The sequence below is a fragment of the Lwoffella lincolnii genome, assembly GCF_037201985.1.
GTDB classification, from domain to species: domain Bacteria; phylum Pseudomonadota; class Gammaproteobacteria; order Pseudomonadales; family Moraxellaceae; genus Psychrobacter; species Psychrobacter lincolnii.
Genome location: NZ_CP147511.1, coordinates 1,268,773 through 1,384,115, shown reverse-complemented (window position 1 = coordinate 1,384,115; position 115,343 = coordinate 1,268,773). Strand labels below are relative to the sequence as shown.

The 115,343-nt window shown below is 43.3% G+C and carries 88 protein-coding genes (2 of these 88 only partly in view); 48 read left to right on the top strand and 40 right to left on the bottom strand.

The window, feature by feature from the left end:
• The 6 genes from WDM69_RS06225 to leuB all read left to right on the top strand — a co-directional run.
• On the top strand, positions 1-1,691 hold the 3' portion of the coding sequence (locus WDM69_RS06225; protein WP_143823264.1) for a phospholipase D family protein. The gene continues 319 nt to the left of window position 1, outside the view; the window shows 1,691 of its 2,010 coding nt (coding positions 320-2,010); the start codon falls outside the window, past its left edge; the stop codon is at positions 1,689-1,691.
• A gap of 259 nt (positions 1,692-1,950) precedes the next feature.
• The gene (locus WDM69_RS06220; RefSeq protein WP_078306854.1) at positions 1,951-3,369 is read left to right on the top strand and encodes an MFS transporter; all 1,419 of its coding nucleotides are present in this window, start codon (positions 1,951-1,953) and stop codon (positions 3,367-3,369) included.
• 60 nt (positions 3,370-3,429) lie between these two features.
• Complete coding sequence (gene dusA, locus WDM69_RS06215) at positions 3,430-4,404, top strand: tRNA dihydrouridine(20/20a) synthase DusA (RefSeq protein ID WP_078306853.1); 975 nt, start codon at positions 3,430-3,432, stop codon at positions 4,402-4,404.
• Between the two features lie 258 nt (positions 4,405-4,662).
• Positions 4,663-5,313 (top strand): 3-isopropylmalate dehydratase small subunit, encoded by a 651-nt coding sequence (gene leuD / locus WDM69_RS06210; protein ID WP_078306852.1) that lies wholly within the window; start codon positions 4,663-4,665, stop codon positions 5,311-5,313.
• A 17-nt stretch (positions 5,314-5,330) separates the two neighbouring features.
• A complete protein-coding gene (locus WDM69_RS06205) occupies positions 5,331-5,918 on the top strand; it encodes a hypothetical protein (protein WP_066888030.1) in 588 nt (195 codons plus the stop codon).
• A 20-nt stretch (positions 5,919-5,938) separates the two neighbouring features.
• Positions 5,939-7,012: a 3-isopropylmalate dehydrogenase gene (gene leuB, locus WDM69_RS06200; protein WP_338755130.1), complete on the top strand. Its 1,074-nt coding sequence runs from the start codon at positions 5,939-5,941 to the stop codon at positions 7,010-7,012.
• An 82-nt stretch (positions 7,013-7,094) separates the two neighbouring features.
• Here the strand turns inward: leuB and WDM69_RS06195 are convergent, their stop codons facing one another.
• The 3 genes from WDM69_RS06195 to rsgA form a co-directional block, all read right to left on the bottom strand.
• Positions 7,095-7,439, bottom strand: a complete 345-nt coding sequence (locus WDM69_RS06195; RefSeq protein ID WP_338755129.1) for a DUF493 domain-containing protein — start codon at positions 7,437-7,439, stop codon at positions 7,095-7,097.
• Positions 7,440-7,651: 212 nt separating this feature from the next.
• Complete coding sequence (gene rpoD / locus WDM69_RS06190) at positions 7,652-9,556, bottom strand: RNA polymerase sigma factor RpoD (protein ID WP_338755128.1); 1,905 nt, start codon at positions 9,554-9,556, stop codon at positions 7,652-7,654.
• Positions 9,557-9,793: 237 nt separating this feature from the next.
• Positions 9,794-10,924, bottom strand: a complete 1,131-nt coding sequence (gene rsgA, locus WDM69_RS06185; RefSeq protein WP_338755127.1) for a ribosome small subunit-dependent GTPase A — start codon at positions 10,922-10,924, stop codon at positions 9,794-9,796.
• Positions 10,925-11,144: 220 nt separating this feature from the next.
• Between rsgA and orn the strand changes: the two genes are divergently transcribed.
• The gene (gene orn / locus WDM69_RS06180) at positions 11,145-11,735 is read left to right on the top strand and encodes an oligoribonuclease (protein WP_338755896.1); all 591 of its coding nucleotides are present in this window, start codon (positions 11,145-11,147) and stop codon (positions 11,733-11,735) included.
• 24 nt (positions 11,736-11,759) lie between these two features.
• Here orn and WDM69_RS06175 read toward each other — a convergent pair whose 3' ends face one another.
• Positions 11,760-12,725 (bottom strand): UDP-2,3-diacylglucosamine diphosphatase, encoded by a 966-nt coding sequence (locus WDM69_RS06175; RefSeq protein WP_338755126.1) that lies wholly within the window; start codon positions 12,723-12,725, stop codon positions 11,760-11,762.
• A 57-nt stretch (positions 12,726-12,782) separates the two neighbouring features.
• On the bottom strand, positions 12,783-13,295 hold the full coding sequence (locus WDM69_RS06170) for a peptidylprolyl isomerase (RefSeq protein WP_078306846.1): 513 nt from the start codon (positions 13,293-13,295) through the stop codon (positions 12,783-12,785).
• 249 nt (positions 13,296-13,544) lie between these two features.
• Here WDM69_RS06170 and WDM69_RS06165 point away from each other — a divergent pair, with 249 nt between their 5' ends.
• Complete coding sequence (locus WDM69_RS06165) at positions 13,545-15,299, top strand: glutamine--tRNA ligase/YqeY domain fusion protein (RefSeq protein ID WP_338755125.1); 1,755 nt, start codon at positions 13,545-13,547, stop codon at positions 15,297-15,299.
• A 95-nt stretch (positions 15,300-15,394) separates the two neighbouring features.
• On the opposite strand, the gene WDM69_RS06160 is transcribed toward WDM69_RS06165, so the two are convergent.
• From WDM69_RS06160 to WDM69_RS06145, 4 genes are all read right to left on the bottom strand, one after another.
• A complete protein-coding gene (locus WDM69_RS06160; protein ID WP_078306844.1) occupies positions 15,395-15,784 on the bottom strand; it encodes a DUF2237 family protein in 390 nt (129 codons plus the stop codon).
• 79 nt (positions 15,785-15,863) lie between these two features.
• Positions 15,864-16,268, bottom strand: a complete 405-nt coding sequence (locus WDM69_RS06155) for an ExbD/TolR family protein (RefSeq protein ID WP_078306843.1) — start codon at positions 16,266-16,268, stop codon at positions 15,864-15,866.
• A 49-nt stretch (positions 16,269-16,317) separates the two neighbouring features.
• A complete protein-coding gene (locus tag WDM69_RS06150) occupies positions 16,318-16,887 on the bottom strand; it encodes a MotA/TolQ/ExbB proton channel family protein (RefSeq protein ID WP_338755124.1) in 570 nt (189 codons plus the stop codon).
• Between the two features lie 79 nt (positions 16,888-16,966).
• Positions 16,967-17,980: a TonB family protein gene (locus WDM69_RS06145; protein ID WP_338755123.1), complete on the bottom strand. Its 1,014-nt coding sequence runs from the start codon at positions 17,978-17,980 to the stop codon at positions 16,967-16,969.
• A 598-nt stretch (positions 17,981-18,578) separates the two neighbouring features.
• Between WDM69_RS06145 and WDM69_RS06140 the strand changes: the two genes are divergently transcribed.
• The 3 genes from WDM69_RS06140 to WDM69_RS06130 all read left to right on the top strand — a co-directional run bounded on the left by WDM69_RS06140 (position 18,579) and on the right by WDM69_RS06130 (position 22,824).
• Positions 18,579-20,000 (top strand): ATP phosphoribosyltransferase regulatory subunit, encoded by a 1,422-nt coding sequence (locus WDM69_RS06140; RefSeq protein WP_338755122.1) that lies wholly within the window; start codon positions 18,579-18,581, stop codon positions 19,998-20,000.
• Between the two features lie 149 nt (positions 20,001-20,149).
• Positions 20,150-21,439 (top strand): adenylosuccinate synthase, encoded by a 1,290-nt coding sequence (locus WDM69_RS06135; protein ID WP_078306840.1) that lies wholly within the window; start codon positions 20,150-20,152, stop codon positions 21,437-21,439.
• A gap of 383 nt (positions 21,440-21,822) precedes the next feature.
• Positions 21,823-22,824: a hypothetical protein gene (locus WDM69_RS06130; protein WP_143823263.1), complete on the top strand. Its 1,002-nt coding sequence runs from the start codon at positions 21,823-21,825 to the stop codon at positions 22,822-22,824.
• 125 nt (positions 22,825-22,949) lie between these two features.
• Here WDM69_RS06130 and WDM69_RS06125 read toward each other — a convergent pair whose 3' ends face one another.
• Entirely contained in the window at positions 22,950-23,894 is a 945-nt protein-coding gene (locus WDM69_RS06125) for an ATP-binding protein (RefSeq protein WP_205760103.1), read from the bottom strand.
• A gap of 97 nt (positions 23,895-23,991) precedes the next feature.
• Between WDM69_RS06125 and WDM69_RS06120 the strand changes: the two genes are divergently transcribed.
• Positions 23,992-25,302, top strand: coding sequence for a protein kinase domain-containing protein (locus WDM69_RS06120; RefSeq protein ID WP_338755121.1), 1,311 nt, complete (start codon positions 23,992-23,994; stop codon positions 25,300-25,302).
• Positions 25,303-25,365: 63 nt separating this feature from the next.
• On the top strand, positions 25,366-26,940 hold the full coding sequence (gene rimO, locus WDM69_RS06115) for a 30S ribosomal protein S12 methylthiotransferase RimO (protein ID WP_338755120.1): 1,575 nt from the start codon (positions 25,366-25,368) through the stop codon (positions 26,938-26,940).
• Positions 26,941-26,975: 35 nt separating this feature from the next.
• Here rimO and WDM69_RS06110 read toward each other — a convergent pair whose 3' ends face one another.
• Complete coding sequence (locus WDM69_RS06110; RefSeq protein ID WP_338755119.1) at positions 26,976-27,860, bottom strand: DegV family protein; 885 nt, start codon at positions 27,858-27,860, stop codon at positions 26,976-26,978.
• Positions 27,861-28,079: 219 nt separating this feature from the next.
• On the opposite strand from WDM69_RS06110, the gene pyrH reads away from it, so the two are divergent.
• The 10 genes from pyrH to lpxA all read left to right on the top strand — a co-directional run bounded on the left by pyrH (position 28,080) and on the right by lpxA (position 39,202).
• Positions 28,080-28,805, top strand: coding sequence for a UMP kinase (gene pyrH / locus WDM69_RS06105; protein WP_078306834.1), 726 nt, complete (start codon positions 28,080-28,082; stop codon positions 28,803-28,805).
• 89 nt (positions 28,806-28,894) lie between these two features.
• Positions 28,895-29,449 (top strand): ribosome recycling factor, encoded by a 555-nt coding sequence (frr, locus tag WDM69_RS06100; protein WP_078306833.1) that lies wholly within the window; start codon positions 28,895-28,897, stop codon positions 29,447-29,449.
• On the top strand, positions 29,449-30,246 hold the full coding sequence (gene uppS / locus WDM69_RS06095) for a polyprenyl diphosphate synthase (RefSeq protein ID WP_078306832.1): 798 nt from the start codon (positions 29,449-29,451) through the stop codon (positions 30,244-30,246). The genes frr and uppS overlap by 1 nt, the downstream gene beginning before the upstream one ends.
• A gap of 118 nt (positions 30,247-30,364) precedes the next feature.
• On the top strand, positions 30,365-31,165 hold the full coding sequence (locus WDM69_RS06090; protein ID WP_078306831.1) for a phosphatidate cytidylyltransferase: 801 nt from the start codon (positions 30,365-30,367) through the stop codon (positions 31,163-31,165).
• A 99-nt stretch (positions 31,166-31,264) separates the two neighbouring features.
• Positions 31,265-32,548, top strand: a complete 1,284-nt coding sequence (gene ispC / locus WDM69_RS06085) for a 1-deoxy-D-xylulose-5-phosphate reductoisomerase (protein WP_078306830.1) — start codon at positions 31,265-31,267, stop codon at positions 32,546-32,548.
• Positions 32,549-32,642: 94 nt separating this feature from the next.
• Positions 32,643-34,037 (top strand): RIP metalloprotease RseP, encoded by a 1,395-nt coding sequence (gene rseP / locus WDM69_RS06080; RefSeq protein WP_338755895.1) that lies wholly within the window; start codon positions 32,643-32,645, stop codon positions 34,035-34,037.
• A gap of 49 nt (positions 34,038-34,086) precedes the next feature.
• The gene (bamA, locus tag WDM69_RS06075; protein WP_205760096.1) at positions 34,087-36,516 is read left to right on the top strand and encodes an outer membrane protein assembly factor BamA; all 2,430 of its coding nucleotides are present in this window, start codon (positions 34,087-34,089) and stop codon (positions 36,514-36,516) included.
• Complete coding sequence (gene lpxD, locus WDM69_RS06070) at positions 36,516-37,664, top strand: UDP-3-O-(3-hydroxymyristoyl)glucosamine N-acyltransferase (protein ID WP_338755117.1); 1,149 nt, start codon at positions 36,516-36,518, stop codon at positions 37,662-37,664. Before bamA ends, lpxD begins: the two co-directional genes overlap by 1 nt.
• A 98-nt stretch (positions 37,665-37,762) precedes the next feature.
• Positions 37,763-38,326, top strand: a complete 564-nt coding sequence (gene fabZ / locus WDM69_RS06065; RefSeq protein ID WP_422393274.1) for a 3-hydroxyacyl-ACP dehydratase FabZ — start codon at positions 37,763-37,765, stop codon at positions 38,324-38,326.
• Positions 38,327-38,428: 102 nt separating this feature from the next.
• The gene (lpxA, locus tag WDM69_RS06060; RefSeq protein WP_338755116.1) at positions 38,429-39,202 is read left to right on the top strand and encodes an acyl-ACP--UDP-N-acetylglucosamine O-acyltransferase; all 774 of its coding nucleotides are present in this window, start codon (positions 38,429-38,431) and stop codon (positions 39,200-39,202) included.
• Positions 39,203-39,305: 103 nt separating this feature from the next.
• Here the strand turns inward: lpxA and nrdA are convergent, their stop codons facing one another.
• The 5 genes from nrdA to WDM69_RS06035 form a co-directional block, all read right to left on the bottom strand.
• The gene (gene nrdA / locus WDM69_RS06055; protein WP_338755115.1) at positions 39,306-41,609 is read right to left on the bottom strand and encodes a class 1a ribonucleoside-diphosphate reductase subunit alpha; all 2,304 of its coding nucleotides are present in this window, start codon (positions 41,607-41,609) and stop codon (positions 39,306-39,308) included.
• Positions 41,610-42,039: 430 nt separating this feature from the next.
• Positions 42,040-44,340 carry a class I poly(R)-hydroxyalkanoic acid synthase gene (gene phaC, locus WDM69_RS06050; RefSeq protein WP_338755114.1) on the bottom strand — a complete coding sequence of 767 codons (2,301 nt, stop codon included), beginning with the start codon at positions 44,338-44,340 and terminating at the stop codon, positions 42,040-42,042.
• A gap of 174 nt (positions 44,341-44,514) precedes the next feature.
• Complete coding sequence (locus WDM69_RS06045; RefSeq protein WP_078306825.1) at positions 44,515-45,165, bottom strand: phasin family protein; 651 nt, start codon at positions 45,163-45,165, stop codon at positions 44,515-44,517.
• 266 nt (positions 45,166-45,431) lie between these two features.
• Positions 45,432-46,928, bottom strand: coding sequence for a sodium/proline symporter PutP (gene putP, locus WDM69_RS06040; protein ID WP_078306824.1), 1,497 nt, complete (start codon positions 46,926-46,928; stop codon positions 45,432-45,434).
• Positions 46,929-47,145: 217 nt separating this feature from the next.
• Complete coding sequence (locus WDM69_RS06035) at positions 47,146-48,015, bottom strand: LysR family transcriptional regulator (protein WP_078306823.1); 870 nt, start codon at positions 48,013-48,015, stop codon at positions 47,146-47,148.
• A gap of 165 nt (positions 48,016-48,180) precedes the next feature.
• Between WDM69_RS06035 and leuC the strand changes: the two genes are divergently transcribed.
• Entirely contained in the window at positions 48,181-49,644 is a 1,464-nt protein-coding gene (gene leuC / locus WDM69_RS06030; RefSeq protein ID WP_078307069.1) for a 3-isopropylmalate dehydratase large subunit, read from the top strand.
• 77 nt (positions 49,645-49,721) lie between these two features.
• Here leuC and WDM69_RS06025 read toward each other — a convergent pair whose 3' ends face one another.
• A complete protein-coding gene (locus WDM69_RS06025; RefSeq protein ID WP_078306822.1) occupies positions 49,722-50,657 on the bottom strand; it encodes a phosphodiester glycosidase family protein in 936 nt (311 codons plus the stop codon).
• Positions 50,658-50,923: 266 nt separating this feature from the next.
• On the opposite strand from WDM69_RS06025, the gene ndk reads away from it, so the two are divergent.
• From ndk to der, 11 genes are all read left to right on the top strand, one after another.
• On the top strand, positions 50,924-51,355 hold the full coding sequence (gene ndk, locus WDM69_RS06020; protein ID WP_078306821.1) for a nucleoside-diphosphate kinase: 432 nt from the start codon (positions 50,924-50,926) through the stop codon (positions 51,353-51,355).
• Between the two features lie 180 nt (positions 51,356-51,535).
• Positions 51,536-52,732, top strand: coding sequence for a 23S rRNA (adenine(2503)-C(2))-methyltransferase RlmN (gene rlmN, locus WDM69_RS06015; RefSeq protein ID WP_078306819.1), 1,197 nt, complete (start codon positions 51,536-51,538; stop codon positions 52,730-52,732).
• A 99-nt stretch (positions 52,733-52,831) separates the two neighbouring features.
• Positions 52,832-53,791, top strand: coding sequence for a tetratricopeptide repeat protein (locus WDM69_RS06010; RefSeq protein WP_240494873.1), 960 nt, complete (start codon positions 52,832-52,834; stop codon positions 53,789-53,791).
• Positions 53,782-54,609, top strand: coding sequence for a helix-turn-helix domain-containing protein (locus tag WDM69_RS06005; protein ID WP_078306818.1), 828 nt, complete (start codon positions 53,782-53,784; stop codon positions 54,607-54,609). The genes WDM69_RS06010 and WDM69_RS06005 overlap by 10 nt, the downstream gene beginning before the upstream one ends.
• A gap of 85 nt (positions 54,610-54,694) precedes the next feature.
• The gene (ispG, locus tag WDM69_RS06000) at positions 54,695-55,813 is read left to right on the top strand and encodes a flavodoxin-dependent (E)-4-hydroxy-3-methylbut-2-enyl-diphosphate synthase (protein WP_078306817.1); all 1,119 of its coding nucleotides are present in this window, start codon (positions 54,695-54,697) and stop codon (positions 55,811-55,813) included.
• Positions 55,814-55,901: 88 nt separating this feature from the next.
• Positions 55,902-56,636 carry a YceI family protein gene (locus WDM69_RS05995; RefSeq protein WP_078306816.1) on the top strand — a complete coding sequence of 245 codons (735 nt, stop codon included), beginning with the start codon at positions 55,902-55,904 and terminating at the stop codon, positions 56,634-56,636.
• 12 nt (positions 56,637-56,648) lie between these two features.
• Positions 56,649-57,473, top strand: coding sequence for a substrate-binding periplasmic protein (locus WDM69_RS05990; RefSeq protein WP_078306815.1), 825 nt, complete (start codon positions 56,649-56,651; stop codon positions 57,471-57,473).
• Between the two features lie 21 nt (positions 57,474-57,494).
• On the top strand, positions 57,495-58,754 hold the full coding sequence (gene hisS / locus WDM69_RS05985) for a histidine--tRNA ligase (RefSeq protein WP_078306814.1): 1,260 nt from the start codon (positions 57,495-57,497) through the stop codon (positions 58,752-58,754).
• A 40-nt stretch (positions 58,755-58,794) separates the two neighbouring features.
• Complete coding sequence (locus WDM69_RS05980; RefSeq protein WP_078306813.1) at positions 58,795-59,673, top strand: YfgM family protein; 879 nt, start codon at positions 58,795-58,797, stop codon at positions 59,671-59,673.
• Between the two features lie 182 nt (positions 59,674-59,855).
• Positions 59,856-61,097 carry an outer membrane protein assembly factor BamB gene (gene bamB, locus WDM69_RS05975; protein WP_158077862.1) on the top strand — a complete coding sequence of 414 codons (1,242 nt, stop codon included), beginning with the start codon at positions 59,856-59,858 and terminating at the stop codon, positions 61,095-61,097.
• A gap of 57 nt (positions 61,098-61,154) precedes the next feature.
• Positions 61,155-62,573 (top strand): ribosome biogenesis GTPase Der, encoded by a 1,419-nt coding sequence (gene der, locus WDM69_RS05970; RefSeq protein ID WP_078306811.1) that lies wholly within the window; start codon positions 61,155-61,157, stop codon positions 62,571-62,573.
• Between the two features lie 98 nt (positions 62,574-62,671).
• Here der and WDM69_RS05965 read toward each other — a convergent pair whose 3' ends face one another.
• Complete coding sequence (locus tag WDM69_RS05965) at positions 62,672-63,820, bottom strand: D-alanyl-D-alanine carboxypeptidase family protein (protein ID WP_078306810.1); 1,149 nt, start codon at positions 63,818-63,820, stop codon at positions 62,672-62,674.
• A 256-nt stretch (positions 63,821-64,076) separates the two neighbouring features.
• Entirely contained in the window at positions 64,077-64,910 is an 834-nt protein-coding gene (locus tag WDM69_RS05960; protein WP_338755113.1) for an MCR_0457 family protein, read from the bottom strand.
• 456 nt (positions 64,911-65,366) lie between these two features.
• Here WDM69_RS05960 and WDM69_RS05955 point away from each other — a divergent pair, with 456 nt between their 5' ends.
• Positions 65,367-66,167, top strand: a complete 801-nt coding sequence (locus WDM69_RS05955) for a LysM peptidoglycan-binding domain-containing M23 family metallopeptidase (RefSeq protein ID WP_338755112.1) — start codon at positions 65,367-65,369, stop codon at positions 66,165-66,167.
• A 131-nt stretch (positions 66,168-66,298) separates the two neighbouring features.
• Here the strand turns inward: WDM69_RS05955 and WDM69_RS05950 are convergent, their stop codons facing one another.
• On the bottom strand, positions 66,299-67,714 hold the full coding sequence (locus tag WDM69_RS05950) for a peptidylprolyl isomerase (protein WP_338755111.1): 1,416 nt from the start codon (positions 67,712-67,714) through the stop codon (positions 66,299-66,301).
• Between the two features lie 190 nt (positions 67,715-67,904).
• A complete protein-coding gene (locus tag WDM69_RS05945) occupies positions 67,905-71,075 on the bottom strand; it encodes an LPS-assembly protein LptD (protein ID WP_158077861.1) in 3,171 nt (1,056 codons plus the stop codon).
• A gap of 213 nt (positions 71,076-71,288) precedes the next feature.
• Here WDM69_RS05945 and WDM69_RS05940 point away from each other — a divergent pair, with 213 nt between their 5' ends.
• Both WDM69_RS05940 and murU read left to right on the top strand, forming a co-directional pair.
• A complete protein-coding gene (locus WDM69_RS05940) occupies positions 71,289-72,449 on the top strand; it encodes an aminoglycoside phosphotransferase family protein (protein ID WP_338755110.1) in 1,161 nt (386 codons plus the stop codon).
• A 53-nt stretch (positions 72,450-72,502) separates the two neighbouring features.
• Positions 72,503-73,321, top strand: a complete 819-nt coding sequence (gene murU, locus WDM69_RS05935) for an N-acetylmuramate alpha-1-phosphate uridylyltransferase MurU (RefSeq protein WP_078306805.1) — start codon at positions 72,503-72,505, stop codon at positions 73,319-73,321.
• Between the two features lie 122 nt (positions 73,322-73,443).
• Here the strand turns inward: murU and ahcY are convergent, their stop codons facing one another.
• On the bottom strand, positions 73,444-74,862 hold the full coding sequence (ahcY, locus tag WDM69_RS05930; protein WP_078306804.1) for an adenosylhomocysteinase: 1,419 nt from the start codon (positions 74,860-74,862) through the stop codon (positions 73,444-73,446).
• A 374-nt stretch (positions 74,863-75,236) separates the two neighbouring features.
• Between ahcY and msrAB the strand changes: the two genes are divergently transcribed.
• From msrAB to htpX, 5 genes are all read left to right on the top strand, one after another.
• Positions 75,237-76,964 carry a bifunctional peptide-methionine (S)-S-oxide reductase MsrA/peptide-methionine (R)-S-oxide reductase MsrB gene (gene msrAB, locus WDM69_RS05925; RefSeq protein ID WP_078307063.1) on the top strand — a complete coding sequence of 576 codons (1,728 nt, stop codon included), beginning with the start codon at positions 75,237-75,239 and terminating at the stop codon, positions 76,962-76,964.
• 116 nt (positions 76,965-77,080) lie between these two features.
• Positions 77,081-77,515 carry a hypothetical protein gene (locus WDM69_RS05920; protein ID WP_411350828.1) on the top strand — a complete coding sequence of 145 codons (435 nt, stop codon included), beginning with the start codon at positions 77,081-77,083 and terminating at the stop codon, positions 77,513-77,515.
• Between the two features lie 2 nt (positions 77,516-77,517).
• On the top strand, positions 77,518-78,222 hold the full coding sequence (locus WDM69_RS05915) for an LrgB family protein (RefSeq protein ID WP_078307059.1): 705 nt from the start codon (positions 77,518-77,520) through the stop codon (positions 78,220-78,222).
• 201 nt (positions 78,223-78,423) lie between these two features.
• The gene (locus WDM69_RS05910; protein ID WP_240494870.1) at positions 78,424-79,230 is read left to right on the top strand and encodes a lytic transglycosylase domain-containing protein; all 807 of its coding nucleotides are present in this window, start codon (positions 78,424-78,426) and stop codon (positions 79,228-79,230) included.
• 225 nt (positions 79,231-79,455) lie between these two features.
• Complete coding sequence (gene htpX, locus WDM69_RS05905) at positions 79,456-80,367, top strand: protease HtpX (protein WP_078306802.1); 912 nt, start codon at positions 79,456-79,458, stop codon at positions 80,365-80,367.
• A gap of 131 nt (positions 80,368-80,498) precedes the next feature.
• On the opposite strand, the gene queC is transcribed toward htpX, so the two are convergent.
• Positions 80,499-81,266 (bottom strand): 7-cyano-7-deazaguanine synthase QueC, encoded by a 768-nt coding sequence (queC, locus tag WDM69_RS05900; RefSeq protein ID WP_338755108.1) that lies wholly within the window; start codon positions 81,264-81,266, stop codon positions 80,499-80,501.
• 465 nt (positions 81,267-81,731) lie between these two features.
• Here queC and ttcA point away from each other — a divergent pair, with 465 nt between their 5' ends.
• On the top strand, positions 81,732-82,685 hold the full coding sequence (gene ttcA, locus WDM69_RS05895) for a tRNA 2-thiocytidine(32) synthetase TtcA (RefSeq protein ID WP_422393273.1): 954 nt from the start codon (positions 81,732-81,734) through the stop codon (positions 82,683-82,685).
• A 2-nt stretch (positions 82,686-82,687) separates the two neighbouring features.
• On the opposite strand, the gene WDM69_RS05890 is transcribed toward ttcA, so the two are convergent.
• The 6 genes from WDM69_RS05890 to ccoN all read right to left on the bottom strand — a co-directional run bounded on the left by WDM69_RS05890 (position 82,688) and on the right by ccoN (position 88,556).
• Positions 82,688-83,317, bottom strand: a complete 630-nt coding sequence (locus WDM69_RS05890) for a FixH family protein (RefSeq protein ID WP_338755107.1) — start codon at positions 83,315-83,317, stop codon at positions 82,688-82,690.
• Between the two features lie 4 nt (positions 83,318-83,321).
• Positions 83,322-84,728 (bottom strand): cytochrome c oxidase accessory protein CcoG, encoded by a 1,407-nt coding sequence (gene ccoG, locus WDM69_RS05885; RefSeq protein WP_338755893.1) that lies wholly within the window; start codon positions 84,726-84,728, stop codon positions 83,322-83,324.
• A 448-nt stretch (positions 84,729-85,176) separates the two neighbouring features.
• The gene (locus WDM69_RS05880; RefSeq protein WP_078306799.1) at positions 85,177-86,247 is read right to left on the bottom strand and encodes a c-type cytochrome; all 1,071 of its coding nucleotides are present in this window, start codon (positions 86,245-86,247) and stop codon (positions 85,177-85,179) included.
• A gap of 9 nt (positions 86,248-86,256) precedes the next feature.
• Positions 86,257-86,424 (bottom strand): cbb3-type cytochrome oxidase subunit 3, encoded by a 168-nt coding sequence (locus tag WDM69_RS05875; protein ID WP_078306798.1) that lies wholly within the window; start codon positions 86,422-86,424, stop codon positions 86,257-86,259.
• Complete coding sequence (ccoO, locus tag WDM69_RS05870) at positions 86,424-87,062, bottom strand: cytochrome-c oxidase, cbb3-type subunit II (RefSeq protein ID WP_078306797.1); 639 nt, start codon at positions 87,060-87,062, stop codon at positions 86,424-86,426. The genes WDM69_RS05875 and ccoO overlap by 1 nt, the downstream gene beginning before the upstream one ends.
• A gap of 12 nt (positions 87,063-87,074) precedes the next feature.
• Positions 87,075-88,556, bottom strand: a complete 1,482-nt coding sequence (gene ccoN / locus WDM69_RS05865; protein ID WP_078306796.1) for a cytochrome-c oxidase, cbb3-type subunit I — start codon at positions 88,554-88,556, stop codon at positions 87,075-87,077.
• 375 nt (positions 88,557-88,931) lie between these two features.
• Here ccoN and WDM69_RS05860 point away from each other — a divergent pair, with 375 nt between their 5' ends.
• On the top strand, positions 88,932-89,321 hold the full coding sequence (locus WDM69_RS05860; RefSeq protein WP_078306795.1) for a hypothetical protein: 390 nt from the start codon (positions 88,932-88,934) through the stop codon (positions 89,319-89,321).
• Between the two features lie 102 nt (positions 89,322-89,423).
• Here WDM69_RS05860 and WDM69_RS05855 read toward each other — a convergent pair whose 3' ends face one another.
• The 4 genes from WDM69_RS05855 to mutS all read right to left on the bottom strand — a co-directional run bounded on the left by WDM69_RS05855 (position 89,424) and on the right by mutS (position 96,991).
• The gene (locus WDM69_RS05855; protein ID WP_240494841.1) at positions 89,424-90,497 is read right to left on the bottom strand and encodes a threonine aldolase family protein; all 1,074 of its coding nucleotides are present in this window, start codon (positions 90,495-90,497) and stop codon (positions 89,424-89,426) included.
• 45 nt (positions 90,498-90,542) lie between these two features.
• Positions 90,543-93,113, bottom strand: coding sequence for a bifunctional 23S rRNA (guanine(2069)-N(7))-methyltransferase RlmK/23S rRNA (guanine(2445)-N(2))-methyltransferase RlmL (gene rlmKL, locus WDM69_RS05850; protein WP_240494869.1), 2,571 nt, complete (start codon positions 93,111-93,113; stop codon positions 90,543-90,545).
• A 306-nt stretch (positions 93,114-93,419) separates the two neighbouring features.
• Entirely contained in the window at positions 93,420-93,743 is a 324-nt protein-coding gene (gene fdxA, locus WDM69_RS05845; RefSeq protein ID WP_078306793.1) for a ferredoxin FdxA, read from the bottom strand.
• A gap of 143 nt (positions 93,744-93,886) precedes the next feature.
• Positions 93,887-96,991 (bottom strand): DNA mismatch repair protein MutS, encoded by a 3,105-nt coding sequence (gene mutS, locus WDM69_RS05840; protein ID WP_422393257.1) that lies wholly within the window; start codon positions 96,989-96,991, stop codon positions 93,887-93,889.
• A 231-nt stretch (positions 96,992-97,222) separates the two neighbouring features.
• Between mutS and secA the strand changes: the two genes are divergently transcribed.
• Positions 97,223-100,087, top strand: a complete 2,865-nt coding sequence (gene secA, locus WDM69_RS05835; protein WP_338755106.1) for a preprotein translocase subunit SecA — start codon at positions 97,223-97,225, stop codon at positions 100,085-100,087.
• Between the two features lie 151 nt (positions 100,088-100,238).
• On the opposite strand, the gene WDM69_RS05830 is transcribed toward secA, so the two are convergent.
• From WDM69_RS05830 to WDM69_RS05810, 5 genes are all read right to left on the bottom strand, one after another.
• On the bottom strand, positions 100,239-100,808 hold the full coding sequence (locus WDM69_RS05830) for a YsnF/AvaK domain-containing protein (RefSeq protein ID WP_158077860.1): 570 nt from the start codon (positions 100,806-100,808) through the stop codon (positions 100,239-100,241).
• 222 nt (positions 100,809-101,030) lie between these two features.
• Complete coding sequence (locus WDM69_RS05825; protein ID WP_078306790.1) at positions 101,031-101,873, bottom strand: DUF2382 domain-containing protein; 843 nt, start codon at positions 101,871-101,873, stop codon at positions 101,031-101,033.
• Positions 101,874-102,403: 530 nt separating this feature from the next.
• On the bottom strand, positions 102,404-103,594 hold the full coding sequence (locus WDM69_RS05820; protein ID WP_338755104.1) for an acetyl-CoA C-acyltransferase: 1,191 nt from the start codon (positions 103,592-103,594) through the stop codon (positions 102,404-102,406).
• A 435-nt stretch (positions 103,595-104,029) separates the two neighbouring features.
• Entirely contained in the window at positions 104,030-105,406 is a 1,377-nt protein-coding gene (locus tag WDM69_RS05815) for a homoserine dehydrogenase (RefSeq protein ID WP_338755103.1), read from the bottom strand.
• Positions 105,407-105,599: 193 nt separating this feature from the next.
• Positions 105,600-106,451, bottom strand: a complete 852-nt coding sequence (locus tag WDM69_RS05810) for a DsbC family protein (RefSeq protein WP_078306787.1) — start codon at positions 106,449-106,451, stop codon at positions 105,600-105,602.
• A gap of 424 nt (positions 106,452-106,875) precedes the next feature.
• On the opposite strand from WDM69_RS05810, the gene WDM69_RS05805 reads away from it, so the two are divergent.
• The gene (locus WDM69_RS05805) at positions 106,876-107,781 is read left to right on the top strand and encodes a DUF808 domain-containing protein (protein WP_078307049.1); all 906 of its coding nucleotides are present in this window, start codon (positions 106,876-106,878) and stop codon (positions 107,779-107,781) included.
• A gap of 397 nt (positions 107,782-108,178) precedes the next feature.
• On the opposite strand, the gene WDM69_RS05800 is transcribed toward WDM69_RS05805, so the two are convergent.
• Positions 108,179-111,727, bottom strand: coding sequence for an Rne/Rng family ribonuclease (locus tag WDM69_RS05800; protein ID WP_338755102.1), 3,549 nt, complete (start codon positions 111,725-111,727; stop codon positions 108,179-108,181).
• 702 nt (positions 111,728-112,429) lie between these two features.
• On the opposite strand from WDM69_RS05800, the gene WDM69_RS05795 reads away from it, so the two are divergent.
• Positions 112,430-113,590 (top strand): RluA family pseudouridine synthase, encoded by a 1,161-nt coding sequence (locus tag WDM69_RS05795; protein ID WP_338755101.1) that lies wholly within the window; start codon positions 112,430-112,432, stop codon positions 113,588-113,590.
• Positions 113,591-113,647: 57 nt separating this feature from the next.
• Here the strand turns inward: WDM69_RS05795 and WDM69_RS05790 are convergent, their stop codons facing one another.
• Positions 113,648-115,343, bottom strand: partial view of an ATP-binding cassette domain-containing protein gene (locus tag WDM69_RS05790; RefSeq protein ID WP_078306783.1) — the 3' portion only. Its footprint extends 263 nt past the window's final position; only the last 1,696 of its 1,959 coding nucleotides appear in the window; the start codon falls outside the window, past its right edge; the stop codon is at positions 113,648-113,650.

The following is a 115,343-nucleotide window of genomic DNA, read 5'->3' as shown; positions in this document are numbered from 1 at the left end:
CGCTTGCCAATCCCAACAGGTCTGGTTATCTTAGCATCATCGAAGGCAATGACGCCATGGCAACACGCACCTTGCTTAGCAGACAAGCATCTAAGAGCATCGATGTGCAATATTACATTTGGCATAATGATGAAGCAGGGCAGTGGCTGTTGCATGAACTATGGCTGGCGGCAGAGCGTGGTGTTAAGGTGCGTTTGTTGCTTGATGATTTTAATGTCACTGCCAATATTGATGAGTTACTTTGGTATTTTGACCAGCATCCCAACATTGCCGTCCGCATCATCAATCCGATGGTGTGTCGCAACTGGCGTGGTCTAAACTATGTCGCTGATTTTAAGCGGATTAATCGGCGTATGCACAACAAAAGCATGACTTATGACCGTCAGCTGTCCATCATTGGTGGTCGTAACATTGGTAATGAGTATTTGTCCGATCACAACGCCAACCAATTTGCTGATTTGGACGTATTGTTGGTGGGGAATGTGGTTGATGATGTGGTATTAAGCTTTGAGTGGTTTTGGCAGTCTCAGCTGTCTTATGATGTCAGTCAACTGTTTAATAAACCAGTTGGCAAACAAATGAACAACCCAACAAACCAACCAACCAATAACCAACAAGGCAACTTGGTTACCGACACAATTCACAACAAACAGGGATTTATTGAGCGGTTGGATTTAATAAAAGATTATCTGGATAAATATGATGATGCACAATTGGCACACAAAATTACCAAAATCCTAGCCCAAGCCAATGACAGCACCTTAATTGGTGATAAAACTGGTGGGGAGCTGGATTCTAAGTTTCGTGTGCCACCACAACAAACGGATAAATCTCGCCATGCCAATGTGAAGCGTTTGGCTGATGATGCGGTTAATCAGTCATCTGTTGAGGCACCGCCCACGCTTGTTACGCCATCTCCCATTGAAGCACTTAAAAACTCAATCAGTAAGATTAACTTGATGCAACGCTTAGATAAGCAAGCGTTGGCATTCAAATGGGCGGACATGCAGTACATAAGCGACGTGCCACAAAAGCTTGACAACACCGCCCCCACCGACACTTACATCATTCATATGTTACAAAAGATGATAAAAGAGCCAAAGCAGAAGCTGAGCATCATCTCTTCTTATTTTGTGCCGACCAAACAAGGCGTTGATATGTTGGTGAAGCTTGCTGAGCGTGGCGTGGACATTGCCATATTAACCAATTCTTATGGGGCAACCGATGTGGCAGTGGTGCATTCAGGCTATGCCCCTTGGCGTAAACAACTGCTTAAAGCAGGGGTGCGTTTATATGAACTTAAACCCACCAAAGCAGAGCGTGGCAATTTTTTTAAACCACCGAGCGTTGCCACCACCAGTCTGCATGCCAAAAGTTTTGCCACCGATGATGAACAAATTTTTATTGGTTCGTTTAATTTTGACCCTCGCTCTGCCTTATTAAACACAGAGCTTGGGGTGGTGATACATGCCCCAACCATGGTCAAAGACATGCACCAAACTTTGACTGACACCGCCATGCAAGACACCGCTTATATATTAAGCCTTGATGAACAAGATGACATTCATTGGCGTACCATTGATGCCGCCACAGGTAACATGGTGACTTATGACATCGAGCCAAATATGGGCATTTTTGATCATGTGTTTGTGATGGTGCTGTCATGGTTGCCCATTGAATGGTTGTTATGAACACAGCATAAATGACGGTTCATCAGTGATGTGGTTACTTTTAATGACGAATATGTTACAAAAAAATGACATTGCGTCATCAAGCTGGTTTTAAAGTATGGGATTTTAATATCATGAATGGATTGTTGTTAATGGATTGTTGTTAAGATGTGATTTGTTAATCAGTGAATTTGATTTGATAAGATGCCATTTAATAAGATGTTATTTAATAATAAGTTAAGTTAATTCAATTTGGTAAATTGCTAGTTGGTCAGTTGTTATGCCGTTATCTGAAAATCCTGAGTTGTCTGTTTTAAATGCCAAACATTTATGGTTGATGCTGTTAATGGGGCTGTTGAGTGCGTTGGGATTTTTTGATTTTTTGATTTTTATGTACCTATTTGGTGAGCTTGGCAAGCTGTTTTTTTTGGAGAATACTGCCAGTTGGGTGCTTAGCATGCAGCTGGCAGGGCTATTTGCTGCAGGATATTTGGCACGAGTGTTTGGTGGCATTTGGGTTGGTCGCTTGGCTCAAAAACAAGGTCGCAAACAGGCACTAATGGTCAGTGCCACATTGATGGCAGGATTTACCTTTACGATAGGGTTATTACCCACCTCTGCCATGGTGGGTGTTTTTGCCTCCATATTATTTTTATTGCTACGTATTGGTCAAGGCGTGGCTTTGGGTGGGCTTGTGCCAGTGATTTGGGTGTATCTTGCTGAGAGTTTACCTAAGCGTTATCTGTCAATGTCCAGTGGGGTGGTTGTTGCCAGTTATGCTTTTGGCTTGATGGTGGCTAATATTGTTTTTGCCATTATTCTAGATGGCATGGGTGTCAATGCCATGTTATCGATAGGTTGGCGTTGGATGTTCATCATCTCTGGGACATTGACCATGATATTGCTGTATTATTTGCGTCAAATTCCCATGACTCAGATTTTTATGAATTATCAAAAAAATTACCTAAAGACTGAGCCAGCACACATTAAGCAAGCACAAAGTGGTCAGTCTGTATCACATACGGCTAATCGCTTCATCAAAGCAAAAAAATCGTTAAAACACACCAAGGATATCTTAAAAAATAGCATCAAAAAAAATGGCATTAAAGACCACATCAATGCCATTTTTATCGGTGGTCTATTAAGTCTTTATATCAGCAGTATTTTTATGATTGTTGCCATCTTATTGCCTGATTTGGTCATGGCGGTGTATCCGATTGATGCCGATATGGTGGGCATTGCAAATGGTTTGGGGTTATGGTTTTTGATGTTAGGATGTGTGTTTTATGGATTTTTGGCAGACAGAATGAATCCTGGGTTGGTGTTGATGGGGGGCAGTGTGATTTTAATGGCTCAGATATTTGGGTTTTATCTGCATTTGCAGGCAGGGGGTGAGTTGCTACTTATCTTATATGCCATACTGGGCTTTTCTGCTGGGGTGATTGGCATGATACCTGCACAAATATTACGCATGTTGCCGACTGGTATAAGAGCGTTGTATTTTAGTGTGATATATAATGTCGTTTATGCCATTGTTGGTGGGGTTTTGCCGTTTGTACTGGCATATATGTCAGCCACCATTGGTATGGTAACGGCTTTGTATGTGGCATTTTTGGCAATCATTGGGTTGATGCTGGGATTTATTTTATATCGCTTACCCAATCATGGTTTGGATTATTTGGATAAAAAGTCATGTTAAATTCAGTTGGTAGACAAATTTACTTCTTGAATTCATTAAAACATCAGAGACTTAAGCCAAATGATTGATTTTAAAGAACCTAAGCGGTTGAGTGTTGCTCCGATGATAGATTGGACAACGCCAGAATATCGCTATTTTGCTCGTCTGCTCAATCCACATGCTCATCTTTATACAGAGATGATAAGCACATCTGCCATTTTATATGGCAATACTGAGCGGTTATTACGCCATGATGATATGGAGCAACCATTGGTATTGCAACTGGGTGGTTCTCATGGCGAACAAATGACCCAATGTGCGATGATTGGTCAGCAACATGGCTTTAATGAAATCAATATCAATGTTGGCTGTCCGTCTGATAGGGTACAGCACAATAAGATTGGGGCGTGTCTGATGGCAGAGCCACACACCGTAGCGACATTGGTTAAGCAAATGCAAACCGCTGTTGATATTCCTATTACGGTAAAGCATCGCATTGGTATTGATGACTTTGACAGTTATGAATTTATGAAAACCTTTGTTGAGCAGGTGGCAGAAGCAGGGTGCAGACGATTCATTGTTCATGCTCGTATTGCGTGGTTACAAGGTCTCAGTCCCAAGCAAAATCGTGATATTCCCCCTTTAAGATATGATGATGTGTATCGGTTAAAACAAGATTTTAAAAGTTTACAGATTGAGATAAACGGTGGCATTGATGACATCGAACAAATCAAACAACATTTACATCATGTTGACGGTGTGATGATAGGCAGAGCCTTTTATCACAATCCTTATTTGCTTGCCGAATGCAATCAGCTATGGGGCAGTGCTGTTCCCACACGCAGGCAGATTATTGAGCAGTTATTGCCTTATTTACAACAACAAGTGGATAATGGTGAGCCATTAATGACGATGGTGCGACATTATTTGGGACTGTTTCAAGGGTTGTCAGGGGCAAGAAAATGGCGACAAGCGTTAAGTGTCAAACGCACCATGACCGTGGCTCAAGTGGCAGACGCAGCAGAGCAGGTGTTCATGGCTAATCCTGACGTTTAGGGCGTGATGCTCAGAGCATGCCCCTAATTTGGCACAACAGATTTTAATGGGCTAAAAATGACAAAATCTGACAAAATTGCATTAAATTATTTGATAACATGTCAATCTTGTTTGCACAAGACTTGTTTGAACAAAACTTGGGTCATACCCATATGCGCATCATAAACAGATAATAAACAACATGGTCATAAATAAATAAGCATGCCATTTGGTAAAAGTAATTATTTGGTAAAAGCAATAAGGAACAAAGGAATAAATATGAAACCATACACCACCGAACAGGGCATCGTTGCCCCACTTGACCGCTCAAATGTGGATACCGACCTGATTATTCCCAAGCAGTTTTTAAAATCCATCAAACGCACAGGCTTTGGCGATAATTTATTTGATGAATTGCGTTATTTGGACGAAGGATTTTTGGGGCAAGACATTGCCAAGCGTCCCAAAAATCCTGATTTTGTGTTAAACCAAGCCCGCTATGCTGGGGCAACCATTTTACTGGCTCGCAAAAACTTTGGCTGTGGGTCTAGCCGTGAACACGCTCCGTGGGCATTGGAAGAATATGGCTTTCGCACCGTGATTGCCCCAAGTTTTGCTGATATTTTTTATAATAACTGCTTTAAAAATGGCATGTTACCTGTTGTGTTAAGTGAAAGCGATGTTGATGACTTATTTAACGAATGTTTTGCCAATATTGGCTATCAATTAACGGTTGATTTAGAAAACCAAAAAGTCATCAGCCCAAGAGGCAAAGAGTATTCTTTTGAAGTTGATGCGTTTCGCAAACACTGCCTATTAAATGGTTTGGACGATATTGGGCTAACCTTGCAACACGCCGATGAAATTAAAGCCTTTGAAGAAAAAGCTAAAGCCGAACGCCCTTGGGTATTTAAAGAATTGACGGCTTGATTTTTAAGGATTTCCCAATGATAGATATTGAAAATATTCTTAAACAACTTGCTAACAAACGCCCTTTTTTTCATTCGGAAGCGGATTTTCAACATGCTTTGGCATGGGAAATACAAACGTGTTATCCAAAAGCAAATATCCGTATTGAAAAACCATATCTGATTGATGATAGACCATTTTACATTGATTTAATTGTTGAAATGGATGATAAAATAATTGCTATTGAATTAAAATATAAAACGAAGAAGTTTGAATTTGAATTAAATGGCGAAAATTTTTCTTTAAAAAATCAGGGTGCTCAAGGTTGGGGGCGTTACTATTTTGTTAATGATATCGTTAGGCTTGAAAAGCTAATGGAAAAGTTTGAAATATCGCAAGGCTATGCCATATTTCTAACAAATGATATGTATTATCAAAGTAAGTCAAAAGACAATACGGTTTATTTTGATTTTAGCTTGCAGAATGAAAAGACATTATCAGGTATCTTGAAATTGAAAGATGAAAAAAAGATAGATAAGACATTGCAGTTAAAAAATGATTATCTGTTAAATTGGCAACAATACGAGCCAACATATCAATTTCAATATTTAATTGTTAAAGTTTAAAGTAATAGAAGGAAAACTCCATGAAAAAACACATTGCCATTTTAAACGGTGATGGTATTGGACCTGAAATTGTCGCCCAAGCCGTTAAAGTATTGGATAAACTTATCCAAAATGGTTTACAGGCAAGTTATGAATACGCCAAATTGGGCGGTGAAGCCTATGACGCTTACGGCTTGCCATATCCAAGCCAAACAAAACAGATTGTGCGTAAAGCTGATGCGGTGTTATTGGGGGCGGTTGGTTCGCCTAAGTACGATGACCTTGACCGCCCATTGCGTCCTGAGCGTGGACTTTTGGCGATTCGCAAGGATTTAAATTTATTTGCCAATTTACGCCCTGCAATTTTGTATAAAGAGCTGGCGGGTGCGTCCACTTTAAAACCTGAGGTGGTATCGGGGCTTGATATTTTGATTGTGCGTGAGCTGACAGGGGACATTTATTTTGGTGAGCCACGGGGCATTGTAACCCTTGACAATGGCGAGCGTGAGGGCTTTAATACCATGCGTTATGGCGAAAGTGAGATTCGCCGTATTGCCAAAGTGTCCTTTGAGGCTGCCCAAAAACGCCGTGGCAAACTGTGCAGTGTGGATAAAGCCAATGTGCTAGAAACCACCGAACTTTGGCGGCAGATTTTTACCGAAGTTGGCAAAGACTATCCAGAGGTTGAGCTTAGTCATATGTATGTGGATAATGCTGCCATGCAATTGGTTAAAAATCCCAAGCAGTTTGATGTGATTGCCACAGGCAATATCTTTGGCGATATTTTATCCGACCAAGCGTCCATGCTCACAGGCTCTATTGGCATGTTGCCATCAGCAAGCCTAAACGAGACAGGCAAAGGCTTGTACGAGCCGTCTCATGGCTCTGCCCCTGACATTGCAGAGCAAGATAAGGCGAATCCACTGGCGACCATATTATCGCTTGCCATGTTGGTCAGATATAGCCTAAATGATGAACAGCGAGCGGCACAGATTGAGCGGGCGGTACAAAAAGTGTTAGAGCAAGGCTATCGTACAGCGGATATTTATGAAGATGGCACGACGCTTGTGTCTTGTGATGAGATGGGTGAGGCGGTGTTAAAGCATTTGGTTTAAGACTTTATTGATGCCACAAGGTTTATGCCACAAGTTATGCCGCACCACCAAAATATTACCCCACTCACCATATATCACAATATCACACCACCATGCGGACGGTTTTGGCGTTATCAAGTGCCGCATACAGCTCATTGACTTGTTTGGCGTTGGTCAAATACAACTGACAACGCAACGAATGAAAACGCCCTGTGCGTGAGGGTTTGACTTCGATGCTGGCAAGGTCAAAATCTGGGAATTGGCTGCCTAAAATTAGCTTGACTTCGTCTTGTAGCTCTTGATGCTTACCTTCATGTCCGATGATGCTCATGGGGTAGTTCATCGGAAAATTCCAAAGTTCTGGGTTTTGAATGTCGGTTTTTTTGCCTTTTATGTCAGGTTGGCAAAATCCTGCATTGATGTTGCTGATGTGAATGTCTTTGGTCATGGCTTGTTCCTATAAAATGGGTTGTGATGTGGATAAATGATGACATGTCAGTTAATGGCGGTGTTCATCAGGATTTCAAGTAACAATCCATTTGACAGTTTGATGATTTAACAGTTTGATGATTTGATAAAAAACGGTCAAACAAAAAAAGCGAAAAATCACTTTTCGCCTTTATTGTTTGGCTTTTTTTGTTTAATTTGGTCAATGATGATTTAATCATTTTCCAGAAATGACCGTAAATGTTCGGACCGAGAAGGGTGGCGTAATTTACGCAATGCTTTGGCTTCAATTTGGCGGATACGCTCACGAGTCACATCAAACTGTTTACCGACTTCTTCTAAGGTGTGGTCGGTAGGCATGTCGATACCAAATCGCATTTTTAATACTTTGGCTTCACGTTCGGTCAGATTATTCAGCACATCACGAGTTGCTTCACGCAGTCCTGCTGCTGTGGCATCATCTACTGGGCTTGAGATGGTTTGGTCTTCGATGAAATCACCCAAATGGCTGTCTTCATCATCGCCAATGGGTGTTTCCATTGAGATGGGCTCTTTGGCGATTTTTAGCACTTTACGTACTTTGGTTTCGTCCATCTCAAGGCGTTCACCAAGCTCTTCTGGGGTTGGTTCACGTCCCATCTCTTGTAACAGCTGACGAGACACACGGTTAATTTTATTGATGGTCTCAATCATATGCACAGGGATACGGATAGTGCGAGCTTGGTCTGCAATTGAGCGAGTGATTGCTTGGCGTATCCACCATGTGGCATAGGTTGAGAATTTATAACCACGGCGGTACTCAAATTTATCCACCGCTTTCATCAGACCAATGTTGCCTTCTTGAATCAAATCAAGAAACTGTAAGCCACGGTTGGTGTATTTTTTGGCAATGGAGATGACCAAACGTAAGTTGGCTTCCACCATCTCTTTTTTGGCACGACGAGATTTGGCTTCACCAATGGCGATGCGACGAGCCACGTCTTTCATGTCCTTAATTTCCATGCCCAAGCGGTCTTCATGGTCACGAATGCGTCTTTGTAATAAAATCACATCATCAATCACTTTCTCTAGATGCTCAGCAAATTTGGGTTGACCACTTAAGCGTTCGGTCAGCCAATCGACGTTGGTTTCATTACTGGGAAAGGTTTTACGAAATTCATTGCGAGGCATGCGACCACGGCGAATAACCAATCGCATGATTTGTCTTTCTTGCTTGCGGACATCATCATAGGTGTCAAACACCACCGCCATGACTTGGTCAGATAGGCGGTTGTTAAGTTTTAGGTGCATAAAGCGGTCTGCCAGTTGAGCGTATGCTTCTTTGGCTTGTTCGCTGTCTCGCCCATGCTCTGTTAGAGTTTGCTTGGCAATGGTAAATAAGCCATCAATTTCTTCAAAACGTGTGCGTACTTCGTCCAAATCCAGACCGCTGCCATCATCGTTTTCTTCCAGTTCGTCATCGGCATCACCGTCGCTGTCGTCAGCATCAATATCATCGTCATTATCATCGTTATCATCATTATCATCGTCATCGACGGTTTTGGGCTTAGGTTTTAGCTCGGGGATATTGTTATCGTCATCACTGGGGTTATCTGCCACTTCAATATCTAAAAAACCTGTGATGATGTCGGTGATTTTTTTATTGCCTTGTAAGGCTTCGTTGTATTCGTCCAATACCAGCTGTACCGTGCCTGGCCAATATGCCATGGCGTGTTGAATGTCTCGTATGCCTTCTTCGATGCGTTTGGCAATGGCAATCTCACCTTCACGAGTCAGCAAATCCACCGTTCCCATCTCACGCATGTACATACGCACAGGGTCGGTGGTACGTCCCGGTTCGGTCTCAACCGATGCCAACACTTGTGCTGCTTCATCTGCTGCCATGTCATCATCTGAACCATCATCGCTCATCAAGATGTCATCATCATCAGGAGCAGACTCAAACACTTTAATGCCCACGTCGCTGAGCATCTGTACGATGTCTTCGATTTGGTCAGTTTCGGTGATGGAGTCAGGCAATTGGTCGTTGACTTCAGCATAGGTCAGATAGCCTTGCTCTTTGCCCATCTTGATTAAGGTGGCTAATTGCGAGGTGGATTCGGTGGATTGGTCACTCATAATGGCTCACTTAAAAAACAAATACGGATAAAAAATTAAATGACGTTAAAACTCAATATGAAAACTTTATGATGTTAAACTTTATGATGTTAAAACAGTGTCAAACGTAAAACAGCGTCAAAGTCAAGAAGCGTCAAAGTAACGGATATTCATAAAATATTCATAATAAAGGGCATCAAAATAAAGAGGCGATATTTTAACATAATGGGGGCAAGGCTTAACGATTTAAAGGCAGGGCTAATAACCTTGCGTATCCGCTTCTGCTTGTAAAAGCACCAAATTGTCTACCCTGCGTTTTAGCACATGGCCATCTGCCACCGCTTGGCGTAAAGCACAGCCTTTACTGTTGTCGGTGTGTTTGCAATCACGGAATTGACATTGACCCACCAACGGAGCAAGTTCAATAAACCCTGAGATGATGTCGTCAGGTGATAAGTGCCAAATGCCATACTCACGAATACCGGGGGTGTCCACAATGCCCCCTTGTGTTAAGTCATGACGATAAAAAGGCAACAGACGGCTGGTGGTGGTGGTGTGTTGACCCAGTTTGGAATTTTCGGAGATGACATTGATGCTTTGCTGACAGTCAGGTAGCAAGGCATTTATCAAACTGCTTTTACCGACGCCAGACTGTCCTGCAAATACCACCATTTTTTCAGCAAGTTGGTTTTTTAAATGAAGTTGGTTTTTTAAATGATTGTTTAAAGCATTGTTACTTAAAGCATTGTTATTTAAAGCATTGTCATTCATACATGCTTGAGTGATTAGGGTGTCATAGCCTAATTGACGGTAGTCGTCTAACAGATGTTGGATATGGGCATGGTCGCTGTCATTTAATAAGTCTGCTTTATTTAATATCAATAGCGGACGCACGCCACTATGATGAGCAACCACCAAATAACGGTCAATCAGACTGGGGGCTGGTATGGGTAAAGGAGCAAACATAATCGCCAACACATCAACATTAGCAACCACAGGTTTGAGCTTATGATAGCGGTCTGGGCGGGTTATCAGTGATTGACGTGGTAACAGCGTCTCAATACGTCCAAAGCCTGTATTGGGGTCAGCAATCCAACGCACTTTGTCGCCAACAGTGAGCATGGGTAAGTTGGTGCGAGCATGACAACGCCATATGTCATGCAGTTGTATGGTCTGCCAAAAAGGGGGCGGTTCATCATCGGCGACTGTGGGGGGAGTTGGCAGGCGAGCAGGCAGACAGGTAACTTGCACTGCCAACTGTTTACCATAATGGGCGATGACAACACCATCTAACAAATCGTCATCATCAATCGTAACGGCATCTTGCTGTTGTTTGCTGATGCGTCTGAGTTGTTGCTTGTTCAGCTTGCGTTGTCGGATTAATGTCATAAAATATCAATAAAAAACAAATAAAATGCAAGTGTACCTGTAAAATCTGTTAGGATATAGCGTTATTTGCAGTATTTTGTATTGGTCATCAAAATAAGTCAGATGATTAAATCCCTTTTAATCATTCAATGTTAACCATTCAGTTTAAGTCAATGGCATGAATCAACAATCCAATAGCAATACCCAAATGAACAACCGTACCGACCACGGTGAAAAACACATGAACGAAAAACGCACGGTCAGTCTTAAATCATCTCAAAGTAAAAATGGCAAAAATCTTATCTGGATTGACCTAGAAATGACAGGATTGGATACCTTAAATGATGACATCATTGAAATTGCCACCATCGTTACCGATGCTCATTTAAATGTCTTAGCCGAAGGTCCTGTATTTGCCATTAAAGTTGCTGACCGCATCTTAAATGGCATGGACGACTGGAATACCAAACAACACGGACAGTCTGGCTTGATTGACCGAGTGCGTCGCAGCCAAATTACCCTTGAACAAGCTGAACAAGAAACCATCTCATTTTTGAGTAAATGGGTGGACGCTGGTAACTCGCCCATGTGTGGTAATTCCATTTGCCAAGACCGCCGTTTTTTGGCACGGCAAATGCCCAAGCTTGAGCAATTTTTTCATTATCGTAACTTAGATGTGTCAACGGTTAAAGAGTTGGCATATCGTTGGCGACCTGATATTTTAAACACGTTTGAAAAAAAAGGCAGCCATTTGGCACTTGATGACATTCGTGACTCTATCCGTGAACTGAAACATTATCGTGAATATTTTTTTAAAAACGCTCAAGTTTAAAACGCTCAAGCTGAAGCACCATCATTAAGTAGATGGGTACTTAAGCAGATGGGCAAAATTGACCAAACGTAGCTTGGCTAATCCATTTTTTTTATCACTGACCAACACGCCAATCACTGCTGATACCTGTGTTGTGTTGTCTGATTGCCAATCACCCAAAACAAATCGGTATTTATGATTGGCAAGTTTATGAATGGCAGGGCGGTGGGTATGCCCATGTAACAACATATCGACTTGCACCATCACATCATCAACGGCAGCAGCGTTGACATCCATGATGTGCGATGCTTTTTTGTGATTGGATTTTTGACTTTTTTGTCTTAATAAATTAGCAATTTTTTGCCGTTTGTGTAAAGGCTTGCTTAATAACCACCATTGCAGTAAACGGTTACGAGACCAACGCCGTAAGCGTTGATACGCTTTGTCATCGGTGCATAACGCATCGCCATGCTCCAAACGTAATCTATGATGAACGCTTGTATCGCTTGTGTGATGATTGTTGCTATGATTGTTGCTATGATTGATAGATGGCTGATTGGTTATTGGGTTTTTTTTATCCACAAATTCATCATCTATCAATTCGTATAAATCAATAAATTGTGGTTCAGTAACCAATTGCCCAGCAAACACATTACACAAAGGTTGACCAAGTAAAAAATCTCGGTTACCGTGCATCACCAAAATATCACACCCTTGGATACGTAATGATTTTAATGCCATGAACATGGGTGTGAGCCAATGTGTCATTTTGGCATCATCGCTTAATTGCAGATAGCTGTCATCGCCTATCCACGCATCGAACCAATCACCCAAAATATACAGTTGACGTAAATTGGGTAGGGCTAATAAATCATCAAGCAATGCCAAAAAAGCCTGCATCAAGGCAGGTTCATCAGCTGATAAATGCAAATCACTGACAAACACCGCCTGTAATTGGTGTGGGCAAGTGGTGATGAGATGCTCAAAGGTCTCAAAAGTTGGGTCAGTCATCACGTCGCTTGACCTTGACTTAGCTTGATTTGGACTTGGCTTGATTTGGCTTTTAACTTAAGGTGTAACAAGCTTAATGGAGTTGATGACCACAGGCTCTTTGGGCACATCAGCGTGCATGCCATAACGACCTGTGGCAACGCCTTTGATGTTATTGACCACGTCCATGCCTTCCGTAACCTTACCAAACACAGCATAGCCCCAACCTTGTGGGTTTTTGCCAGAATGGTTTAAAAAGTCATTGTTTTTGACATTAATAAAAAATTGACTGGTGGCAGAGTGTGGGGCTTGTGTGCGAGCCATGGCGATTGTACCGACATCATTGGTTAAGCCGTTATCTGCTTCGTTTTCGATGGGGGCATGGGTTTTGCGTTCGTTCATGTTGCTATCCATACCACCGCCTTGTATCATAAAGCCATCAATGACCCGATGAAAAATCGTGCCGTCATAATGACCAGATTTAACGTAGTTTAGGAAGTTTTCGACGGTTTTTGGGGCTTTATCTTCATTAAGTTGAATGATGATTTCACCCATTGAAGTGTCTAATTTAACGACTGGTGGCATGTCCATGTTGTGTTCCTTATTGTGAGTTAAAAGATTACGAGATAAGATTAAGCAATAAATTAATGCTAAGTGTAGCCATTTTTATGCCATTTGTCATCTTTTTTGCCACTGATGTGCCACTGAATTAAGATATCTTTTGGGCTAAAAATTTTGCTAAAATATAAAAATAATATCGATACGCCCTAATATGTGCTTAATCACTTAATGCTTACTTAATTAATGCCTAATCATAAAAACTTAATCATAGGAACTTTCATGAGCGACAACGCAACCCATTCGACCGACACCCATGCCAACGCAACCCATGCCAATGAAAAAAATGACTTTATCCGTGCCATCATTCGTGATGACATCAAAGCCCAAAAGTATCAGCAGATTGTTACTCGCTTTCCACCAGAGCCTAATGGTTATCTACATTTAGGGCATGTCAAATCCATTTGTCTAAACTTTGGTGTTGCTGATGAATTTGCAGGTGTTTGTCATTTGCGTTATGACGACACCAATCCCACCGCCGAAAAACAAGATTACATTGATAACATCAAAAAAGATGTGCAATGGCTGGGTTTTAACTGGGCAGGACAAGCTCGTCATGCGTCCGATTATTTTGATAAGTTGTATGACTGGGCGGTGCAACTCATCAATCAAGGTGATGCTTATGTGGATTTGCAAACCCCTGAACAAATCAAACAGAACCGTGGCTCGTTTAAGCAGGCAGGCACGCCATCACCCCAACGTGATGCCAGCGTGGCAGATAATTTGAGCCGATTTGCTGACATGAAAGCTGGTAAATACAAGGACGGTGAAGCGGTGCTAAGAGCCAAGATTGACATGAGCCACCCCAACATGAACATGCGTGACCCCGTGATTTATCGGGTCATGCACCAAAGTCATCATCAGACTGGTGATGCGTGGTGTGTGTATCCCATGTATGATTATGCCCACCCGTTGTCCGATGCCATCGAAGGCATTACCCATTCTTTGTGTACTTTAGAGTTTGAAGACCATCGCCCCTTTTATGATTGGGTGATAGATAAAATTGGCTTTGAACAACCACCGCATCAGTATGAGTTTAGCCGTCTTAACGTTGACCATACCTTAACCAGTAAGCGTAAACTAAAACAGCTGGTTGATGAAGGCGTTGTAACAGGTTGGGATGACCCACGCATGCCAACCATCGCAGGAATGCGTCGCCGTGGTTATACACCTGAAGGCTTGCGAGATTTTTGTGACCGTGTTGGTGTTGCCAAAGCGGACGGCGTGGTGGACATGCGATTGCTTGAGTTTAGCATTCGTCAATCGCTTGAGAACACGACAGCAAGGGGCATGGCAGTATTACGCCCTTTAAAAGTAACCATCACTAACTTTAACGAAGCAGTCAGCCATTGGGAAAGCTTAAAATCAGATGGCGTGAATGCTCGTTGGGATAAAGCCAATGCCACCCTTTGGCTTACTCAGCCAAAACACCCCAACATAGACATGGGTGAACGAGAAATTCCTTTCACCCAAACCATCTACATTGATGCCAATGATTATGAACTTGTGCCACCAAAAGGCTATAAACGCCTATCACCAGATAAACCAGAGATTCGCTTGCGTAACACTTATGTGTTAAGCGTTACCAAGCATGTCATCGATGAGACAGGACAAGTCACAGAACTGTTTGCCACCATTGACCCCAATACCTTGGGCAAGAACCCTGAAGACCGTAAAGTAAAAGGGGTCATTCATTGGGTGTCTGCCAGTATGGGCATACCTGCCACCGTGCGTTTGTATCAGTCGCTGTTTTGTGTTGACAATCCCAGCAATGTCAGTGATGTGCATGATGCACTCAATGCCAATAGCCTAACCATACTCAATGCCGTGGTTGAGCCGTCATTGGCTCATGTGGATGCAGGCAGTCGCTTTCAATTTGAAAGAGAAGGGTATTTTATCGCTGACAGCAAAGAACACACACCTGATAAACCTGTGTTTAATGAAATTGTCAGCTTAAAAGACAACTTTAAGCCGTAGTGGAGATGTTTGTGGGCTTTAAGTGAGAATGAATGTCGTTGGAATGGCAGTTATTGGAATGACAGTTATTGGAATGACAATTAAATGGCATATTTTTAAATGGCATATTTTTTTAAAGTGTCAATGTCCACCAACTCCAGCAAACTTTCGTGACAGGCTTCAAGTTTGATGGGTGATGCCACGCCATAATCTAACGCTTCAATCCAACGCAATGCACACACGCACCAAAAGTCCCCTGGTGTTAAACCTGGGAAATGAAACTCTGGCAAAGGGGTGATTAAATCATTGCCTCGGTCTGCCGAAAATTGCAAAAACTCTGCTGTCACACGAGTACAAACAGTATGCTGACTCACATCATGAATGCCCGTGTGGCAAAAGCCATCTCGATAATAGCCTGTCAATGGGAAAAAACAACAGCTGGCCAAGGCAGTGCCTAAAACATTGGTGCGATTATTGTGGGGGCTTGGCTCAATCGGTTGGTTCATAAAACTGTTTTTGTAAAAAACCTTCTGTAAAAAACTGCTTGTAAAAATTGTCTTAAAGGTCGGATTACCGACCTTTTTATCATGATTGATTCACAAAAGCAATCTTACTTAAACCTGCTTGACTGGCGGTTGCCAATACTTGAGCGATGATGTCATATTGACTTTCTTTATCTGCTCGCAGTTGAATTTGGGGGTCTTTACCTGCTTGGGCTTCTTCACTTAGGCGAGTTTGTAATTGCTCAAGGCTGATGGCTTGACTGTCCCAAAAAATTCCTGAGTCTTTATCAATGCTGATTTGAATGACTTCTGGTGGTTGCTCATTGACGCTGGCACTGGTTTTGGGTAAATCGAGTGGTACGGTTGGGTTTAACACCGTAGCGGTAACCAAAAAAATAATCATCAGCACCAGCATGATGTCAATCAAGGGAATGAGATTCATCTCATTCATGCCTTGACCATCATCACCGTCTAATTGAAATGCCATAATAAATTCCTAATACTGTGTTGGTTTATGGAAAAATGAGCATGGGCAGTCAGTTTGTGGTAGATCGTAATAAGCTTTTTGCCAACAGTTCATGTGAGACATCGTTGGCTTGGTGCAAGGCTTTGCGATTGATACGCAACACAATATTATAAAAAATCACCGCAGGAATTGCCACCGCAAGCCCCAACCCTGTCATAATCAATGCTTCACCAACAGGTCCTGCCACTTGCCCAAGTCCTGCTTGACCACTTTCACTAATGCTATGCAAGGCATGAAAAATTCCCCAAACTGTGCCAAACAATCCAATAAATGGTGCGATTGAAGCGGTTGTGCCAAGGACAGATAAGCCTTTTTCACTGTCAAATCGGTAACGACTGATTTGTTGCAATAAGGTTTGTTCAATCACTGCTTTTTTGCTGTCAGCTGACAGACCCATCAGCTGTGGTTGTAGGGCATTTAGTTGCTCAGTTAAGCCATCTGTCACAACATTTGCCAGCTTTTTACTTTGCAAAATTCGTAAGATTCCGACAACCCATGAGCTAAGTGATAGGGCGAATAAAACGAAAAATAATACTTTGGTGATGGCATCGGTATATTGCCAGTAGTGCATAAAATCCATAAAATCTCCTTAGATATGAGTTGGCAAATATATTGGATAAAATAAGACTTTTTAATCAAGATGCTGACTGTAAAAATGCTTACCTGTGTTCATAAGTCATGGGAATGATGACAATGCCTTTGACAGGTGTGCCATTTTGGGTAAAGGGGCGAAATCTTCCTGAGCGAATCTGTTTTTGTGCCGCTCTATCAAAGCGATTGTTACCAGAGCTTTCAGCGATATCAACTTGGGTGATTTTACCTTGTTTGTCCACCGTTAATTTAAGCAGTACGGTGAGCTGTTCGCCTGGTTCTAGGTGTTGTGTGATGCTATGTGGCAACGTTAAATGTGGTCGATTTCGCCAACTGGCATCACTTTGTGAAAAGGTAATAGGTCGTTGAGACCTTGCCCATTCATCGGCTCCACGTTGCAGTCTTGCCCGCTCATCGGCTTCACGTTGCAGTCTTGCCCGCTCATCGGCTTCACGTTGCAGTCTTGCCCGTTCATCGGCTTCACGTTGCAGTCTTGCCCGTTCATCAGCTTCACGTTGCAGTCGTTCTTGTTCTTGCTGGATTTCCCACGCACTGGGGCGATTATCGACAATTTGACTGGTGATGATTTCAGGCTCAGGCTCAGGTTCAACGACTGGTTCAGGCTCAGGTTCAGGGATTGGCTCAGGTTTGGGTTCAGGCTCAATGACTGGTTCAGGAATTGGCTCAGGAATGGGTTCGGGTTTAGGCTCAATGACTGGCTCAGGCTTAGGCGGTTCAGGCTCAATGACTGGCTCAGGGCTAGACTCAGGTTCAGAGCTAGACTCAGGTTCAGAGACTGGTTCAGGGCTAGGCTCAGGCTCAACAGGCAGCTCTGTCACTTCTTGAATAAATTGCACTTCGATTGGTTTGGGTGGTTCTGTTTGTTTTAATGGCATGGGTGGCATGTGCGACAATCCCACCGCCACGCCCATGTGCAATGCCAAAACGCCAATGACCACTGACATGTTGGTGCGGTTGTTTGTGCTGATGTCTGCTGTGGATGATTGGCGTTCAAACCCTAAATGAGTTTGTGCTTGAGATGGTGTTTGAGAATTTACATTCAATTTTGATTTATTTGCCATTTAAGCCACTCAAATTTGCTTGATGCTATGTTGTTTTATGCGATGCTATGTTGTTTTATGCCATATTCATATATCATGGTTAACCAATATGGCATGCCAGCACCATCATATATGAATATGACTGACATATCATACATGGTGTTGTTAAAAAAAGAAGTCAGCCGACGATATGGGGGTATTGCAAAATAATGAGAATGATAATTATTTATAGAAAATTATATAATAATTTTTTCTATCATTCAACTGTTTATATGGATTTTTAGGTCATGCTAGGTCATGCGTTAGTATTTCTCATCTATAATTTTGTAGTCAGTAGAGATACTCACTTATGCCCTAATCAAGGTATTTTGGTTCTATATTGCCTTAACTTGTCAAAACCATGAACGACTTGTCAAAACCATGAATGATATGTTGATAACACTCAGCATAAATGGGTATGATAAAACTGACGCTTATGCTATCATTCAAGTGTTCAACTAAGCATTCAATATAACCAAACATTCAATCAAAGCCATCATCATGTGTGTTTGCTGATGTGAATGTCGTCAAATCTCACCTTGTTTTGTCCACAGTTAGCTTAAAATCACCCTAAGTTACCATGAATGCACCCAATGCTCATCAACCCACCACCACAGTGCCTATGTCAGACAATCCAGATAACCGTTCATCATTAGTCAATAACATCGCTCATCATGATGCCAATCATTGGTTATTGCCTGATGGCATACATGATGTGTTGTTTGCCGATGCTGACAAACAACAATACCTACGCCATCGCTTAATCAAACAGTTACAAAGCCATGGTTATCAGTTGGTTTCTCCGCCTTTGATTGAATTTACCGAGTCTTTGTTACAAGAAGCATCAGAAGATCTTAAACGCCAAACGTTTAAACTCATTGATCAGGTAACAGGGCGACTGATGGGCGTGCGTGCTGATACCACCCCACAAATTCGACGCATTGATGCCAAGTTTGGGCAAGCATATTTTGCTAAGGCGGTAGCTCGCTATTGCTATGCAGGGCATGTCATTCACACATTGCCCAATGGTTTGTTTGGTTCACGCACCCCTTTGCAGTTGGGGGCGGAGCTGTTCGGCTGTGACACAATAGAAGCAGATTTTGAGTTGCTTGACGTGTTGTATGCGTTGCTGTCTGACTTAAACTTACCCGTCAGTTGGCATTTGGATTTGGGGCATGTGGGTGTGTTTAAACGCCTAAGCGAGCTTGCCAATTTAGACAACGCCACCAGTGAGCATTTGATGCGATGTTATGCCAATAAAGCCTTGCCTGAGTTGGAGCAATTTTGTCATTGCCTTGCATTTGGGCAAGATTTTTATCAGTTGGCAATTCATGGGCATGACTTAGACAAATTGCAGGCACAATTTAGTGTCGATGTGGCAAATGATGTGGTGATTCAGCAGAGTTTGGCAGAGTTACAGCGTGTTTATCAGCATTTATCACAAGCCAAAACCGCTTGTGGGAATAACGTTTGTGATAATCTGCCAAACATCAGTGTGGATTTGACTGAGCTGTCAGGTTATCATTATCATACAGGGTTGGTGTTTAATCTGTATGTGAATAACGAATCGCAAGTGGTGGCAAGAGGTGGTCGCTTTAATGGGCAAATGGCCACTTTAGCCAAGCCAACGATTGATACCATCAAGCCACTAAAACCAGTTGAGCCACCAAGCCAACGGCTTAGCACCCATTGCCAACAAGACCGCCAACAAGAACGCCAACAGCAAAGTCGCCCTGCCATTGGTTTTAGTATGGACGTGACTCGGTTGTTGCCATATTTTACAGATGAGACAGAGAGTTTGGCAAGTCATTGGATTTGGGTGGTGTATCAAGACATACAACAGCTAAATGCCAAACAAGCCGACCAGTTGGCAGATGTCATTGCCAAATTACGTCGACAAGGGCATCGAGTCATCAAGCCATTAACCGCAGTTGATAAACCAGATAACATTACCCACCATTTACACCATCAGCAAGGGCAATGGGTATTGACAAAGATATAAAGATATGATGGGCAAGATATGAGTGATGTTTATTTTTTTAGTGGTTCTTTAGTGGCGTTTGTGCTAATTTTTTGTGGTCAGTTTTAGTCAGTTGTCGTTATTTTTTTTACAGTTTATAGTCATTTCTTGTTGTTATTTAAGGAGACATCATGGGAAAAAATGTCGTTGTTTTGGGCAGTCAGTGGGGTGATGAAGGTAAAGGTAAAATCGTTGATTTGCTCACTGAAAAAGCCGCTGCCGTTGCTCGCTTTCAAGGTGGACACAACGCTGGGCATACCTTGGTGGTGGGTGGTGAAAAAACAGTGTTACATCTTATCCCATCAGGCATCTTGCGTGATGATGTCACTTGTTATATCGGTCATGGTGTGGTGCTTGCTCCTGATGCTTTGTTAAAAGAAATCAAAGAATTAGAGAATAAAGATGTGCCTGTGCGTGAGCGTCTGCGCATCTCTCCTAACTGTCCACTCATCATGCCGTATCATGTGGCATTAGATAAAGCCCGTGAAGCCAAGCGTGGTAGTGGCAAAATTGGTACAACAGGGCGTGGCATCGGTCCTGCTTATGAAGACAAAGTTGCTCGCCGTGCCATTAAGTTTGCTGATTTGTTCCGTCATGATGCCCAAGAAAAACTGCGTAATTTAATTGATTATCATAATTTTCAGTTGACCAAATATTATGGCGTTGATGCCATTGACTTTGATGCCACTTATGAGTTGTTTTTGCAGTGGCGAGATGCGTTAAAGGATTTGGTTGCCGATGTGACAGGTGAACTAAACGAGTTACGTAAAGCAGGTAAACACTTAATGTTTGAAGGGGCTCAAGGTACGTTGCTTGACATCGATCATGGCACTTATCCGTTTGTTACCAGCTCCAATACCACCGCTGGGGGCGTGTCGACAGGCACAGGCATCGGCCCTTTATATTTAGATTATGTATTGGGCATTACCAAAGCCTACACCACTCGGGTGGGGGGTGGTCCATTTCCCACGGAACTGTTTGACGATGTGGGCGCCCATCTTGCCAAAGTGGGTCATGAGTTTGGGGCAACCACAGGACGTGCCAGGCGTTGTGGTTGGTTTGATGCCGAAAGCTTACGCCGTGCGGTGGTGCTAAATTCGCTATCAGGCATTTGTCTGACTAAGCTTGACGTGCTGGACGGACTGGACGAAATTCGCATTGGGATTGGCTATGAGTTGCCTGAAACTGAGTCTGAAGGGGCTTATGATGCTGAGTTTTATGAGTCGGTTACGCCTATCTATGAGACGGTGGCAGGTTGGTCTGAATCAACCGTGGGCATCACCCAATATGACGACTTGCCAGACAATGCCAAAGCCTACATCAAACGCATCGAAGAATTGATAGATTGCCCTGTGGACATCATATCGACAGGTCCTGATAGAGAACAGACCATTGTGTTAAGAGACCCATATGATGCCTGATGTGGTTGCCCAACCATCTAACATTATTAACTATTATTAAGGCACATGTTGGTCAGCAAAAGATTTTGACCGCCATCAGGTGGACATCAATCAGGTACAAAAAATTTAATTCATGTTTAATTGATGATGCTAGGTTATTCTTAGGGTATCTCCCTAATAAAAACTGAGTTTGATGGCAAAATGGCATGAATGGGCGTATAATAAGATGACTGGCATGGGCTGATGGCTCTTAGCCATTTGTTTAATTCTTAGCAATTGATTGACAACTCATTTCATGGATAATTCATGTCAAAGACGTGGAGTGATGTGTCATTAAATCATTAAATAATATATTGTCAGATATTGGCAAAATTACCATAAAGCTAAAACTGGAACTAAAACGTATGAAACTAAAACGCATGAAACTTAAGCATCACACACTCTGTTTGGCTCTATTGACAAGCACCGCCTTTGTATTGACTGCCTGTGGTGGTGATGATGAAAAACTGGGTCGCTCTTTAGGTAAGCGAATTGCTGAATCCTCACAAGACCAAAACACAGGGGTTTTTCTTGACAGTGTGGTGCAGGGGTTAGACTATGTCTATAATGGCAACTCAAGTAAAACGATTAATGGCATGTTCATCTATCCTAAACATGCCAGCAAGGCCATCACCTTTAAATTAGGTGAGATGACACTGGGTTCAACCATGCCAAAATCTGTTGTTACCCCTGCTGATTTAACCACAGAAAGTAACGAAGTGGTTCGTATCCTACAAGTTCTACAAAGTGTTGATAATGACAACGACCTTAAAAATGGCATTGACATTGATAAAGACGTTGCCAAGCGGTTCACTGCTGGTGATTTTCAAACCCTCATTCAACAAAAAGATGATGATAAGTTTGCTGAGCATTTAAAGCCAAAACTCAATAGCAACCAACATGTTCAATCCCCACAAAAAGCACAGCAACATTTTTATGACACGATACAAACGCATGACGCATTCGCCAAATCAACAGAATTGGCAAAACTGGCACAAGCATTTGTGGGTACTTGGCAATCAGATTGCAAAAATGATTTGAGCAATAGTGAAAAAACAATCTTATCTTATAAAATAGGCGACAAACCAAATGAGATTGTAGAAACAAAAACAATCACAACATATGCAGGTAAAAATTGTGTTGATGCTCAATATCATGAGAAAACACAACATTCACCCTTTGTGAACATTGTGTTTGCCAGTGCCAATAAAGACAATCAACAAGTTGTAACCATGCTTCCAAAACCATCTTCCCAATCACCTTCTAAAGAGCAGGTCAGAATGTCGCAATTAATATGGCAAAGCTCAGACCGCTTTATAGAAAGTAGTTTTGGAGACAGTCAACAAACATACACTCGTGTTAAATAGTCAATATTGAATGGTATTGAGACTTAATGGCATTAAGAAAAAACCAAGCCTAAATTCATTTGGGTTTGGTTTTTTATCTGATGTTTTTAAATCTGTGTCAATCTGATAGTGTTAGCTCACCTTTGTTAGCCCAACTGCGTTAGCCCAATTTTCCCCACCCAATCTCTGGCAAATTGATACGCCACTCGCCCAGAGCGTCCGCCTCTTTCACTGGCAAAGCGAATGGCGTTATTTGTGATTTCTTCATTCATGTTTGCCAAATTGATGGTTGTTGCCCCACGGCTGTCTGACAGATGACTATTTGATAGCTTATGCACATAATACCGTGCAATGCTCACATAAGTATCTTGTGTCATCGGTTGAAACGACAGCCAAATCCCAAAGCGGTCAGACAAAGACACCGTTTCATCAATGGTTTCATAAGGGTTGACTTCATCAGTCTGTCCGTTATAGATGTCTCGGTTGTCTTTCATCAGTTGGGGCAACAGATGACGGCGGTTACTGGTGGCATAAACGAGCAGTTTGTCTTGCTCAGAAGACAGTGAGCCGTCTAGCACCGATTTTAACGCCCGATAGCTTTCATCTTGTTTGTCAAATGCCAAATCATCACAATACACCACATAACGCACATTGGCATGTTCTGGTAGGGCAGACACGGCTTGACGTATTTTATCCAATGCTGATAAATCCATGCGAGCCACTTCTATCAACCGCAGCCCATCAGTGGCAAATTGGCTTAATAAGGCACGCACTAATGACGACTTACCACCACCACGAGTGCCTGTCATCAGCACATGATTGGCTGGCAGACCTTGCAAAAACTGGCGAGTGTTGTTGATTAATCGCTGTTTTTGTCGTTCGATACCCAGTAAGTCGCTCAATTGTATCGCTGTTGCTCCAGTGATGTCCATGGTTATTGGTTCAAGATGGCCACCATTGATGTTACTGGCATCTGCCACCCAGCGATACGCCAACACCGCAGGGTCAATGGTAAGGGGCTTGCCAGCGTGAGAAATGGCTTGGCTCAGATATGTGTTTAGTAACGCCAATGTTTGCTCAGGTAGGGTGATGTTGTGAGTATGTTGCATTAATTGTTTTGTCCTTAGTCAAAAAGTCGGTGAGCCAAAAGATTTGTTAAAATGGCATCAGTCTCAATGCGATGGTGTCATGTCAGTAATCCATATGACAGTCAGTAGCCCATATGACAGACTGATGCCAAAGAGCCATGTCAAAGAACCATGCCAAAAGGAAGCCATGCCAAAAAGTCATCTTAACCTTAGCCACCTTAGTCATATGGACAATGCCCAGCAGGCATTACTGGAAGCATTGTCACCACACTTGGTGGCATCGGTGATGTCCATGGACAATGGTCAATTCACGCTGGCATCGCTTAAGCATCATCGGCTGAGCTTAACTTCTGCTGATGGTCAAAAAAACGCCCATCGCATCATGTATCAAGGCATCAGCAGTGGCAACTTAACCGATGGCGTTCAGCGTTATCAACGTGTCATCATTAAATGGCAAATGAAATGGCAACATCAGCCATCACACAGTGATTTTACTTCTCTTAACCCTGATTACCATGATTTTAATATGGATATGAGCTTGGATTTGAATGTTGATTTGAACACACAAATCAAGCGGTTAACTCAGCTAAGCAAAAATAACCCCATATGCACTGATGCTGACATTTGTCGCATTGCATTGCCATTGTATGGTCAATCTGATTTGCCTTTGACGTTAGAGTGTCAGCAAGACAAGCAAATGGGGCGATTAAGTGTGATGCTGTTGCCATATTTTGATATGGGAAGCTTACAACAAATTTGTCATCAATCCCAGTCAAAACAATCAGCCAATGCACAGCAAGCAGACAGCATGTTTATCAGTCATCTTATTTTACAAGCCGCATTGGCTTTACAACAAGTGCATGATGCCAAGCTGATTCATGGTGATGTCAAGCCAAGCAATTTTTTATTAAGTTCCTCGCCATTAAGCTCATCAGCATCTAACTCTAACTTTAACTTTACAGCCTTACCATTGGTTCATATCACCGATTTTGCCCTAGCCCAACCTCAAAGGCAGTTTCACAAGCAATCTCAGTTAACATCGCTGTCTTTGCCCATTGCAGGCACGCCAGCGTATCTTGCCCCAGAATGTTGGGTGGGCAGGGGGGTGAGCATTGCCAGTGATGTGTATGCCTTTGGTTTGATGGTGTATCAGTTGTTAACTCGCACAAGAGCAGGGCAGGCGTATGTCGCATCAAGCATGAGCGATATTGACCGCTCACAAGCAGTTGACCGCTCACAAGCATGGAAAAATTGGCACACCAGTCGCCACTCCGACCAGCATAAAACCTCACTCAAACTCCCAACTCAATGGCAATCTTGGCAAAATGTCATCAATGCTTGTGTTCAATATCAACCCAACAAGCGACCACAAAACATGCAAGCCGTGATAAAATTACTGCCAACAGCGTGATGAATTCACCCAATCCATTTTAGCCAAGCTAACCCAAATTTAAATTTAGCCAAAAGGTCATTTATGTCTAGCCAAGCACGTATTTTTAATCCCAAAGACAATTTTCAAGCCAGCCACCATCAAGCCAATCACAATCAAAACCGCAACATTGTGCAATCTGCCAGTGTCATTACCAAGCAAGCTGAACAAACAGATCAAGGCACATTTGCCTTAAAAGCCACATCTGCCCCTAAAGTTGGTTTTGTTTCTTTGGGTTGCCCCAAGGCATTGGTGGATTCTGAACGCATCATCACCGCACTGACCAAAGAAGGCTATCGTGTTGCCAATGATTATGATGGGGCAGATTTGGTGGTGGTCAATACTTGTGGCTTTATTGAATCAGCCGTGCAAGAGTCGCTAGATGCCATTGGTGAAGCCATCAACCAAAATGGTAAAGTCATCGTTACAGGCTGTCTGGGTAAAGATGCTGAACGCATCAAAACCATGCACCCAGCAGTGCTGTCTGTGACAGGTGCTCACGCTTATCAAGAAGTCGTTACGGCCGTCAACACCCATGCACCCATCAGCCAAGCGGATAAAATCAATACTTACGACCCCAAAATTGACCTTATTAATGATGCAGGCATCAAGCTCACCCCAGCCCATTATGCTTACTTAAAAATCTCTGAAGGCTGTAACCATCGTTGTACATTTTGTATCATTCCAGCGCTTCGGGGCGACTTGGTATCACGCCCCATTGATGAGGTGATGAATGAAGCCAAAGCCTTACAGTCAGCAGGTGTTAAAGAGATGCTTATCATCTCGCAAGACACATCAGCTTATGGTGTGGATTTAAAATATAAAACCAGCTTTTGGCAAGGCATGCCCTTGAAGTCTAAATTTGTTAACTTGTGTCAAGCATTGCATCAATTGGCTCGCCAATCGGGCATGTGGGTGCGTCTGCATTATGTTTATCCTTATCCACATGTCGATGATGTGGTGGCACTGATGAGCCAATTTACCGCTGAGCAAGGGGGTTTATTGCCATATTTGGACATTCCTTTTCAACACGCCAGTCCAAGCGTCCTAAAAGCCATGAAACGCCCCGCCCACGCTGAAAACACCCTAGAACGCATTGGCAGATGGCGACAGCTTTGCCCTGATATCGTCATTCGCTCAACCTTTGTGGTTGGCTTCCCTGGGGAGACTGAAGCAGACTTTGAATACTTGCTAGACTGGCTTGAGCAAGCTCAATTGGACAGAGTGGGGTGTTTTACCTATTCTGACATTGAAGGAGCAGCTGCCAATAATTTGCCCAATCCTGTGCCAGAACACATCAAGCAAGACCGCCATAATCGCTTGATGGCACAACAACAACGCATCAGTGCCAATAAGCTTGCCCAAAAAGTGGGTAAAACCCTAACCGTGTTGGTAGATGACATTGACACTGACGAATCCATCGCCATCTGTCGCAGTATCGCTGACGCTCCAGAGATTGATGGGCATGTTTATGTTGACCACATCGATGCCAGTGTTAACATTGGCGACCGCCTGACCATCACCATTGATGAGGCCAGTGAATATGACTTATTTGCCAACTTTGCAACTGCCAATATCAACCAAAACATCAACCAACAGCCCAATATAAACCAACAGTAAAGCACCAATAACCATCGGATAATGGATTGGCTGGTCTAAAACAAGTCTATTGACATGGGAATGTTATGAATAAATGCCCCTAAGCCCACTGTGTTAGGACCATGGGTGGCGACTGACACAGGGGTAACAGGCTGGACAATCACCTCATTCAATCCAAGTTTATCTTTGACCCTTTGAGCAGTATAGGCAACCAGCTCATGATTGCCCGCATCAAGCAGGTAAGGATAGGCGTGTTTATTTTTTATCTCTTTACCCAAATAATCAATCATCAAGTCAATGGCTTTTTCGATTTTTCTGACCTTTTTGATGGCTTCGATTTTACCGTCTTGTTGAATCTCTAACATCGGCTTGATGTCTAACAAATTTGCAAAAAAACTGGCGGTTGTTTTTAAACGCCCACTTCTGGTCAAATAGGTCAAATCTTCCACCACAAAAAAACAACGATGCGATTGATTTAACGCATTAAGATGGTCAATGATGGTATTGATGCTTTCATTTTGAATAAATAAACGTTGGGCATCTAACGTCATCAAAGCTTGGGTAAAGTTAATTTGCTGACAGTCAAGGAAATGCACGGTCATTGCTGGGTGAATCACTGCCATGTCATCACGCACTTGACTGATGATATGAAAGCTTTTGCTTAAGTGTTGCGAGTGGGTGATGATGATGACTTCATCATAGTTGTCTTCGGCCAATTGGGCAAATAATTGGCGAATTTCATCTTCACTGGCAGGAGCGGTACTCATGGTGGTGTTTGGACTGGCGGTGATGATGTTTTGCAGTCGCTTAATGTCAATGTTATGACCGTCTAAAAAATCAACATTGTTAATTAACAAATGCTGATGAATGGAGCGTACAGAATGGCGGATATCCATATAATCCAAGCAAGAAGTGGAAGTAGATAAGACGATGCGTTTCATGCGATGTTATAGTTAAATTAAATAAATATATTGATGAAATTAACTATAACATATAAAAAAGTGAAGATAAATATCCCCATGCTGTCATATTGGTGGACATCAGAAACAAACGAATGTCATCAGCAATCATGGCTATTAAATTCACCACTTTTTTGTTAAAATTTGTCAAATTTATCCCATCAACTCAATTTCCACACAACTCATCATCAAAGGTGGCTTATGTCTGACAAAAATCCCCGTTATAATCGAATCTTGCTTAAATTATCTGGCGAAGCATTGGCAGGTGGGCAAGGCATGGGCATCAACGCCGATGTGTTGGATAAAATGAGCCTTGCCATTGCTCACTTACGAGGCTTAGATGTGCAAGTTGGCATTGTGGTTGGTGGTGGTAATCTGTATCGTGGCAGTCAGCTACAGCAAGAAGGCTTGGTTGGGCGAGTCACAGGTGACCAAATGGGCATGCTTGCCACCGTCATGAATGGGCTTGCCATGCGAGATGCCTTAGAGCGTCGCAACATCAAAAGCCGCTTGATGTCAGCTTTGCCCATCGGTGAAGTGACAGAAAGCTACTCAAGCCGTAACGCCATTCGCTATCTTAAGCATGGTGAGGTGTGTATTTTTGTCGCTGGCACAGGCAATCCATTTTTTACCACAGACACCGCCGCTTGCTTGCGAGGCATTGAGATTGAAGCCAATTTGATTTTAAAGGCGACCAAAGTTGACGGCGTGTATGACAAAGACCCAAGCACTCATGCCGATGCGATTAAATACGATTATTTAAGTTTTGATGAGGTGCTTGAGCAAAAGCTAGGCGTGATGGACTTAACCGCCATTGCACTGTTGCGTGAACATAATGTGCCATTGCAAGTGTTTGACATGAATAAGCCAAATGCCTTACTTAATGTGGTGATGGGGGAAGAAGAAGGCACAAAAGTCGGTCAGTAACATCACAAAGATATGACACATTTTTGAATGTTTTTATTTTTATCCGTTTATTCCGTTTATGTTTATTCCGTTTATAAAGGAGACAATCTATGATAAACGACATCAAAAAAGACGGTGAAAACCGCATGAAAAAAACCCTAGAAGCGTTAGACACTGCTTTTAGCAAGGTGCGTACAGGGCGGGCCCACCCAAGTATGTTGGGTAGTGTGATGGTGGATTATTATGGCTCACCCACACCTTTAAACCAAGTTGCCAGTGTGAATGTGGAAGATGCCCGCACATTATTGGTACAGCCGTTTGACCGTAGCATGGTACAGACGGTGGATAAAGCCATTCGTGAAGCAGATTTGGGTCTTAACCCCATGACTGCCGATGTCATACGTGTGCCAATGCCAGCCTTAACTGAAGAGACTCGTAAAGACATGCAAAAACTGGCTCGCTCTGAAGCTGAGAACAGTCGAGTCTCCATACGTAACATTCGCCGTGACATGCTTGGTGACATCAAAGAGTTGGCAAAAGACAAAGAAATATCAGAAGATGAAGAGCGTCGAGCAGGTGATGATGTGCAAAAGCTGACTGACAAATACATCACCAATATTGATGATAAGCTTGAGAAAAAAGAAGCTGAATTGATGGAAGTGTGATGAACACTCAGTTGGTCAGTCGCTTGCCTGAGCATTTGCCTAAGCACCATTTGCCTAAGCACATTGCCATCATTATGGACGGCAATAACCGCTTTGCTAAGGCACACGCCATGCCCGCAGGTCAGGGGCATGTGGCAGGCAAAGATGCCCTTGACCCGATTGTTAGACAATGCTTAGCATTGGGCATTGACGTATTGACGGTGTTTGCTTTTTCTAGCGAAAACTGGCAACGCCCTGCCAATGAAGTGGCGTTGTTGATGAGACTGCTTGAAGAATCCATTCATGAGCAAATTCCCAAAATGAATGAACACCAAGTACGCTTGCGTTTTATTGGTGATAGGTCTCAGTTATCAGATAAGCTACAAGTTTTGATGGCAAATGCTGAAGCACAGACGGCTCACTTTACGGCCATGACGTTGGTGATAGCGGTGAGTTATGGTGGTCAATGGGACATTGCTCAAGCTGCCAAACAGCTGGCAAGTCAAGTGGTTCAAGGCAACATCAGCTTACAAAGTATCAATGTTGATAGCATGAGTGAGCATTTGGCACTGGCAGATGTGCCTGCGGTGGACATGCTTATTCGCACAGGTGGTGAGTATCGGTTGTCTAATTTTTTGTTGTGGCAGATGGCGTATGCAGAGTTATTCTTTACCGAGACATTATGGCCACAGTTTTCACCAACTGAACTGGAACGAATGCTCGTTGAGTTTGCCAGTCGGCAACGGCGATTTGGCAGAACCAGCGAGCAGGTGATTGCTGGCAATTTGGTAAACTTAGCACATCAGCGGTCGTCTTAGGATTTTAATGCAATTAAACCAGCGGTTCTTTTAGCTAATCTATTCTCTTAACTGTTCTCTTAACTGATTGTTACTTGATTGATGTTTTTTGAACCCATTAACCATTTTGAGCAATATTATGTGGCAACGCATCAAAACAGCCGTTATCCTAGTCATCATTGTGGGTGTTGCGTTATTTGCCAGTGACACACCTTGGCTATTTGTGCCATTGTTGGCGGTGGGGGTAACCATTGCTGCTCATGAATGGACAAAGCTGATGCCAGCACAGCGTAAGCCCATGCACTTTGTGCTATTGGTGTTGCTATTGACCATGATAAGCTTGCTGTTTCCCAAAGTGTGGCTGATTTGGTGGCTGATGTCCGTGGTGATTTGGCTGATGGCATTAGCATGGGTATGGCAATATCCCACTCGCACTCAGTGGTATGGCAGACGATTAATGACCATGGGGGTGATTATTTTGACCGCTGCCATCACCGCCATGTTTTATTTATGGCAACAGTCACCTTGGTGGCTGATGTATGTGTTTATTTTGGTATGGTGTGCTGACAGTGGGGCATATTTTGTTGGGCGAAAGTTTGGTAAAACCAAGATGGCTCCCAATGTTTCACCAAATAAAAGCATGCAAGGCTTGTATGGTGGCTTAACCGTTGGCATGGGTGTGGCATTATTTATCAGTATGTATTGGCTTAAATACACAGGGTCAGTGCTGTTGGTGTTTATGCTGTTATCAGCAATGACCATCATGGCATCGGTGTTGGGTGATTTATTTGAGTCCATGCTCAAACGGCGTGCTGGTATTAAAGACTCTGGCACTGTGTTACCAGGGCATGGTGGTGTGCTTGACCGCATTGATTCATTGCTGTCTGCCACGCCGATTTTTGCTCTGGGATATTTACTGTTGCAAGTGTTGTCAGTTTGATTCATTTGCCATGATTAAATTGTGATTATGTATTAAGCCATTAATAAGAATTTATTAAGTCATTATTAAAAACGTCATTTAAATTTAAAAAGGTCTGATATGACTGGCAACTGCCCAAACTTATCACCGATAACCGCTCAAAATAAGGCTCAAAAGGTCGATGGGCAACATGGGCAAAAAGTCGCCATTTTAGGTGCGACAGGTTCAATCGGCACCAGCACACTTGATATTTTAAGTCGTCATGATGACAAATATGACGTTTATGCCTTATCAGGGCATAGCCGTTTGGACGAGTTATTTCAGCTTTGTGTGCGCTGGCGACCCAAGCGAGTTGCTGTGCCTAAGTGGCAAGTCGATGCGTTTGCTCAAAGACTGAGTAAGGCAGATTTGCAGATTGATGTGGTGGCAGGGCAAGCAGGGCTAGATGACATTGCTTGCGACCCACAAGTGGACACGGTGGTTGCTGCCATTGTCGGCAGTGCTGGACTGTCTTCAACGTTGATGGCGGTGCAGGCAGGTAAACGAGTCTTGCTCGCCAACAAAGAGGCTTTGGTGATGGCAGGCAGTCTGATGATGCACCATGCCAAGCTGTCTGGGGCAAAGATATTGCCTGTTGATTCTGAGCATAACGCCATTTTTCAATGCTTGCCACAGACGGTACAACAAAACCAACATGCCATTCATGACAAGCATCATGGCATCAGTCAGTTGTGGCTGACGGCATCGGGAGGTCCTTTTTTGTCTGCAAGCTTTGATGAGATGCAATCAGCAACGGTTGAGCAAGCTGTTAACCACCCGAATTGGTCGATGGGGCAAAAAATTTCAGTGGACTCTGCCACCATGATGAATAAAGGGCTTGAGCTGATAGAAGCCTGCTATTTATTTGATTTGCCAGAAGATAAAATCCAAGTGGTGATGCACCCACAAAGCATCGTGCATTCATTGGTACAATATGCTGATGGCAGTTTTTTGGCACAGATGGGGTCGCCTGACATGCGTACCCCAATCGCCCATGTGTTAAGCTTCCCTGAGCGGATTGACAGTGGTGTCGTGCCTTTAAATTTATATGAGCTTGGCAAATTGGAGTTTTTGCCACCCGATTTACATAAGTTTAAATGTTTGGCATTGGCAAGAGAAGCCATGCGAGCAGGAAGTTGGGCAACCATCAGCTTAAATGCGGTCAATGAAGTGGCAGTGCAAGCGTTTTTAGATGGGCATATCCGTTTAACTGACATTGCCAATATGAATGAAAACGTGTTAAACAGCATGAATCAGCATCAATATCCCAATGAAATCAACGATTTGGCGAGCATTTTGGCAATTGATAATGACAGTCGAGCTTTAGCAAGACACAACATTGAAAAAAATCACATTAGTAAATGATAAAAGTAGCAGATGATAAATATAAGTGGCAAACAGTCAATGAAAGTAGCAAGCAATTAATTGGTGAAAATGAGGTAACCGCATGTCTTTGTTAATGACCATTATCTTGACCATCTTAGCGGCGGTGTTTGTGCTTGGTCCTTTGGTGGCATTGCATGAATTTGGGCATTATATCGTTGCTCGGCTTTGTGGGGTAAAAGTGTTGACTTATTCGATAGGTTTTGGACCCAAACTTGCCAGTTGGACAAGCAAAAAATCAGGCATTGACTATCGGCTGTCCGCCTTACCGCTTGGTGGTTATGTCAAAATGTTAGATGGTCGAGAAGGTGATGTCCCCAAAGGTCAAGAGCATTTGGCATTTGATAAACAGCACCCAGTGAAAAAAATTGCCATTGTGGCAGCAGGACCTGTTACCAACCTGTTAATCGCCATGGCTTTGTTTTGGGTGTTATTTTTAACCCCAAGCGAACAGCTGAATACTCGCATTGGCACGATATTACCCAACAGTCCAGCGGCAACCGCCAAGCTTAATGTGGGTGATAAAATCACCGCTGTCGATGGTGAGGCGGTGGACGGCTGGGAGGCAATTAACTACCGTTTGGCAAATCACATGGGTGAGACCACTCAAGTAACGCTGACGGTCATACCTTATCAAGATGATGAACCAACTGCTCAATCGATACAGTACCAACTGCCAATTACCAAATTTATGCAAGGCAAAAACAGCGGTAAAGATGCCTTAACCGCCATTGGGGTAACTCCTTGGCAACCAAACATTCCTGCGGTGATTGGACAACTGAGTGATGATGGGGCTGCCAAGCGTCAAGGCTTGCAGATAGGGGATAAAATCATTGCCATCAATGATGAACCTATCAACGACTGGATAACGATGACTCGAGTGGTGCAAGACAATCCTGAAAAACTGCTTAACTTTAAAGTGTTGCGTGGTGATGAACAAATGACGTTTGCTGTCATGCCCCAAGGCAAAAAAGACACCATGGGTAATGTCTATGGGCAAATCGGAGCTGGCGTCAATTCTGTTGATGGTGCAGTTGATATTCAAGTGCCTGACAGCTATAAAACCACCATCGCCTATGACCCCATGACGGCAATGGGCAAAGCAGTGGGCAAAACTTATGACTTGTCCATGATGACATTATCGTCTATGGGCAAAATGATAACTGGCTTGATTGGCATTGATAATTTATCAGGTCCGATTACCATTGCCAAAGTTGCCAAACAAAGTTTTGAAATCAGTTGGCAGATGGTATTATCAACCGCAGGGTTGATTAGCCTAAGCCTTGCTGTGCTTAATCTATTGCCTATTCCCGTATTAGATGGTGGACATCTGTTGTATTATTTTATTGAGCTGATAAGGGGCAAACCATTATCTGAGACCACGCAAAATATTGGCTTTAATTTGGGGTTTTTGCTCTTGGCGGTGTTCATGGTAATGGCGTTGAGTGTGGATATTGGTCGGCTATTTTGATATTTTTAGGGTGTTTTTAATCAATCTTTTTTGTACAAAAACTGTGAGTATGTGTATGAGTTCAACTAAATTTTATTCCATGTCGGTCTTACCATTGGTGGTGATGATGTCGATGGCATCTGCCCATGCCGTCCATGGCTCTTATGGTGTGGTAACTGACATTCAATTTGTGGGTTTACAAAGAATCACGGCTGAGAGTTTATATCCCATTTTGCCTACCACAGTGGGGGGTAGCATCAATCAAGAGCAGTTATCAGAAAGCATCAAATCACTATATGACACAGGTAACTTTTCTGATGTGCAAGTGGTTAATGATGATGGTGTGTTGCGTTTTTTGGTGGTTGAGCGTCCCATCATTGCGGAGATAAATTATAAAGGCAATACCCTAATCCCCAAGCAAGGATTAGAAGATGGGCTAAAACACGCAGGTCTTGTCAAAGGCAGTGTGCTAAAACAAGCCACCTTATTTGGGGTTGCCAATGAATTACAACAACAATACATACTACAAGGCTACTATAACAGTGACATCAACGTTGAACAGACTTTGCTTGATGGCAATCGTGTGAAGCTTGACATCACCTTTATTGAGGGCAAACCTGCCAAGGTGATAGACATCAACATCATTGGTAACGACTATTTTAGCGATGAAGACATCAAAGACGTGTTTGCCCTAAAAGAAGCATCTTGGACTCGTTTATTATCCAAATCTGACCGCTATGCTCAAGAAAAACTGGCTGCCAGCTTAGAAAATCTAAAAGCCATGTACCAAAATTCAGGCTTTATCCGCTTTAACATTGACAACGCCACCTTAAATGTCAGTGAAGACAAAAAGCATGTATTTATAGAAGTGGCAATCAGCGAAGGTCAGCAGTATGCCTTTGGTAAAGTAAGTTTCTTGGGCAATACGCCCTACAGCCAAGAAGAGCTGAATAAGCAAGTCAGTTTTGCGACCAATGAACAATATTCTAAAGCCAAACTTGATGACACCACCGCCAATATTAAAAACAAGTTGGGTGATGATGGGTACTATTTTGCCCAAATTCGCCCCATTCCACGCATCAATGATGACACGCACACGGTGGACATGGATTATTACATTGACCCTGTGCGTCCTGTTTATGTGCGTCGCATCAACTTTTTTGGCAATACCAAAACGCAAGATGAGGTGTTAAGACGTGAGATGCGTCAACTAGAAGGGGCATTGGCGTCCAGTCAAAAAATTCAGCTGTCACGCATTCGTTTGATGCGCACAGGGTATTTTAAATCTGTGGTGGCAGATGTTAAACCAGTTCCCAATCAACTTGATCAGGTTGATGTGAATATCACCGTTGTTGAGCAACCAACAGGCAGTTCAACCATTGCCGCAGGTTATTCACAAAGTGGTGGGGTTACCTTTCAATTTGACTTATCACAACGCAACTTTTTAGGAACGGGCAATGGTCTTAATTTTGGTTTATCACGTTCTGAGACTCGTGAAAACTATAATATTGGCATCACCGACCCATATTTTACCAAAGATGGTGTGTCCCAAGGAATCAATGCCTATTATCGTAAAACCAAGCTTGATGATAAAAATGTCAGTAACTACATCACTGACTCTTATGGAGCGACGCTCAATTATGGCTACCCTGTCGATGAAGATACCCGTGTCAGTGCAGGGTTTAACATTGACAGAACCGACATAACAGGCGGTCGTTGGATGGGCATTTCAAACGTACAAAGCATCATTGATGATGGTGGTCGGGCAACGGTGCATACAGGTAACGACAAAGGACGGTATAACTTTGAGAATGACTATACGTCCTATAATCTGATGCTTGGTTGGTCACACAGCACGTTAGATAAGCCTGTTTTTCCAACCAAAGGCATGAGTCATAATGTGGATTTTACCATCGGCTTGGGTGATAAAACTTACCAAAAAGCCAGTTACACAGGCAACCTATATCTGCCTGTGGGCAAAGGCTTTATAGGGCGTGGTTATACCAAATTGGGTTATGGTCATAATTTGCCATTTTATGATAACTTTTATGCTGGTGGCTATGGCACAGTGCGTGGTTTTGACTACTATAGCTTAGGGCCTAAGTCAACGACTTTTTTTGATACCCAGTTTGAGCCTGAGAAGCAAAATTATCTGCCTGAAGAAGTGGGTGGAAATGCCATGGCGGCGGTGGGGGCAGAGCTGATATTACCCATGCCATTTAAAGGGGATTGGGCAGACCAAGTGCGTCCTGTTTTGTTTGTCGAAGGGGCTCAAGTCTTTGACACCACAGGTAAAGAAAACAAAACCTTTATCTATCATGGCAACGACACTAAAATTCCGCTGTTAACACAAGACAAGCAAATGCGATACAGTGCTGGAGCAGGCATTACTTGGTTTACCCCCATAGGTCCGATTGCCATCAGCTATGCCAAGCCTTTTAATAAAAAAGAAGGTGATAAGGTAGATGAAGTTCAGTTCCAGATTGGTAATGTCTTTTAATGAGCCAATTTAACCAATCTGCCAATCAATCTATTAACAGCGTCTGCTCAATCAGCGTTCGTCAATTAATAGCGGCCATTGAACAAAGACAGGTGGTTATCAATAAAGGTTGCCTTGATGCAAACGCATTAGATACTTGTGTGCAAGCATTGGCATCACTGGATAAAGCAGACGTAACCAACTTGTCTTTTGCCAATGACGAATATCATGCCAAATGGTTGCCCAAATCAAAGGCAGGCGTCATCATCACTTCAACTAGATATGCTGATGCTACCCCTGATACGGTCGTGTTGATTGAAGTGAACTCACCTTATTTGGCGTACGCCAGTTGTAGTCAGCTGTTTGATGTTGATAACCCCGTAACTACTTTTGCTTGGTTATCCGATACTGATATGACTGCTGATACAGATAATGATAGGCCACAACCACCTTCCATTATCCACCCAACTGCCTATGTGGACACATCAGCTAAATTGGGTAACGGTGTGTGGGTGGGGGCACACTGTTTTGTTGATAAAGACTGCCAAATCGGTGATGGCAGTTATTTACAAGCAGGTGTGGTGATAGAGATGGGCAGTGTGTTGGGTAAAAACTGTCGCATCATGGCAAATGTGGTGATACACCATCACTGTCAGTTGGGTGATGATGTTCACATACATGCAGGAGCAGTGATAGGCAGTGCTGGCTTTGGTTATGCCCCTTATCAGCATAAAGAGAAATCTCAATCCCCGCAACATCGCTGGCAAGCCATTGCTCAGGTGGGTCAGGTTCAAATTGGACACCGAGTACGCATCGGTGCCAACACCTGTATCGACCGTGGGGCGATAGACAATACTGTGATTGCTGATGATGTCATCATTGATAACTTGGTGCAAATTGCCCACAATGTTCATATTGGACAAGCCACCGCCATTGCTGCCAATACCGCCATTGCTGGCAGTACCCACATCGGACAACGGTGTATCATTGCAGGGGCAGTTGGTATCAGTGGTCATCTGAGCATTACCGATGATGTCATCATCTCTGCCATGACCATGGTTACCAAATCGATTGATAAGCCAGGTCGTTATTCATCTGGCATTCCTGTCATGCCAACTGCTGAGTGGCGGCGGGCGGTGGTGGGTTTTCGCCAAAGTGGACGCAAATAAAAAGTGAACACAAATAAAAACCAAACGCATGACATGATAAACAAGATTAAAAAACCCGAAGGAACAAGCACATGAGCCACACGTCCCCTATGAATGTGATGTCAGTTGATAATATCAATGACCGTTTAAGTCAGCTGGGTTTGGCAAGTGATTTCGCCATGACTGATGACGACTTACAAGCATTAAGTCTGCAATCATTATCATTGCCGATAAACTCACAAACCTTAAAACGGTTTTTGCCACATCGTTATCCATTTGTGATGTTAGATAGGGTGGTGGCACTACGGGCAGGGTTGAACATCGTGGGTTATAAAAATGTAAGCAATAATGAAAATTTTTTTAATGGGCATTTCCCCAATCAACCTTTGATGCCGGGGGTATTGATGGTCGAAGCCATGGCTCAAATTGCTGGTGTGTTAGGCTTTGTCAGTGATGGCAAGAACTTGAGCGATGGTATGGTGTATCTGTTTGCAGGAGTCGATAATGTCCGATTTAAACGCCAAGTTATCCCTGGTGATTGCTTGTGGCTGACCGCCACTTTATCTGGCCAAAAGCGACAGGTATCCAAATATCAAGCACAAGCATTGGTAGATGGACAGATGGCTGCCAGTGCTGAAATCACACTCATTAAACAGCCCAGCACACAAGATAACAGTTTTTAAAATGACCGATTTTGCAACAACAGCTTTTGCAACATACTAAAAAGTGATGTTGAAAACCTTGTTCGACTTGTGCGTATTTATTTTTGATTTTAGGTAACATTCATGACCATTCACCCAACAGCCATCATCTCAGATAATACTCATATCGACCCAACTGCCAAAATTGGGGCGTATTGTATTATTGGTGATGATGTCAGTATTGGTGCAGGGTGCGTGTTGATGTCGCATGTGGTGATAAGAAAAAATACCAAAATTGGGCAAAATAATAAAATCTATCAATTCGCCAGTATCGGTGAAGATTGCCAAGACCTAAAGTATGCAGGCGAAGAGACATGGCTAGAGATTGGTGATAATAATCTGATAAGAGAAGCCTGTAGCTTTCATCGGGGGACGGTACAAGATGGGGGAGTAACCAAAATTGGCAGTCATAACTTATTTATGGTCAATACTCACATTGCTCATGATTGCGTGGTTGGCAACCATAACATCTTAGCCAATAACGTGGGCGTGGCAGGGCATGTGCGTATTGGTGATTATGTGGTCATCGGTGGCAATGCTGGTATTCATCAGTTTTGTCATGTGGCACATTATGCCATGATTGCTGCTGCCAGTTTGATTATCAAAGATGTCATGGCTTTCACCACTGTGTCAGGCAACCCTGCTAAAGTGCGTGGGCTAAATATTGAAGGCATGCGACGCAAATCATGGTCAAGCCATACCATCAGTCAGTTACGCCAAGCATATCAATGGGTGTTCCGCAGTGGCCTGACCACAGACCAAGCCATCGCCAAACTTAAGCCAATGGTGGCAGATGAACCTAAAATTCAGCTGATGATAGACAGCTTGACAAACAGTCGCCGTGGTATTGTGCGATAAAGTTTAAACATTAACCAATTGACCGTTAGGGCGTGTCTGTCATTTGGCACAATGGCTTTTATCCAGCAATACGCCCTAACAATGACAACTGAGAATTTATCACTTATAGCTTACACGCCCCCCCAGCACAACCGTCATCGATGTTTTCTTGAGTGTCGTTCGCTCCATCACGAGTGTTATGATAATAAAGGGTTTTTATGCCAAGCTTATAAGCGGTTAATAAGTCTTTTAATAACACCTTCATCGGTACTCGTCCACCTTCATAGCGACTGGGGTCATAGTTGGTATTGGCAGAGATGCTTTGGTCAACAAACTTTTGCATGATGGCAACCAGTTTAAGATAACCGTCATTATTGGGCATGTGCCACAGCAGTTCATACTGATGTCTTAGGCGGTCAATGTCAGGGACGACTTGTTTTAAAATGCCATCTTTAGATGCCTTGATGGATACCAAACCACGAGGTGGTTCAATGCCATTGGTGGCGTTGGCAATTTGGCTGGAAGTTTCAGAGGGCATTAATGCGGTCAAGGTGGAATTACGTAACCCATGGTTTTTGATGTCAGTACGCAAGCTTTCCCAATCGTAATGCAATGGCTCAGCACAAATTTTATCTAGGTCGGTTTTATAAGTGTCAATCGGTAAGATGCCTTGTGCGTATGTGGTTTCGGTAAAAGCAGGGCAAGGGGCTTGCTCTTGTGCCAGTTTGTTAGATGCTTTTAGCAGATAATATTGTAACGCTTCAAAAGTACGATGCGTTAGTGCCAAAGCCCCATTGGTGGCTGTTGATTCATCAGAGTAGCGCGTGCCATTTTTTGCCAAATAATACGCATAGTTGATGACCCCCACACCCAAGGTGCGGCGTTGCATGCTGCTATTTTTGGCAGCGATGACAGGATAGTCTTGATAATCTAATAGAGCATCTAACGCACGCACAATAAGCTCAGCAGGTTCTTCTATGTCGGTCAGCTTTTCTACCTTACCCAAATTCACCGCTGACAGTGTGCATAAGGCAATCTCGCCTTTATCATCGTTGATGTTGTCTAACTCTTTGGTGGGTAGGGCTATCTCCATACACAAGTTAGACTGACGGATAGGGGCGATTGCAGGGTCAAAGGGACTGTGAGTGTTGCAATGGTCAACGTTTTGTACATAGATACGTCCTGTGCTGGCACGTTCTTGCATCATCATGCTAAACAGCTCACTGGCAGGGACTTGGCGTTTACGAATGTTGTCGTCTGCTTCGTACTTTTCATACAGACGTTCAAATTCATCTTGGTCAGCAAAAAATGCGTCATACAAACCCGGCACATCAGATGGTGAAAATAGGCTGATATGCTGACCTTTAATAAGTCGAGTGTATAATGTTTTGTTAATTTGTACGCCATAGTCCATTTGACGCACACGGTTGTCTTCGACACCACGGTTATTTTTTAGCACAAGCAGGCTTTCTACTTCCAAATGCCACAGTGGATAAAACAGTGTCGCCGCCCCACCACGCACACCACCTTGTGAGCAACATTTCACCGCCGTTTGAAACAACTTATAAAATGGAATACAGCCTGTGTGCTTGGCTTCACCGCCACGAATGGGGCTTCCTAACGCCCGAATACGTCCAGCATTAACCCCAATGCCAGCTCGTTGTGATACATACCGCACGATGGCGCTGGTGGTGGCGTTGATGGAATCTAAGCTGTCTCCACATTCTATCAGCACACATGAACTAAACTGGCGTGATGGTGTGCGTACCCCTGACATGATGGGCGTGGGCAATGAAATACGAAACTGTGAAGTTGCGTCATAAAACCGCTTGATATAATCCATGCGAGTGTCTTTATCATACAAAGTATCATAGCTTGCAAATAAACACATGCCAACCAACATGTAAAGAAATTGTGGGCTTTCAAATACCTGCTTATTGACACGGTCTTGTACCAAATATTTGCCCGCCATTTGCTCAACAGCGGCATAAGCCAAGTTCATGTCTCGCCAATGGTCTATATGGTCGTTTAGCTCATTGAATTCTGCTTGTGAATAGTCTGCCAAGATGTGAGCGTCATAACGCCCTGCTTGAGTAAGTTTACTGACATGATCGAATAAATGTGGTGGCTCAAATTGATTGTAGGCGATTTTACGCAAATGAAAAATCGCCAAACGTGCTGCCAAATATTGATAGTCTGGCGTTTGCTCACTGATAAGGTCGGCAGCAGCTTTGATGATGGTCTCGTGGATATCACGGGTTTTGATGCCTTCATAAAATTGAATGTGTGATTTTAGCTCAACCTGTGATACCGACACATTATCTAAGCCCTTGGCTGCCCACGTAATGACTTTGTGAATTTTATCCAAATCAATCAATTCTAAGCGTCCATCACGTTTGGTTACTTGGATATTATCAATATGGGTCATAGGCTTGCTCCGTTTTGACTGACGAAAATACCATATGGTAAAAGCATGGCAAAACCACCATAAAAATACCATATATGGGGTTTTTCATTGGATTGTGGCACAATATAATGAAAAATTAGGCAAAATGCTAGGTTGATTTTTTAGGCTGATTATGCCTTTGTTATGACGATGATGTGATAAAAAATACTTGATTTTTTGTATTGACGAGCAGATAAGGGCTGACAAGGGGGTGGTCAGTCAATCATGGGCAAAATGGTGTTTTATGAAATTTTTTTATACAAAACCAAAGAAAGTCATCTTTTTACCAACAAAAACGACACGTCAAATGATGACGTGTCATTCATACCGTTAAGCCATTCATGATATGGCTTAAAAGACTCAGATGAAAGGCCAGATGAAAGGTTTAGACAAATGGCTTAAGCTAAGCCTTTTAAGTATCAGACGAATACGCATTAACAGGTCTTCGATTACTTTTTAACGCTTGTTCAGCAGTTACCAGCACATAAGTACCGGGGGCATTGCCATAAGTGGTGATTGTCTGACCTTGATGGTCTTGACCAACTTGGCGAGCAGGCACAAGCTTATCTTTGCTCATGAATGACGCATTGTCAGGGGTGGTTGCCAACCAGTCTTGCCATTCGTGCCACCAGCTGTCTTGGACAAATTCAGCGGTTTCATACCATTGGTCAGCATCGACGGGGTATGAGCTGGTATCCGTGTTCATGTTTTGTTGGGTGCGATAATAGCCATATTTACCGCCAGGGGCGTTCATGATGCCAGCGATGTGTCCTGACTCACCCAGCACAAATTTGGTCTGTCCACCAAACACTTGTGTGGCAGGGTAACAGCTTTTCCATTTGGCAATATGGTCTTGTAAAGTAGCAACCGAAAAAACTGGTGTCTTCACTTCTCGTAAATCTATTTGTACCCCATCAAACAGCAACTCACCCTTAGCTTGTAATTTGTTACCAAGATAAAATTCACCCAATAAAAACTGATGCAAGCTAGCAGTTACATTGGTACAGTCTGAGTTCCAATACAGCAAATCAAATGGTACTGGACGCTCACCTTTTAGGTAATTTTGTACAAAATAATTCCAATACAGGCTGTTTTCTCTGAGCAAGCTAAATGATACCCCCATCATGCGTCCATCAAACACGCCCAGCTGGTCATTTTGTTGGTTGATGGCGTTGACGATTTTTTCATCGACAAACACGCCAATGTCACCAGGGTCGCTAAAGTCAATGATAGATGCCCATAAAGTGGCGCTGGCAACTCGGTTACTTTGCCCTTGTTTGGCAAGCCAACCTAATGTCAATGACGTGAGCATGCCACCAATACAATAGCCTACCACGTTGGCTTGTGATTCGCCTGTGATGCGTTCGACTTCATCTAAAGCGGTGAGTAGGCCATCGTGCATGTAGTGAATCATGCCGATGTCTTTATAATGTGGCGTGGGATTTGCCCATGACAACACAAACACCGTATGACCTTGTGCCACAGCCCAGCGGATAAAAGAATTTTTTTCACGCAAATCCATGATGTAGAATTTATTAATCCAAGGTGGAACAAGTACCAGCGGTTTTTGATACACTTTTTCTGTGCTTGGGGCATACTGGATAAGCTCAAACAGATAATTTTGATACACCACCTGCCCTTTGGCGGTGGCGATGTTATCACCGACTCGAAAGGCAGATTGGTCAGTCATGCGAATATTTAGCGTATCTGCACTGTTTTCAAGATCTACTGCCAACTGTTTTAGACCGTCTATTAAATTTTGCCCTTGTGTTTCTATGGTCAGCCGAAGCACTTCAGGGTTGGTAAACAAAAAATTAGTGGGAGCAACGGCGTTTATCCATTGGCGAGTAAAAAAAGACAACCGCTGGCGAGTCTTATCGTCCACGCCCTCCAGTTCATCAATGGTTTGCATCATGGCTTGTGATGTGAGCAGATAATGCTGCTTTAGATAATCAAACCATGGGTTGTTGTCCCATTCTGCATCATTAAAACGTTTGTCGCCTTTTTCTGGAGTTACCACAGCATCAGGTTGCTGTCCACTCATTTTAAGTAAGGTGTTTTGCCAAAGTTGCCATTGGTTTTTCCAAAGATTGGTTTGCTCATCGACCATCACCCCCGGATTGTGTTGCATCATCTCGGCAAAATGTTGCCAACCTTGAAGCAAATCAAACGTTACCGAGGTGCTGGTGGGGCTGTTTTGTCCACTCATGCGTAGCATTTGGTTGTTGATACGCAAAGCGGTGTCAGTCATACTTTGAGTAATGGGATTATTAAACCAAATGTCAAAAGGGTTAAAATAAAACGGTTCATTTCTTTGGCTCTGTGGATTAGGGTTCTGTGAGCGGATATCAGCAGATTTTTGTTGATTATCGCTGGCGTGTGTGTTCATCAAAATGGCAAAGGGATTGAACAAAAAAGGGTTTTGCTTGAGTGTTTGATTGTTATCTTGACTGGGCTTGGGTGATGTAAACCCTGTAAATGCCTGTTGAATATGCTCAGGTTTAAGGTGTTGTTCACTCATGTTTTGTGTAAACAGATGTTGGGCTTGTTGGATACTGTCTTGCCATTGTTTTTGCCATTGTAAAAACACGTGCATCATGTCAGCAAACGCATCTTGATTTGTGTGGTCATGGTCTTGATTGCTGTTATTATTTTGATTGATGGTATTATCTTGATTGCTTTTATCGGTGGCAGATGAGTCATAGGTTGCCATAATCAGTTTCCAAAATCAGTGAATTAAAGTCCATTTTTTTGGGTTATCAGCTTGGTATAAAAAAGCTTGAGCAGTTGGTAACCACTCAAGCCAATGGATTGCTTTTATATGATTGCTTTTATGTTAAGGTGGTTAAGCCTTTATTTAACCAAAACTTAAGCACAAGCAAAAGCCTTATTTACTGGTGGTCTTACTGGTGCTACTGCCTGTTGTTTTGGTGTTAGATGAGCTGGTGGTGGTTTTGCTGGCTTGTTCGGTGGCTTTTTTGACCGCTTCAGAAGCTTGCTCACTGGCTTTGGCAGCAGCATCAGTGGCGGCTTTGGTCATATTGCTTGCCATTTCATTACCACGACGCATGACTTCATTCATCTGTTCACTGGTGCGGTTAAAGTTCTCTGCCACTTTTTGGTTAAATACTTCGGCGTTTTTGCTGGCTTGTTCGGTGGCAGATTGCATGGCATTTTGCATGTTGTTTGACGCATCGCCATACATTTCATTCATGGCGGTGATGATTTCTTGACGCATGGCATTGCCTAAGTCAGTCATACGCTGAGCGTCTTCGAGCATTTGTTGCCCCATTTGGTTAAGCAATTCGCTTTGTTTTTGTCCAAAATGGCTGGCTTTTTCAGCAGAGTCCACTTCTGATGCGTTACGCAGTTGGGTCAGCCCCATTTCTGAATAGGTACGCATGGTGTTTAAAGAAAACTGGGTCATTTTTTCGGCATTGGCAAGCATGGCTTGGTTAAGTCTTGCCCAAGGCTGATAAAATTGGCGAGAGTTTTCTTTTAAATTATCACTCATGTTGTCAAAAAATTGTTGGTTCATGGTAAACTTCCTTGAGAGTGTTTGGTAGAGTAGCGTATTTGGTGAGTGGGTTCGTTAGTGGAAATAAAATCTTAATCTTTGATTTTACTTGATTAAGCTTATATTATTGGTATACGAATGTATACTTTTAAGCTTAATATTTTTGTATTGTTATGTTAATGGTTATTCGTAAATCTTATAAGAAAGTCTTATAAGAAAAATAAAGCCATCAAAGCTGATTTGGTGGCTTTTGTTCTATGGTAATTGCGTTAATCAAACAGTCAGCGTCATAATTTACTTTCCATCTCATCAAAGCGTGCAACAATGTGTGGCTTAGGAGCAGGGGTTGCCAGTGAACCCACCACAATGGCAATGCTAGACAGCACAAACCCTGGCACAATGGCGTATAACCAGCTGTTTAAAGCAGTGCCATCAGCCATGGTGAAGCCACCATAAATCCAAATGATGACCGTCAATGCACCGACCACCATGCCTGCCAATGCCCCATTACGGTTCATGCGTCGCCATAATAAGCTAAAGATGACCAAAGGACCGAATGCTGCCCCAAATCCTGCCCACGCATTAGACACCAAATCCAGCACCGAACTGTCACGGTCAGATGCCAGCATAATCGACACAATCGCAACCACAATCACCGAGATACGACCAACCAGCACTTGTCGAGACTCAGGGGCTTCTTTGTCCAGATACAGTCGATAAATATCACGAGTCAGCGAACTAGACACCACAAGCAGCTGGGAAGAAATGGTACTCATGATTGCTGCCAAAATTGCCGCCAATAAAAATCCTGATACCAATGGGTGGAATAAAAACTGTGAAAATACCAAAAAAATGGTCTCAGGGTCATCTAAAGTCATGGCGGTTTTTCTGACATACGCCACACCTGCAAAGCCTGTCAATAACGCCCCAATAAGGCTTAAAATCATCCAGCCGATGCCAATGTTACGAGCCGTTGGCACATCTTTGACCGAGCGTATCGCCATAAAGCGGACGATGATATGGGGCTGACCAAAATAACCCAACCCCCACGCCATCAGTGAGATAATCGCCATGATTGACACACCACTGGTGATGTTAAGCAAATCAGCGTTGATGTTGCGTACCGTCTCAATGGTGGGCGCAACCCCACCTAAATCAGTAAAGGCAACCACAGGCACGATAATCATGGCAAATAACATGATGACCCCCTGCACAAAGTCAGTCATTGACACCGCCAAAAAACCACCCATTAGGGTGTATAACACCACGATGCCAGCGGTAATCCACAGTCCCATGCCATAAGACATGCCCAAAGAGCTTTCAAACAGCTTGCCACCACCGACCAAGCTGGCTGCGGTGTACACGGTAAAAAACAAGATAATGACAAAGGCAGAAATCACACGCAACAGATGCGACTTGTCTTCAAAGCGGTTAGAAAAATAGTCAGGCAGGGTAATGGCATTATCCACCACTTCGGTATAAACCCGCAAACGTGGGGCAACGATGATATAGTTTAACAATGCCCCAATGGTCAAGCCCAATGCAATCCAAATACTCACCACACCCGATGCGTACATATAGCCAGGCAACCCCATCAGTAGCCAGCCTGACATGTCTGATGCCCCAGCTGATAATGCCGTTACTGCAGGACCTAAGCCACGCCCACCGAGCATATAACCTTCGGAGTCGTTGTTTTGTTTAAAATACGCATACACCCCAATGCCAATCATCAGAGCAAAATAAGCAGCGAGTGAAATCCACACGCCAATGTCTATTCCATTCATAGAGAAGTCCTAGTTTTTAGCTTGTTATGGCGGTTAAATAAAATTACAATATAAAATAATTTAGCCATAAATCAAATCATTTGGTCATAAAATTTTTGCTTGAATTAATTAATTATAGTGTATTTTACTGACCAAATCGAATAATAAGAATGATTTTTATTTAAATGGTAACATGAATGTGGGAATGATGACTGACATGGCAATTGGGTAAGCAAGGCTAAATGGGTGATAATAGCCCCATCAAAGCATCAGCACTGGCAGAGCGAGTCAAACTGGGGTTAATCACCAAGCCCAAATATCGCTGTAGCTCAATGTTATCTTTCATATCAATCGGCTCAAGCTCTTGGTTAATCAAAGTCTGAGGCAACACTGACCACCCAAGCCCCACCGATACCAGCATGCGAATGGACTCCAACGGATTGGTACTCATGGTGGCATAAGGCTTAAGATTGTGCTTGGCAAATTCTGCTAAGGTAATCTGACTGGTGAAAGTATTGGCAGATGGCAAAATCGCAGGATAATGTGCCAGTTGCTCAAGCGTAACATTAATCTTTTTGGCAAGTGGTGATAACGTTCCTGTCACAAAATATAAAGGGTCTGACCATAGCGTATGATAGCTTAAACGTTTGTCATAGACAGGGGGTAAAGTCAAAAACGCCAACGCCACATCACCGTCCAACACCGCCTTGTGAGCTTCTTCTGAATCGACAAAATGCACTTCTATTTGTACCGCAGGATACATCTGGATAAACTGCTTCAGCACAGGTGGCAAGTGGTGTAAACCGATATGATGACTTGTGCCGATAACCAACTTGCCTGATACTGTGTGTTGCGAGTTTTTTAGATTAATGCGAAAATTATCATAGTCATCAAGCCATCGCTTGGCATGTGGTAATAAACGATGTGCCGCTTGAGTTGGCACGATGCCACGCCCAACCGTATCAAATAAGGTTACCCCAAACTCATCTTCTAAATTTTTGATGCGTTTACTGACCGCAGGTTGAGTGATAAACAACTTTTCAGCAGCAGCCGAGATGCTTCCTGTGTGCATCACAGTCACAAAGGTAGTGAGATTGGTGGTATTCATGATAAATATTAACCAAAAGTTTTGAAATTTATAAAAATCATCAATTATAATTATAAAACGAGACTGCTATAATCGCAACAGCAATCATAAGAGCAATCACAACAGCAGTCGCAAAAATAAAAAAAGCGTTAAACATAAGGAATGACCACCACCATGACCGCATCAATGCAACAATCAATCTCCCATTCAATACCCCATTCAAACAGTCGCCCCAAAACCTTAACCCTATATGACAAACTTTGGCAAGACCACTTGGTTAGACAGCGTGATGATGGCTCAAGTTTGATTTATATTGACCGTCATCTGTTGCATGAAGTGACCAGCCCACAAGCCTTTGAAGGTCTTGAATTGGCAGGTCGCAAGCCTTGGCGATTGTCTGCCAACATTGCCACCCCTGACCATAATGTGCCAACCACCGTCAAAGAACGCAGTCAAGGCATGGCGGGCATCAAAGATGACGTGTCTCGCTTACAAGTGACCACATTAGATGATAATTGTCAGAAGTTTGGGATTGAAGAATTCACCATCAATGACATTCGTCAAGGCATTGTCCATGTGGTTGGACCTGAACAAGGTTTGGTACTTCCTGGTATGACCGTGGTGTGTGGTGACAGCCATACTGCCACACATGGGGCGTTGGGCTGTTTGGCACATGGCATTGGCACATCGGAAGTGGAACATGTGTTGGCGACTCAATGTCTTGTTCAAAAGAAAATGAAAAATATGCTCATTAAAGTCAATGGCAAACTTGGGCAAGGGGTTACGCCCAAAGATGTCGTGCTTGCCATCATTGCCAAAATTGGCACAGCAGGTGGTACAGGTCATGCCATTGAATTTGGTGGACAAGTGTTTAAAGACATGAGCATGGAAGGGCGTATGACCGTCTGTAACATGGCCATTGAAGCAGGCGCAAGGGTTGGCATGGTGGCGGTAGATGACATCACCATTGACTATGTCAAAGGTCGCCCGTACGCTCCAACAGGTGAGACTTGGGAGAAAGCGGTTGAATACTGGAAAACCCTGCATTCTGATGCTGATGCACGATTTGACAGTGTGATAGAGCTAGATGGCAGTGACATTGCCCCACAAGTCTCATGGGGAACATCGCCTGAGATGGTGGTGGACATCACCCAAAATGTACCCACGTTGGACATGGCAAAAGACGATGTGCAAAAAAATGCGTGGATTCGTGCCTATGAATACATGGGCTTGCGTGCAGGGCAACCGATGAGCGATATTAAGCTTGACCGAATTTTTATCGGTTCTTGTACCAACTCTCGCATTGAAGATTTACGCTTGGCGGCCAATGTGATTAAAGGTCGCAAAGTGGCTGACAGCGTTAAAGAAGCCATCATCGTGGCAGGCTCTGGACTGGTCAAACAACAAGCTGAAAATGAAGGGCTTGATAAGATATTTACCGATGCTGGCTTTGAATGGCGTGAACCGGGTTGTTCAATGTGCCTTGCGATGAATGCTGATAAGCTTGAGCCACAAGAGCATTGTGCCAGTACCAGTAATCGCAATTTTGAAGGTAGGCAAGGCAATGGCGGACGCACGCATTTGGTCAGTCCTGCGATGGCAGCAGCGGCAGCGATTGCAGGGCATTTTGTCGATGTGAGAGATTTTTAGCGTAACTGGGTTTAGAATGGCTGGGTTGTTACCCATTTGGTTTGGGATTGATTGTTGGCATTGATTGCTGTTTACTTTCAATCAAACTTACTTTCAATCAAGCCTATCATTACCCCCATGTTTTTTTTATCGTTAATTTTTAGCTCTGGAGCATATAACGCTGATGCAATACCACCATCTAAAAATAACGCATTCTTGCAATTTAACTGAGTTTGGAACAATAATGCAAACTCATAAAAATTGACTGGCACACGACTGTGCACCAGTTTGATTTTACCATCTTCGCTGATGCCAATGCCGTTGCGAATTTTCTTAGAAGTGGAATCAGCGGTAAATTTTGGGTGCATTGCCCCATCAATCACCAGCATGGGTCCTGATTGGGTGGCAAACTTAGGTTTTACCCCTGCTTTTAGCTGACGTTGCATTTGCTCACTGGTGTCAATATGAAAGCCATCATCATTCCACCAAAACACCCCATTTGGCATCAGATGAAAATTGCCTTCACCTTCGTTTAGATTGAGTGACAGTATCTGCTTGCCATCAATCACGGTATAGCCAATGGGGGCAAATTCGTGGTTGTACATGCCTGCATTGCTGGCAAATAGCAGTTGTTTGTTGGCACTGAGTTGTTGTTTTAATGCCGAAAAAGTGAATAATGGCTTGGCGTTTTTGTCTGTATTATCATCAGCTTGCCGCCAAAACAGCCGAAGTGATAAGTTCTGTGCTTGTTGTTCTGCTTGTTGCTTAGTGTCTTTTTGGCCATGTTGGCCATGGTTCTGATGGTGTGAGGGTGCTAATAGCATCTTTTCATCTATCGCACAAATGTCATACCAAAAAGGCTCTTTAAACGCTTGACAATATTGATTGGATTGACTAGCATCATCTGTTTGATTGATGTGTCCCCAAGTCGTATCAGCATCACAAGCGGTCAATATCAAAGTACCGCTACTTAATAGCGTATAAATTAAGTTTTGTAAATGTTTTGTTGATAAAAAAATTTTGATTTTACGCATGGCAACCCTTACTCATCGTTTTTATCGTCATCTTGTGCATCGTCATTATAAGCAAATCAAGCATTTTTATCAGATAAAAATCAGATAAATTTAGGTAAAATAGCCAATCACTCAGATGATGCCGTCCACCCATCTGCCCAAGATTTGTCGGTATTTTTATCAAGTTTTTGTTGTCTTGACAAGATTGTGTTTTTGGGTAAATATAATGCGTTACTTATTGATAACCATTTATGAATAACCATTTATGAATACCATGGGAGAATGACATGGCGATTGAACGCACCTTATCCATCATCAAACCTGATGCTGTTGCTGGCAATCACATCGGTGAGATTTATGACCGTTTTGAAAAAGCAGGATTAAAAATTATCGCCACCAAAATGTTGCATTTGGATAATGACAAGGCAGGGGGGTTTTATGCTGAGCATCAAGAACGCCCATTTTATAATGATTTGGTCAGCTTTATGACATCAGGACCTGTGGTGGTGTCGGTATTAGAGGGTGAAAATGCGGTGGCACATCATCGTGAACTGATGGGTGCTACCAACCCACAAGAAGCCAGTGAAGGCACTATTCGTAAAGACTTTGCCAACAGCATCGATGAAAATGCGGTACACGGCTCAGATTCAGTCACATCAGCACAACGTGAGATTGCTTATTTTTTTGATGATAAAGAAGTCTGCCCACGTACTCGTTGAGTTGATTTTTTTAAGCTTTGACAAGCTAAAAACCGCATTCTTTGTGATGCGGTTTTTATTTAATGGTTTGTTTTTTATGGTTTTAACACGTGTGGTTTTAACATTGGTATTTGCCCCATTATTGACTATAATAGAACCATTTATTGATGAGCAAAGATATGAACATGAGCAAAATTGGATATGAACAAAATCGTTACCATTGATCCTAGCACACAAGATGAGATTGTGTCCAAGCACAATCTGTTGGGATTGTCGTACCCACAGTTGGTGGCGTTTTTTGCTGATATTGGGGAAAAGGCATTTCGTGCCAGTCAAGTCATGAAGTGGATACACCAGTACGGCGTTACTGATTTTACTCAGATGACCAATTTATCCAAAAAACTGCAAGACAAACTGACACAAGTGGCAGCTGTTACACCGCCCACAGTGAGGTTTAAACAATTTAGTGAAGATGGCACTCGCAAGTGGGTGTTTGAAGTGGCAGGTGGTTCATTGGTTGAGACGGTGTTAATCCCTGCTGATGATGGCAAACAATATGGGCGAAAAACGTTGTGTATTTCATCACAAGTGGGGTGTGCGTTGGATTGTTCATTTTGTAGTACTGGTAAGCAAGGATTTGAGCGCGATTTAACTGCCAGTGAAATCATCGGTCAGCTTTGGGTTGCCAATCAGTCTTATATGCAAGATGTCCCTGTCAGTGAGCGAGAAAACCGAGTAACTAATGTGGTGATGATGGGCATGGGTGAACCGTTGCTTAACTATGACCCTGTGGTTGCGAGCATGTCCATTATGTTAAATGACCACGCTTATGGGCTGTCTAAACGACGAGTGACCTTATCGACCTCTGGCATTGTGCCGAAGATGTATGAGTTGGCAAAAGACATTGATGTGGCGTTGGCGATTTCGCTACATGCCCCCAACGATGAGTTGCGTAATCAGCTTGTGCCTATCAACAAAAAATATCCACTAAAAGAGTTGATACAAGCCGCCAAAGCCTATGTTTATCACGAAAATCCAAGGCACAAAAAGCACGTTACCATTGAATATGTGATGTTATCAAACATCAATGACAGTGATGAACACGCCAAACAGTTGATTGAGCTGTTAAATGGGTTGCCAAGTAAGATTAATCTGATACCTTTTAATCCATTTCCCCACGCCCCTTATCAACGCTCAAGTAACAATCGCATTCATGCGTTTAGTCATTTGTTAAACCAAGCTGGCTTTGTTTGTACGGTGCGTCAAACTCGAGGTGATGATATTGATGCGGCTTGTGGGCAGTTGGTTGGACAAGTGGCAGACAAAACACGTCGTTCGGCTAAATGGCGACAAAGCATTGAACGAAATAAAGCATTGAATAAGCCATATCAATCATGAAACGTTAAAAGATTGAAAAACATATCAACCATAAAACAATGAAACCATAAAGCATGAAACATGAAAGCATGAAACATTAAAAAAGACAGAGACTTGACCATGTTGCAAATCAGCTTACCGCATCATTTAAAACCGCCTCATTCACAAAGGTTAAATCACATCAGCACAACTGATGACGTTGGTTGCCCCAAGATGTTGATAACTGACATGTTAATGTCTGGCAAGTTAAGCGTTGGCATGATGGTGGCAGTGTTGGCATTGACGTTGTCTGGCTGTCAAAGCACCCCAACCGACGCGTTTACTAATAGCAATTATAATGCCAATACACAAGCTTCTGGTAACCGTGAAAAAAGCCCCCAAGAAGTTGCCAGTATTCGCACCACTTTAGCCAGTGAATACATTCGAGACAAAAAACTTGATGCCGCCATGCGTCAGTTGCAACTGGCATTTGACGCAGATGCTCGCTATGTGCCAGCTCATGATATGATGGGTGTCTTGTTACAGCAAGAGGGCAGTCCAAGCAACTTTGCTAAGGCAGAAGAATACTTCAAAAAAGCCATCAGTATCGACCCAAGCTTTATGCAGGCACACAATAACTATGGCGTGTATCTGTCGCAAGCCAACCGCCATGCTGAGGCGATTAAGCAGTTTCAAATTGCAGGCGAGGCACTCGGTTATCAAGGACGCATTGCATCACTTGAAAACTTAGGACGCACCTATCTTAAGCTGAACAATGACGATGCTGCCATACAGACTTTTATTAGGGCGTTAGAAAGCGACAGCAACAGCATCATCTCACGCATCGAGCTGGTGGATTTGTTGCTAAAACACAACCGTATCCAACAAGCTCAAAAATTGTATGATGAAACTGATGCGTTATTTGGTCATCAAATCATCACCCCACGCACCTTGATGCAAGGCATCAAACTGGCACATGAAACAGGCAACATGGCAAAGCGTCAACAACTGACCCAAGAGCTGTTATCCACTTTTGCACTAAGTAATGAAGCAAAAACTCTAAGAACTTGGCTAACCAACCCTGAGGCAACATGGAAGTAACAAAATCATCAAATGATACCTTATCTTTTGGTCATGCGTTAAGAAAAGCTCGTGAAAAACAAAACATCACCCTTGAGCAAGCGTCCAAAGATTTGTTCATCAAAGAGCGTCAGCTGGCGGCGTTAGAAGCTGAGAACTTTGCTGTCTTGCCACAGCAGACCTTTGCCAAGGGTTTTGCCATCAACTACGCACGCTATCTTAAGCTTAATGTTGATGAGATGTCAGCCAGTTTTGACCGTGCCTATCCCAGTGAAATGCGTGTTACTAAAGCTGAAGACATCGCATCTCCATTGCGTCCAATGGGCACATTGCACCGTGATAGCAGACGCAGTTTTCGTTTTAATCCGCTATTGTTATTGGCGGTGATATGTGTCATCAGTTTGGCAGTATTTTTGTTGCGGACGGTCAGCAATGCTCAAAGCCAAAAAGAAGCCGATAGTCAGCAACCCACCATTGAAGAGATGGGCAACATTGACCAAGAGCAAGGCTCAGCTCTTAATGGCATCGAAATCACCAACAGCACAGGCTCAGCATTAAACCTAACTCATGCTGACCAAACTAACAGCCCAACCAACCCCCAAGCATCTGAGCTGGAGTTTTGGGTACAAAATAAAACCAACCTCTCTGTGATTGATGCCAATGGGCAAGTGCTATGGCAAGGTGAAAAGGGTAGGGGCAGTTTTACCCTAACTGGCAATGCCCCATTTACCATTAAGATTGATAATGTCAAAAACGTCAGTCTAAATATGAATAAACAGCCCGTCCGTTTGTCTCAATACAGCCAAAATAACCAAGCTGTCTTTAAATTATCACCATAATTTTTAAACTGTCGCCATAGCCAGTCAAAATGAACGAAAAAAATCAGCCCAATAAAAACAAGCCCCATAAAAACAAGAGTCCATCATGAGCCATCATTCCCCCATTCAACGTAAACGCACCAAACAAATCCATGTCGGCTCTGTGGCAGTGGGTGGTGATGCCCCCATCAGTGTGCAGAGCATGACCAATACCGACACGTGTGATGTACAAGCCACCGTTGCCCAAATTCAGCGATGCGTAGACGCAGGGGTGGATTTTATGCGAGTATCCACGCCCAGCATGGACAGCGTGCAAGCATTTGGTGAAATCAAAAAACAAGTCAGCGTGCCATTGGTTGCTGACATTCATTTTGATTATAAAATTGCCTTGGCAGTGGCAGAAGCAGGGGCGGATTGTTTGCGGATAAATCCAGGTAACATTGGCAATGAACAAAAAGTGCGAGAAGTGGTTGCTTGTGCCAGGCACCACAATGTTCCCATTCGCATCGGGGTAAACGCAGGTTCGCTTGAAAAAGACATTCAAAGAAAATATGGCGAACCAACAGGCGAGGCCATGCTAGAATCGGCGTTACGCCATATTGATATCTTAGAAAAACTGGGCTTTGACCAATATAAAATCTCGGTTAAAGCCAGCAATGTGTTCTTAACCCTTGATGCGTATCGATTGATTTCTGCCCAAATTGACAACCCATTACATCTTGGGGTAACTGAAGCTGGCGTGTATCGCACAGGTACGGTAAAATCCGCCATTGCTTTGGGCAGTTTGCTACTTGATGGCATTGGTGATACCATGCGCATCTCTTTGGCGGCAGCACCAGAAGAAGAGATTAAAATCGGCTTTGACATTTTAAAATCATTGAGCATTCGTGCTAATGGGGTCAACTTCATTGCTTGCCCCAGCTGTTCTCGTCAAGAATTTGATGTGATTAAAGTGATGAATATTTTAGAGGCTCGTTTAGAGGACATTCGTGAGCCGATGAATGTGTCGGTGATTGGTTGTAAGGTGAATGGGCCAGGAGAAGCCAAAGAATCAGACATTGGCGTGGTGGGGGCAAGCCCCAACAGCTTGGTATATCAAGATGGTAAAAAAAGCCATCTGATAGACACCGAAAAATTGGCAGATGAAATTGAGGCGATGGTGCGAAAAAAAGTAAAAATGATGGCAAATAAAAAAGCCAATGAAATCATTCGTGTGGCACAATAGCCATTTTCAAGCCATTTTTACTGATGTTTTTTCTGGATTTTTTGATTAAGGTTTAATTACTGATGGTCATTAATGATATGGATGAATTATGAAAAAAATACTCTTAACTTCATTGTTGTTATGCTTGGTGGCTTGTGGCTCACAACCAGCATCTGATGACATAACCGAAGCTCAACACAGCTCTGAAAATGCCAGTTCTGAAAATAATGGTAATTCTGACAGTGCGGTCGCTGAAAATTCAGTCGCTGATTCTGTGTCTGAAGTGCAGACAGTCAATCAGGCATCTGAGGTTTCTGATTGGTTGTTAAAAGATGCAGACATCGGTTTTGTCAGCACCAAAATTGATAAAAAGCGCAATCACATCGAAGAAATAGGTGAATTTACTCAATACTCTGGTCTGTTTAATAAGCTGGGCGAGCTGTTATTAAAGATTGATTTATCCAGTGTCAAAACCGACATCGTTATTAGAGATGATCGCTTAAGAGATTGGTTATTTAATGTGGACGAATTCACAACCGCAGTTGTGACCACAACCTTAGATGCTGATACCATCAATGGGTTAAAAGTTGGTGAGACGATGCAATTAACCCAACCTTTTGTGTTGGACATGCACGGACATACGGTGGATTTGGTGGCAGACTTGACGATCACACGTGAAAGTAACACATTGATGCTGGTAGAGACCAACACCCCCATCAAGTTAGATGTCAAAAAATTTGATATGTCAGAGGGCATGAAACGTTTAACAGAAGTTATGGGATTATCTAGGATTGATAATGTCGTTCCTATCACCTTTAAGGGCAAATTTGTCAGACCACTTTAAATGGATAATGTTATGAAAAAGATATTGTGTGTTTTACCCCTATTTTGGTTGTTAGGTGGATGCGGTAACACCAATGATAACCATGCCAACGCCAACCATGCCAATCATGAAACTGCCAATACTGATGGGCAACAAGATAAACTGACAGAAGTCAAAGTGGCTTTTATTGCATCAGAGACAGGCAATGAGCCATTAAATTTTCGTGATGAGCGAGGTGATTTGCAAGGGTTTGAATACGATGTTTTGCAAGAAATTGCCAAACGTAGCCATCATCATTTTGTATACAGTTATCAACCACGGCAAAACCTATTTGAAAGCCTTGCTGATAATAAATTTGATATGATTGTTGGTAGCATTGCCATTACAGATGATCGGCGTAAGCAATATGCCATGAGCAATCCTTATTTGGAGGTGTATCCAGTCACAATCATCAGTAAAGACAAGGACATTAAGACGCTGCATCAACTCAAAGACAAACATGTCGCCATTAAAGACAGCTCAATGGATACGCTTTATGACATTGTGACTCAGAAAAAACAAGAAGAAGAATTAAATGATGTGCAATACATGCGAAGTGATTGGCTGGCGGTACAAAGTGTGTTGTCCAATAAAGCAGAAGCGGCAATCAGTGATTCATCAGTCATTCCTTATTATGTGGAAAAATATTCTGAGAAAAAATCGCCTTTGTATTTTGCCATTGATTATGACTATCCACAAGAACTTTACGGATTTGTTTTAAATAAATCAGACAGTCAGCTGTTAGAAGAGGTGAACGCATCATTGGCAGACATGAAGGCAGATGGCACATATCAAAGTATTTATAAAAAATGGTTTTAATTTGGGGGCAATGGTGTGATGATGCTGACATCAATCAAAGGGTTTAATGACATTTTGCCTGCTGACAGTCAAAAATGGCAACGATTAGAAGCCATTTTGGCAGACATTTTGGCACGGTTTGGTTTTGAGCAGATTCGCCTGCCCATCGTGGAAGAGACCCAGCTGTTTTCTCGTGCCATTGGTGACGCCACCGACATTGTTGAAAAAGAAATGTATAGTTTCACCGATAAATCTGATCCACCCACGCCACTGACCTTACGCCCAGAAGGCACGGCAGGGGCAGTGCGAGCGGTGTTGGAGCATCATCTATTGCGTGGCGACACACCAAAACTTTGGTACACAGGACCGATGTTTCGCTATGAACGCCCACAAAAAGGACGATACCGTCAGTTTCATCAGCTGGGGGTGGAAAGTTTTGGCAGTAAGATGCCTGATGCTGATGCTGAATTGATTATCATGACCGCCATGATGTGGCAGGCATTGGGCATTGAAAAAGCAGTAACGCTTGAGCTAAATAGCTTAGGAGAGCTTACCGAACGCCTTGCTTATCGCACCGCATTGATTGAGTATTTAAAAGACAAACAAGACGAGCTGGACAGTGATAGCCAACGGCGTTTGACCACCAACCCCTTACGCATATTAGACAGCAAAGATGCCAATACCCAAAAACTTCTAGAAAATGCCCCAAAGTTAGCGGATTTTTTGGGTGAGGACAGCCAAGCCCATTTTGCCAAAGTCAAAGAATACCTAACCGCTGTTGGCATTGAGTTTGTGATTAATCCTAAGTTGGTGCGTGGTTTGGATTATTACAATAAAACCGTGTTTGAATGGACAACCGATAAATTAGGCAGCCAAGCCACGGTGTGTGGCGGTGGGCGTTATGATGGCCTGATCGGTCAGCTCAAAGGGTCTGATAAATCAGAACCTGCCGTGGGTTTTGCCATTGGGCTTGAACGATTGCTATTGCTGATTGAAGCGGTTAATCCATTTAATCCTGTGTCTGCTTGTGATGTGTTTGTGGTGGCTCACCCTGATGTCTATACTCAAGCGGTAAAATTTGCCCACAAACTTCGCACCCAGCGTGTTGACCTAAGGGTAAAAATGGGGTCAGCAATCAGTTTAAAAGCACAAATGAAAAAGGCGGATAAATCTGGTGCAAGATTTACCGTGATTATCGGTGAAGATGAAGTGAAACATGAGCAAATCAGCATCAAAGACATGCAAAATGCTGAACAGACCACACAATCCCAAGCATGGTGCGTGGCGAATTTATTAAAATAAACAGCCAAGTAAACAAACAACAGTTGAGTAAAAATCTCCTATGAGTAACAACATTTCGGTCAATGGTGATGGCAGTCTGGACAAACTTAAGCGGTATGGTGGCAACATTGCCATGGCGATTGTCGTGGCATTGTTGGCTTTTGCCATTTGGCAATATTGGCAAAAAAACCATTCGCACGCCGATTTGACAGCGTCAGACATGTACACGCAAATCCAGCAAAGCCAAGAACAGATTGCCCTTGGCTTACAAAACCCTGACCTTGCCGAGGCTGACCGCAACGAGTTGCTAAAGCAACAAGAACAGCTTGGTTTGCAAATTGAGCAGTTGGTGGCTGGGCATTCTGACAGCATCTATGCTTGGCAAGCTTTGATGGCACAAGCCAAAGAGCAGACCGATGATGGTCATTATTCAAAGGCGATTGACAGCTTAAGTCAGGCGTTAAGTGTCAAAGATATTGATGCAGGGCTAAAAGCCATCACCGAGTTGCGACTGGGGCAGGTGTATTTGGCGGACAATCAACTTGATGCTGGCAAAAAAGTGGTGAGTGTTGAGATGCCAACTGCCTTTGAAGCCAGCCGTCAAGAGTTGCTTGGTGATATTTATGTCAAACAAAATAAGCTTGATGATGCCAAACGTGCTTATGAAAATGCGTGGGAGCTGTTGCGTAAACGTGAAGAAAACCGTGCCATTTTGTCATTAAAAATGGAGAGTTTGGGCATGCAATTTGAGCCGATTGTCGTCCCACAAATGGTTCAGATGCAGGATTTGACCGCGCCTTTACAAGCACCTGCCACAGATGTTGCCATGCACCATGTTGATGCAGACACTGTTGACGCAAACGCTGTTGATTCAGATACTATTGACGCAGACAATGAACAAGGTGGCAGTGACTTGGAGAATGCCACACAACCACAATAAGCAACGGCTTGGGTTGAACAACACAAACAGACCAGCCAAATGACCAGCCAAGTCAAATGAGCAAAGTTAAACCACCAAAATTAAACCACCAAAGTTAACCCACTGAACTGACTTTAAGTTATCAATTTAAGCCAAATTGAAGTTACATTGCCAAACCAAATGAGTGAACGATAATGTCTAAAATGTCTAACCACAAATTTTTTTTAAGCCATTTAAGTAACCCAACACATCACCAAGCACATCATGCAAACAGGTATTTGGTAAAAAAACCGTTTTTTTTGCTGGGTGTGTTGGCGGTTTCGCTTGCTTTGACTGCCTGTAATAAAGGCATCAACCCGGTGGAGCATGAACCAAGCAAACTTGTGAGCTTGGCACAAAATCCCACCGTGCTACAGCCCATTGCTAATTTTAAACTGGGTGGTGGCAATGCTAAAGACCCCTTGAATTTGCAACCTGTTATCCAAGCCAATCATGTCTTTGTGGCATCTCGTGATGGTCAGGTAAAATCGTATCCGTTGGCAAGTGATGCCCATGCGTGGTCAATCAAGCTAAAAACACCAATCACATCTGGCATAACGGCTGATGCCACTGGTCAAACCTTGGTTGTTACCCATAAAGATGGCAGTGTTACCGCCTTAAATGCTCAAAATGGGGCAGTGAAGTGGCAACGTCAATTAAGCGGTACGGTGCTTGCACCCGCATTGATTGCCAATGCTCGTGTGCTGTTGATGGCAAACGATGGCAACCTATATGGGCTAAACTTACACACAGGTGAGCAGGTTTGGCGATTTAATACCAGCACACCAGCCATGAGTGTGCGTGGAGCAGCGTCCCCCATCTTACTGACTGACAACTTGGCATTATTTGCTGGTGCTGATGGACGCATGTATGGCTTAACGGTTGATGCAGGTTTGCCACAGTGGTCTTATCGTGTTGGCATTGCCTTAGGGGCGAGTGCCATTGAACGCATGACTGACATCGATGCCACGCCAGTTGTGGATAATAATCAATTGTTTGTGGTGAGCCATGGTGGGCAATTGGTGGGTTTTGATTTGACCCAGCAACGCATCTTATGGCAACAAGACACAGCCAGCCTTAAGCGGTTGGCAATCACCGATACTACTGTCATTGCCACTGATTTAACAGGAAAAGTCTTGGCATTTCATCGCAAGACAGGTGAACCATTGTGGCAAAATGAATCTTTAATGTATCGCCAGTTAACCAATCCTGTTGTCATCAATCACTTGGGGCAATCGTTGATTGCGGTGGGTGATTTTGAAGGTTATGTGCATATGTTAGACGCTCAAACTGGCGATATTGTCAGCCGTATTCGTGGTCAGGGCAGTTTGACCCATCTGAATGTCATGGACAATCGTTTGGTCACTCAGAGCATACAAGGTGATGTGCAGCTTTGGCAATGGTAATCATCTCAACCATATCACCATTTTTTGTGTTTTATCCTAATTAGGTCATTTATAACCATGAGCATCAAACCTGTCGTTGCTTTAATTGGTCGTCCCAATGTGGGCAAATCAACCATATTCAACCAACTTACCAAGTCTCGCCAAGCGTTGGTTGCTGACTTTTCTGGCTTGACTCGAGACCGCCAATATGGTGATGTGCATTATGATGGTAAATCTTTTATTGTGGTCGACACAGGTGGCATAGGCGAAGCAGATGATGGCTCTGGCAACATTGATGATTATATGTCGGAGCAATCTTATACCGCCATTCATGAAGCGGATATTTTGCTGTTTGTGGTGGACGCTCGTGCTGGTGTCATTGGTTCAGACAGTGAGATTGCCAAATTTTTGCACAGCTTGGGCAAGCCTGTTTATTTGGTTGCCAATAAAATTGATGGTATCCATGAGGCCGCCATTGGTGAATTTTTTGCTTTAGGCTTAGGCAAGCCATATCCTGTAACCGCCACTCATGGTAAAGGTTTGCTGACCCTATTAGATGATTTGACCGCTGGCATGACTTTGGACACTGACGCAGAAGAAGACGTAACAGATGGGCTTAAGCTTGCCATCATCGGTCGCCCTAACGTGGGCAAATCTACCTTGGTTAATCGCATGTTGGGTGAAGAGCGGGTGGTGGTGTTTGACATGCCTGGCACGACCCGAGACAGCATTTATATTCCCTTTGAGCGAGAAGGTAAGCATTATGTGCTGATTGATACCGCTGGTGTGCGTCGCCGTGGGCGAATTGATGAGACGGTTGAGAAATTTTCGGTTGTTAAGACCTTACAAGCCATCAAAGATGCCAATGTGGTGGTGTTGGTGATAGATGCCCAAGAAGGCATTGTTGATCAGGATTTGCATATGCTTGGCTATGCCTTAGATGCAGGGCGAGCAATGGTCATCGCCATCAACAAATGGGATGGGCTGACAGACGAACAAAAATCCTACGTCAAAACCGAGATGGACAGACGTTTTAACTTTATTCCATATGTTAAAACACATCTTATCTCAGCATTGCATGGCACAGGTGTGGGCAATTTGTATCCTTCCATTCATAAAGCCTACCAGTCATCACTGTTTAAAGTCTCTACCAATCGCTTGACACAGATATTACAAGACGCCGTTACCGCTCACCCACCACCCATGATATCAGGGCGACGCATCAAACTACGTTATGCCCATCTTGGGGGACACAATCCGCCTGTCATCGTCATTCATGGCAATCAAACCAAATCATTGCCAAAAAGCTATCGCCGTTATTTAGAAAATCAGTTTAGGCAAGTGTTTAAACTGGAAGGCACACCGCTTAACATCGAGCTGAAGCAAAATGAAAATCCTTTTGAAGGGCGACAAAATAAATCGACCAAAACCAAAGCACAACGGCTTAGACAAAAAAAACGCATTCAAAAATTTAAACGCAATGACAAAAAACGCTGACGCTGAAAAAATGCTGACGCTAGGGACACACCTAGCGTTTGATTAAGATAACGATAACGCTTAATGAATTAAAACAACATGAGTTAAAACAACATGAATTAAAACAACTGCTTTACCCAACGGCTGATGCGTTGCCATAATCGATGAATAAAGCCTGCTTGTTCAATGTCTTGCGTGGCAACCACATCAGCAGATGCCACGGTTTTGCCATTTTGTACGGCATGGACTTTGCCCAACGTTTGACCTTTTTTGATGGGAGCTTGTAGGTCAGGCTGGATATCAACAGCGGTGGTGAGTTTGCCTTGAGCATTTTTGGTTGTCAGCACACGCAAATCACTGGCAGTGACCAACTCAACTTGCTCCGTTGTGCCAAACCACACAGGCACTTTTTGTATCAATTGTCCTTTGGGGGCAAGCACTGCATGGGTGAAATGCCCAAAGCCCCAATTTAATAACTCACGAGATTGGTCTGCTCGGGCTTGCATGCTTTTAGCACCCATGATGACAGAGATTAGACGCATGCCATTGCGATTGCTTGATGCAACCAAGCAATAACCTGCTGCATTGGTATGTCCAGTTTTTAGCCCATCGACTGTTGGGTCAGTGAGCAGTAACGCATTGCGGTTGCCTTGGGTAATGCCATTATAGGTGAATTCTTTTTCAGAATAGATGTCATAATATTTGTCGCTATGTGAAATGATTGCCTTGGCAAGTTTTGCCAAATCCATCGCCGAAGCCACATGACCATCTGCAGGCATGCCAGTGGCGTTGACAAAATGCGAATCAGTCATACCCAAGGCTTGAGCTTCTTCATTCATCAGTTGAGCAAAAGAGGATTCACTGCCAGAGACATACTCAGCCATGGCGATGGAAGCATCATTGCCTGATTGAATGATGATGCCCTTGAGCATGTCGATGACAGGGGCAGTTTTATTGACAGGCACATACATACATGACTGCTGACTGCTACCACGACACCACGCATTTTCGCTCATGAGTACAGGTTCATTTTCTGTCAGCTCACCATTTAATAATTTTTTTTCGATGATGTAACTGGTCATCATTTTGGTTAATGACGCAGGAGGCAGGGGCTCATTGGCATTTTTTTGAGCCAAAATTTCGCCTGTGGTGTAGTCCATCAGTACATAAGCACTGTTGTCCATCTCTGGTGGTGTTAAAGCGTATGCACTAAAACTGCTGGTAAGAAGTGCAAGGGTAAAAGCGGTTTTTTGTGAAGATAAAATCATGACAATGACAACAATAATTTAAAGGCAATAATTTATAAAGGTAAATAAGGTAAATAAGGTAAAAAAGCTTTCAATAAAGCTGATGATGACAGCTTTTAAGCCATAAAATCTGTGATAAAGTGGCGTATCTTAACAAATAATATCAACAGATAAAACATCAATTATCATCACCATCAATTATCATTGCCATGTTACCTATTATTTGTCATATGCGATTGATAAAGTGGTGTCTATTTAAAAGAAACGGTTACAGCGGTCATAAAGGAGCGGTTGCAATTTCTTGACATAAAATGGATTTTTCAGTCTTAGATAAGCCATTTAGCCAAGATTTAAGGCTATTTAGCTCACGTCGGTAGTTACGCTGGGTAGATAAAGAGTGCATGATTGCTTGTGGGTCGTCCACATTGGGCAACAAATCTTGCAGTCGAGTGTTAAACGCCCGTTGAAACGATTTTTGTTGGGAAGCAGACAACACGCTTGGACAAATCTCACTTAACACATGCATGACCTGTAGCGAGGTCAATTCCACTTTATCCATCTCCAAAATTTCATTGGCAGATGGCAATGCGTCATTTTCTTTATCATGACTTGCCACCATCATGGAATTGCGTTGCTTTTGTATGCTTGGCAACATATGAATGCGATAGCTGACAGTCTGACTGATGTGATGCAAACCTATGGGCATATGGTGGCTTTGAGCTGTTTTTGCTGATGTAGGATTTGCTGGGGCAATGAAAAAGAACTCTGTGTTAGCATGGGCTAAGGTAACGCTTATCAGCGAATTGATGGTAACAATCATGCCAAAAAACAACCGAGATAACTTCACAGGGTTGGGGCAAATTGACATCAGTACGGACTTAAGATGATAAAAAAACTGCCAAGCCAGCTCAGACAATTCCAAGGGTAACTCAGGGGGGCTGATGGGTTTGATGATTGTGTGTTTTGTTATTGACAGTTGAGCTTTAAAAAAAAGACTGGGCTTAACCAAATTGGGAAAAAACATCATTCGCTTTTTAGCAGTCAAATTAAGCATGTTTGTCGTACGTCCACTGAATGTTGTTAACACTGATGTTGTTAATGCGTTCGTCATGCACATCCATATTAAGCATGATGATTGATGATGGTCATTATTATTGATGATATAAAAATAGAAATGACCAAAATATGAATGATCAAGGCATATGAATGACCAAGATAATGGTATCTTGCTAATATCACGGTGTCATGTAGCAAATCCTTAATCCTGTTATGATATTGTGTCTAAATATTAATTATTGGAACTATTTAGCAACAATTTTTTGCAAAAAATGCCTGTGTGATGAATTGCCACCACATTCTAACATGTCCTAATCGGTTCATGGCACACCATTAAAAATACATGCTATTAAAAATAAATGTATCTGTTACAATGAAAACGCTTCCCATCGTGATGACCACATGACCATCAGAGTATTACCAGAGTATTACCATGAATTTTTTATTATTTTTTATTCAATCAAAACTAAAAAGCCATGTTTGGTTGCAGTATTGCTTGCCAGCAAAATTCATGTCTAAACTGAAACAAATATCATGTTTATCATGTCGTTATTTAAGGCTGTTGTTATTAAACGCATTATGGGTGGTGAGTGTGTTGGCTCTAACCGCATGTGCCAGCCCAAACCCACATCAGGTTAATACCAGCACACAAAATATCATCATTAATGAGCAAGGTGTGCCTAACCGTTACCTTGTGAAATCAGGTGATACGGTCAGTCGCATTGCTCAGCGATATGGGTTAAATTACCGAGAAATTGGGCGACTTAATCAGCTAGACAGTCATTATACGATTTATGCAGGCACGTGGTTGACGTTATGGAATGCTCGCACCAACACCAGCTATTTACCCAGCAATCAGAACATTAAGGTTGCTAAGGGGTTTATGCTCCCCAGTCATAATAGGGTGATTGGTGAGTTCAATAAAAGTAATGGCATCATTGGCATGTGGTTTGAAGGTCAGCTAAACGATCCTGTGCTGGCCAGTCAAGATGGCAAAGTTCTTTATGTCGGTGAAAGCTTAAAAGATTATGGCAAATTAATCATGCTAGAACATGGTAATGGTGTGGTCACGGCTTATGCTCATAACAATCGCCTTTTGGTCAGTCAAGATGAGCTGGTCAAACGTGGGCAACCGATTGCCACCATGGGTCATATTGCCACCCATTCTGTTATCAGAAATAACATGGTGGTCAATGGCATGGCGGCAAACAATAACGCAAACAATAACGTGAACGTGAACGTGGTGGCATTGGAATTTCAGGTGCGGTTGCACGGTGAACCCATTGACCCAAGAAGCATCTTGACTAACTAAAAACATTTTTACTAAAAACATTTTTACTAACAATCATCATGGCGTTTGTGTTGAGTGTTATTCATCGTTGCTCAAAATATTTTTCACCGTTGTTCAAAATGCTGTATTGTTGTTCACAGTGATTGACACACTTATTGATACACTCGAATATATGAGTTTGCTTTTAGTTGTTCAAGCCATTCTTCGATGATTTGTGGGGCTTGGCGAGATTGTAGTATCATCAAGGCTTGCTGGCGTTGTCGCTCATTACTGATGTCTTTTTGTCTGGTTGCTGATACCTTGACAATGTGCCAACCAAATTGCGTTGCAAACGGTGTGGAGAAGTTACCGATGGGGGTGCGTTTCATCATGGCTTCAAACTCAGGCACCATCTCACCTTCGCTGACCCAGTCCAAATCACCGCCTTTGCCAGCTGACCCTGCATCTTGTGAGTACATGGTTGCAAGCTGAGCAAAATCTTCACCATGGCGTAAGGCGTTATGAATCTCGTCTATCTTTTGCTTGGCAAAAGGTTCTGTTTGCTGGTCTTGATTTTTAATTAAAATGTGCTGAGTATGCCATTGGGGAATGATGTTGGTTTGTTCGTTTTGTGATTGACGCACATCAATAAGTTTGATGATGTCTAAGCCATGTTGGGTAATCAGTGGTGGGGTAACTTCGCCAATTTGTAAACTGGTGATGCGATCGGCTAGGGCAGCAGGTAGGTTGTCTGCCAGATGGTATCCCATATTGCCCCCTTCAATGGGGTGGGGGTATTGGGTGGCTAATGAAGACAGCAATTGATTTATCTGTGGTTGTGTACGCACATCATTGTTTTGTAATGCTTTAACCAAAGTATCTGCCACGTTCATGGCGTGCTGTTGCTCATTGGCACTCAGATTATTGATGTCAGACAGATATGGCACACGAAAGTGTAAGGTTTCGTATTCTTTAGGGGTGAGAAGATTGCTTTCTGGCGATTGCAAAAATGCCTGAATGTCTTGTTCATTGATGGACAGCTCACCATATAATTGTCTTTGTTGTAGGGCTTGGATGATTTGTTTTTCGGCAATCTGTTGATGTAATTGGGCATATGACCCAGCCATCTGACTGTCCATGTGTTGTTGTAGCTGTGTCAAAGAGTGAAAATTTTGGCTTTTGGCAATGTCATTGAGTTCTGCATTGACAGCATCGGCATTCAAGGTGAGTCCTAAGCGTTTGGCATAATCCAGTTGCAATTGTTTGATGATTAAACCATCAAGGGTTTGAGCTTGTAACTGACTGTCTGAAATCAACTGCTCACCATTGGCTTGTAAGGCAAGGCGTTCAGCTTGTAAAGCTCGTTCAAAATCACTTTTTAAAATGACCGAATCATTCACCATCGCAAGAATGCCATCACTGTGAATGGTGGCTTTATTGGCAGATGACGCACTGGCAGATGACGCATTGACTGTTGTTGTGTTGGCTTGTGTTGTGTTGGCTTGTGCAGGCATTGCCACAGTTGTGAATGCCCAAGACATGGCAATGGATAAACCCAACATTGGGCGAGTTAACATAAGTTTACGCATAAAAAAATCTCTTTAAAAAAAATCTAGAAACCACTCAAGAAACCACTCAATAAAATCATCAAACAAAATAGCACACATTGGCACAAATGATTTGGCAATCATGCAATCATGGCACTATTATATATAATAAAATCATGAGGATAAAAAATCATTATAAATCATCATAATAAAAAATCTGACCTATACGTGTCTATTTTACCCAAGCATCTTGCACAGGTGTCAAGCCATATGTCCTATCTTGTAACAAACGGCTAAAGCGTCCACTCTTTGGGCTAAGCCCTGTTAAACGTAGCTCTGCCATGATGGTATTATCAGGTCGAGCGGTGATGTCCAACTCATTGGTATGTCGTCTGACATAGACCGATGCCCCAATACAGCAATCTTGAAAATCAATCCCAAGCAGCCCATCGGTGATTTGGTAACGCTCATCATCAAACTGCCCTTGTGCCATCAGTCGCCAGTTTTGGTTCACGGGCATCACCAAAGAAGCCGTATATGCTTTTAGGGGTAATTGGTTGGTGTTTTGGTCGGCTTGTCGGTTGATGACACCTAAGCTTATCATGCTGTTGTCAGTGGGCTGATAACGCAACTGACTGGTTAAAAAATTTAGGCGGTGGTCAGATTTGCTGGCGATATTGGCATGCCACCATAGCTGTTTAATGGGTTGGGCTTGTATGCTGGCAACCATGCCAGAAGAGCGATTGCTAAATAGTGCCTTATCAGAGCTGGCGTGGGTATTGGGTGTGCTGATAAAGTCGCTTAAACGGGTCTTGCCATGACTCAAATAAAACTGCTCGGCGATACCAACATCTAATCGGGTGTTGCCTTCGCTGTCTATGTAACGGTAGTTAATGGCTGGGGTGATGGCATGCAAGTCTTGAATGCGGTCATGCCCCAAAAACCAAGAATCAGCAAACAGTTGTTCATAAGATAAAGAAGCAATGCGGGTGTTAAAATTTGGTAGGCTGTTTTGGTCTTTAAATGGGGTGTAAGTGTACTTTAACCGTGGGCTTAGCAGTTGGTGTCCATTTTTTATGATGGCTTTATTGTGGTCATCAACGCCATCAAACCAACCAAACGGTGAGCCTATTTTTTTTAGATAAATGCCTGTGTCTAAAGCAACAGTGGGCAAAAAGATGCCCTGCTGTCTGTCATGTTTGCTGATTTGGTTGTTCAATGTGGTGTGTTCATCATAGCGAGCAAACAGCTGTTGTAAGCTGACGCTTGGCACGGCATAGCCCCAAGTGTTGTGCATTGGGTAGATGGCGGTCAGTTTATTGTACATGCGAAATCCGCTTTTCTCTGGGGCAGAGTTGTCTGTGATGCTTTTTTGAAAATAGCCGCTGTCATGCACGCCTGTCAGCTTGATGTTGTTGGTGATGTTGTTGTTGGTGATGTTGTTGATGTGGTTGTTGTTTTTTAGCCACTGATTTAATGGCAATGCGTAATTGACCGTCAATTGTGGCAGTTTGGAATATGGCTTGAGTGCATCGGTGGTGGGGTTACCAAACGCATCGGTAACATCTAAGTTTTGGTAGGTTTCTACTTTTAGATGGGCGTTGATGTATTCATTAAAATAATTAAGCTGAGCAGAACGTGGCAAGTGGGCATGGTTATCAAAATTGCCAAGATGCTCCCTGCCTGTTGTGCCAAATACTTCAAAATCATCAATAAAATCTGCGTCAGAGACATATTGGTACACCGCTTCGCCAGTCAGATTGTCAACGTGTTTTGACTGCCAAAGATGCTTGGCAAATAGGCTTTTGCGGGTTTTTTTGTCATATTGACGGTCGTTAGGCAGATAGTCGCCTTGAATTTGACTATGACCAAAATCATGACTTAAATGGCGAAACTCTGCCGATAGCATGGGGTTGCGGTTGCTAAAGACCCTTGGGGTGATGGTGGTGTCCATATTGGCCGCTAAGTTGGCATAATATGGAGTTTGTAATTCAACTTGCCCATCGTTTCGCCAACTGACGCTGGGCAGTAAAAAGCCACTGGCACGCCTATCATCAATCGGAAAATTAAAGTAAGGCAGATACGCCACTGGCACATCGCCAATCTTAAGCCGTGCATCTTTTGCCACCCCACGCCCTGATTGATTGTTTAGCTCAATGCTACCTGCTTGCAATCGCCACTTAGGATTGGTGGGCGGGCAAGTGGTGAACATCACATCGGTTAAGTGAAGTCGGTCATTGCCCGTTTTACGCAAAGTTTTGGCATGACCGTGAGCTTGTAGGGGAATGCTGGCAAATGCCACGTCATTGGCATGGGCAAGCTGTGATTGGCTGTTGTATTGAACTTCTTCTGCGATGGTTATCAGACCACCTTGTGTTAGACCACGGCTTAGTTGTTGATGAGCATGGAGTGGCTGGTCAGCATTGCCATGATTGCCAGCCGTTGCTTGAGTGGTGCTTGTCATGGCGGATAACTGGCTGGTTGGTCTGTCAGCAAATAACACATTACCACTGGCGGTGGCATGTTGACTTTGCACATCGACCAGCACTTTATCGGCTTGTATCACTTGGTTGTTCTGTTGTACAAGCACGTTGCCTGTCAGTGTGGCATGGCGAACGTTGTCATAATAGCCATGGTCCGCTTGTGCTTTTAAGGTGTTGGTTGGTGATGATGGGGTGGCAACATGATTTGTTTGCTGGTTTAAGCCATTGTCATTGTTGGTGATGCTGCTGGGATAAACCCATCGTCCAGCACACAAAGGGGCATCAGCCTCAATCCAATCATGAATGCGATTGCTTAGCTGGTTGGCGGTGTTGTCTATCTTGCTGTCTGTTTGTTTGCTGTCTGTCTGTTTATCCGTGATATTGGTTTGATTTGGTGAAGAATAGAATGACGTAACGGCATCATTGGGGTTGTTGGGATTGTTGCTTAGGTCATTGGGGTCATTGTTAAGGTCATTGGCAGGTGTTGGATAAGAAGGCACATCATGATAAGGCACATAATATTGTGATAAGCGTTCCAAAGCATGTTGAGCCAAATCAATGCTTTGATTTTGTTGCATTTGTTGTGATTGTCTGTGTGAGTGTGCGTGCGATTGTTCAACCGTGGGCATTGACTTTATGTTAGGCGTTTTAGGCTCACTGGGTTGTTCATGGGCAGACATATGAACAGCCGCTTCATGAACAGCCGCATGGGTAAACATTGGCATCATCGCACAACCAATGAATGACATGGCACAGACCAAAGGCTTTTTTTTAATGATGTTGCTTGTTACCAGCCGTGGTGTTTTATCTTGGGTGGTGTTTTGATAACCTTGGTCATTTTGACGACAAAGATGATGACAAAGGCACAACCATGGGGGTGAGTGATAACATGGGGGCGAGTGATAAAAAGCATGATTCATAACAGTCATAGCAAGGTGGTCATCACAAAACAGAAATAAAAACAAAAATGCAAAAATCGACCACACTCACCACCGCAGTACAGACAAAGGCAGGTAAGGGTAGTGATTTCATGTGGTGATAAAAGTACTGACATGTTACCATAGCCAATTTGATTAGCCTAGATATTACTGACCTAACGCCCATTGATTGGTTGTTATTTTTTGGAAACTCCCATGTCGCATGCCACCCCCACCCACGCCCATCGTTTTGTGCATTTAGATGCTGATGCTCATCTGACTGACCGACAGCAAGCCTTGCAAGCTTGGCTTAATCAGCACATCGATGGCGATTATGCCATTCACAGTTTGCTTGGTGATGCCAGTTTTCGGCAATATCATCGCATTATTTTGGCAGATGATGCCCCTCAGATGATGCCCAAAAGCATGTTGGTGATGGACGCCCCACCAGATAAAGAATCGGTCAGTCAGTTTGTGCAGGTGGCAAATTTACTTGCTTCTGTGGTGAATGTTCCTGATATTTTGGCAAAAGATGTCCCCCAAGGATTTTTATTGTTGCAGGATTTTGGTAAGACCGAATTTGCTCACTTATTAACAGCCAGTACCGATGAAAAAATTAACTCGCTTTATCATCAAGCGATGCAAAGCATCATTGCCATTCAAAGCTTAGATGTCAATAAGGTTGCATTGCCTTTGTATGATGCCCACTTGCTCAAGCAAGAAATGGCGTTATTTAGTGAGTGGTTTTTGCCTTATGTGGGGGTTGATTTATCAACTGATGATAAAGGGCAGTACTGCTGGCAGCAGCTGGTTAGCCAAATCGTCACAGAAGTGAGTGAACACCCAAGCGTTGTGGTGCATCGAGATTATCACAGTCGCAACCTGATGCAAGATGATGTTGATGGCAAAAATTTAGGCATTATTGATTTTCAAGATGCGGTGATTGGCTCGTACGTTTATGATTTGGTGTCTTTATTGCGAGATGCTTATGTGAACTGGCCACAGTCAAGCATTGAAGCTTGGACAGCTGAATTTTGGCACATGTTGCAGACAGTAGGGTACTCCTTGGTTTCAGATAAACGCAACAGTACCGATCTTAAGCAATACCATAAGGACATGATGGTCATGGGAGTGCAACGTCATCTTAAGGTGTTGGGTATTTTTGTGCGACTGGCACAACGAGATGGTAAAACTCGCTATTTGGCAGACATTCCCAAAGTCATGGACGATTTGTTGTTTGAGCTGAATTGGCTGGCGAACATGACCATCAACCCGGACGATAAGCAAAGTAAGCACACTTGGCAGGTGGCACAAGCGTTTTTATCTTGGTTACAAGATGACGTGTTGCCAGTGTATCGTCAACAGTTTTTGTCATAACCGTTTTTATCATAACCATTTTTGTCATATTGCTAAAAAGACTTAACCACATCATGCAAACCCATATCGATAAACATTGGCAACACCAACCCATTCGCCAAGCCATGATATTGGCAGCGGGCAAAGGCACACGAATGCGTCCATTGACTTTAACCACACCCAAACCACTCATCAAGGTGGGCGGTCGAGCATTGATAGAGTGGCACATCTTGGCATTACGGCAGGCAGGCATCACTGACATTGTTATTAACGCTGCTTGGTTGGTGGATAAATTACAAGCAGGCATCGGTGATGGCAGTCGTTATGGGGTCAATATTCGTTGGTCGGTGGAAGAAAAGCCGTTAGAAACCGCTGGTGGCATCGCCAAAGCCTTATATGAAAATCAGCTAAAACCAGAGCCTTTTTTACTCATCAATGGTGATGTCTGGACACGCCATCCATTAGATGGTCTTGGTAAAAATGCGGGTCTTAATCACTCACAAGACGTCGATGATGTGGCTGCTTTGGCTCATTTATTGTTGGTTGACAACCCTAAACACAATAGGGCAGGGGATTTTATTTATCATGATGGTAAAGTGCTGATGAAACCTGATCCTCAAAAACCTGAGCATCAAGAAGCAGACCACAACTCAAGTGAGCAAGCACGTGAGCAAAAGACATGGACATTTGCAGGCATCAGCCTATTGCACCCTGCCTTGTTTGTTGATGTGCCTTATGACAGACCTTATCCGTTGGCAAAAGTGCTTAAGCAAGCGATGATGACAAGTCAAGTGTCAGCTGAAATTTATGATGGCGTTTGGGTGGATGTGGGAACGCCTGAACGACTGGCTTGGGTTAATAACCATCTTAAACAAATCAATCCGACCACTTAACGGTCAATTTTTATTCAGCCAATGCCAGTGGGGCAGTCGACCCATTATTTAGCTTGAGAGTAGTTTTAAACTAAATGATGAAATCGACCATATCATGATCTGTTATACGAAGATACTAATCCTTAATATTTATAGTTTTTCGCTTTAAACGGCCCATCTATCGGCACACCGATGTAGTCCGCTTGGGTTTGGGTGAGCTTGGTGATGACCCCATTAAATCCTGCCACCATGGCGGCAGCGACTTCTTCATCAAGCTTTTTAGGCAGGACTTTGACATACAGGCTGTCTGCTTTTTTGTCCGCTGGCAAATTGGCAAATTTTTGTTGATACAGATACATCTGTGCCAGCACTTGATTGGCAAAAGAGCCGTCCATCACCCTAGAGGGATGCCCTGTGGCATTGCCCAAATTCACCAAGCGACCTTCGGATAATACCAGCAAATAATCACGCTCATCATCAGAGCGGTAGACTTGATGAACTTGTGGCTTGACTTCAACCCATTGCCAGTTATCACGCATAAAATTGGTGTCAATCTCGGTATCAAAGTGTCCGATATTACAGACCACCGCCCCAGATTTCAGGGCGGTTAACATGTCGCTGTTGCAGACATGGTAATTGCCTGTGGTGGTCACGATAAGGTCGGTGTCTTGTAGCAACGCTGTGTTCACGCCTTGACTTGGCTCACCATTGATAAAAGGCGAAACCAACTCATAACCGTCCATACACGCTTGCATGGCACAGATGGGGTCAATTTCGCTGACTCGTACAATCATGCCTTCTTGACGCAGGCTTTGGGCTGAGCCTTTGCCCACATCGCCATAACCGATGACCAAGGCACGGCGGCCAGCCAGCAGCATGTCGGTGGCACGCTTGATGGCATCGTTAAGACTGTGGCGACAGCCATATTTGTTGTCGTTTTTGGATTTGGTGATGGCATCATTGACATTGATGGCAGGGACTTTGAGTGTGCCTTTATTCAGCATGTCCAGCAGACGATGCACGCCTGTGGTGGTCTCTTCACTGATGCCATGAATGCCCTTGAGTATCTGTGGATAGTCATTGTGGATAAGGGCAGTCAAATCGCCACCGTCATCTAAGATGAGGTTGGCATCCCAAAGTTTGCTCTGATTTTGAGAGTCACTGCCATCATGAATTTGTTGGCGTAAACACCACTCGTATTCTTCTTCGGTTTCCCCTTTCCATGCAAACACAGGGATACCAGCGGCCGCCATGGCAGCAGCGGCGTGGTCTTGGGTGCTAAAAATATTGCATGATGTCCAGCGGACTTGGGCACCCAAGGCAACCAAGGTCTCAATCAGTACCGCCGTTTGAATGGTCATGTGGATACAGCCTAGGATTTTAGCCCCTTTAAGGGGTTGCTGGTCTTGATAGCGTTTTCTTAACCCCATCAGGGCTGGCATCTCAGCTTCTGCCAAGGCAATCTCACGGCGACCATAATCGGCTAAGCGGATATCAGCGACTTTATAATCGGTGAAGTTTTGGGTGATGGGGGTTTGGTTAGTGGTTTGGTTGGGGGACATTGCGGATTCTCCTAATGATGACACTGACAATAACGGTAAGCATTTTAAGGGATTTTGCCAACATTGTCGATGTTACTAACATTGTTAGAAAAACATCATCAGAAAGATATTGTCATAAAAACATCGTTATACAAAACATTTGCCAACATCAATCACAACACAAATGACCACATAAACAACTTGGCAACCATTGGACAGTTCGTTTATCATGATGAATGCCATTGAGTGAATGCCACTGACGCATTTACGCATTAAGGTACATTTTTTTAAGGCAATTTTTGTCATGTGAGGAATTTATGAACACCCCCATCAAGCATACCCACAAGCATATCCATTTTATCAGCCATCTTATCAATCATACCATGAGCCATACCATGAACCATGTTACTAAAAATCATGCGGCTAAGGGCAGTATTGCCCTTATCAGCGTGTTGTTGTCCGCTTGTGGGCAAATGAGCAACGCTCACGGCAATGCTTTGGCGAATGGTGATGCGGTTACTCACAGTGGCATGGCAGGTAAAACAGACAGCAAAGACATGTTGCCATCTAAAACGCTCAAAAGCTTGTCTGCCTTGCCACAAATTACCCATCATTTGGGTGAAACAGGCAAGCAAGTCATTGATGCCGATAAACCCACCTTGGTGAAGTTTTGGGCGAGTTGGTGCCCACTGTGCTTGGGGACTTTGGCAGAAACTCAAGACTGGCGACAAGACCCCACCTTTGCAGGGCTGAACATCATCACTGTGGCAAGCCCTGGTCATTTAAATGAAAAACCTGCTGATGAGTTTCGCCAGTGGTATGCTGGCGTGCAGGGTGATTATCCTAAATTACCAGTGCTGCTTGATGCTTCAGGGGAGCTGATTGCTCGTCTTGGCGTACAGGTGTATCCAAGTTGGGCAATATTGGATAAAAAAGGCAATTTGGTGCGTCTGATAAAAGGCAACTTGACCACTGAGCAAGCCCAAGCGTTGGCACAAAATGCAGATAACGATTTTGCCGATTTAAAGGGCAAAAATACCCCCAGCGTGGTTGCCAATGCCAAACCAGCCTCATCAACCAAAGCGTTTTATAAAGCCGATGGTTCGCCCATACGCACTAAGACCATTTATTTGGCAGGCGGGTGTTTTTGGGGTGTGGAAGCTTATATGGAGCGGATAGATGGTGTGGTTGATGCCGTGTCAGGCTATGCCAATGGCAATACCGACAACCCAAGTTATGAGCAAGTCATCGCAGGTTCAGGTCATGCAGAGACAGTTAAGGTAACTTATGACAGTGATAAAATTGACTTAGCAACTTTACTGGCGTACTATTTTCGAGTGATTGACCCCACCAGTGTCAACAAGCAAGGCAACGACCGTGGTGTGCAGTACCGCACAGGCATTTATTATCCTAAAGACAGCACAGCAGAAGATAAAGCCGTCATTACCAACGCTCTGGTACAATTACAGAACAAGCACAAATCCCCCATCGTGGTAGAAAATTTGCCCCTACAAAATTTTACTCAAGCAGAGGATTATCATCAAGATTATCTGAGCAAAAACCCCAATGGCTATTGCCATATCGATATCAGCTTGGCAGATGATGCCCCACCGACCGAACCATCGCAAAGTTTGGCACCTGCCAGCAGCATTGAACAAGCCCTTGACCCCAAGCGGTATCAGGCATATAAAGACAAAAATCTTAAAAACACACTCAGCCACGCCCAATACAACATCACCCAAAACGGGGGTACAGAACGGGCATTTAGCCATGAATATGACCACCTATTTGCCCCTGGTATTTATGTCGATGTGGTCAGTGGTGAGCCATTATTTTTGTCCACAGACAAATACAATTCAGGGTGTGGCTGGCCAAGTTTCACCAAACCGATTGCCCCACAGGTCATCACCCAGCACAATGACACCAGCTATAACATGATACGTACAGAAGTTCGCTCACGAGTGGCAGACTCCCATTTAGGGCATGTGTTCCCTGATGGTCCTAAAGATAAGGGAGGCTTACGCTATTGTATCAATGGCGGTGCGTTGCAGTTTATTCCTGTGGATAAAATGCAGCAATCAGGCTATGGTGTGTTTGTGCCAAAAATTAAGATGAAAAATTGATGAAAAATTAAACATCGGTCCATAAACAGCCCACTCAAGGAAGAGACAACATGGCAAAAACGTCAATCCACATGCCCACTCAAACGCCCACAGCTCCTCACATACCCACTTGCCACATGCCCACTTGGTTGGCGTTGCTATTGACGTTAGCCATGGTGGTGCTGGTGCGTGAGGGGTGTTTATGGGTCTGTGTGCAGTTGGGTATGGCACAGGCAGCCAATATTGTTGGCTTGGTGGTGCTGTTTTTGCTGTTGATGGGTTGGCGAGTGTGGCGTGGTTTTGCAGGTGGTTTGCCAACGTGGCTCACCACCGCCAGTAGTTTGTTGTTGATGGAAAGTGGGTTTGCTTTTTTACCCGTGTCAGCAGGGGCAGGGTTGTTGATGTTTGGCTTGGGTGATGAGTTGGTGGGGTTTGTACTGGTGATTGTTCTGAGTACTTTATTGCCATTGTGGGGGCTGGGTAAGTTGTCGCAAGTGTGGCTGGCAGACAGTTTGCCAAATAATCAAAACCCAAACAATCAAAACCCAGACAATCAAAATGGACTTAACTGATGATGGCCGTCATTCATCATGATGTTACGCATGGCAGTGGTATGGTGCTGGTGATGTTGGCATGTGCGTTGACTTTGCTGGCACATGTGTTCGCTAGGATATTTGCCAAATATCTGCCCAATGTGCCGATGGTGGTGACAGCAATGATGGCGGTGTTGCTGATGTTGTTTGTGCTGTCTTGGGATTATCACCATTACTATCAAGTTGCCAAGCCTGTCTTTGACCATTTGTTGGGTTATGTGACGGTACTGCTTGCCATTCCGCTTGCGTCTATGAATTTTAAAGGGTTACCCATCAAACGTCTGTTAATGCTTGCAATGCTTGCCACTTTGGTTGGGGCATTGCTTCCCATGGGGCTGGCATGGGCATGGGCGTTGAGTCATGATACCGTGCTGTCGTTTGCCACTCGTGCGGTAACCACACCCGTGGGGTTGAGTGTGGCAAGCATCATTGGCGCTCCTTTAACGATGGCAAATCTCATCATCATTGTGTCAGGGGTGGTTGGGGCAGTGTTTGGGCGGATATTGTTAAAAAATGTGCAGGATGACCGAGCCAAAGGCTTGGCAATGGGCATGATGGCACATGCGTTTGGTACGGTAGAGGCATGGCAAATCAGCCCTGTGGCAGGTCGTTATGCGGCATTTGGGCTGGCGGTAAATGGGTTGCTGACAGCGGTTTGGTTGCCTTTTTTTATGATGTTATGGTGAATGTGAATTTTTTGCTTATTTTGTAATTTATCCGTTTATCGTTTTATCCGTTTATTGTGGTCATTAATCTTGCGAATACGGCGATTAAGGTTATTTTATGTTATAGTTAGTTGTTGCCATGTCCTTTTTAATCAACCAATGAGTGGATTTATGAGCGCCATACCTTCTGTCTTAATAACGGTACTAACGGTCATCTTTGCCATGATGACAACATCAGCAACTGCTGGCAATATGTACGTTTATAAAAACAGCAGTGGACAAGTGCTGTTAACCAATACCACCCCATCAGGTAATTTTCAAGCATTTAACAAAAAAGTCAAAGAAACTTACTACCCAGACTCACAAGTTCGCAACCTAACCAACAACACATCAGCCAGCCATTATGGTCAAAGTGTTGCCAGTCGTTCTGCCAATCGCAATGCCTATGATGCACTGATTCGATCGTCTGCCGCTCGTCATGGTGTTGACCCTGCATTGATGAAAGCGATGATGCACACTGAATCGGCGTTCAATCCCAATGCCCGTTCACCCGTTGGCGCTCAAGGGTTGATGCAGCTGATGCCAGCGACTGCTCGGCGTTTTTCGGTGAATAACACATGGAGTCCTGCTGAAAATATTGAAGGGGCTGCCAAATACATCGCATGGCTGATGCGTCGATTTAATAACAACGTTGAGTTTGCCATCGCAGGATATAACGCAGGTGAGGGGAATGTTGATAAATACGGTGGCATTCCCCCATTTAGGGAAACACGCAACTATGTCAAAAGCGTGCTAAGCCGTTATCATGGCTTGTATAAGCATGACAGCAGTTTGTTTGTCTCTGGCTCTCAAAGTATCGGTGCAAGCTCAGATTTAGGCCATGGTTATATCAGTGATGGCACAAGTAGTTATGGTGTGGGCAACCATGGCACAAGTAACCATGGCACAAGTAACTATGGCGCAAACAGTCATACGGTCAATGCCACTGGCAGTGCTTATGTTAACTCGGCGTATGCCGCTTTGCGTTAATGATTGATACTGGCGGTTTATTTTTTAGTTTTTATTGATTTTGAATATTGGTAACTCGTTTAAACGTTTGACGTTTGGACGAGTTTTTTTATCGATAAAAAACTCGTCCATTGAAAAATCAATGTCTTATGCCCATTATTTGCTGTTATTAGCAATTTGCTGTTATTAGCAAGGAAGTCAAATCATTGTGATTAATTAGATATTGTTAATTAGGAGAGGTTCATTATGATGCGAATTGGCTTATTTTTACTGACGAACATTGCGGTCATGGTGGTGCTTGGTATCGTCATGTCGATATTTAATCTTGGTGGTGCGTTTGGTCAAGGTGGTCTGAATTACACAAGTTTGATGGTCATGTGTTTTGCCTATGGCATGATGGGTTCAATGATTTCGCTGTTTTTATCTAAAGGGCTTGCCAAAAAGAGCATGGGCGTGCAACTGATTGATAATCCAAGCTCTGCTCTTGATAAGTGGCTTGTGGACACGGTGGCTAAGCAAGCCAAAAGCGTCAACATTGACATGCCTGAAGTGGGCATATTTGATAGCCCACAGCCCAATGCCTTTGCCACTGGCTGGAATAAAAATGCCGCTTTGGTGGCGGTGTCCACAGGGTTGCTACAAACCATGACACCAGAAGAAGTCGAAGCGGTCCTGGCACATGAGATTGGTCACGTTGCCAATGGCGATATGGTAACTTTGGCATTGATACAAGGTGTGGTCAATGCGTTTGTGATATTCTTTGCCCGAGTGATTGGTTATTTTGTGGATCTGCTGGTGTTTAAAAATGAAAGCGACTCTCCTAAAAATGAAAGCGACTCTCCTGGTATGGGGTATTTCATCACCAGCATGGTGATGGACATTATGTTGGGATTTTTAGCAACCGCCATTGTCATGTGGTTCTCTCGTGTGCGTGAGTTCCGTGCTGATGAGATGGGAGCAAAACTGGCGGGCAAACAAAACATGATTGCGGCGTTAAATGCCTTACGTCCAGCCAGTCAACAACCTGACCCAATGCCAGAATCCATGAAAGCCTTTGCCATTGCCAGTGGCCAACAACAAGGCTTTAGCATTGCCCAACTTTTTCGCTCACACCCAACATTAGACGACAGAATCACCGCCCTAACTAAGCTTAAATAGGCAACTTTAGATAAGCGGTTTTAGATAAGCGGTTAAGCCATCATAAAAAAGCATCTTTTAGATGCTTTTTTTATTGGATTTTGTTAAAGATGGATTTTGTTAAAGATGGATTTTGTTAAAGATGGGTTTTGCTAAAGGGGTGATAAGGTTGATGGTTTTTGATAGCGTGTTGGGTCTGTGATTTTGGCTTGTTTAAATCCCTGTTTGCGTAATACACAACTGTCACAGTGTCCACATGCCAAGCCATTGGCATCTGCTTGATAACAAGAAACCGTGTCTGCATAATCCACGCCTAAGCTTACCCCCAAGGCTATGGTGTCTGCTTTACTGAGCGTTTGTAGGGGTGTATCGACATGCAATCGGTTTCCCATAACGCCTGCTTTGGTTGCCAAATTTGCCATGGTTTCAAATGCTTGGATATATTCTGGACGACAGTCTGGATAGCCAGAATAATCCACCGAACTTACCCCAATCACAATATGAGTGGCATCAGTCACTTCCGCCACTGCCAAGGCATAAGATAAAAAAATGGTGTTGCGGGCAGGCACATAAGTGTTGGGAATGGCATTGTTGTTGATTTGTTGATGGTCAAATTTATTCACATCACCCATTGGCACGGTTAAGGCATGATCTGTCAATGATGACCCCCCTAACTGAGCGATGTCAATGTCGATGATTCGATGAGCCACCCCTGCTTTTTTGGCGTTTTTGATGGCAAATTGCAACTCACTGTCATGGCGTTGCCCATAATGAAAGCTAACAGCGGTTACCCTTTGAAACTTGGCTTTTGCCCAATACAAACAAGTAACCGAGTCCAAACCACCTGATAATAAAACAACGGCATTGCCATGTTGAGGGAAGCCAGAAGCTGGGTTTTTAAAAACAGTCACAGAATTCATATGAAGTTGCCATCAGTAAAAAGTTTATTGATAAAAATGTTGATAAACGCAGTGATAAAAGTCATGGACTTTAAGCAGGTAGTCTAACAAAATTTGCTATAATACAACAAACAACATTGCTCCTGCCATTTTTGTGCCAACAATTAATGACTATTAACAATCAACAATCAACAATCAACAATTAACAATTAATGACTGTTTATGACGGCTATGACTACTATGAACCCCAAGAACCCCAATTCTACTGATACTGCCATGGTTTTTAATCCCAATGTTTTTAATCCCAATGTTTTTAATCCTGCCAATGCTGACCCAGCGAACATGTTTGAACAAGCCAAACATTCCCATGATAATCATCAGAATGACCATTGGTCTGATGGGGCTGATGAAATTGGCAGTACTGGCAATGTTGATGATGGTGATGATGGTGATGATGGTGATGATGCCAACAATGCCCATGACACCATCAATTCACTACGCTTTCGTAAATTACAAAAGAAAATCCGTAAGCAAGTATCTTGGGCTATCCGTGATTTTAATATGATCAGTGAAGGCGATGTGGTGATGGTTTGTGTGTCTGGTGGTAAGGACAGTTATACCTTGTTGGATATTTTGCTGTTTTTAAAACGCATTGCCCCAGTTAATTTTGATGTGGTGGCGGTCAATCTTGACCAAAAACAACCCAATTATCCAGAGCATATTTTACCAGAGTATCTTAACCGTCAAGGCATTGCCCATTATATTCTAGAAAAAGACACCTATAGCATTGTCAAATCCGTTGTGCCAGAAGGCAAAACTTATTGTTCTGCCTGCTCACGCCTGCGACGTGGGTCGCTATATGGGTTTGCCAAGCAGATTGGGGCAACCAAAATTGCCTTGGGGCATCACCGTGATGACATCTTGGCGACTTTTTTCTTAAATTTATTTCACGGTGGCACACTAAAAGCCATGCCACCCAAATTGCTGAGTGATGATGAGCAAAATGTGCTTATCCGCCCCTTGGCATATGTTGAAGAAAAAGACATCATCAAATACGCTCGTTATAAGCAGTTTCCCATTGTGCCTTGTGGTCTGTGTGGTAGCCAAGAAAATCTACAACGTGCCATGATTAATGACATGCTCAGACAGTGGGATAATGCTCATCCGCAACGTTTGGCTTCTATTTTTCGTGCCTTACAAAACGTTGCTCCATCACAACTGGCAGACCGCAACTTATTTGATTTTGAACGTCTACAGCTTAACCGTGATGACAATCAACGTCATTTTGAAGGTGATAACATTCAAGTTGGGCAAAATGCACAGTTGATTGAGATGGGTTTGCCGACCGAGCCTAAGCTTGGCAGTTATGCTGATGATGGCAACGCCAAAACCAATCATAAGCCCAATCATAAAATTCCCACCATCAATCCTTTACTATAGCATCAGTTACCATTGCCTTTATCATCGCCATTGCTGATGACTGATGGCAGTGGCTCAAATTGAATATTGGTGGTTGTGCCAGCAGGCAGTTTGGCAATTTGTCGCATACGCCAATTAGGGGGTTGGTCATGGCTGACCTGTATGTAATATTTGGCAGATAAAGCATGCAAATCCACTTTTGCCGTATAATGGTTATCGGATTGATGTGCCAAGGTGGTGTTGCGGTCTTTGGTAACATCGGTGGCGTGAGAAAAGTCAATCTGTAGTGTGCTTGGATAAGCTAACGATGTGCCATCAGGCAGTTTGCCAGTGGTGAAACTTTCTTTAGGGTAGTGTAAATAATAATTAATCTGTCCATCTGTATCGATGGTCATGTCAGCAGTAATGCCAAGCTCATACAGCAATGTGTCCCGAGACACATCTTGATACAAGGTTTTACCGTCCATATACCAATCATCTCTGACCACACTGTCTTGTATTTTTACTGAATACACCACCAGATAAATACAAGCCACCACCACCAATAAAGGCAGACCAATGACAAAGATAATAACCATGTGGTTTTTATACCAGACATGATTTGCCTTGGGTGTGGATTGAGTTGGGCGAGAAGTGGACGTGTGCCGTGTCATGATATCAATGCCCCGCAGTGGTGAAGACGTTTTGTTTACTGGCGGTGTATTTGCCATCTTCACTGGTAACAGTCAGTGTGATGGGGGTTGATGCTTGTGTGATTATGTTTGGGTCACCGATGATGGTGATGGGCATGTCAAAGCTCTCACTGGGTTGTAATGGAATACGGTCAAATCGACTGTCCAGCGTTAAGCCATCTGTTTCTTGTAATGTAACAGTATAATATTGCTTTTCTTGGGTTTTGTTGGTCAGCTTAATGACATAGCTGTTTTGTATCATGCCTTGAGCATTTTTGGTTGATAACTGCCCACGGTCTCGGCGAATGTCAATCTCTAATGGCACACGTCCCATTAACGAATAAATCGACCCACCTATTAATACCGCAAGTAAAATGACATAAGCAAAGATACGTGGGCTAAGAATTTTGGTTTTTTCACCATCAACCAGTTGTCGTTCTGTGGTGTAACGTATTAACCCACGGGGATAACCCACTTTATCCATGATGTCATTACAAGCATCAATACATGCCGCACACTGGATACACTCCACTTGTAAACCATCACGAATATCAATGCCTGTCGGACACACTTGTACACACATGGTGCAATCCACACACTCACCCAAATGTGTTGGTTGTGTGCCTTTTTTACGTGCACCCCTTGGCTCACCACGGTGATAATCATAAGAAACAATTAAGGTGTCTTTATCAAACATCACACTTTGAAAACGGCCATAAGGACAAATATGAATGCACATATGTTCTCGCATATAGCCTGCATTGATGTGGGTTGAGAACACAAAGATGCCCATGCCCACCCAAGTCAAGGTTGACCAGTTGGGAAAGGGGATACCAGCGATGCTTTGCCAGTTAAAGTATAAGGCATCTGTTCCCACTGCATAACTGACAAAGGTCAAAGCGGTTATGATTGAGATGATGAGCCAGATGACGTTAATCAAGACTTTTTTGAAGAGTTTTTTTGGGCTGTTTGGCTGTTTGTCAAATTTGATGCGTTGATTACGCTCACCGATGACCCATTTTTCAACATGTTGAAATAAATGCGTCCAAATGGTTTGTGGGCAGGCATAGCCACACCACACACGCCCTGCATACACCGTTATTGCAAATAAAGCAAACGCCGCCACAATAAAAAAGAAGGCAAAATAATAAAAATCTTGTGGCAAAAAGGTCATTCCAAACAGATAAATCTGTGACTCAGGAAAATTAAACCAAATTGCCTGTCTGCCATCATAGCGTATCCAAGGCAATAGCAAAAATAACACCAATAAAAAATACATACTCACCAAGCGAATATTTTGGTATTTGCCAGAAGTAAACCTAGGATGCACCGCTTTTTTGGTTGCATCAATTTGATGCACGGGTAATTTAAAAGGTTCTGCTGGCTGGCTGATGTCAGTGGCTTGGATTTTATTTGGCTGTTTGTTATTCTTTTTGGCTTTTTGATTGGTATTATGACCATCAGTATTAGGGTTATTAGGGTTATTAGGGTTGGCAGAGTTATCAGAATTTTGCTTTGGAGTGGGCGTTGTCATGGTTGACCTCGATAGCGATTAGGTCATCGCAAGTGCATCTACCATACCTGTTCTAAGCGTGGGGTAGAGAATGGGGGATAACAAAAAAGCCTGTTAATGCGTGGTTGAGCGTCTTTGGCTTTTTAAAAATGGCTTTTTAAAAATTTTAGCTCTATAAAACTGCATGTATTATACCATAAAATACGGTTTGAATGCTGGGTAAGCCCCAAGTAAGTGGTATAAAAAAGAGCAGTATGAAAAAGAGCAGTATGAAAAAGACAAGCCATGGCTTGTCTTTTGGATTGTTGGTCAATGATGCAATGGCAGGTTATTGGGCAGTGGGGCGTTCTGAAATGGCGTACACATAAGCGGCAAGCAGCATCACACGTTCATCGCCAAGCTTGGTTTGCCACTCTGGCATCACCCCAGCACGACCGTGGCGTATGGTCTCACGGATATCATCACGGCTGTTGCCATACAACCAAATGTTGTCGGTTAGGTTAGGAGCACCAGTGGCGTATGTGCCTTTGGCATCTTGACCATGACAGACCACACAGTTTTTATCAAAAATCGCCTTACCTTGAGCAACCATGGTGTTATCAAGCTCAACATTATTTTGATTGCCAGAGATGGATAAGACATATTCGGCGGTGGCACGCACACCATCTTCACCAATGGTATCACGCCATGCTGCCATGCCACCCACACGCCCAAAGTGTAGGGTTGTTAAGATATTTTCAGCTTCTCCACCATATAGCCAATCAGCGTCAGTTAGGTTGGGATACCCCAGACCTGTATCTAAAGAACCTTGAGCGTTAGAGCCGTGGCAAACCGCACAGTTTTGTAAAAACAGACGACTGCCAATTTTTTGTGCTTCAGGATTTTCAGACAGACTCACCACATAAGGGGCAAGCTCAGTCAGTTTGGCTTTGATTTCTTGTTCGTTAGCAGACGCATCACCAGCACGACGCAATTGACGTAAATCCGCTAAAATGGGCATGGCGGCGGTCGCACCAGCATCGGCCAAAACTGAGTTTTCAAAGTTATTAACGAACACTTGGTTGTTAGACTGCAAATCACTGACAAGCTCGTTATGTGAAGACCAAGGCACTTCTTGACCGTCTACTTGCACTGTGGTGATACCCTCCCATGCGTGTGGTATGATGGCAGGGAATAACAGCCAGTAAGCCAAGCCCCATATCATCGTACCCCAAAAGATTGCCAGCCACCATTTTGGTAATGGCTTGTCATATTCTCGGATACCGTCGTATTCATGGCCCGTTGTGCCATCGTCTTGTGTCTTGGGTTTAAATTTTAGGTTAAATACCAAAACTCCCAAGATAAATAGCCAACAGGCAATGGACAGTATGCTGATCCAAGAACTCCAAAATAAGCTCATTGTTAATCCTTAGTGCTTTTGTTGCTTAGATGATTTTTTGATGTCGTCATCTAAGGCAAGCTTTGCATCATCTTCAAAACGTTGTTTGTTTTTAGGTGAGTATGCCCACCAAGCCACCCCAATAAATGCCACAAAAGCAGCAACGGTAGCGATACTTTGTAATAACCCTAAGTCCATTAGCGTTGACCTTGCATGGCAGTGCCAAGTTGCTGTAGATAAGCAACGATGGCGTCCATCTCAGTCGCTCCCAACACGTCATCAGGTGCTGATTCAATCTGTTCTTCACTATAAGGCACGCCAAAACGGTCACGGAACAGACGCATTTTTTCTTGTACTTTCACGCCGTTAACTTCATTATCCGCAAGCCAAGGGAATGCAGGCATGACAGACTCAGGCACAAGTGATTGTGGACGCATCAAGTGTTGACGTTGCCATTCATCAGAATAACGCTGACCCACACGAGCAAGGTCTGGACCTGTGCGTTTAGAACCCCATAAAAAGGGGTGATCCCAAGTGGATTCTGCTGCACGGCTATAAGGACCATAACGTTCAACTTCAGCACGCAGGGGACGAATCATTTGTGTGTGGCAGACATGACAGCCTTCACGGATATAAATATCACGACCTTCAAGCTCAAGGGCGGTCCAAGGTTTCATGGTGGGTAATGGCTGATTGACACCGCCTTCTTCAGGGGCAGTACCATCATAAATAAGTGGCACAATCTCAACTAAGGTTGCAAAACTGATGGCAATGACAATACCAATGACCAACAGACCAGTGTTTTTCTCAATTAGTTCATGGGGAGTTCCAGCCATGATGACATCTCCTTATACGTTTGCCGTTGGGGTTTCTTCGATGACAGGTCTGTGGTCAGTTGGGTCAGCTGCATCGACAGGTTTGGCATCTGGCATTAAAATGGTTTTATAAACATTATATGCCATCACAAACATGCCACTGACATAAAGTAAACCACCAAATGCACGACCAATATAAGGATAATGAGAAAATTCTACCGTATCCACAAAGCTATAAATCAACGTCCCATCAGGGTTGGTCTGACGCCACATCATGCCTTGACCAATCCCTGAAATCCACATGGACACGATATAAAATACCGTACCTGCTGTGGCAAGCCAAAAGTGGGTAGTGATTAAACTGATGGAATACATTTTTGGCTTATTAAAGATGCGTGGCAGTAATACATAAATAGAGCCGATGGTAATCATACCTACCCAGCCTAATGCACCTGAATGCACATGACCTACTGTCCAGTCAGTGTTGTGTGATAGTGCATTGACGGTCTTAATCGACATCATCGGACCTTCAAAAGTTGACATGGCATAAAAAGACAATGCCACAATCAAAAAGCGAATGATGGGGTCGGTGCGTAATTTGTCCCATGCACCAGACAAGGTTAATACCCCATTAATCATACCGCCCCAAGAAGGTGCAAACAAAATAACCGAAAACACCATGCCTAAAGACTGAGCCCAGTCAGGCAATGCTGAATAATGCAAATGGTGTCCACCTGCCCACATATAAGAGGCAATCAATGCCCAAAAGTGAATGATGGACAAGCGATAAGAATACACAGGACGACCAATCTGCACAGGCACGAAATAATACATCATGCCCAAAAATGCAGCAGTCAAATAAAAGCCCACCGCATTATGACCGTACCACCATTGCACCATGGCATCAGTTGCACCACCAAACAATGAATAAGACTTCCACATGCTCAGTGGTATCGCCATGCTATTAACAATGTGTAGCAGAGCAATGGCAATAATAAAGGCAGCAAAAAACCAGTTCGCCACATAAATATGAGAGGTTTTTCGTTTGATAAGCGTGCCAAAGAACACCACCGCATACGCCACCCAAACCAACGCAATGGCAATGTCAATTGGCCATTCTAGTTCGGCATACTCTTTAGATGAAGTCAGACCCAAAGGCAGAGTAATGGCAGCTGCCACGATGATGGCTTGCCAACCCCAAAAGGTAAACCACGCCAAATAAGGTGCGAACAGTCTGGTTTTACACGTGCGTTGCACAATGTAATAAGATGTGGCAAACAAACCACAACCACCAAAGGCAAAAATCACCGCATTGGTATGTAAGGGTCTTAAACGACTAAAGGTCAGCCACGGGATATCAAAATTGAGTGCCGGCCAAGCCAACTGAGAGGCAATAAAAACACCGACCGTCATACCGACGATGCCCCACACAACCGTCATGATGGTAAAAAATCGAATGAGCGTAATCTCATATTCTTTATCGATGGGGGCTACTGCTGTGTCATGTAAACTCATTGGAAAATTCCTTTACAGCCCGAATTGTCAACAGCTATTATCAAACGTAAAAAAAGTAGTTAAACAAAGGTTGCGTTTGCTAATATAGACAACATTAAGATATTAGGGGGTATACAGAATATACAAACGCAAATTGACTTACAAATTTAAACCACACTCACAATTTGATAGAATAGAATGATGGAATGTCATTATTGTAACGCAATTTAACCCAAATATCACCCATTCTACCGCCAAATTTTCAAATTCCTTAAAAAAAATGTGTATAAATATGGGGTATTTGATGTTTTTGGTGGGGTTGTTTTGGTGATGGCTGTCATGCCTTATGCTTAAAATCTTGTGCTAAAAAAATCTTATGCTAAAAAGAGTCATATTATGGAAAAATTCTTAACCCCTGCTTGGTTTATGATGGTTAAAGACAAACTTCATTCGCTAGGGGATTTGCATCTGTCGCCTGCCATGCAACAGTTGCACCTGAATGTGCAGGTTCACAATACCCCAAAAGAGGCAGGTAATTTTTATATCAAAGATGCCATGGTGGTCGAGGGCATGGACAGTACGGCAAAAAGCACCGTGTTGGTCAGTAAAGAGACATTGACTGAGCTGTTCACTCAGCCATCAAGTCATTTGCTGATACAGTATTTTTTGCAAGGCGATATCCAAATCATAGGAGATTTGTCGCAATTAATGAATTTACAAACCAGTCAACCCAGCGATGAATTACAAGCATTGTTAACAGATATTTTAAGCAATACCAAATACTAAGGCGTGTTAAGCCGCATTGTTTCAGCCCCATTGTTTTTCAGTCCCATTGTGTCTTAGTTACATTGTCTTTGGGTACTTGATTGGGGTTGTTAATTTGTGTTGTTAATTTGTGTCGTTAATCAATGCCAACAGTTTGGCAACCTTATCCGCTTTGGTTGCCCATGAAGTGACAAAACGGGCAACTTTTTGCCCATTGTCTAATTCGTTCCACACATAAAAATGAACATGCTGGCTAAGTTTGTTAATCATCGCATCGTTTAAGATGACAAATACCTGATTACTTTGTACAGGGGCTTGTAACTCAAATCCATTAGTAACAAAGGCATTACCGATTTGAGTTGCCATTTGGTTGGCATGACGGCACAAATCAAGATATAAGTCATCTTTGAGCAGTACCATGAATTGCTGAGCCAAAATGCGACTTTTGGCGAGCAATGCTCCGTGTTGTTTTTGATATAGCGTGAAGTTTTGGGCAAATTCATGGTTGGGAATGATGATGACTTCGCCAAATAACGCCCCCATCTTTGTGCCACCTAACCAAAACATGTCGGTGTGGCGAGCAATGTCTGCCAAGGTCATGTCTTGGTGAGTGCTTGCCAATGCCGCCCCTAATCTTGCTCCGTCCATGAACAGATACATGCCTTTATCTTGACAAAACTGGTACAGTTTAGCCAACTCTTGACGAGTGTATACAGTGCCAAGCTCGGTGCTGTTAGAGATATAGACAACTTTGGGCTTGACCACATGGGGGCTAAGGGTATGGCGTTTGAGTACCTTTTCGATGGCAGCGACCGTCAATTTTCCGTCAGTGCTGTCAGCGGTGATGACTTTATGCCCTGTTGCTTCGATTGCCCCAGCTTCATTAACGGCAATATGACCGCTGTTGGCACAAATCACCCCTTCAATCGGTTGTAACATGGCAGCCAAACATACCAAATTGGTTTGTGTGCCTGCTGAAGCAAAATGAACAGACAGTGTCTTACCAATGGTTTGCTCTATCATTTGTCGAACTGTATTTGAGTAAGCGTCCGTACCATACCCTGAGTGTTGTTCAAGATTGGTGGCAGTCATTAACGATAAAATATCAGGGTGTCCGCCTTCGCCATAGTCATTGACAAAGCTGTATTTTTGCATTGTTTGTTGTATTGTTTGGGGGTCATCGTTGATATGGCTCATGGTTATGCTCCTGTGTTCATGACTTTTGTTTAGGGCGTGTTGTACCTATTCGACCTTTGCCATTTTTGCGACTTGCTTAACTTTGTTGGTTTTTGATTTGTCGGTTTTTGATTTGTTGGTTTTTGATTTTGGTCGTTTAGGGTTTACTGGTTGGGCTGTTTTTGTTTGTTTGTTGTTTTTTAGGTTGGCAATGGTTTTGTGGGTGATTTGATAACTGTGGTGAATGGGTTTTTTGTTGTCAAAATCAAATCCGATGGTCTGATGGGTAATGTCATTGACGTGATAACGTTGACGCAAGCTGTCATCAAGCTCAAACTTACTGAAGTTATTGGAAAAATACAACACACCGTCATTGTTTAGGCGGTTCATGGCACGGTTAATTAAGGCGACATGATCACGTTGCACATCAAATGTGCCTTGGAATTTTTTAGAATTTGAGAACGTGGGTGGGTCAATAAAGATGACATCGTACTGGCTGGTGTGTCCTTTTATCCATTCAAACACATCTGCTGTTATAAACTGATACTTGTCGTCTGATAAATCCAGACCGTTTAAGGCAAAATTTTGCTTGCCCCAATCCAGATAGTTGGCAGATAAATCCACACTGGTTACCGATTTGGCATTTGCCAATGCTGCATGAACACTGGCAGTACAAGTATAGGCAAATAAATTGAGCAAATGCTTGCCATGGCTTGCTTGCTTAACGAGCTGTCGCATGTTGCGATGGTCGATGAACAATCCTGTGTCCAGATAATCAGTAAAATTGGCGTACAGATAAGCATCGGCTTCTTTAATGACATAAAATTTGCTTTTTTTGTTGCTTTGCTTGCTGTATTGCTCATTGCCTGACTGACGGGTTCGAGTTTTGATAAATACGTGTTCACGATCGATTTGTAGCACATCACGAATGCCTTGCAGTGCCAAATGAAAGCGTTTTTTGGCGGTGTCAGCAGGAATGGATTTGGGAGCGGCATATTCTTGCACATGGGCATGATTGCCATACAAATCCACCGCTACCTTAAAATCGGGCAAATCAGCATCATAGATGCGTAAATTGGTAATCCCCTGTTTGCTTGCAAGCTTTTGTCGTTTGCTTAAGTTTTTTTGTAAGCGATTGATAAAGTCTTGAGCATCAGCAAGCTTGACGGGTTGTTTTTGGTATTGTCCGATGAGTGATTGAGCAAAATGACTGTCCACATTCAAGCCAGTTTGACAAAGTGATGGGTTGTTTTTTAAGGGGCTAGTTTTTAAGGGGCTAGGACAGCTCAATGTGCCATAACGGAAATACACGGTCAATGCCCCATTATGACAGCGTAACGTTTGGGGAGCATGAATGGGAAGCACATCGGCTTGCTCAATCTGTGATGCCAACACCGCAAGCGTTGGCATGGATAAATTGGTTGATGTGGATAAGTTGGTTAAAAAATGACCGCCAAACAAGTCATGCAAACGCAGTCCCAATCCTTGATACAAAGGCTTAATGACATCGATACGCTCATCGCCACCTAAGCGTTCACCATATGGAGGGTTGGTGATGATAAGGGCGTGATTGAGTTTACCTGAGCCAATGGCATCAGTTAACGCATGATTTAGCTGAGACAATGGACGTTGTTGTAAGGTGATAAGACCAACCAAATCACCCAAACCTGCACCAATCAGATTGCGGTGAGTGGCTTTGATGGCTTGGGCATTGACATCGAAGCCATAAATATTCGGTAACGGCAGCTCACCTTGAGCAAAAGCTTGCACACGTTGATGAAAGCGTTGCTGGGCTTCACTGACCATGCGTTGCCAAAGTATGCTGTCATGAAAATCACAGGCATAAAAGCCAAAGTGCGCTTCTGCTTTGTCCAACCCCACAGCATAATGACATCGCATCAATAAGGCTTCGATGATGAATGTGCCTGAGCCACACATGGGGTCAATCAAGGCGGTGAATGTGGGTGGGTTTAGATGGCTATTGGTTGTTTTGGTGGTTGTTTTGGCTTGGATATGGGTATTTTGTGTTTGGGTATCTTGTGTCTGGGTATTTTGGGATTCTTGGGTTGTCATTGTGTTGTGATGGTCGATTACGTCAGTATGCCAGCCCACTGTATAAAGTAGCCCTGCTGCTAAATTTTCTTTTAAGGGGGCATCAGTCATGGCAATCCGATAACTGCGACGGTGCAGACTGGTGCCGGATAAATCCAAATACAACAAGGCTTGCTTATCATTAACCGTTGCCACAAAAGCAAAATCAGGCTGTTTGCTGTCCACATTGGGGCGTTCACCCAAGGCATTATTAAAGGTATCGGCGATGGCATCTTTGATACGCAACATGGCAAATTGTTGATTGACTGGTGTCCGCTTGTCTACGCTTATTCGAATGGCAAAGCTGTTTTGAATGCCAAACAGCGATGTCCATTTGATGGTTTTGGCAAATCCATATAACTGCTCAGCAATGTCATCATGGCTGTTTAGGTCGTGCTTGCCAAGTGGCATCAGCACTCGTGATGCCACTCTTGACCACAAGCAAATGCGGTACATTTGTTCAAGTGTGGCGGTAACATTTAAGCGTCCGATGCTTGCGACATGACTGTCAATGCCAAGGCTGGCAAGCTCTATTTGTAATGGCATCTCCAACCCTTCAGCACAAGTAACTGTCAGCGACAGATGCTCTGATTGGACAAAAGAGGCGTCATCGTGATGAACTGAGTCATCATCATGGATAAGGGTAGGGAAATTAACGGGCATGGGCAAGGATTCTTATGTGATTATTAATGGGTATGATTATTAGTGGGTGTAGTTATTAGTGGGTGTAGTTATTAGTGGGTGTGGCTATTATTGGTAGATGTGGTTTTCATAACAATACCCGCATAAGCGGGCATCGTGTGTGTTGGATAGGGCAACTGAATCAATCGTTGAATCATCAACGTTCAAAATTCAACGCTCAAGATATTGCAACTTGTCTGCCACACCGTCCCATTTTTCTGCTTCTGGAAGGGCATCTTTTTTCTCGGTGATGTTTGGCCAAATATCAGCAAGCTCTTCATTGATTTTGATATAATTTTCTTGTCCTTTAGGCACTTCATCTTCAGAAAAAATGGCATTAGCAGGGCATTCAGGTTCACACAAGGCACAATCAATACATTCATCTGGATGAATGACCAAAAAGTTTGGTCCTTCATAAAAGCAATCAACGGGACAGACTTCAACGCAATCAGTGTATTTGCAACGGACGCAGTTATCAGTAACAACAAAGGTCATGGCAGGCTACCTGTTTCAATGGCCGTATTTAACGTAATAAAAACCAAAGTGGTCAAAACTAAAACGTAGTTAAAACGAAAATGATGAAAACCCTATTTTACGCCTTTTATTGGCATTTCTCAAATCACAACAAATGTTTAAAATTAAAGCGGGTCATCTGTGTTCAGCTGTTTTTGTAATTGATACAAATAATCCAACGCTTGTTTGGCAGTCATGTTATCCAGATTAACGGACGTTATTTGTTGGCATAATTCAGACCATGCTTGTTTGGCTGTTTGGTTGTCTGTTGTTTGGTTGTCTATTGTTTGATTGTCATCATTTGTTTTTTGTCCTGTTTGTCTTGTGTCGTTTTTCTTAAGATAGGCCTTGGCGTTGTCTAATACAAACGCTGGGATACCTGCCATTTTTGCCACATGCAACCCAAAACTTGAGTTGGCACTGCCTACTTTGATTTGGTGCAACAGCAGCAGTTGTCCATCAATCTCCGTGGCGGACACATGCACATTGCGAGCGGTGGGTAGGGAGTCTGCTAAAACAGTCAGCTCAAAATAATGGGTGGCAAATAATGTCAAACAGCCCAAGTCTGCCAGTGCCTTGGCACACGAATGGGCAATTGCCAATCCATCAGTGGTGCTGGTGCCACGTCCCACTTCGTCCATGAGTACCAATGAACGTCTGGTTGCTCGATTTAGGATATTTGCCGTCTCTATCATCTCCACCATAAAGGTGGATTTGCCCCCTGCCAAGTCATCTGCTGAACCAATACGGGTAAAAATGCGGTCAATGTTACCAATCACTGCCTGTTGTGCTGGCACATAACTGCCACAACATGCCAACAGCACAATAAGTGCAATTTGTCGCATATAAGTGGATTTACCACCCATGTTAGGCCCTGTGATGAGCAATAATGTCTCGGGGTGGCTAGGCGTGCCAAGCTGGCAGTCATTCGCCATAAACCGCTGAGCAGATAAGCTGGAGTAAGTTGATGGGTGATGGGGCATGTGTTTGCCAGTGGTGGCTAGGGGGGTGTGGGTAATTTGGCTTTCTAAAACCACATGGCGACCTGCTTGAATGTCCAAAATGCCAGTATCATCACTAAAAGTTGGGCGTTGCCAATGGTATTGTTTGGCAAGCGATGCCCAATTATTGATGACATCAACCTGAGCAAGGGCTTGAGCCAGAGTCTGCAAGTGGGTAATGTCGTCAAGCAAGTTGGTTAGTAGGGTTTGGTAAAGTTGCTTTTCGTATGCCAACGCTTGACTTTGGGCGGACAGATAGTCAGTTTCAAGGCGTTTTAACTCATCGGTAACAAATCGTTCATTATTTTTTAGCGTTTGGCGAGAAACAAACATGGTTGGTGCTTGTTTGGCTTGAGCCTTGGGCAATTCAAAATAAAAGCCAGTGACTTTATTATGGCCAGTTTTTAGGTTGGGTAGATTGTGCTGTTTGGCAAGCTTAACGGTCAGTTGTGCCAAAGTATCATCAATATGCTCATGCAAATGTCTTAGGCGGTCTAAATGCTCATCAAAACCTGTCTTTATCACGCCACCATCTCGTATGTGGGTAGGGGGTAAGTCTGTGATGGCATGGCTAAGCAGGCTGGCAATGTGTTGTAATTTGGGCTGGGCTGGGGGAAGTTGCTCTACCAATAACGCCAACAGCCCTGTTTGCTGATTGATAAATGTTGTGGTCAACCGCTGATGCAAATCGCTGGCGTGAGTGATGGCATCTTTTAGCTTAATCAAATCTGTGGGTTTGGCAGACCCTAAGGCAATGCGACTGCTGATGCGTTCCACATCGCCAATTAGGGCTAATTTGTCTGTTATGTCATCAGTCAATGTCCTATTTGACGATTCATTTGCTGGGGCATTAAGCAAATGGCTGACCGCATCAGCACGCAGGGCAATGTGATTTCGATTGGTCAATGGGCGTTTGAGTTGATTGCGTAACAGACGCTTACCCATTGGGGTTTGGCAATGATTGATGACTTTAAATAAGGACGTACCAGCAGGATTAACAGGGGTAAATAGCTCAAGATTGCGTTGGCTGATGTCGTCAATGACCAAATAATCAGCATGGCTTTCAACGTGTAGTTGATTAAGATGAGCGATGGCTTGGCGTTGGGTTTGTCTGGCGTAGTGTATCAAGCTTGCAATACTGGCTTGGGTAACCGCTTGGGATATTGAGCCATCAGAAGCATCTAAACCCAACCCTTGCAAGTGAGCCACCCTAAACTGCTGACGCACAGTGGCGGCCGCATGTTCTAAGCTAAAATCATTATGGGCAACTTCAATGACAGGACAGCTTAAATGTTGCTTTAGCCAATCTGCCAAATGATTTGCACCAGTTGTGATGTTGTTGGCTGATTTGTTGGGTCGCTGTGCATCAGCTGACTGATTTGACTTATCATCAGGTTCATCAGCCATGACATCAAAAACGCCATGCTGAGCCAAACGCTCACTGATGATACACTCGCTTGGGTCATACCGCCCAATGACATCAGCAAGCTGTGCCAATAACTCGTTTAGGCTATGACTGCTAAGACTTTGGCACACGATTTGTCCTGCACTTAAGTCCAATCTTGCCACACCGATGTCATACACAGTGTTTTTTTGATGATGACGCTTATCATACTTCTTATGAAACTTCTTATCAAATTTAGCAGAAACTGACATGACGCTTGGGGTTTGTTCTTGTCCGATAAGTGCATCATCAGTGAGTGTGCCTGCTGTCAGCGTTTTGACCACTTCACGTTTCATGATGCCATGGTTGGCTTTGTCAGCTTTGGTTTTGTCTTTTGTTTTATCATCTAAAATAAGATTTTTTGGGGTGTCTTCAACTTGCTCACACACCACCACCGTTTGCCCTGCAGCAATCAGTCTTGCCATATGGCTATCTGCTGCATGAAATGGTACGCCTGCCATGGCTATCACATTGCCTGCTTTATCATATCCACGTTTGGTTAAGGTAATGTCCAAAATCTGAGCAGCTCGCTTAGCATCATCAAAAAATAATTCATAAAAATCGCCCATGCGATACAACAGCAACGCATTGGGGTAATCTGCTTTTAAGGTCAGATACTGTTGCATCATGGGTGTGTGCTGACTTAAATCATAGGGCTTACCATGAATATATAAAATCTTATGACTGCCATCATCGGTCTTGTGAATGTCAGCAGGGTTAATGGGAGTGTCATTAATGGGAGTGTCATTAATGGGAGTATCGTGAGCGGAAGTGTTGTTTGGCATAACGTTCAAATCATAAAATAAAAAAATCAGCGATAGTGTAACATGTTTACCTGTTTAACCTTGTATCTATCTGAACCGTTACCATATATAATAGGCAAATTTATCACACGCCCCCATGTGTGATAACCCATTTTTTTATTATCCATATCAAGCAGACATTAAAAAGATGGGACAATGACAACAGACACTCTCTGTCATGGTCCATCGCATTGATTAATCCAGGTAAAAGTTATGTTACAAAAAGTCGTCAGCAAGGTCATCGGCACAAAAAACGACCGTGAACTCAAACGCATGCGTCGCAGTGTAGAAAAAATCAATGCCTTAGAGCCAACCATTCAAGCCTTAAGCGATGCTGAGCTAACTGCCAAAACTGCTGAATTTAAACAACGATATGACAATGGAGAAAGTTTAGATGGTCTGTTAGCAGAAGCCTTTGCGGTGTGCCGAGAAGCGTCCATTCGCATCACAGGAATGCGTCATTATGACGTACAGTTGATTGGTGGCATCACCTTACACGAAGGCAAAATTGCTGAAATGAAAACAGGTGAAGGCAAAACACTGATGGCAACTTTAGCGATTTATCTCAACGCCATCAGCGGTAAAGGCGTGCATGTGGTAACGGTTAATGACTATCTTGCCAAACGTGATGCCGAACTTAACCAGCCTTTATTTAATTTTTTGGGTCTGAGCATTGGCGTGATTTATTCACAACAGCCCCCACAAGAAAAAGTTGATGCTTATCAAGCCGACATCACTTATGGTACAAATAACGAATACGGATTTGACTATCTGCGTGATAACATGGTTTTTAGCCTTGATGAAAAAAAACAACGACCACTTAATTATTGCATCATTGATGAAATTGATTCCATCTTAATTGACGAAGCTCGTACCCCACTTATCATCTCAGGGCAGGCTGAAGATTCTGCCCACATGTACCAACTCATCAACGACATTATTCCCCGTCTTAAACGCTCCAAAGATGAAGAAGCCAACAAACATAACGAAGATGAAGACTTTTGGGTTGATGAAAAAAACCGCACCATAGAAATCAGTGAAAAAGGCTATGAAAAAATCGAAGATTTTTTGACAGAAAAAGGCCTACTTGCCGATAATGAAAGTCTTTACAATCCAAGTCGCTTGCCTTTACTGGCTCATGTGCAGGCAGCCATTCGAGCCCATCATTTATTCATCAAAAACATCAACTACATTGTTCACGAAGGTGAGGTGGTGATTGTTGACGAAAACACAGGGCGAACCATGCCGGGCAGACGCTGGTCAGAAGGCTTACATCAGGCGATGGAAGCCAAAGAAGGGGTAGACATTCAACCCGAAAACCAAACCATGGCAACCACCACCTTTCAAAACTACTTTCGCTTATATGACAAACTCTCTGGCATGACAGGCACTGCTGACACCGAAGCGGCAGAATTTAAATCCACTTATGATTTGGACGTGGTGATTATCCCCACCCATCGACCCATTGCTCGCATTGACATGGACGACCAGATTTTTTTAACCAAATTGGGTAAATACCAAGGCATTATCCGAGAAATTCAGCAAATCCAACAAAAAGGCGCCCCCGTTCTTGTCGGTACTGCCACCATTGAAGCCAGCGAAGAGCTGTCTTACCTACTGGATCAAGCGGGCATCAAACACAACGTATTAAACGCCAAACAGCACGAACGTGAAGCGGAAATCATCGCCCAAGCTGGCAGCCCAAAAGCGGTTACCATCGCCACCAACATGGCAGGGCGTGGCACAGACATCATTTTGGGTGGTAACTGGTTGGCCCAAATTGAAAACCCAGATGAGCTTAGCGTTGCTGATAAAGAACAATTGAAGCAATCATGGCAAATCAAGCATCAACAAGTGGTAGAGGCAGGTGGTCTACACATCATCGGTTCAGAACGTCACGAGTCACGCCGTATTGACAACCAACTCCGTGGGCGAGCAGGGCGACAAGGTGACCCCGGCATGTCACGATTTTTCTTATCATTGGAAGATGACTTGATGCGAATATTTGCAGGTGAACGTGTGGTGAACATGATGCGGTCGCTTGGACTCAAAGAAGATGAGGCCATTGAGCATAAAATAGTGTCTCGTTCCATCGAAAATGCTCAAGGCAAAGTTGAAGCACGAGATTTTGATGCCCGCAAAAACTTGCTGAAATATGACGACATCGCCAACGAACAGCGTAAAGTCATCTACAAACAGCGAGATGAGCTGTTGGCAGAATCTGAACTTAAAGATGCCATCATCGACATGCACCACAGTGTCTATCACGCATTAATCGACCAATTTATCCCACCAGGCTCTATTGAAGACCAATGGAATATTGATGGACTGGAAGATGAACTGGAAGATGAATTTAAAGCCTACATGCCCATCAATGACTGGTTAGATGCTGATAGACGTTTGGACGAAGAAGCGTTAAGAAATAAAATCATTGATACTGCTTTGCTCAGATTTAATCAACGCCGTGAACAAATGGGTGAAGAAAATGCCAGTCGCCTAGAGCGACATCTGATGCTTCAAAGTCTTGACCGCCACTGGAAAGAACATCTTACCCAAATGGATCAATTACGCAAAGGCATTCACTTGCGTGGCTATGCCCAAAAAAACCCTGAACAAGAATATAAACGAGAATCATTTGATTTATTCCAGTCCATGTTAGGGGCTATCCGCTCAGACACAGTGCAAGACTTATCCCGTGTGCATGTGCCTACCCCAGAAGAGATTAAAGCCTTACAAGAAGAGCGTCGTTTGGCAGCCGAACGAATGCAGATGCAGTTTGAACATCAGCAGGCAGGCAGCTTGATGGGTGGTGAAGCAGACACTCAGCCCATCAATCACCAATCACGTCCACGCACCAATATGAGCATGACCTTTCAAAAAGGCATCAGCTCAGCCGCCACTGCCATGATGCAACAAGGACAAGCCACCCAAACAGCCACCAATACCCAACGGCAGGGTACTGACAGCATGGATAATAACCACAGTGCCAATCCTTATGCTCATCTCAACCTCAGTCGTAATGCCTCTTGTCCTTGTGGTTCTGGACTAAAATACAAGCAATGCCACGGCAAACTTTAATAGAACTGATTATAACAAAAACAATCGAACACAAACAAAATCCCTGGCACTGTTGGGGATTTTGCTTGGTCAATGGCTTTAAGTCAATGGTTTTAAGCTTAAGCGTCATTACCTGTCTGTTATCCATTGCTTTTTTTATTGATTGCTTTTTTTAACCATTGTCATCTGTATCAAACCGTTTCTCATCAATGTCCAACACTTCATGACGCAACTGATAAGCCACTTCTTCGATATGGTGATGGCTGATGGTATCAATGTTAATGGCTTCAGCAACATAAGTCTGTGTGCTGATGGTGGCAACATCTTTAGCGACCTTTAACTCGATAGGCTCGTTCCCTAAGACACGCATCTCTCCATTGATAAGTATCTGAATGGGGTTGGCTTGGGTTTTGTTTTCGACAAACACATCATCTGCATTGCCATCAAACAATGCCTGATGTCCACGGCTATCTATCTCAATGATTAGCGTTTCTTCAGTCAACTCAACTGGCACATGCACAACCTTATTTTCTGTGCGTTTACTGATACGAACCTTACCTGTGATGACCCGTTCTTTATTGACAATTGCCCGCTCTTCTAATAACTCTAATGTGTGTTTAGCCGATGTTTCATCTGTTTGTTTTGATTGATTATCCACCATGTTATTGGATTGGTTATTTAGCTGGCTATTTGGCTGGTCATGTGATTGGGTTTGGCCATTTTGATTGGTTTGATTTGGCATGATTGTGTCCTTTTTGCCTGTTGTCTGCTGATAAATCATCAATGATTAAGTCATTCATGATTAGGTTGTCAACGATATGATTGATGACTGATATGATAAAAAAAGCCAGAAAGCATCTGCTTCTGACTTATAAGAACCACTTAAACAACAACCACCAAGCCAGGCAGTTGTTGTTTTGGTATGGTTATGGCATGATTGCTGGAATCAGACCATCGTTTGGGATTATTTGTTACGATATTTGCGAACATCATCAGCGGTGATGTCATCACGAGTAACGATGTTGCCAGTTTTATCGACGATGTTACCATCATTATCAACATCTAATTCTTCACGGCGAATGGTCTCAATGATGGTTTCAACATGACGTTCTGTGGTTTTACCAAGGCTGACTTCTTCGGTCACATAGGTTTGTTTGGACACATTGGCACGCTCTGCTTCAAGCTGAACTTCAACAGATTCAGTTCCCTCACCGATGGTACGGTCAGTTGGTCGGTTCACTTCGTTACGTTGGATATGGGCACGCTCTTCTTCTAATTCAACTTCAACTTTGCGGTCTTCAGAGACGACATGCTTGCCAATCTTAACCAATCCAGAAACGATGCGGTCTTTATTGACAGTCAAACGCTCTTCTAATAACTCAAGGGTGTTAGGGGCGTTGTAATGTTCTTCTTTAAGGTCAACACGCTCTTCATCGGATAATGTATCAGCCACAAAAGCTTGGCGATCTTTTTGGTATTGCTCATCATAAGAATACTGATAATCTTCATCATAAGCTTCCATGGACTCAACTTGAGCTTTGGTTAGTGAGTCAAAGAACACATCATCACCAACAATACGAGCCAACCCAGCTGGCACCAATACCAATTTTTCACTAAACCAACCACCAACATCAGTGATTAAGTAACGGATTTTGCCAGTGGTGTCTTCTACCAACGCACCATCAATTTTACCCACTTTATCTTCATTACGGGCATAGGCAGTTTTGCCAGTTGGGTTGTAGTAATCATCACCCAATAAATCGGCGTGAGTGGCTTGAATGTCTTTTAAGCGAATTAACTGACTCATAAATATTTCCTTAAATTATCGTTGGTATGACCTTTCTAAAATTAACATAGAACAGAAAGGGAAGGGGTTGTGAGTGGCTGAATACACTGTTATTATCCAGCATATTAACCAATCCTTTGTACAAAATGATGGATAAAAATTCATTGATGATAATCAATCATCTGATTATCGAAAATCCATCAACCATCAATAAAAAAACCATCAATGAAAATCGGACATTTTGATTAACTTGATGACTGTCTTAATAATGCTCATTGTTTATTTGAATGATGTTCATCTTATCAATGCAAGGTTGATTGAACTATAGGCAAAAAGTAGCAAAGTGTATAAACTGGTGAATAAAGGGTATCTTTGAGTAAAGGTATGTTATCCAATGTAACCAAACTGATGCCAGTAAAAAAAGACCCCTGTTTTGGGGTCTTTTTTGTTAAGCATGTACTAAAAAACCACACACTAAGATATGCTAAGTTAACCATGCCACATTAATCGCAGGTTAACCGTAGCATGTGGTAAGGTGTTCATACTAAGGTTTAGAGCATCTCAATGGCAACCGCCACCGCTTCACCACCTCCAATGCACAAGGTTGCCACGCCTTTTTTGCCACCTGTGCGTTTGAGTGAGTTGATGAGTGTCCATAAAATACGAGTTCCAGAACAGCCGATGGGGTGACCTAACGCACAAGCGCCGCCTTCGATGTTGACTTTGTCATGGTCAAGGTTAAACTCGTCCATTGCTGCCATGGTTACCATGGCAAAGGCTTCGTTAATCTCCCATAAATCGACATCATCAGCTTGCCAGCCTGTCTTTTTTAGTAATTTGTCAATGGCACCAACAGGGGCAATGGTAAACTCACTGGGGTGGCGTGAGCTGGTGGTGTGAGCAACGATGTGAGCCAGTGGGTTTAAGCCTTTTTCTTTGGCAAGGCTTTGTTTCATCAGTACGACGGCAGCACCACCATCTGAAATGGAGCTTGAATTGGCGGCGGTGATGGTGCCATCTTTGGCAAATGCTGGGCGTAAGTTGGGTATTTTATCGATTTTGGCATTACCGGGTTGTTCGTCGGTGTCGATGGTGATGTCGCCTTTGCGAGTGCTGGCGGTAACAGGAACGATTTCGTCTTTAAAATGCCCTTTAGCAATGGCGTTGTTGGCACGGTTTAATGACTCGATGGCAAAGTTATCCATTTGCTCACGAGTGTAGCCTCGTTTGTCTGCCATTTCTTGAGCGAATTGTCCCATGAGTTTATTTGTTTCTGCATCTTCTAAGCCATCAAAGAACATGTGGTCTTTGACTTCTTGATGCCCCATGCGATAGCCAGCTCGAGATTTTGGCATCAGATAAGGGGCGTTGGTCATCGACTCCATGCCACCAGCAACGATGATGTTGGCACTGCCTGCGGTGATGCTGTCGGCAGCTTGCATGACTGCTTTAAGACCTGAGCCACACAGTTTATTGATGGTAACGGCGGCGGTGTCATCAGGCAATCCTGCCTTACGCATGGCTTGTCTGGCAGGGCCTTGACCAACACCAGCACTTAAGATACAGCCCATGATGACTTCATCAACATCGGCAGGTTGTATGCCAGCACGTTCAACGGCAGCTTTAATGGCAGCAGCACCAAGTTCTGGTGCGGTCAGTGGTGATAAGTCCCCTTGAAATCCACCCATGGGAGTGCGCGCACCACCTACGATGACAATTGGGTCTGTGGCATTGTTTGACATGATTCATTCCTTTATTAAACAGTGTGTCATTTGACTTCCTCCCCTCCCTATCGTTCGGGGATTCCTTCTGCAAGACGGTGAAGCCCCACCGCAAGCCTAAGATAGTGGCAACCGCCCGTACATCTTAGGTTCTTATTTTAAGCTAATCCTACCGTTAGGATTGTCATAGACACGAATTAGCTTAAGTGTGTGTTTGGAAACGTCTTACCAGTTAAGTTACTGCGCACTCGCAATTTAGTCTTAACTTAACTTTGGAATGTAAGACATTGAATATAGTGAGATGAGTATAGCAAAACTTATTGCATCTAACAATTGCCTTATATCGACCGCCTGAAGGCGGTGGTTTTACGGCAACGGAGGATAAAAAATGGCCGATAAAAAAGCCTGCTTGGCATAAGCAGACTCTTATCACGATTTTTTGCTTTATCCAGTTGTTTAATCCAGCTCTTCTAGGCGAATACGTACGATTTTATCTTTGATGATGTCCAGTGCTTCCATTTTAGTGATGGCATCATTCATGTTTTTTTCGGTGATGGGTTGGGTTAAAATCACCACAGGTACGATGTTTGGGGTATGATTGGCAGACGGCTCACGTTGCTGATTTGGCAACAATGTATCATGACTATGGTCATGGTCTGGCTGTTGTAAGATGGCATCAATATTGATGTCTGCATCGCTTAAAATCTGTGTGATGGTTGCCAATACCCCTGGGTGGTCTAGGGTGGTTAAGCGTAAATAGTAGCCTGTGAGCATTTGTTCGGCAGGTAATAATGTGGGTGTGTTTAAGTGGTCGGGGTGGTAGGATAAATGTGGCACATGATGCCCACCATCTGCCACACTCAACACACGCACCAAATCCATGACATCTGCCATGACTGCTGATGCGGTTGCTCCTGCTCCTGCACCATCGCCATAATACAAGGTTTGTCCTAATGGGTGAGCATCGATAAGCACGGCATTTTTAACGCCATTGACATTAGCAAGCAAGGTGTCTTCTGGGATTAAAGTGGGGTGAACTCGTAATTCAATACCTGTGTTGCCATCATTGAGTGTGCGACGTTTGGCAAAGCCCAAATGTTTGATGCGATAGCCAAGCTCTTGGGCATACATCACGTCTTGGTTGGTGATTTTGGTGATGCCTTCGCAATACACATGTTCAAAAGCCAGTGGCATACCAAATGCAATCGATGCCAATAATGCCAACTTATGAGCGGCGTCTGTGCCTTCCACATCAAAGGTGGGGTCAGCTTCGGCATAGCCTAACTGCTGTGCTTCGCTCAGCACATCAGCAAAGGGTCTTGCCTTATCACGCATTTCACTTAAAATAAAATTGCCTGTCCCATTGATGATGCCAGCCAGCCAATCGACTTTATTGGCAGCAAGGGATTCTCGCATGACTTTAATAATCGGAATTCCCCCAGCCACAGATGCTTCAAATGCCACATGCACATGATGTTGTTCTGCTAAGGCAAAAATGTCATTGCCATGCTCTGCCAACAATGCTTTATTGGCAGTTACCACATGCTTACCATGTTGAATGGCATGGGTTATCACGTCTTTGGCAACTGTTGTGCCACCAATGACTTCAATGACAATGTCCACATCATCGCTGGCAACAATGGACATTAAGTCAGCATTTTGCTTAATTTGACTGTCTATGTCATCACGTTGTCGGCGTGTGCCAACATGGGTGATGATGATGTCTTTGCCACTTCTGCGTTTTAGCTCTGTCAGGTTATCTTTTAACAGGTTAACCACACCTGTGCCAACTGTACCAAGTCCTAAAACAGCCAATCTGATGGGGTTATTCACAACGTCCTCGTGTATTTTGTTGAATGCAAAAATTGTTTAAAGTGTTCATGTAACAGCTTAAAAGTTTAAGAGCTTAAACGTCAATTTAAACTCAAAAAACTTAAACTTAACTCACTAACTAAAAATAACCAGCTAAGCAACTAAGCAAATAAATCAGCAAAGAAAGTTAAGTTAAAATCACAGACCCAATCTGTTACAGACCCAATTCCGAAAGCAACTGGTTGGGAGGCAGATAACCGCCAAGCTGTCTGCCTTGTTCATCAAAGACCGCAGGCGTGCCTTGCACACCCAAGCTAAAACCCAGTTCGGTATGACGGTTGACCGCTGAATCACAGGTTGCTAAAGGATTTTGACCACCATTTTTGGCTTTTTCAAAGGCAGATTTGCGATCAGGAGCACACCATACAGATTGCATGATGGTCAGTGCTTGTGGGTTTCTTGGCCATGCCAAATAACGCACTTCAACCCCTGCTTCGTTTAAGGTTGGTACGTCTTGATGTAAGCGTTGGCAGTAGGGACAAGTGGCATCAGTAAAGGCATAGATTACCGCTTTGGTATCGGTTTTGGCAGGATAAACCACCATGTCCGTGATGGGTTCGGCTGCCAGTTTGTCTTTGGCAAAATCTTGCATTAGCTTGGCAGAAATGTCCACAGGTTCGGCATCTCCCACTTGTACAATCTGCCCTTGAATGACGTGCTTGCCTTGCTTGTCAGTAAAAAATGGTGCCATATCACTTGAGCTGACCCAGTAGATGTTATCCACAGCAGTGGGTTTGATTGATAGAATATTGATATCAATGCCAGATTTCTTTAGATTGTTACGCACATTGTCTAGTACTTGTTGTGCCTCTGGGCTGTCGGCTATGATGGTTTGGGTGGGTTGAGCTGAAGCGGTCTTGACTGTCTCAGATTGAGCTGTTTGGGTGTTGTTTTTGTTACTTTGCTTGTCATTTGAATCAGCATTGGCACTACAAGCTGTTAAGAGCATGGCTAAGCTTAAGGCAACACTTAAGGTGGTAAAGGGTGCTTTAGAAAATGGACGCATAACATCTATCCTAAATGATTCATCAGTGATTTGGTTTGAGTGGTTTGGTTATGATTGATTGGTTGTGGTTAAAAAGTCATCGTACAGAGCAGAGCATATAGAGTAGACCATACACAGCAGACAATGCAGTATGAAATACGAATATGAATAAAAACTGCGGATAATCGTAAAAACATGGAAAAAAGAATTCATTTTAACATAAATTAGGCAAAATTTGCATTTATAATTTGCTTATGGCATTTGGATACATTTTTTATCAAATATGGGCTGTCATTGTCAAATAAATTGGCTAGACTGGCTATCAATAATATGATGTTAAATGTGATGTAAGAAAAGAGCAATGTGATGTTAAGCATCATGTCATGCTAAATTTCTTAACCATTTTTGGCTTTTAAGTTTTTAATCAGTGATTTTGAGGGTGATGATGGCTTCGGTAAGTTTATTGGCATTATTAGATGACATCAGTTTAATCATGGACGATGTGTCGGTGATGTCCAAAGTGGCGATGAAAAAAACAGCAGGTGTGTTGGGTGATGATTTGGCATTAAACGCTGAGCAAGTCAGTGGTGTGAATCCCAGTCGAGAATTGCCTGTGGTGTGGGAAGTGGCAAAAGGCTCACTGGTGAATAAGGTGATTTTAGTCCCATTGGCATTATTTTTAAGTGCCATTTATCCACCGTTGGTAACTTGGCTTTTGATGTGTGGGGGATTGTTTTTGTCCTATGAAGGGGCTCAAAAGGTGCTACATAAGTTTTGGCCACATTTGTCTGAACATGATGAAACGTTTGAAGTTCATAAACTGGCACATGTGAATGAACAGATGGATTTGGTTATTTATGAAAAAGATAAAATCAAAGGGGCGATACGCACCGATTTTATTTTGTCTGCTGAGATTGTGGTGATTGCATTAAGCACAATGACACAAGCACCATTTATGACCAAAGCTGTGGCGTTATCAACCATTGCCATTTTGATTACCGTTGGCATTTATGGCTTGGTGGCAGGCATTGTTAAAATAGATGATTTGGGTTTGTATTTGATTAAACAAAACAGTGATAGCAAACAAAAAATTGGCCATTTACTGTTAATATCTGCCCCTAAGCTGATGAAATGTTTATCCATTGCTGGCACATTTGCCATGTTTTTGGTGGGAGGTGGTATTTTGGTGCATGGTATCCAATTTTTGCATGATGAAGTTGAGCATATCGCTGACTTAACAGGGATATTTTCTGGATTAACCGTCAATGTGATAAATGGCATGATTGGGTTGTTGGTTGGTCTTATTATTGTGGCAGTGATGACACTGATTGGTAAAAAGCATGCTTTTTAGTTTTAAATCAGTGCCTAATATTGTATTGTGTCATACCGCCTATTTTTTATACATCATAGTTTTTATGCATAAAGTCGCATGTTGGTAATAGCCAAATAAGAAATTAAACGAGTAAGCGCAGCAACTCTGCTTAACAGCTTTATTCTTGTTTTTGGCGATAAGTAAAATAAGACACAACGATAAACATAGACAATAATGATACCAAGCCCCATATTAATGTTAAATAAAAAAAACATCATCAAATGTTAATCATCATCAAATATTAATAATGGAAAAACCAACATATAATAGAAATGAACCGCACCTCAAAAGTTAAACATCAAATCTTACTTTTGAGGTGATATTTTTTGAGGTGATGTTTAAGGCTCATTTCTACCTAATTTTAAAAATGGCGGTTTTATTTCACCGTATCATCTGCTGAGTTATCCAAATTTTTTGGTGCATTTGCCGTATCACCATTGGCTTTAGGGGTGGCAGGCTTTTTGCGTTTGCGATTTTTTGGAATGTTTGTGCCAACAGGAATGCTGGATAATATCATTCGAGTTGTTTCTTTTGGTAGCATTTGCTCCGCCACATTCTCTATCATGTTTTTGTACTTTTCAAGTGTGTCCATGCTTTGGTTTGGCTCAGATGCTTGCTTTTGTACTGAGTCATGAAGCAAATGGCGCTGTTGCTTGGCTTCGGTATCAGACTGTTGAGATAAGTCGGTATCATCATCTTGATTGATGGCTGGTTTATGATGAGTTCCACGAGGGTCATTGCTGGCACGAGGCTTTAATGGGGTGGGAGCAACTTCGGTCTTACCTTGCACACATTGATGTTTGGCAACAGGGGTGATGGCATCTGCAAAGTTGTATAAATAGCTGTCGCTCAATGGCTGGTAGCCATAATTGCTAAAATCAAAGTCATTTGTATGATTGGCATCAGTGATGTTTGTGCTGTTGTCAGTATCATTCATGTTCATGCTATTTGCTGTTTGCATGAATGCGTGGTGCAGTTCTATGGATTTGATAAAGCAAGCAATCACACCGTCTTGCTTTATGCGATTTTGAGCATCTGGCAGATGACGATGGATAAATTGCCCCACACTGCCTGTGATGGTGCTTGTGTTGGCGGTGAATTTTTTACTGGCCAAACTTGTCATGCTTTGGGCATCGTTTGATTGTGCTTGTTTGCTTGCCATGACAACTCGTGGGTCATTGCTGGCGTTTCCGTATTTTTCTGCTGTAACATAGCGGTTGGCAAATAAAGAATGCCAGTCATAATTGATACTGGCAGGGTGATGAGTGTCATCAGTTATGTCATTGTGGCTGGTTTTATCCGTGATGTCCGTATGATGGGTAGTGTGTTCGCTGTTCTTGCCACCATCATCATTACCATCATTATTGACAGTATTTGTATTATGGTGCTTGTCCGTGGTCATATCAGCGGTCAAATCATCGGTTGTGTCATCATCTAATGACAGATGCACCACTTTTGTGGTTTTGCCACTGGCATCAGTTCGGTTGATTCGGATTTCTACGTTATCAGGGTTTTGATGACGTTGTGATTTATCGATTGTTGCTGTTTGAGTGTCTTTTGTTGTTTGTTGATAAGACTTATCCGTATCGGTTTTGTTGTTACTGGGCTTATTTGTGGATTTTTCTTTGCCTTGCTTATCTTGCTGCTGTTCTTGACGTGATGATTGGTTGTCATCTTTGACAGTAACGTCAGCGATGAGTGTGTCATGGCGGACAAAGTTACCACGAGAGTCACGTTGGCTGTTTGGTTCACGTTTGGGCTTGTTGTTTTGGTTGTCTTGATGCTCTTGTTTACCAGCGTGTTTACCAGCGTGTTTGTCATCTGTGTTGTTTGAGTGATGACCATTATCATGCTCATCATCTTGACGACGGTCTTTTTTTCTGTTGTGTTGTTTGTGTTGATTTTTGTTTTTACGAGGTTTGCGTTGCTTTTTGTCTTGAGGGTCTTGCTCATCTTGACTGTCTTGCTTGTCGTGTTGCTCAGATTGTTTATTGGTGGGTGCTGTGCTGTTTATTTGGGCAAAGGCAGTTGGGTTGATTTGCCCCATTGCTCCTAAGCTGGTTGCTCCTGAATTGACCAAGCTTTCAATGGCTTGGGTGGCGGTTTGGTTATTGAGACTGTCTGAGGTAACCGCTTGGGGTGTGGGTGCAAACAGGTTTGTGAGCCATGCGATGGCTTGTGGCTGTGGTTGAGATTGGGCTTGTGGCGTTGTGGCAGATGTTTGCTGGCCGTTTTGTGGGGCAGTGTGGGTGTCTTTATCGTTGCCACTGTGATTGTCATTTTTGGTGTTGCTTTTGGTATCGTCATCCATGACAGTTGTTTGTGATGATGATTGTCTTGGTTTGCGAGTCGGCTGTTGTTCTGGGCGTTCGCTTTCGGCGGTTTGCCAGTTGATTTCATAGCCACGGTCATGGCTTTCTTGTTGTTGGCTGTCAGTGACCCGCTCATAGCTTGAGGGGGCAAAACCATCGCGATTGAAGTGAATTGTGTAGTTGGGCGATTCCATGTGAGCGTGTGGCAAAATGGTGATGCGTGTGCCACTGTCTTGCTCCAGATATACCAAGCTTTCACGTTTTTCATTGAGCAAAAATGCCGCAATGTCAGTGGGGACTTCGGCTTGTACTTCACCTTGACGCTCTTTTAGGGCAGTCTGCTCAATCTGACGCATGATGGACAGTGATAACGAGCGTAGGTCTCGTATCATGCCGTTGCCATGACAACGAGGGCAGATATAACCTGTTGACTCTTCAAGAGACGGGCGTAAACGCTGGCGACTCATCTCCATCAAACCAAATTTGGAAATTTCACCAAACTGCACTCTGGCTCTGTCATAACGGCAGGCTTCAACCAAGCGTTTTTCCACGTCTTTTTGATGTTCACGTTCATTCATATCAATAAAATCAATGACAATCAAGCCACCCATATCACGCAAACGCAGTTGGCGAGCAATCTCATCAGCCGCTTCTAGGTTAGTGTGGTAGGCGGTTTCAGCAACATCAGACCCTTTGGTAGATTTGGCAGAATTGATGTCAATGGATACCATCGCTTCGGTTTGGTCAATGACGATTGAGCCACCAGATGGCAAACGCACTTCTCGTTGATAGGCGGTTTCGATTTGTTTTTCGATGCCAAAACGAGCGAACATGGGTTCATAATCGGTATACTTACGCAATTTATCGCTTTGGGTGGGCATGACAGCGGTGATAAAATTGGCAGCTTCATGGTAGGCATTTTCGCTGTCTATCCATATCTCACCGATGTCATCTCGTAAATAGTCACGCACCGCACGAGTCACCACGCCTGCTTCTTGGTGGACAAGACGGGGTGAGGCATAGCGGTCGTTTTGCTCTTGAATGGATTGCCAAATGCTCAGTAGGTGGTTAAGGTCGTGTTGCAAATCTTCTAAGGATTTGCCAATGCCAGCGGTGCGGATAATGACGCTCATGCCTTTTGGCATTTCAAGGTTGGATAACAACCGCTTCATGTCATCACGGATTTTACCAGATATTTGTCGAGAAATACCACCACCACGAGGATTGTTGGGCATCAGTACCAAATAACGCCCTGCCAAAGACACATAAGTGGATAAAGCAGCACCTTTATTGCCACGTTCTTCTTTTTCAACTTGCACAATGAGCGTGTCGCCTTCTTTGATGAGGCTTTTGATGTTTTCGTCTCTTGGGTTGCCTTTTAGGTATTGCTGAGCGATTTCTCGAATGGGTAAAAAACCTTGTCGCTCTGAGCCGTATTCAACAAATACCGCTTCAAGCGATGGCTCGACACGGGTCACATGACCTTTGTAGATGTTGGCTTTTTTTTGTTCACGAGTGCGATTTTCCAAATCAAAATCGTACAGATGATTGCCTTTACATAAGGCGACACGAATTTCTTCGGCATGAGTGGCGTTGATAAGAATGCGTTTCATAATGGTGTCCAAATGGTTCTGGACAACGCAGTTAGCAATAATAAATGGGCAGACAATCTTATGTTGGCTTATGATGGTTTGGCTTAGCTTGTTACTTGATTATCTTATCAATAAAAATCGATTAAAAATGTCTCAATGTATTCATGTGTCAATGTATTAAGTATCAACATATCAAGTACTCAATATTAAGTGCTCAACATGTCAATTAGGCATCAAACGTACCAACATGACGTATCAGTCAGTCAAAAGCAGTCTGGGACGGTTGGCCATTGATGTGTCTCAATGACAGAAAATGACAGGACATGTCTTGTGTCATTTATCCAGCACGGCTTTTATGACAGCTTACTTAAGCTCATTACTTAGCTTGGTGGTTTTGGTCATCAAATATTTATTATGTTTGCCAATAAACTGCATTGTCAAAAAAAGTATTAAGTTTAACCCACTAAAACAAAGGTTATGTGTGTTAGTGTGGCATTGGGGTGTTGCAAGAACGTGATGTGATTGGGCAGTGATGTTGTCTTAGCTTGTTTTAAACACTAAATTTTAAACACTAAAAAAGCATGATGCTTTAACGCACAAAATCTAATAAATTTTGACAAGCGAACTTTGAAACCTTGTTTATTTAAAACCTTGTTTAAAAGCAGCCTTGTTTCAAACTTATTTTAAAAATTGTGGTAAAACTTACCTGCACATTTTTGCAACATGGTAAACTATAGCAAATCTTTGGCAAAACACCTAATAAAAGTTGTAAAAAATCTTATGAATAAGTCATCATCACCGCATCAAACTAAGCAACATCAAGCCAAACAATTTTCTCAACGCACCCACAAAACCCACAATGCCCACAATGCCCACAACACAAAGCACCGTCCGATGAGTGCCGATGCTGACATTGAGAACTTTGCTCAAGTCAATTATTTGCAAGTGACTGGTCATCAGCATGAACAACGTTTGGATAATTTTTTGCTCAGTCGATTAAAGGGACTGCCCAAGTCGCACCTGTATAAAATGATACGGTCTGATGAAATCCGCATCAACAATAAACGCTGTAAGCCACACGATAGGCTATGTCGTGGCGATGTGGTGCGTGTTGCCCCTGTTAGGTTGCCCAGCCGTGAAGTCCCCATCATCAGCGATAAGTTTGCCCAAGATTTGATGCAACGGGTGGTGTATGAAGATGATGGATTGCTGGTGCTTGATAAGCCGTCTGGCATGGCGGTGCATGGCGGTGGTGGTGAAGATTATGGGGTGATTGAAGCAATGCGTCATGTGACTGGCAAAAAATATCTTGAACTGGTGCATCGCATTGATAAAGACACGTCAGGCTTGTTGATGATGGCAAAAAAACGCTCTGTGTTAAAACAATTACAACAGCACCTACGAGATAAAACCATTCAAAAACATTATCTGTGTGTTGTGGCAGGGCATCTGGTGTTGAATGAACAGCTGATAGATTTTCCCCTAATTCGTTACACATTGGCAAATGGTGAACGCCGGGTACGAATCAGTCAAGATGACCCACAAGCCAAAGCCAGTCAAACGCAAATCAAAGTCAAACAAAGGTTTAAACTCATCAAGCAGGCAAGTGCGACAGATGATAAAAATGACGCTAACACAAGTCAAACGATGCCTGTTTCTTTCATCGAAGCCCTACCAAAAACAGGACGTACGCATCAGATACGGGTGCATTTGGCACAGTTGGGGCATGCGTTGCTGGGTGATGATAAATATAACCCACATGACGTCTCTGGCGTGAGACGATTGTGCTTACACGCATGGCAATTACAAATCCCTAATTATCCCTTAATCTGTACCGACTTACCCACAGACATCAGTGAGCTGTTGCCAAAAGATGGGCGATGATATGGACGATAAGATAAGCGTGAACGATAAGAAGATAAGCATGAGCGATAAGATAAGTCAGATGGTTTGATGACTTTCTAACTCATCCCAACGCTCAAGTTTTGCTAACAGTAACTCATCAATCTGTGCCAAACGTTCACTGGCTTTTGTTGCCCCAACCAAGTCAGTGTTAAACCAACTGCCATCTGCCAATTTATCTTGTAGTTGTTGTTGTTCGGTCTCAAGCTCACCAATTTCAGCAGGTAAGCCATCTAGCTCTCGCTGCTCTTTATAGCTCAGTTTTCGACTGGCTTTTGCTTGTTGGGGTGCGGTTTGTTTGGCTGTGGTTTTGTTGGGCTTGTCTTTGGTGTGTTGGTCTTTGGGTTGATTTTTTATGGCGGATTGTTGCCGTTGTTTTTGCACCAGATAATCTTGATAACCACCCACATATTCTTGTACCACACCGTTGCCATTGGCATCGGTGCTAAACACCCAAGTACTGGTAACCACATTGTCCATAAAAGCACGGTCATGACTAATTAATAATAATGTGCCGTTAAAACTGGCAACGGATTCTTCTAGTAGCTCAAGGGTTGGCATGTCTAAATCATTCGTCGGCTCATCTAATACTAAAATGTTGGCAGGTTTGAGCAGTTGTTTGGCAAGCAACACACGATTGCGTTCACCACCTGATAGGGCTTTGACAGGCGTTCTGGCACGCTCAGGGGAAAACAAAAAATCTTGCAGATAGCTTATGATGTGCGTTTTGCGACCACCAACTTCGATGTGGTCTGAGCCTTCAGAGACGTTTTGAGCAACACTGGCTTCCAAATCAAGCTGGTCTCTGAGCTGGTCAAAAAACGCCACTTGCAAATTTGTCCCCAATTTAACACTGCCTGTCTGAGTGATGTCATCATTGTTCATGCCCAATATGGCTTTGATGAGTGTGGTTTTACCCACACCATTTGCCCCAATGATGCCGATGCGATCGCCACGCATGATGGTGGTGTTAAAGTTGTCTACCAACACGTTGCCGTCATATTCTAAATGCAAATTTTTAACATGACACACCAGCTTGCCACTTTGTTCAGCATCGTTCATGGTGATGTTGACTTGTCCGACTGCATCACGGCGTTGTTTGCGTTCTTCACGCAACTGTTTTAATGCTCTAACACGCCCTTCGTTGCGAGTGCGACGGGCTTTGATGCCTTGGCGTATCCACACTTCTTCTTGAGCCAGTTTTTTATCAAAGTTGGCAAAGGCTTTTTCTTCGGCTATCAGCTGTTGCTCTTTTAGCTCTTGATAACGGGCATAGCCTTTGATTCCTTGGCTCACGTCATAGCTGGACAGTTTGCCACGGTCAAGCTCCACAATGCGAGTGGCAAGCTTATCAACGAACTGCCTGTCGTGGGTGATGAATAACAGTGTCAGTCCTTGCCAGTCCAATAAAAACTGTTCAAGCCACTCAATGCTATCAATATCTAAATGGTTGGTTGGCTCATCAAGCAACAACACATTTGGGCGAGTAACCAATGCACGAGCAAGTAAAACTCGGCGTTTGCGACCACCAGATAATTCACTGATATCACCATCTGGATTTAGCCCCGTGTTGGTAATCAACGTGTTGGCTTGACGCTCTAAATCCCAACCATGTATCGCATCAATTTGGCTTTGTAACTGTGCCATTCGTTCACACGCCTGCATATTGCCATCTGCACATTGTTGGGATAGGTGGTGATAATCAGTCAATAACTCAGATGCTTGTTTATTACCG

What these genes read in the sequence shown, in the direction of transcription:
- dusA (WP_078306853.1), top strand. Translation starts at nt 3,430, where the DNA reads ATGATTGATTTTAAAGAACCTAAGCGGTTGAGTGTTGCTCCGATGATA.
- WDM69_RS06175 (WP_338755126.1), bottom strand. Translation starts at nt 12,725, where the DNA reads ATGACTGACCCAACTTTTGAGACCTTTGAGCATCTCATCACCACTTGC.
- nrdA (WP_338755115.1), bottom strand. Translation starts at nt 41,609, where the DNA reads ATGACCCATATTGATAATATCCAAGTAACCAAACGTGATGGACGCTTA.
- secA (WP_338755106.1), top strand. Translation starts at nt 97,223, where the DNA reads ATGTTACAAAAAGTCGTCAGCAAGGTCATCGGCACAAAAAACGACCGT.
- WDM69_RS06155 (WP_078306843.1), bottom strand. Translation starts at nt 16,268, where the DNA reads ATGGCATTTCAATTAGACGGTGATGATGGTCAAGGCATGAATGAGATG.
- queC (WP_338755108.1), bottom strand. Translation starts at nt 81,266, where the DNA reads ATGAATTCTGTGACTGTTTTTAAAAACCCAGCTTCTGGCTTCCCTCAA.
- ccoN (WP_078306796.1), bottom strand. Translation starts at nt 88,556, where the DNA reads ATGAGTTTACATGACACAGCAGTAGCCCCCATCGATAAAGAATATGAG.
- WDM69_RS06045 (WP_078306825.1), bottom strand. Translation starts at nt 45,165, where the DNA reads ATGAACCAACAATTTTTTGACAACATGAGTGATAATTTAAAAGAAAAC.
- pyrH (WP_078306834.1), top strand. Translation starts at nt 28,080, where the DNA reads ATGTCTGACAAAAATCCCCGTTATAATCGAATCTTGCTTAAATTATCT.
- leuB (WP_338755130.1), top strand. Translation starts at nt 5,939, where the DNA reads ATGAAAAAACACATTGCCATTTTAAACGGTGATGGTATTGGACCTGAA.
- WDM69_RS05805 (WP_078307049.1), top strand. Translation starts at nt 106,876, where the DNA reads ATGGCTTCGGTAAGTTTATTGGCATTATTAGATGACATCAGTTTAATC.
- WDM69_RS06110 (WP_338755119.1), bottom strand. Translation starts at nt 27,860, where the DNA reads ATGAAACGCATCGTCTTATCTACTTCCACTTCTTGCTTGGATTATATG.
- phaC (WP_338755114.1), bottom strand. Translation starts at nt 44,340, where the DNA reads ATGGCAACCTATGACTCATCTGCCACCGATAAAAGCAATCAAGATAAT.
- rseP (WP_338755895.1), top strand. Translation starts at nt 32,643, where the DNA reads ATGACCATTATCTTGACCATCTTAGCGGCGGTGTTTGTGCTTGGTCCT.
- WDM69_RS05800 (WP_338755102.1), bottom strand. Translation starts at nt 111,727, where the DNA reads ATGAAACGCATTCTTATCAACGCCACTCATGCCGAAGAAATTCGTGTC.
- WDM69_RS06120 (WP_338755121.1), top strand. Translation starts at nt 23,992, where the DNA reads ATGTCAGTAATCCATATGACAGTCAGTAGCCCATATGACAGACTGATG.
- WDM69_RS06160 (WP_078306844.1), bottom strand. Translation starts at nt 15,784, where the DNA reads ATGAACCAACCGATTGAGCCAAGCCCCCACAATAATCGCACCAATGTT.
- WDM69_RS06135 (WP_078306840.1), top strand. Translation starts at nt 20,150, where the DNA reads ATGGGAAAAAATGTCGTTGTTTTGGGCAGTCAGTGGGGTGATGAAGGT.
- WDM69_RS05855 (WP_240494841.1), bottom strand. Translation starts at nt 90,497, where the DNA reads ATGAGCCATATCAACGATGACCCCCAAACAATACAACAAACAATGCAA.
- WDM69_RS05960 (WP_338755113.1), bottom strand. Translation starts at nt 64,910, where the DNA reads ATGACGAACGCATTAACAACATCAGTGTTAACAACATTCAGTGGACGT.
- WDM69_RS06150 (WP_338755124.1), bottom strand. Translation starts at nt 16,887, where the DNA reads ATGGATTTTATGCACTACTGGCAATATACCGATGCCATCACCAAAGTA.
- WDM69_RS05915 (WP_078307059.1), top strand. Translation starts at nt 77,518, where the DNA reads ATGGCCGTCATTCATCATGATGTTACGCATGGCAGTGGTATGGTGCTG.
- WDM69_RS05825 (WP_078306790.1), bottom strand. Translation starts at nt 101,873, where the DNA reads ATGAGTCAGTTAATTCGCTTAAAAGACATTCAAGCCACTCACGCCGAT.
- lpxA (WP_338755116.1), top strand. Translation starts at nt 38,429, where the DNA reads ATGACCATTCACCCAACAGCCATCATCTCAGATAATACTCATATCGAC.
- msrAB (WP_078307063.1), top strand. Translation starts at nt 75,237, where the DNA reads ATGAACCATGTTACTAAAAATCATGCGGCTAAGGGCAGTATTGCCCTT.
- WDM69_RS05950 (WP_338755111.1), bottom strand. Translation starts at nt 67,714, where the DNA reads ATGCGTAAACTTATGTTAACTCGCCCAATGTTGGGTTTATCCATTGCC.
- uppS (WP_078306832.1), top strand. Translation starts at nt 29,449, where the DNA reads ATGAACACTCAGTTGGTCAGTCGCTTGCCTGAGCATTTGCCTAAGCAC.
- ahcY (WP_078306804.1), bottom strand. Translation starts at nt 74,862, where the DNA reads ATGTCCCCCAACCAAACCACTAACCAAACCCCCATCACCCAAAACTTC.
- WDM69_RS06140 (WP_338755122.1), top strand. Translation starts at nt 18,579, where the DNA reads ATGAATGCACCCAATGCTCATCAACCCACCACCACAGTGCCTATGTCA.
- fabZ (WP_422393274.1), top strand. Translation starts at nt 37,763, where the DNA reads ATGTCAGTTGATAATATCAATGACCGTTTAAGTCAGCTGGGTTTGGCA.
- bamB (WP_158077862.1), top strand. Translation starts at nt 59,856, where the DNA reads ATGTCTAACCACAAATTTTTTTTAAGCCATTTAAGTAACCCAACACAT.
- ispG (WP_078306817.1), top strand. Translation starts at nt 54,695, where the DNA reads ATGAGCCATCATTCCCCCATTCAACGTAAACGCACCAAACAAATCCAT.
- WDM69_RS05860 (WP_078306795.1), top strand. Translation starts at nt 88,932, where the DNA reads ATGGAAAAATTCTTAACCCCTGCTTGGTTTATGATGGTTAAAGACAAA.
- WDM69_RS05910 (WP_240494870.1), top strand. Translation starts at nt 78,424, where the DNA reads ATGATGACAACATCAGCAACTGCTGGCAATATGTACGTTTATAAAAAC.
- leuD (WP_078306852.1), top strand. Translation starts at nt 4,663, where the DNA reads ATGAAACCATACACCACCGAACAGGGCATCGTTGCCCCACTTGACCGC.
- WDM69_RS05965 (WP_078306810.1), bottom strand. Translation starts at nt 63,820, where the DNA reads ATGATTTTATCTTCACAAAAAACCGCTTTTACCCTTGCACTTCTTACC.
- WDM69_RS05980 (WP_078306813.1), top strand. Translation starts at nt 58,795, where the DNA reads ATGAGTAACAACATTTCGGTCAATGGTGATGGCAGTCTGGACAAACTT.
- rpoD (WP_338755128.1), bottom strand. Translation starts at nt 9,556, where the DNA reads ATGAGTGACCAATCCACCGAATCCACCTCGCAATTAGCCACCTTAATC.
- fdxA (WP_078306793.1), bottom strand. Translation starts at nt 93,743, where the DNA reads ATGACCTTTGTTGTTACTGATAACTGCGTCCGTTGCAAATACACTGAT.
- WDM69_RS06205 (WP_066888030.1), top strand. Translation starts at nt 5,331, where the DNA reads ATGATAGATATTGAAAATATTCTTAAACAACTTGCTAACAAACGCCCT.
- WDM69_RS05945 (WP_158077861.1), bottom strand. Translation starts at nt 71,075, where the DNA reads ATGAATCATGCTTTTTATCACTCGCCCCCATGTTATCACTCACCCCCA.
- WDM69_RS05920 (WP_411350828.1), top strand. Translation starts at nt 77,081, where the DNA reads ATGCCCACTTGGTTGGCGTTGCTATTGACGTTAGCCATGGTGGTGCTG.
- WDM69_RS05830 (WP_158077860.1), bottom strand. Translation starts at nt 100,808, where the DNA reads ATGCCAAATCAAACCAATCAAAATGGCCAAACCCAATCACATGACCAG.
- rsgA (WP_338755127.1), bottom strand. Translation starts at nt 10,924, where the DNA reads ATGACATTAATCCGACAACGCAAGCTGAACAAGCAACAACTCAGACGC.
- WDM69_RS06025 (WP_078306822.1), bottom strand. Translation starts at nt 50,657, where the DNA reads ATGCGTAAAATCAAAATTTTTTTATCAACAAAACATTTACAAAACTTA.
- WDM69_RS05995 (WP_078306816.1), top strand. Translation starts at nt 55,902, where the DNA reads ATGAAAAAAATACTCTTAACTTCATTGTTGTTATGCTTGGTGGCTTGT.
- WDM69_RS06005 (WP_078306818.1), top strand. Translation starts at nt 53,782, where the DNA reads ATGGAAGTAACAAAATCATCAAATGATACCTTATCTTTTGGTCATGCG.
- WDM69_RS06010 (WP_240494873.1), top strand. Translation starts at nt 52,832, where the DNA reads ATGTTGCAAATCAGCTTACCGCATCATTTAAAACCGCCTCATTCACAA.
- WDM69_RS05810 (WP_078306787.1), bottom strand. Translation starts at nt 106,451, where the DNA reads ATGCGTCCATTTTCTAAAGCACCCTTTACCACCTTAAGTGTTGCCTTA.
- WDM69_RS05820 (WP_338755104.1), bottom strand. Translation starts at nt 103,594, where the DNA reads ATGTCAAACAATGCCACAGACCCAATTGTCATCGTAGGTGGTGCGCGC.
- ccoO (WP_078306797.1), bottom strand. Translation starts at nt 87,062, where the DNA reads ATGGCTGGAACTCCCCATGAACTAATTGAGAAAAACACTGGTCTGTTG.
- ispC (WP_078306830.1), top strand. Translation starts at nt 31,265, where the DNA reads ATGACTGGCAACTGCCCAAACTTATCACCGATAACCGCTCAAAATAAG.
- WDM69_RS06145 (WP_338755123.1), bottom strand. Translation starts at nt 17,980, where the DNA reads ATGGCAAATAAATCAAAATTGAATGTAAATTCTCAAACACCATCTCAA.
- WDM69_RS06035 (WP_078306823.1), bottom strand. Translation starts at nt 48,015, where the DNA reads ATGAATACCACCAATCTCACTACCTTTGTGACTGTGATGCACACAGGA.
- frr (WP_078306833.1), top strand. Translation starts at nt 28,895, where the DNA reads ATGATAAACGACATCAAAAAAGACGGTGAAAACCGCATGAAAAAAACC.
- WDM69_RS05955 (WP_338755112.1), top strand. Translation starts at nt 65,367, where the DNA reads ATGTCTAAACTGAAACAAATATCATGTTTATCATGTCGTTATTTAAGG.
- bamA (WP_205760096.1), top strand. Translation starts at nt 34,087, where the DNA reads ATGTGTATGAGTTCAACTAAATTTTATTCCATGTCGGTCTTACCATTG.
- WDM69_RS06130 (WP_143823263.1), top strand. Translation starts at nt 21,823, where the DNA reads ATGAAACTAAAACGCATGAAACTTAAGCATCACACACTCTGTTTGGCT.
- WDM69_RS05880 (WP_078306799.1), bottom strand. Translation starts at nt 86,247, where the DNA reads ATGAGCTTATTTTGGAGTTCTTGGATCAGCATACTGTCCATTGCCTGT.
- orn (WP_338755896.1), top strand. Translation starts at nt 11,145, where the DNA reads ATGAACGAAAAACGCACGGTCAGTCTTAAATCATCTCAAAGTAAAAAT.
- rlmN (WP_078306819.1), top strand. Translation starts at nt 51,536, where the DNA reads ATGAACAAAATCGTTACCATTGATCCTAGCACACAAGATGAGATTGTG.
- WDM69_RS06195 (WP_338755129.1), bottom strand. Translation starts at nt 7,439, where the DNA reads ATGACCAAAGACATTCACATCAGCAACATCAATGCAGGATTTTGCCAA.
- ndk (WP_078306821.1), top strand. Translation starts at nt 50,924, where the DNA reads ATGGCGATTGAACGCACCTTATCCATCATCAAACCTGATGCTGTTGCT.
- WDM69_RS06165 (WP_338755125.1), top strand. Translation starts at nt 13,545, where the DNA reads ATGAGCGACAACGCAACCCATTCGACCGACACCCATGCCAACGCAACC.
- putP (WP_078306824.1), bottom strand. Translation starts at nt 46,928, where the DNA reads ATGAATGGAATAGACATTGGCGTGTGGATTTCACTCGCTGCTTATTTT.
- WDM69_RS05940 (WP_338755110.1), top strand. Translation starts at nt 71,289, where the DNA reads ATGTCGCATGCCACCCCCACCCACGCCCATCGTTTTGTGCATTTAGAT.
- rimO (WP_338755120.1), top strand. Translation starts at nt 25,366, where the DNA reads ATGTCTAGCCAAGCACGTATTTTTAATCCCAAAGACAATTTTCAAGCC.
- rlmKL (WP_240494869.1), bottom strand. Translation starts at nt 93,113, where the DNA reads ATGCCATTACAAATAGAGCTTGCCAGCCTTGGCATTGACAGTCATGTC.
- WDM69_RS06220 (WP_078306854.1), top strand. Translation starts at nt 1,951, where the DNA reads ATGCCGTTATCTGAAAATCCTGAGTTGTCTGTTTTAAATGCCAAACAT.
- leuC (WP_078307069.1), top strand. Translation starts at nt 48,181, where the DNA reads ATGCAACAATCAATCTCCCATTCAATACCCCATTCAAACAGTCGCCCC.
- mutS (WP_422393257.1), bottom strand. Translation starts at nt 96,991, where the DNA reads ATGCCAAACAACACTTCCGCTCACGATACTCCCATTAATGACACTCCC.
- hisS (WP_078306814.1), top strand. Translation starts at nt 57,495, where the DNA reads ATGCTGACATCAATCAAAGGGTTTAATGACATTTTGCCTGCTGACAGT.
- WDM69_RS05875 (WP_078306798.1), bottom strand. Translation starts at nt 86,424, where the DNA reads ATGGACTTAGGGTTATTACAAAGTATCGCTACCGTTGCTGCTTTTGTG.
- der (WP_078306811.1), top strand. Translation starts at nt 61,155, where the DNA reads ATGAGCATCAAACCTGTCGTTGCTTTAATTGGTCGTCCCAATGTGGGC.
- lpxD (WP_338755117.1), top strand. Translation starts at nt 36,516, where the DNA reads ATGAGCCAATTTAACCAATCTGCCAATCAATCTATTAACAGCGTCTGC.
- WDM69_RS05990 (WP_078306815.1), top strand. Translation starts at nt 56,649, where the DNA reads ATGAAAAAGATATTGTGTGTTTTACCCCTATTTTGGTTGTTAGGTGGA.
- WDM69_RS06170 (WP_078306846.1), bottom strand. Translation starts at nt 13,295, where the DNA reads ATGGACATGCCACCAGTCGTTAAATTAGACACTTCAATGGGTGAAATC.
- WDM69_RS05795 (WP_338755101.1), top strand. Translation starts at nt 112,430, where the DNA reads ATGGTAAACTATAGCAAATCTTTGGCAAAACACCTAATAAAAGTTGTA.
- WDM69_RS05890 (WP_338755107.1), bottom strand. Translation starts at nt 83,317, where the DNA reads ATGACACGGCACACGTCCACTTCTCGCCCAACTCAATCCACACCCAAG.
- htpX (WP_078306802.1), top strand. Translation starts at nt 79,456, where the DNA reads ATGATGCGAATTGGCTTATTTTTACTGACGAACATTGCGGTCATGGTG.
- murU (WP_078306805.1), top strand. Translation starts at nt 72,503, where the DNA reads ATGCAAACCCATATCGATAAACATTGGCAACACCAACCCATTCGCCAA.
- WDM69_RS06090 (WP_078306831.1), top strand. Translation starts at nt 30,365, where the DNA reads ATGTGGCAACGCATCAAAACAGCCGTTATCCTAGTCATCATTGTGGGT.